Source organism: Streptococcus sobrinus DSM 20742 = ATCC 33478 (assembly GCF_000686605.1).
Lineage (GTDB): Bacteria > Bacillota > Bacilli > Lactobacillales > Streptococcaceae > Streptococcus > Streptococcus sobrinus.
In genome coordinates this window covers 1-114,124 of sequence record NZ_JMLC01000002.1, presented here as the reverse complement: position 1 = coordinate 114,124, position 114,124 = coordinate 1, and the positions used below count along the sequence as shown (strand labels likewise).

General features: G+C 43.6%; 121 protein-coding genes, 4 pseudogenes and 1 other annotated feature (1 of these 126 cut by a window edge). Of the genes and pseudogenes, 28 read left to right on the top strand and 97 right to left on the bottom strand.

Annotation, left to right across the window (positions count from 1 at the left end):
* The 6 genes from BS63_RS0101640 to queF form a co-directional block, all read left to right on the top strand.
* Nucleotides 1–58, top strand: the 3' portion of a protein-coding gene (locus tag BS63_RS0101640) for an AI-2E family transporter (protein ID WP_002959208.1). Its footprint begins 1,073 nt before the window's first position; the window shows 58 of its 1,131 coding nt (coding positions 1,074–1,131); the start codon falls outside the window, past its left edge; its stop codon occupies nt 56–58.
* Nucleotides 59–459: 401 nt separating this feature from the next.
* Nucleotides 460–1,095 carry a hypothetical protein gene (locus BS63_RS0101635; protein ID WP_002959210.1) on the top strand — a complete coding sequence of 212 codons (636 nt, stop codon included), beginning with the start codon at nt 460–462 and terminating at the stop codon, nt 1,093–1,095.
* A gap of 368 nt (nt 1,096–1,463) precedes the next feature.
* Entirely contained in the window at nt 1,464–2,117 is a 654-nt protein-coding gene (queC, locus tag BS63_RS0101625; protein ID WP_002959212.1) for a 7-cyano-7-deazaguanine synthase QueC, read from the top strand.
* Nucleotides 2,117–2,563: a 6-carboxytetrahydropterin synthase QueD gene (gene queD, locus BS63_RS0101620; RefSeq protein ID WP_002959215.1), complete on the top strand. Its 447-nt coding sequence runs from the start codon at nt 2,117–2,119 to the stop codon at nt 2,561–2,563. Before queC ends, queD begins: the two co-directional genes overlap by 1 nt.
* On the top strand, nt 2,560–3,276 hold the full coding sequence (gene queE / locus BS63_RS0101615) for a 7-carboxy-7-deazaguanine synthase QueE (protein WP_019769700.1): 717 nt from the start codon (nt 2,560–2,562) through the stop codon (nt 3,274–3,276). The genes queD and queE overlap by 4 nt, the downstream gene beginning before the upstream one ends.
* Nucleotides 3,277–3,339: 63 nt before the next feature.
* Nucleotides 3,340–3,834, top strand: a complete 495-nt coding sequence (gene queF / locus BS63_RS0101610) for a preQ(1) synthase (RefSeq protein WP_002959219.1) — start codon at nt 3,340–3,342, stop codon at nt 3,832–3,834.
* Nucleotides 3,835–3,979: 145 nt separating this feature from the next.
* Here the strand turns inward: queF and xerS are convergent, their stop codons facing one another.
* From xerS to BS63_RS0101585, 5 genes are all read right to left on the bottom strand, one after another.
* Nucleotides 3,980–5,053 (bottom strand): tyrosine recombinase XerS, encoded by a 1,074-nt coding sequence (xerS, locus tag BS63_RS0101605; RefSeq protein ID WP_002959221.1) that lies wholly within the window; start codon nt 5,051–5,053, stop codon nt 3,980–3,982.
* 303 nt (nt 5,054–5,356) lie between these two features.
* A complete protein-coding gene (locus tag BS63_RS0101600) occupies nt 5,357–7,195 on the bottom strand; it encodes a glycosyltransferase family protein (RefSeq protein WP_002959223.1) in 1,839 nt (612 codons plus the stop codon).
* 66 nt (nt 7,196–7,261) lie between these two features.
* Nucleotides 7,262–8,836, bottom strand: coding sequence for a signal recognition particle protein (gene ffh / locus BS63_RS0101595; RefSeq protein WP_002959224.1), 1,575 nt, complete (start codon nt 8,834–8,836; stop codon nt 7,262–7,264).
* Between the two features lie 17 nt (nt 8,837–8,853).
* Nucleotides 8,854–9,294: a GNAT family N-acetyltransferase gene (locus BS63_RS0101590; RefSeq protein WP_002959227.1), complete on the bottom strand. Its 441-nt coding sequence runs from the start codon at nt 9,292–9,294 to the stop codon at nt 8,854–8,856.
* A 12-nt stretch (nt 9,295–9,306) separates the two neighbouring features.
* Nucleotides 9,307–9,639, bottom strand: coding sequence for a putative DNA-binding protein (locus tag BS63_RS0101585; protein ID WP_002959228.1), 333 nt, complete (start codon nt 9,637–9,639; stop codon nt 9,307–9,309).
* 139 nt (nt 9,640–9,778) lie between these two features.
* Here BS63_RS0101585 and BS63_RS1000000112470 point away from each other — a divergent pair, with 139 nt between their 5' ends.
* From BS63_RS1000000112470 to BS63_RS1000000112460, 3 genes and pseudogenes are all read left to right on the top strand, one after another.
* Complete coding sequence (locus BS63_RS1000000112470; RefSeq protein WP_002959231.1) at nt 9,779–9,985, top strand: alpha/beta hydrolase-fold protein; 207 nt, start codon at nt 9,779–9,781, stop codon at nt 9,983–9,985.
* Nucleotides 9,982–10,227 (top strand): alpha/beta hydrolase, encoded by a 246-nt coding sequence (locus BS63_RS1000000112465; protein WP_002959232.1) that lies wholly within the window; start codon nt 9,982–9,984, stop codon nt 10,225–10,227. The genes BS63_RS1000000112470 and BS63_RS1000000112465 overlap by 4 nt, the downstream gene beginning before the upstream one ends.
* Before the next feature lie 14 nt (nt 10,228–10,241).
* Nucleotides 10,242–10,542 (top strand): annotated as a pseudogene (locus tag BS63_RS1000000112460) (hypothetical protein).
* A 97-nt stretch (nt 10,543–10,639) separates the two neighbouring features.
* Here the strand turns inward: BS63_RS1000000112460 and BS63_RS0101565 are convergent.
* Together BS63_RS0101565 and BS63_RS0101560 are read right to left on the bottom strand one after the other, a co-directional pair.
* The gene (locus BS63_RS0101565) at nt 10,640–11,338 is read right to left on the bottom strand and encodes a GntR family transcriptional regulator (protein ID WP_002959235.1); all 699 of its coding nucleotides are present in this window, start codon (nt 11,336–11,338) and stop codon (nt 10,640–10,642) included.
* A gap of 144 nt (nt 11,339–11,482) precedes the next feature.
* Nucleotides 11,483–13,021, bottom strand: coding sequence for a hypothetical protein (locus BS63_RS0101560; protein ID WP_028798396.1), 1,539 nt, complete (start codon nt 13,019–13,021; stop codon nt 11,483–11,485).
* 149 nt (nt 13,022–13,170) lie between these two features.
* Here BS63_RS0101560 and guaA point away from each other — a divergent pair, with 149 nt between their 5' ends.
* Nucleotides 13,171–14,724, top strand: coding sequence for a glutamine-hydrolyzing GMP synthase (guaA, locus tag BS63_RS0101555; RefSeq protein ID WP_002959239.1), 1,554 nt, complete (start codon nt 13,171–13,173; stop codon nt 14,722–14,724).
* 230 nt (nt 14,725–14,954) lie between these two features.
* Here guaA and BS63_RS0101550 read toward each other — a convergent pair whose 3' ends face one another.
* The 15 genes from BS63_RS0101550 to BS63_RS0101480 form a co-directional block, all read right to left on the bottom strand.
* Nucleotides 14,955–15,341, bottom strand: coding sequence for a hypothetical protein (locus BS63_RS0101550; protein ID WP_002959240.1), 387 nt, complete (start codon nt 15,339–15,341; stop codon nt 14,955–14,957).
* Nucleotides 15,338–16,753, bottom strand: a complete 1,416-nt coding sequence (locus tag BS63_RS0101545) for a Y-family DNA polymerase (RefSeq protein WP_002959243.1) — start codon at nt 16,751–16,753, stop codon at nt 15,338–15,340. The genes BS63_RS0101550 and BS63_RS0101545 overlap by 4 nt, the downstream gene beginning before the upstream one ends.
* 176 nt (nt 16,754–16,929) lie before the next feature.
* A complete protein-coding gene (locus tag BS63_RS0101540) occupies nt 16,930–18,003 on the bottom strand; it encodes an ABC transporter substrate-binding protein (protein ID WP_002959244.1) in 1,074 nt (357 codons plus the stop codon).
* The gene (locus tag BS63_RS0101535; protein WP_019768885.1) at nt 17,996–18,772 is read right to left on the bottom strand and encodes an ABC transporter permease; all 777 of its coding nucleotides are present in this window, start codon (nt 18,770–18,772) and stop codon (nt 17,996–17,998) included. The genes BS63_RS0101540 and BS63_RS0101535 overlap by 8 nt, the downstream gene beginning before the upstream one ends.
* On the bottom strand, nt 18,769–19,569 hold the full coding sequence (locus tag BS63_RS0101530) for an ABC transporter permease (RefSeq protein ID WP_002959248.1): 801 nt from the start codon (nt 19,567–19,569) through the stop codon (nt 18,769–18,771). Before BS63_RS0101530 ends, BS63_RS0101535 begins: the two co-directional genes overlap by 4 nt.
* Nucleotides 19,553–20,707: an ABC transporter ATP-binding protein gene (locus tag BS63_RS0101525; RefSeq protein WP_002959250.1), complete on the bottom strand. Its 1,155-nt coding sequence runs from the start codon at nt 20,705–20,707 to the stop codon at nt 19,553–19,555. Before BS63_RS0101525 ends, BS63_RS0101530 begins: the two co-directional genes overlap by 17 nt.
* A 467-nt stretch (nt 20,708–21,174) precedes the next feature.
* On the bottom strand, nt 21,175–22,077 hold the full coding sequence (murB, locus tag BS63_RS0101520; protein WP_028798395.1) for a UDP-N-acetylmuramate dehydrogenase: 903 nt from the start codon (nt 22,075–22,077) through the stop codon (nt 21,175–21,177).
* Nucleotides 22,078–22,534: 457 nt separating this feature from the next.
* The gene (folK, locus tag BS63_RS0101515) at nt 22,535–23,029 is read right to left on the bottom strand and encodes a 2-amino-4-hydroxy-6-hydroxymethyldihydropteridine diphosphokinase (RefSeq protein ID WP_002959253.1); all 495 of its coding nucleotides are present in this window, start codon (nt 23,027–23,029) and stop codon (nt 22,535–22,537) included.
* Nucleotides 23,026–23,385, bottom strand: a complete 360-nt coding sequence (gene folB, locus BS63_RS0101510; RefSeq protein ID WP_002959256.1) for a dihydroneopterin aldolase — start codon at nt 23,383–23,385, stop codon at nt 23,026–23,028. Before folB ends, folK begins: the two co-directional genes overlap by 4 nt.
* Before the next feature lie 5 nt (nt 23,386–23,390).
* Complete coding sequence (folP, locus tag BS63_RS0101505) at nt 23,391–24,194, bottom strand: dihydropteroate synthase (RefSeq protein WP_002959258.1); 804 nt, start codon at nt 24,192–24,194, stop codon at nt 23,391–23,393.
* 79 nt (nt 24,195–24,273) lie between these two features.
* The gene (gene folE / locus BS63_RS0101500; RefSeq protein WP_002959260.1) at nt 24,274–24,837 is read right to left on the bottom strand and encodes a GTP cyclohydrolase I FolE; all 564 of its coding nucleotides are present in this window, start codon (nt 24,835–24,837) and stop codon (nt 24,274–24,276) included.
* A 558-nt stretch (nt 24,838–25,395) separates the two neighbouring features.
* Nucleotides 25,396–26,649 (bottom strand): bifunctional folylpolyglutamate synthase/dihydrofolate synthase, encoded by a 1,254-nt coding sequence (locus BS63_RS0101495; RefSeq protein WP_002961629.1) that lies wholly within the window; start codon nt 26,647–26,649, stop codon nt 25,396–25,398.
* An 89-nt stretch (nt 26,650–26,738) separates the two neighbouring features.
* Nucleotides 26,739–27,626, bottom strand: a complete 888-nt coding sequence (gene rarD / locus BS63_RS0101490) for an EamA family transporter RarD (RefSeq protein WP_002961627.1) — start codon at nt 27,624–27,626, stop codon at nt 26,739–26,741.
* Complete coding sequence (gene thrB, locus BS63_RS0101485; protein ID WP_002961626.1) at nt 27,619–28,479, bottom strand: homoserine kinase; 861 nt, start codon at nt 28,477–28,479, stop codon at nt 27,619–27,621. Before thrB ends, rarD begins: the two co-directional genes overlap by 8 nt.
* A gap of 1 nt (nt 28,480) precedes the next feature.
* On the bottom strand, nt 28,481–29,767 hold the full coding sequence (locus BS63_RS0101480; protein ID WP_002961625.1) for a homoserine dehydrogenase: 1,287 nt from the start codon (nt 29,765–29,767) through the stop codon (nt 28,481–28,483).
* A 114-nt stretch (nt 29,768–29,881) separates the two neighbouring features.
* Between BS63_RS0101480 and BS63_RS0101475 the strand changes: the two genes are divergently transcribed.
* Nucleotides 29,882–31,162, top strand: coding sequence for a hydroxymethylglutaryl-CoA reductase, degradative (locus BS63_RS0101475; protein ID WP_002961624.1), 1,281 nt, complete (start codon nt 29,882–29,884; stop codon nt 31,160–31,162).
* 103 nt (nt 31,163–31,265) lie between these two features.
* On the opposite strand, the gene BS63_RS0101470 is transcribed toward BS63_RS0101475, so the two are convergent.
* From BS63_RS0101470 to BS63_RS0101425, 10 genes are all read right to left on the bottom strand, one after another.
* Nucleotides 31,266–33,104 (bottom strand): acyltransferase family protein, encoded by a 1,839-nt coding sequence (locus tag BS63_RS0101470; protein WP_019790147.1) that lies wholly within the window; start codon nt 33,102–33,104, stop codon nt 31,266–31,268.
* A 100-nt stretch (nt 33,105–33,204) separates the two neighbouring features.
* The gene (locus BS63_RS0101465) at nt 33,205–33,411 is read right to left on the bottom strand and encodes a DUF1648 domain-containing protein (protein WP_002961621.1); all 207 of its coding nucleotides are present in this window, start codon (nt 33,409–33,411) and stop codon (nt 33,205–33,207) included.
* 3 nt (nt 33,412–33,414) lie between these two features.
* The gene (locus BS63_RS0101460) at nt 33,415–34,989 is read right to left on the bottom strand and encodes a hypothetical protein (RefSeq protein WP_002961619.1); all 1,575 of its coding nucleotides are present in this window, start codon (nt 34,987–34,989) and stop codon (nt 33,415–33,417) included.
* A complete protein-coding gene (locus BS63_RS0101455) occupies nt 34,986–35,690 on the bottom strand; it encodes an ABC transporter ATP-binding protein (RefSeq protein ID WP_002961617.1) in 705 nt (234 codons plus the stop codon). Before BS63_RS0101455 ends, BS63_RS0101460 begins: the two co-directional genes overlap by 4 nt.
* Nucleotides 35,691–35,766: 76 nt before the next feature.
* Nucleotides 35,767–36,351: a TetR/AcrR family transcriptional regulator gene (locus BS63_RS0101450; protein ID WP_002961616.1), complete on the bottom strand. Its 585-nt coding sequence runs from the start codon at nt 36,349–36,351 to the stop codon at nt 35,767–35,769.
* Nucleotides 36,352–36,449: 98 nt separating this feature from the next.
* The gene (locus BS63_RS0101445) at nt 36,450–37,187 is read right to left on the bottom strand and encodes an alpha/beta fold hydrolase (protein ID WP_002961614.1); all 738 of its coding nucleotides are present in this window, start codon (nt 37,185–37,187) and stop codon (nt 36,450–36,452) included.
* A gap of 99 nt (nt 37,188–37,286) precedes the next feature.
* The gene (locus BS63_RS1000000111245) at nt 37,287–37,442 is read right to left on the bottom strand and encodes a DUF6440 family protein (protein WP_002961612.1); all 156 of its coding nucleotides are present in this window, start codon (nt 37,440–37,442) and stop codon (nt 37,287–37,289) included.
* A gap of 108 nt (nt 37,443–37,550) precedes the next feature.
* Complete coding sequence (locus tag BS63_RS0101435; protein WP_028798394.1) at nt 37,551–38,210, bottom strand: DNA alkylation repair protein; 660 nt, start codon at nt 38,208–38,210, stop codon at nt 37,551–37,553.
* 184 nt (nt 38,211–38,394) lie between these two features.
* A complete protein-coding gene (locus BS63_RS0101430) occupies nt 38,395–38,868 on the bottom strand; it encodes a GNAT family N-acetyltransferase (protein WP_002961609.1) in 474 nt (157 codons plus the stop codon).
* A 29-nt stretch (nt 38,869–38,897) separates the two neighbouring features.
* A complete protein-coding gene (locus BS63_RS0101425; RefSeq protein WP_002961607.1) occupies nt 38,898–39,152 on the bottom strand; it encodes a hypothetical protein in 255 nt (84 codons plus the stop codon).
* Nucleotides 39,153–39,321: 169 nt separating this feature from the next.
* Here BS63_RS0101425 and BS63_RS0101420 point away from each other — a divergent pair, with 169 nt between their 5' ends.
* A complete protein-coding gene (locus tag BS63_RS0101420; protein ID WP_019770608.1) occupies nt 39,322–39,783 on the top strand; it encodes a DUF1836 domain-containing protein in 462 nt (153 codons plus the stop codon).
* The gene (gene trhA, locus BS63_RS0101415) at nt 39,758–40,411 is read left to right on the top strand and encodes a PAQR family membrane homeostasis protein TrhA (RefSeq protein ID WP_002961605.1); all 654 of its coding nucleotides are present in this window, start codon (nt 39,758–39,760) and stop codon (nt 40,409–40,411) included. Before BS63_RS0101420 ends, trhA begins: the two co-directional genes overlap by 26 nt.
* Before the next feature lie 199 nt (nt 40,412–40,610).
* Here trhA and BS63_RS0101410 read toward each other — a convergent pair whose 3' ends face one another.
* From BS63_RS0101410 to BS63_RS0101345, 14 genes are all read right to left on the bottom strand, one after another.
* Entirely contained in the window at nt 40,611–41,015 is a 405-nt protein-coding gene (locus BS63_RS0101410; protein WP_412774910.1) for a type II toxin-antitoxin system death-on-curing family toxin, read from the bottom strand.
* On the bottom strand, nt 41,008–41,241 hold the full coding sequence (mazE, locus tag BS63_RS0101405) for a type II toxin-antitoxin system PemI/MazE family antitoxin (RefSeq protein WP_002961603.1): 234 nt from the start codon (nt 41,239–41,241) through the stop codon (nt 41,008–41,010). Before mazE ends, BS63_RS0101410 begins: the two co-directional genes overlap by 8 nt.
* Before the next feature lie 129 nt (nt 41,242–41,370).
* Nucleotides 41,371–41,595 (bottom strand): DUF4649 family protein, encoded by a 225-nt coding sequence (locus BS63_RS0101400; protein WP_002961602.1) that lies wholly within the window; start codon nt 41,593–41,595, stop codon nt 41,371–41,373.
* 76 nt (nt 41,596–41,671) lie between these two features.
* A complete protein-coding gene (gene fni / locus BS63_RS0101395) occupies nt 41,672–42,676 on the bottom strand; it encodes a type 2 isopentenyl-diphosphate Delta-isomerase (protein WP_019770606.1) in 1,005 nt (334 codons plus the stop codon).
* Nucleotides 42,673–43,671, bottom strand: coding sequence for a phosphomevalonate kinase (locus BS63_RS0101390; protein ID WP_002962028.1), 999 nt, complete (start codon nt 43,669–43,671; stop codon nt 42,673–42,675). Before BS63_RS0101390 ends, fni begins: the two co-directional genes overlap by 4 nt.
* Nucleotides 43,664–44,608, bottom strand: coding sequence for a diphosphomevalonate decarboxylase (gene mvaD / locus BS63_RS0101385; protein ID WP_002962031.1), 945 nt, complete (start codon nt 44,606–44,608; stop codon nt 43,664–43,666). Before mvaD ends, BS63_RS0101390 begins: the two co-directional genes overlap by 8 nt.
* Complete coding sequence (gene mvk / locus BS63_RS0101380; RefSeq protein WP_032798529.1) at nt 44,590–45,471, bottom strand: mevalonate kinase; 882 nt, start codon at nt 45,469–45,471, stop codon at nt 44,590–44,592. The genes mvaD and mvk overlap by 19 nt, the downstream gene beginning before the upstream one ends.
* Before the next feature lie 145 nt (nt 45,472–45,616).
* On the bottom strand, nt 45,617–46,423 hold the full coding sequence (locus BS63_RS0101375; RefSeq protein WP_002962035.1) for an ABC transporter substrate-binding protein: 807 nt from the start codon (nt 46,421–46,423) through the stop codon (nt 45,617–45,619).
* A 9-nt stretch (nt 46,424–46,432) separates the two neighbouring features.
* On the bottom strand, nt 46,433–47,572 hold the full coding sequence (locus BS63_RS0101370) for an amidohydrolase (RefSeq protein ID WP_002962038.1): 1,140 nt from the start codon (nt 47,570–47,572) through the stop codon (nt 46,433–46,435).
* Nucleotides 47,573–47,972: 400 nt separating this feature from the next.
* Nucleotides 47,973–49,010: a glutathione S-transferase C-terminal domain-containing protein gene (locus BS63_RS0101365; RefSeq protein ID WP_002962040.1), complete on the bottom strand. Its 1,038-nt coding sequence runs from the start codon at nt 49,008–49,010 to the stop codon at nt 47,973–47,975.
* 16 nt (nt 49,011–49,026) lie between these two features.
* Nucleotides 49,027–49,983: a glutathione S-transferase family protein gene (locus BS63_RS0101360; protein WP_019777298.1), complete on the bottom strand. Its 957-nt coding sequence runs from the start codon at nt 49,981–49,983 to the stop codon at nt 49,027–49,029.
* A complete protein-coding gene (locus tag BS63_RS1000000112105; protein ID WP_019769076.1) occupies nt 49,973–50,143 on the bottom strand; it encodes a hypothetical protein in 171 nt (56 codons plus the stop codon). Before BS63_RS1000000112105 ends, BS63_RS0101360 begins: the two co-directional genes overlap by 11 nt.
* A gap of 1 nt (nt 50,144) precedes the next feature.
* On the bottom strand, nt 50,145–50,630 hold the full coding sequence (locus BS63_RS0101350; protein ID WP_002962045.1) for a GNAT family N-acetyltransferase: 486 nt from the start codon (nt 50,628–50,630) through the stop codon (nt 50,145–50,147).
* 11 nt (nt 50,631–50,641) lie between these two features.
* A complete protein-coding gene (locus tag BS63_RS0101345; protein ID WP_002962048.1) occupies nt 50,642–51,490 on the bottom strand; it encodes a transporter substrate-binding domain-containing protein in 849 nt (282 codons plus the stop codon).
* 715 nt (nt 51,491–52,205) lie between these two features.
* Here BS63_RS0101345 and BS63_RS01000000110770 point away from each other — a divergent pair.
* Complete coding sequence (locus BS63_RS01000000110770; protein WP_141564998.1) at nt 52,206–53,246, top strand: Sapep family Mn(2+)-dependent dipeptidase; 1,041 nt, start codon at nt 52,206–52,208, stop codon at nt 53,244–53,246.
* Nucleotides 53,240–53,611, top strand: coding sequence for a zinc-binding metallopeptidase family protein (locus tag BS63_RS1000000112035; RefSeq protein WP_002962794.1), 372 nt, complete (start codon nt 53,240–53,242; stop codon nt 53,609–53,611). The genes BS63_RS01000000110770 and BS63_RS1000000112035 overlap by 7 nt, the downstream gene beginning before the upstream one ends.
* Nucleotides 53,612–53,974: 363 nt before the next feature.
* Here BS63_RS1000000112035 and BS63_RS0101325 read toward each other — a convergent pair whose 3' ends face one another.
* Both BS63_RS0101325 and BS63_RS0101320 read right to left on the bottom strand, forming a co-directional pair.
* Entirely contained in the window at nt 53,975–54,799 is an 825-nt protein-coding gene (locus BS63_RS0101325) for an amino acid ABC transporter substrate-binding protein (RefSeq protein ID WP_002962793.1), read from the bottom strand.
* A gap of 95 nt (nt 54,800–54,894) precedes the next feature.
* Entirely contained in the window at nt 54,895–55,584 is a 690-nt protein-coding gene (locus BS63_RS0101320) for a gamma-glutamyl-gamma-aminobutyrate hydrolase family protein (RefSeq protein ID WP_002962792.1), read from the bottom strand.
* A 508-nt stretch (nt 55,585–56,092) separates the two neighbouring features.
* Between BS63_RS0101320 and BS63_RS1000000111595 the strand changes: the two are divergent.
* Nucleotides 56,093–56,321: pseudogene (locus tag BS63_RS1000000111595) on the top strand (hypothetical protein).
* Here BS63_RS1000000111595 and mprF read toward each other — a convergent pair.
* The 24 genes from mprF to BS63_RS0101195 form a co-directional block, all read right to left on the bottom strand.
* Nucleotides 56,318–58,867 (bottom strand): bifunctional lysylphosphatidylglycerol flippase/synthetase MprF, encoded by a 2,550-nt coding sequence (gene mprF / locus BS63_RS0101315; protein WP_019776614.1) that lies wholly within the window; start codon nt 58,865–58,867, stop codon nt 56,318–56,320. The pseudogene BS63_RS1000000111595 and the gene mprF overlap by 4 nt on opposite strands.
* Entirely contained in the window at nt 58,851–59,600 is a 750-nt protein-coding gene (locus BS63_RS0101310) for an alpha/beta fold hydrolase (RefSeq protein WP_002962824.1), read from the bottom strand. Before BS63_RS0101310 ends, mprF begins: the two co-directional genes overlap by 17 nt.
* Before the next feature lie 250 nt (nt 59,601–59,850).
* The gene (locus BS63_RS0101305; RefSeq protein ID WP_002962825.1) at nt 59,851–60,321 is read right to left on the bottom strand and encodes an ASCH domain-containing protein; all 471 of its coding nucleotides are present in this window, start codon (nt 60,319–60,321) and stop codon (nt 59,851–59,853) included.
* Nucleotides 60,322–60,323: 2 nt separating this feature from the next.
* Entirely contained in the window at nt 60,324–60,554 is a 231-nt protein-coding gene (locus BS63_RS0101300) for a hypothetical protein (RefSeq protein ID WP_002962826.1), read from the bottom strand.
* Nucleotides 60,555–60,750: 196 nt separating this feature from the next.
* Nucleotides 60,751–61,713, bottom strand: a complete 963-nt coding sequence (locus tag BS63_RS0101295) for an Abi family protein (protein ID WP_002962827.1) — start codon at nt 61,711–61,713, stop codon at nt 60,751–60,753.
* A 134-nt stretch (nt 61,714–61,847) separates the two neighbouring features.
* Nucleotides 61,848–61,982, bottom strand: a complete 135-nt coding sequence (locus BS63_RS1000000112360; protein WP_275425170.1) for a hypothetical protein — start codon at nt 61,980–61,982, stop codon at nt 61,848–61,850.
* A gap of 442 nt (nt 61,983–62,424) precedes the next feature.
* A complete protein-coding gene (locus BS63_RS0101280) occupies nt 62,425–62,706 on the bottom strand; it encodes a hypothetical protein (protein ID WP_002963408.1) in 282 nt (93 codons plus the stop codon).
* A 508-nt stretch (nt 62,707–63,214) separates the two neighbouring features.
* The gene (locus BS63_RS0101275; RefSeq protein ID WP_002963407.1) at nt 63,215–63,754 is read right to left on the bottom strand and encodes a GNAT family N-acetyltransferase; all 540 of its coding nucleotides are present in this window, start codon (nt 63,752–63,754) and stop codon (nt 63,215–63,217) included.
* 336 nt (nt 63,755–64,090) lie between these two features.
* Nucleotides 64,091–65,098, bottom strand: coding sequence for an acyltransferase family protein (locus BS63_RS0101270; protein ID WP_019777100.1), 1,008 nt, complete (start codon nt 65,096–65,098; stop codon nt 64,091–64,093).
* A 20-nt stretch (nt 65,099–65,118) separates the two neighbouring features.
* Complete coding sequence (locus BS63_RS0101265) at nt 65,119–66,141, bottom strand: glycosyltransferase (RefSeq protein WP_028798390.1); 1,023 nt, start codon at nt 66,139–66,141, stop codon at nt 65,119–65,121.
* Between the two features lie 32 nt (nt 66,142–66,173).
* Nucleotides 66,174–67,232, bottom strand: a complete 1,059-nt coding sequence (locus BS63_RS0101260; RefSeq protein ID WP_028798389.1) for a sugar transferase — start codon at nt 67,230–67,232, stop codon at nt 66,174–66,176.
* Between the two features lie 15 nt (nt 67,233–67,247).
* Nucleotides 67,248–68,240 carry a stealth family protein gene (locus BS63_RS0101255; protein ID WP_002962327.1) on the bottom strand — a complete coding sequence of 331 codons (993 nt, stop codon included), beginning with the start codon at nt 68,238–68,240 and terminating at the stop codon, nt 67,248–67,250.
* Nucleotides 68,227–69,381: a glycosyltransferase family 1 protein gene (locus BS63_RS0101250; protein ID WP_002962328.1), complete on the bottom strand. Its 1,155-nt coding sequence runs from the start codon at nt 69,379–69,381 to the stop codon at nt 68,227–68,229. The genes BS63_RS0101255 and BS63_RS0101250 overlap by 14 nt, the downstream gene beginning before the upstream one ends.
* Before the next feature lie 4 nt (nt 69,382–69,385).
* Nucleotides 69,386–70,390, bottom strand: coding sequence for a glycosyltransferase family 2 protein (locus tag BS63_RS0101245; protein ID WP_002962330.1), 1,005 nt, complete (start codon nt 70,388–70,390; stop codon nt 69,386–69,388).
* A 103-nt stretch (nt 70,391–70,493) separates the two neighbouring features.
* Complete coding sequence (locus BS63_RS0101240) at nt 70,494–71,849, bottom strand: O-antigen polymerase (protein ID WP_002962331.1); 1,356 nt, start codon at nt 71,847–71,849, stop codon at nt 70,494–70,496.
* A 92-nt stretch (nt 71,850–71,941) separates the two neighbouring features.
* Nucleotides 71,942–72,943, bottom strand: coding sequence for an acyltransferase family protein (locus BS63_RS0101235; RefSeq protein WP_002962334.1), 1,002 nt, complete (start codon nt 72,941–72,943; stop codon nt 71,942–71,944).
* Nucleotides 72,933–73,844, bottom strand: a complete 912-nt coding sequence (locus tag BS63_RS0101230; RefSeq protein WP_002962337.1) for a beta-1,6-N-acetylglucosaminyltransferase — start codon at nt 73,842–73,844, stop codon at nt 72,933–72,935. The genes BS63_RS0101235 and BS63_RS0101230 overlap by 11 nt, the downstream gene beginning before the upstream one ends.
* 11 nt (nt 73,845–73,855) lie before the next feature.
* Entirely contained in the window at nt 73,856–74,965 is a 1,110-nt protein-coding gene (gene glf, locus BS63_RS0101225; RefSeq protein WP_028798388.1) for a UDP-galactopyranose mutase, read from the bottom strand.
* 306 nt (nt 74,966–75,271) lie between these two features.
* The gene (locus BS63_RS0101220) at nt 75,272–76,063 is read right to left on the bottom strand and encodes a DUF4422 domain-containing protein (RefSeq protein WP_002962297.1); all 792 of its coding nucleotides are present in this window, start codon (nt 76,061–76,063) and stop codon (nt 75,272–75,274) included.
* Between the two features lie 17 nt (nt 76,064–76,080).
* Nucleotides 76,081–77,529, bottom strand: coding sequence for a flippase (locus tag BS63_RS0101215; protein ID WP_002962296.1), 1,449 nt, complete (start codon nt 77,527–77,529; stop codon nt 76,081–76,083).
* A gap of 42 nt (nt 77,530–77,571) precedes the next feature.
* Nucleotides 77,572–78,234, bottom strand: a complete 663-nt coding sequence (locus tag BS63_RS0101210; RefSeq protein ID WP_002962295.1) for a sugar transferase — start codon at nt 78,232–78,234, stop codon at nt 77,572–77,574.
* 341 nt (nt 78,235–78,575) lie between these two features.
* Nucleotides 78,576–79,151 carry a sugar O-acetyltransferase gene (locus BS63_RS0101205; protein WP_002962294.1) on the bottom strand — a complete coding sequence of 192 codons (576 nt, stop codon included), beginning with the start codon at nt 79,149–79,151 and terminating at the stop codon, nt 78,576–78,578.
* Between the two features lie 614 nt (nt 79,152–79,765).
* Nucleotides 79,766–80,881, bottom strand: a complete 1,116-nt coding sequence (locus tag BS63_RS0101200) for an alpha/beta fold hydrolase (protein ID WP_002962293.1) — start codon at nt 80,879–80,881, stop codon at nt 79,766–79,768.
* A gap of 4 nt (nt 80,882–80,885) precedes the next feature.
* Nucleotides 80,886–81,107 (bottom strand): AbrB/MazE/SpoVT family DNA-binding domain-containing protein, encoded by a 222-nt coding sequence (locus tag BS63_RS0101195; RefSeq protein ID WP_002962292.1) that lies wholly within the window; start codon nt 81,105–81,107, stop codon nt 80,886–80,888.
* A gap of 87 nt (nt 81,108–81,194) precedes the next feature.
* On the opposite strand from BS63_RS0101195, the pseudogene BS63_RS1000000111590 reads away from it, so the two are divergent.
* Nucleotides 81,195–81,407 (top strand): annotated as a pseudogene (locus BS63_RS1000000111590) (IS3 family transposase); the annotation flags it as partial.
* 175 nt (nt 81,408–81,582) lie between these two features.
* Here the strand turns inward: BS63_RS1000000111590 and rplL are convergent.
* From rplL to BS63_RS0101150, 9 genes are all read right to left on the bottom strand, one after another.
* Entirely contained in the window at nt 81,583–81,951 is a 369-nt protein-coding gene (gene rplL, locus BS63_RS0101185; RefSeq protein WP_002262825.1) for a 50S ribosomal protein L7/L12, read from the bottom strand.
* A gap of 72 nt (nt 81,952–82,023) precedes the next feature.
* Nucleotides 82,024–82,524: a 50S ribosomal protein L10 gene (gene rplJ / locus BS63_RS0101180; RefSeq protein WP_002961902.1), complete on the bottom strand. Its 501-nt coding sequence runs from the start codon at nt 82,522–82,524 to the stop codon at nt 82,024–82,026.
* A gap of 26 nt (nt 82,525–82,550) precedes the next feature.
* Nucleotides 82,551–82,712, bottom strand: a sequence feature (ribosomal protein L10 leader region).
* A 141-nt stretch (nt 82,713–82,853) separates the two neighbouring features.
* Nucleotides 82,854–83,825 carry a homocysteine S-methyltransferase gene (mmuM, locus tag BS63_RS0101175; RefSeq protein WP_002961900.1) on the bottom strand — a complete coding sequence of 324 codons (972 nt, stop codon included), beginning with the start codon at nt 83,823–83,825 and terminating at the stop codon, nt 82,854–82,856.
* 53 nt (nt 83,826–83,878) lie between these two features.
* Nucleotides 83,879–85,252: an amino acid permease gene (locus BS63_RS0101170; RefSeq protein ID WP_028798387.1), complete on the bottom strand. Its 1,374-nt coding sequence runs from the start codon at nt 85,250–85,252 to the stop codon at nt 83,879–83,881.
* A 307-nt stretch (nt 85,253–85,559) separates the two neighbouring features.
* Nucleotides 85,560–86,159 (bottom strand): ribosome biogenesis GTP-binding protein YihA/YsxC, encoded by a 600-nt coding sequence (yihA, locus tag BS63_RS0101165; RefSeq protein ID WP_002961895.1) that lies wholly within the window; start codon nt 86,157–86,159, stop codon nt 85,560–85,562.
* Between the two features lie 9 nt (nt 86,160–86,168).
* A complete protein-coding gene (gene clpX, locus BS63_RS0101160; RefSeq protein WP_019781461.1) occupies nt 86,169–87,401 on the bottom strand; it encodes an ATP-dependent Clp protease ATP-binding subunit ClpX in 1,233 nt (410 codons plus the stop codon).
* Nucleotides 87,402–87,422: 21 nt separating this feature from the next.
* Nucleotides 87,423–87,593 carry a hypothetical protein gene (locus BS63_RS1000000112100; RefSeq protein WP_002961893.1) on the bottom strand — a complete coding sequence of 57 codons (171 nt, stop codon included), beginning with the start codon at nt 87,591–87,593 and terminating at the stop codon, nt 87,423–87,425.
* Between the two features lie 14 nt (nt 87,594–87,607).
* On the bottom strand, nt 87,608–88,129 hold the full coding sequence (locus BS63_RS0101155; RefSeq protein WP_002961892.1) for a dihydrofolate reductase: 522 nt from the start codon (nt 88,127–88,129) through the stop codon (nt 87,608–87,610).
* An 83-nt stretch (nt 88,130–88,212) separates the two neighbouring features.
* On the bottom strand, nt 88,213–89,052 hold the full coding sequence (locus BS63_RS0101150; RefSeq protein WP_002961891.1) for a thymidylate synthase: 840 nt from the start codon (nt 89,050–89,052) through the stop codon (nt 88,213–88,215).
* Nucleotides 89,053–89,251: 199 nt separating this feature from the next.
* Between BS63_RS0101150 and BS63_RS0101145 the strand changes: the two genes are divergently transcribed.
* The gene (locus tag BS63_RS0101145; RefSeq protein ID WP_028798386.1) at nt 89,252–90,418 is read left to right on the top strand and encodes a hydroxymethylglutaryl-CoA synthase; all 1,167 of its coding nucleotides are present in this window, start codon (nt 89,252–89,254) and stop codon (nt 90,416–90,418) included.
* 5 nt (nt 90,419–90,423) lie between these two features.
* Nucleotides 90,424–91,335, top strand: coding sequence for a polysaccharide deacetylase family protein (locus BS63_RS0101140; protein WP_002961889.1), 912 nt, complete (start codon nt 90,424–90,426; stop codon nt 91,333–91,335).
* A 152-nt stretch (nt 91,336–91,487) separates the two neighbouring features.
* On the opposite strand, the gene BS63_RS0101135 is transcribed toward BS63_RS0101140, so the two are convergent.
* Nucleotides 91,488–92,378 (bottom strand): lactate/malate family dehydrogenase, encoded by an 891-nt coding sequence (locus BS63_RS0101135; RefSeq protein WP_002963151.1) that lies wholly within the window; start codon nt 92,376–92,378, stop codon nt 91,488–91,490.
* A gap of 195 nt (nt 92,379–92,573) precedes the next feature.
* On the bottom strand, nt 92,574–93,419 hold the full coding sequence (locus tag BS63_RS0101130) for a Cof-type HAD-IIB family hydrolase (RefSeq protein ID WP_002963154.1): 846 nt from the start codon (nt 93,417–93,419) through the stop codon (nt 92,574–92,576).
* A 146-nt stretch (nt 93,420–93,565) separates the two neighbouring features.
* Here BS63_RS0101130 and BS63_RS0101125 point away from each other — a divergent pair, with 146 nt between their 5' ends.
* A complete protein-coding gene (locus tag BS63_RS0101125; RefSeq protein WP_002963157.1) occupies nt 93,566–93,952 on the top strand; it encodes a hypothetical protein in 387 nt (128 codons plus the stop codon).
* A gap of 96 nt (nt 93,953–94,048) precedes the next feature.
* Here BS63_RS0101125 and BS63_RS0101120 read toward each other — a convergent pair whose 3' ends face one another.
* The 6 genes from BS63_RS0101120 to yjbM form a co-directional block, all read right to left on the bottom strand.
* Nucleotides 94,049–94,231: a hypothetical protein gene (locus BS63_RS0101120; protein ID WP_002963158.1), complete on the bottom strand. Its 183-nt coding sequence runs from the start codon at nt 94,229–94,231 to the stop codon at nt 94,049–94,051.
* A 19-nt stretch (nt 94,232–94,250) separates the two neighbouring features.
* Nucleotides 94,251–95,006, bottom strand: a complete 756-nt coding sequence (locus BS63_RS0101115; protein ID WP_002963159.1) for an SDR family oxidoreductase — start codon at nt 95,004–95,006, stop codon at nt 94,251–94,253.
* Between the two features lie 134 nt (nt 95,007–95,140).
* On the bottom strand, nt 95,141–96,124 hold the full coding sequence (gene pta, locus BS63_RS0101110) for a phosphate acetyltransferase (RefSeq protein WP_002963160.1): 984 nt from the start codon (nt 96,122–96,124) through the stop codon (nt 95,141–95,143).
* A 16-nt stretch (nt 96,125–96,140) separates the two neighbouring features.
* A complete protein-coding gene (locus BS63_RS0101105) occupies nt 96,141–97,031 on the bottom strand; it encodes an RluA family pseudouridine synthase (protein ID WP_002963161.1) in 891 nt (296 codons plus the stop codon).
* Nucleotides 97,028–97,870 (bottom strand): NAD kinase, encoded by an 843-nt coding sequence (locus BS63_RS0101100; RefSeq protein WP_019771073.1) that lies wholly within the window; start codon nt 97,868–97,870, stop codon nt 97,028–97,030. Before BS63_RS0101100 ends, BS63_RS0101105 begins: the two co-directional genes overlap by 4 nt.
* Entirely contained in the window at nt 97,845–98,510 is a 666-nt protein-coding gene (gene yjbM / locus BS63_RS0101095) for a GTP diphosphokinase (RefSeq protein WP_002963163.1), read from the bottom strand. Before yjbM ends, BS63_RS0101100 begins: the two co-directional genes overlap by 26 nt.
* A 128-nt stretch (nt 98,511–98,638) precedes the next feature.
* Between yjbM and BS63_RS0101090 the strand changes: the two genes are divergently transcribed.
* The 6 genes from BS63_RS0101090 (at nt 98,639) to BS63_RS0101065 (ending at nt 104,305) form a co-directional block, all read left to right on the top strand.
* The gene (locus BS63_RS0101090; protein WP_002963164.1) at nt 98,639–99,211 is read left to right on the top strand and encodes a CYTH domain-containing protein; all 573 of its coding nucleotides are present in this window, start codon (nt 98,639–98,641) and stop codon (nt 99,209–99,211) included.
* 957 nt (nt 99,212–100,168) lie between these two features.
* Complete coding sequence (locus BS63_RS0101085; RefSeq protein ID WP_002963254.1) at nt 100,169–101,134, top strand: ribose-phosphate diphosphokinase; 966 nt, start codon at nt 100,169–100,171, stop codon at nt 101,132–101,134.
* A gap of 1 nt (nt 101,135) precedes the next feature.
* Nucleotides 101,136–102,257 carry a cysteine desulfurase family protein gene (locus BS63_RS0101080; RefSeq protein ID WP_002963252.1) on the top strand — a complete coding sequence of 374 codons (1,122 nt, stop codon included), beginning with the start codon at nt 101,136–101,138 and terminating at the stop codon, nt 102,255–102,257.
* Nucleotides 102,258–102,266: 9 nt separating this feature from the next.
* Nucleotides 102,267–102,614, top strand: a complete 348-nt coding sequence (locus tag BS63_RS0101075; protein WP_002963250.1) for a DUF1831 domain-containing protein — start codon at nt 102,267–102,269, stop codon at nt 102,612–102,614.
* A 279-nt stretch (nt 102,615–102,893) separates the two neighbouring features.
* The gene (locus BS63_RS0101070; RefSeq protein WP_002963248.1) at nt 102,894–103,532 is read left to right on the top strand and encodes a redox-sensing transcriptional repressor Rex; all 639 of its coding nucleotides are present in this window, start codon (nt 102,894–102,896) and stop codon (nt 103,530–103,532) included.
* Between the two features lie 80 nt (nt 103,533–103,612).
* On the top strand, nt 103,613–104,305 hold the full coding sequence (locus BS63_RS0101065) for a gamma-glutamyl-gamma-aminobutyrate hydrolase family protein (RefSeq protein WP_002963247.1): 693 nt from the start codon (nt 103,613–103,615) through the stop codon (nt 104,303–104,305).
* Nucleotides 104,306–104,446: 141 nt separating this feature from the next.
* Here BS63_RS0101065 and radC read toward each other — a convergent pair whose 3' ends face one another.
* The 8 genes from radC to rimM all read right to left on the bottom strand — a co-directional run bounded on the left by radC (nt 104,447) and on the right by rimM (nt 112,808).
* A complete protein-coding gene (gene radC / locus BS63_RS0101060) occupies nt 104,447–105,142 on the bottom strand; it encodes a RadC family protein (RefSeq protein WP_019769661.1) in 696 nt (231 codons plus the stop codon).
* A 166-nt stretch (nt 105,143–105,308) separates the two neighbouring features.
* Complete coding sequence (locus BS63_RS0101055; protein ID WP_002963244.1) at nt 105,309–107,267, bottom strand: PTS fructose transporter subunit IIABC; 1,959 nt, start codon at nt 107,265–107,267, stop codon at nt 105,309–105,311.
* Nucleotides 107,264–108,175 carry a 1-phosphofructokinase gene (gene pfkB / locus BS63_RS0101050; RefSeq protein ID WP_002963243.1) on the bottom strand — a complete coding sequence of 304 codons (912 nt, stop codon included), beginning with the start codon at nt 108,173–108,175 and terminating at the stop codon, nt 107,264–107,266. The genes BS63_RS0101055 and pfkB overlap by 4 nt, the downstream gene beginning before the upstream one ends.
* A complete protein-coding gene (locus BS63_RS0101045; protein WP_282705100.1) occupies nt 108,172–108,915 on the bottom strand; it encodes a DeoR/GlpR family DNA-binding transcription regulator in 744 nt (247 codons plus the stop codon). The genes pfkB and BS63_RS0101045 overlap by 4 nt, the downstream gene beginning before the upstream one ends.
* Nucleotides 108,916–109,290: 375 nt before the next feature.
* Nucleotides 109,291–109,995 (bottom strand): GNAT family N-acetyltransferase, encoded by a 705-nt coding sequence (locus tag BS63_RS0101040; protein ID WP_002963241.1) that lies wholly within the window; start codon nt 109,993–109,995, stop codon nt 109,291–109,293.
* Nucleotides 109,996–110,565: 570 nt separating this feature from the next.
* Entirely contained in the window at nt 110,566–111,564 is a 999-nt protein-coding gene (locus BS63_RS0101035; protein WP_019776517.1) for an NAD(P)/FAD-dependent oxidoreductase, read from the bottom strand.
* Nucleotides 111,557–112,297, bottom strand: a complete 741-nt coding sequence (gene trmD, locus BS63_RS0101030; protein WP_002959660.1) for a tRNA (guanosine(37)-N1)-methyltransferase TrmD — start codon at nt 112,295–112,297, stop codon at nt 111,557–111,559. Before trmD ends, BS63_RS0101035 begins: the two co-directional genes overlap by 8 nt.
* Nucleotides 112,287–112,808 carry a ribosome maturation factor RimM gene (rimM, locus tag BS63_RS0101025; protein ID WP_002959661.1) on the bottom strand — a complete coding sequence of 174 codons (522 nt, stop codon included), beginning with the start codon at nt 112,806–112,808 and terminating at the stop codon, nt 112,287–112,289. Before rimM ends, trmD begins: the two co-directional genes overlap by 11 nt.
* Before the next feature lie 546 nt (nt 112,809–113,354).
* Here rimM and BS63_RS0101015 point away from each other — a divergent pair.
* Together BS63_RS0101015 and BS63_RS0101010 are read left to right on the top strand one after the other, a co-directional pair.
* Nucleotides 113,355–113,818, top strand: a pseudogene (locus BS63_RS0101015) (DUF3290 family protein).
* 41 nt (nt 113,819–113,859) lie between these two features.
* Nucleotides 113,860–114,124, top strand: a 265-nt coding sequence (locus BS63_RS0101010) for a helix-turn-helix domain-containing protein (RefSeq protein WP_032798524.1), incomplete at its 3' end; no start/stop codon positions are given.

Sequence of the window (114,124 nt, the reverse complement as noted above, 5' to 3'; positions counted from 1 at the left end):
CCGAAATCAAGTTTACACTAAGAAAGCTCAAGAAGAAAAACAAGCCTCAACCACCTAAACTCAAGGAATTAATATAGGAATAAGTGCTAGCCCTGATTTCTTATTAGGATACAAACAAAGGGTCAATTTCACTGCTCGGTTAAAGTTAGTGAAAAAGATAGAGAGGGAGTTGCAAGGGAAAATTAGTAAAGGACAAAGAAAGTCGTCATAGCGGTTTTCGCAGTCGCTCTAAATAAAGGATGATAGAGCGACTTTGCCACTTGCGACAGTATGTTTGACTAGTCGATAATGCTGATCAAACATACTTAGTACAGGAGGTAGCCCGTCCACTTATAGTGGCTGGCGTTGAACACTAGGTCCTCGGGGGATTTAAGTGTCTTTCCTCCTGTGTAACCCCTTTCCTAATAGGCTTAATCATGTTATAATAGACTAAGATTTTCTAAGAAAGTTGGAAAAATAATGTCACAACGAAAGAAAAATACTTTACAACGCCTTTTGGTAATCTTAGTTTTGCTAGTTTCCCTAGGGCTCTTTGCCTGGCTCTGTACGGAAGTCTGGCAAATCAAGAATCTGGCCGAAAACCTAGGTGTACATTTTACTAACCGGCGCGGGAAACTGGCTGAGTTAGATAGTCCCGTTCAGAAACTAATCTTTATCTTCACCGGTTGGTTGGTTTTGCAAATCGCTTTCTTCATCGGTCTTTTAAACCATTTTTTCAAGTCAACAAAAAACGACAGTGAGCGTGGTAGCAGAAGAGCAGAAGAACAACGAAAATCCAATCGTTATGAATCAGAAGATAACGAGGATGATGCGGACGAAGAAAGAGATAGTCGTCGGCATCATCGCAGCCGTAAAGAGGATAAAGATGAAGACAATGACTTTGAACCTCTGGATGAAGGCCCTAAACGGCGGCAAGTTTCAGCTAAGTTGAATTTCGATGAAGACACTGACACTGAAGAATCTGTCACTTCTAATACCGTTCACATTGAAGTGACGACACCACAATCAAGCAGATATGAAGACGACGATGTTGATGAGGATTATCTGGAAGTTCCAAAACCAGTTGGTCGTCGTTCTCGCAAGGATCGTCGTTAAAAGAAAAAAGTCGAACTAAGCTTCGACTTTTTCTAATGCTCTTGCCCAGATCCCTAGCAGGAGCTGGGGGCTTTTCATTTCAAAAAGGTCAGGAATTTCCGGACTGCCCCATCGAGAAACTTGAAATAAGTCTTCCATCATGCTAAGATAGGAGAGCATATTTACTGATGTTTGGGAAAGGCCATCACTAAAAAAAACCAAGTCCTATTTAAGAAAAGTAAGCCAGAGCCAGGCAAGTCAGACGGTTTCAGCCTATGGTCTGCCTATTGCCAGCTGTGCTTGATTTCAAAGGATTCTGATTTTATTTTTTAGTGGCTTTTACCGTCAGGTAAGAGCTTTTCTTATGCAGTCACATACTGGAGGAAACTATGAAACGTCAATCTGCCTTGGTCGTCTTTTCTGGCGGTCAGGATTCAACCACTTGCCTCTTTTGGGCACTCAAGCACTATGATCACGTCGAGGCTGTGACCTTCGCCTATGGGCAACGCCATAGCCAAGAAGTAGAAGTAGCCAAAGAGATCGCTAAGGACCTGAAAATAAAACACCAGGTCCTTGACATGTCACTTTTGGGCCAAATCACTAATAACGCCCTGACTTCCGACATAGAAATTGATGCCAAAGAAGGCGAGGTTCCCAATACCTTTGTCGATGGTCGCAACCATCTCTTTCTTTCCTTTGCTACAGTCTTGGCCAAGCAAAAGGGCATCACCGACATCGTGACCGGTGTTTGTGAAACCGACTTTTCGGGCTATCCCGATTGTCGTGATGCTTTTGTTAAATCTCTCAATGTCACCCTCAATCTGGCCATGGATTATGATTTTGTTATTCAAACGCCCCTCATGTGGCTGGACAAGGCAGAAACTTGGGAATTGGCCGACCAACTAGATGCATTCGACTATGTCAAAGACCGAACCCTGACCTGTTATAATGGCATCATGGGGGCTGGTTGCGGAGAATGCCCTGCCTGCAAGCTCCGTCAGCATGGCCTAGAGACTTACTTGGCAAGAAGGGGTGAAGCCTGATGTTCTTTGCTCCAAATGAAATCAAAGAGGAGATTACTGGCCAATCACTGATTTACACTCCCAAAAGAGTGCTGGTCTCCAAGGAATTTACCTTCGACGCTGCCCACCATCTCTTTCGCTATGAAGGCAAGTGTAAATCCCTGCACGGTCATACCTATCGCTTGCAGATTGCTGTCAGCGGGCTACTGGACGAGCGGGGCATGGTTTACGACTTCGGCGATCTCAAGGCTATTTACAAGCAACACCTAGAACCCCAACTTGACCATCGCTATCTCAACGAAAGCCTGCCCTATATGAATACAACTGCAGAAAATATGGTCTATTGGATTTACAAGACAGTAGAAGCCCACTTACCAGCCAAAGACGGCCTGAGAATGGAAAGGGTCCGCCTCTATGAGACACCTAGCTCCTATGCCGAATTTAGAAGGGAATGGGACCTAGAATGAGAAAGCAACGTCAATTAAAGCTGCCAATTTTAGAAATCTTTGGCCCAACCTTCCAAGGGGAGGGACGAGCTATCGGCCAGAAGACTATGTTCATTCGAACGGGTGGCTGCGATTATCATTGTGACTGGTGTGATTCAGCCTTTACTTGGGACGATTCCGAGAAAGCCACTCCCATGACTAGTGACCAGGTCATCGCCGAATTGGACAAGCTGGGAACTTACGATTATGTGACACTTTCTGGTGGCAATCCCTGCTTGCAGGCAGCCAATATGGCTGAATTGGTCAACAAGCTCAAGGAACGTGGCGTTACCCTAGCCGTTGAAACTCAAGGGTCTCGTTGGCAGGATTGGCTCTTGGACATCGACCAAGTGACCCTCAGTCCCAAACCACCTTCCAGTAAGATGGAAGTTAATATGGAGACCCTAGACTTCATTGTCAGCAAGTTGGACCCTGCCAAGGTGACCTACAAGATTCCCATCTTCAACGATGCTGACTTGGCCTTCGCCAAGGAAATCCAAGCTCGCTATAAGCCCGATGTTCTCTATCTATCTGTCGGTAATCCCGAACCTACAGCCGAAGGTGACATTGTCCGCCATCAATTGGACCGTCTCCACGCCCTCTGGGATAAGGTTGCCCTGGATGATAGCTGGGGAAATGTCCGAGTCCTTCCTCAGCTCCACACTCTAGTTTACGACAACCAAAGGGGTGTTTAGCACAGCAAGGAAGGAGCCCCAAGCATCGCAAATACCATCAACGAAATAGAAAGAAGCAGTAGCATGACAGAAAAATCCCAAGAAATGAAAGACCTGACCCTGCTAGGCAACCAGCAGGTCCCTTACGTCTTTGACTATGATTCTAGTATCTTGGAATCATTCCAAAACCGCCATCAGGGCAATGATTATTTTATCAAGTTCAACTGTCCAGAATTCACCTCCCTTTGCCCCATCACAGGGCAACCAGACTTTGCGACCATTTATATTTCCTACATCCCAGACCAGCTCTGCGTTGAATCCAAGTCGCTCAAGCTCTATCTCTTTTCTTACCGCAACCACGGTGATTTCCACGAAAATTGCATCAACACCATTGGTAAGGACCTGGTAGACTTGCTCAAGCCTCGCTATCTAGAAGTCTGGGGTAAATTCACCCCCCGCGGTGGTATTTCCATTGACCCTTATTACAATTACGGTCGCCCTGATAGCAAGTACCAGGAAATGGCTAATTACCGCCTGCTCAATCATGACCTCTACCCAGAAACCATTGATAATCGGTAACAATTCACAGCCTTAATTTATAAATGGCTTTACGCCGAAAAGGCAATCGAAGTGACAAACATTTTGACATAGTCAAAAATCCTACAGCGACAAACTGTAGGATTAATTTTTAGATAATAGTTTACATAAATATATTTATACCATTTTATAGATTGTCCAGGGCATTCTTTTGTTCGTCGTTGACGATATGGGTGTAGAGGTCGGTGACCTGAGTAGAAGCATGACCGAGTTGATGGCTGACTAGAACTTGTGATTTGGTCGCATCATAAAGGCGAGTAGCTAGCGTATGTCGAAGCTTGTGAGGAGTTACTCGGATTTTAAAGTCTTGCGAATACTTGCCTACCATTTTTTCGATACTGGAAGCATCAATACGATTGGGGACACCACGGTATTCGGAAAGAAAGAGGGCAAGGTCACCTTTTTCGGCCTTATAACGACTCTTACGAACCTTAAGGTAAGCCTCCAGATAAGGCTTGGCGAAACTTGCTACATTGACCGAATCTCGTTTGCCACCCTTGCGGGTAACTTCGATAACCATCATATTGAGATTGACATCCTTCATATCCAGATTGACCGCCTCAGAAAGCCGGACACCAGAAGCCAGCAGCAGGGCGATAATGGCCAAATCGCGTTCCTTATTTTTTCGGAAAGATGATTTGGCCCGATTGGAGAGCTTGCCTTCGTATTCCTTGTCAACATAGTCCAGAAACTCCATGGTTTCATCGCCCAGAAAGAGCTTTTGCTTAATATTTTCCGCCCGAGCAGCTAAGGTTTCCTTTTTCTTCTTGGTCGCAACCTTTTTCATGACATTGCGGTAAAAATAGGGCTCACCATTATCATTTTCGACCTCCTCAGTCAAATACTTATAAAGACTGGAAAGAGCCGACAGAGTGCGGTTGATGGTCGTCTGAGAGACACCATTTTTAGTCGAATAGGTGTTGAGCGAAGGTCGTTCCCGCAAATAGAGGATAAAGGCCTCCATATCTTTTTTGGATAGATGTTCCAGCACCTGGAGGGGAATATCATCCGCCAATTTCTTGGCATCGGTCAAATCAGCATCCATGAGCCACTCAAAGAATCGCCGATATTCCTTGAGGTATTCGTAGAGGGTCGTGAGGCTATAAGGCACCGAGAGCTTGGATTGATAATAGTCCAGCACATACCAGGGCATAAGGGCCTTTAGTTCCTCAATTTTTTCCAGTAGTAAATCACGTCTCATATTTTTCTCCCAATCAGGAGGGTTCCAAGAACCCATTTATCTATAGTGATAGTATAACACAGACCTATATTTCTTTCAAGAAAATTACAGTTTTTCGGAAAGATGATAAGGGGAAAGCTCAGAAAGGGTTGTTTGGGCAAATTCTTTGACCACCTATAGTATCTTAGCTGGTATTTAGTGATGTGAGTAATTCAAACGACAAAACCAACAAAATATTTTTTGACAGAAAAAAACTGCCTGAATATCATCAGGCAGTTACAAATTGGTTCATTATTATTCTATTTACAGTAAATCTATTTATTTCTAGGCTGGATAAATCATCAGGCCTTTTTTCCTATTGAAATAAACGTCAACCTTGTATTTTTCCATCAAATTATAAATAAAGATATAGAGGAAAATCATGGACAAGGCCATAATGGAGGCTGCATGAGCTACTCTAGCCATTGGCGTGTACTCATAGGTGATTTTGACCTGGTGCTGACCTGGAGGGAAATGAATGGTCGTTGAGCCCGAATTACTAAGAATGGTCGGAACCACTTCCCCATCAAGCGTCACAATCTGCCCCTTGTAGCGATAAAACGGCAACTCAATGATTTGCTCCTGGCCGGTATCATTAAGGATTGTTCCTTGGGCGTAGCTATTTTTGAAGGTGAAGTTGGATTCTAACAATATTTCGCTATCTTTTATGATAACTTGGTGGGCAATTTTCTTACCTGTATCAGGTATATTATCCTTTTCCCTAGCTGAGAGATTTGCATAATCTCTTAGAGCAATGACATTTAAAACTTTGTTCAATTTATTTCTATAAGATAATTCGCTAACAACCACAGGTTTGTGATGACTGAGCGTCTTAAATATATCTGTTGAGCTTTTTATATTAACTGCTGTCAGAGAAATCAATACACCGAAGAATATCAACCCTTTAAACAGTGATTTCAACCTTCTTGTAATAAAAATCTTCGAGGCTAAAAAGGTTGAAAAAAGAGTGATAAAGCTATTTACTCGCCAAGGAAATTGGATAACATCAAGTATTTTGCTAGCATTACTTGGCCAAACAATCAACTTGCTTTCAAATAAGAGTAAAGCAATTACCCAGACGATTATGTAAAAATCTTCCTTCTTCAATTTCCTAACTTGTAATAAAATTAGGATAAAGGCTACCAAAATCAACAAGCCAGGCACCAAGGCTTTTATCTCATTTTTTAAACTTAATTGAAAAATCTCTGCGAAAGTTCTCGATGAATCATTTAAGGAAAAACCTCCAGGAGTATCAATTTTGGAATAAGAAAATTGTTCCAGTATGGAAAAAAATTGCATCGCTCCTAATGCCAAACTAGATGAAACAGAAATAAGAAAATTATAGAATCTTAAGAGCTTTTGCTCCTGAAACCAAATGCTGGTTAAAAAAATTAAGCCAACTAGGACAGCTGTCATTACCGCCGTTAAAATATGACTATAAATTAATAAGGTCACACCAAATGTTAAAATATACCACTTGCGATAATTTCCTTTGATGATTTGATATAATCCATAAAACACCAAGGGAAGAAAGGTCATTGCAATGACTTCGCCTGTAGCGAATCTAATCACAATATTTCCTAACCGATAGGCTGAAAAAACATAAAAAATAGAGAAAATATGTGAACTGAAATTGTTAGCGACAATACCTTTACTTGAATAATATGAAATTAGATAAGTAACCAGACTTAAGCAATAGACATAAATAATCCAACCGGTATAAAGACTATTAGTGAGTTTGTAAAACAAATAATAGGGATAATAGGTCAGATAGGGATAGAAAAGGTCAACACCTTGACCAACCTTGTAGAAGGCTTTGAAGTTAACCGGACTTTCTTTGATAGTAGCTAAACTCAAGACTCGATTAAGGTGAAAATGTAAATCGTCCCCATATAAGATCCCATTACTCATTAAGAGTGGAATGATATAAATTAAACTGACAATTAGAGCGATTATAAATACTTTCAAGCGATTGGAAGCATTTCGTTTGAGTGAACCCCAAGCATATCTTCCTAGTCCTTTTAAAATCTTATAGAGGCCCTGTGCGATTTCCTTGCTGGTATCTAGGGTCTGTTGCCAGTCGATTCTTTTTCCTTGAAATTCTTTATTATTGGTTTGGTTCATCATACTTCTTACTTACACAAAACTAGGGAAGTCCCAACTAATGGCTAACTTCCCTAAAATCAACTTCTACTTCTTTTTCCCGCGTTTTTTCTTGGCTTTTTTGATTTTATTGGCCTGGCGTTTCATGGCTTGGTTCATGGCGAATTGGCCAATTTTACCCTTGAGGCCACCGCCCATCATCTGGCTCATATCTGGCATACCAGCTCCACCAAGGGCTGATAAATCAGGCATGCCATCGCCTCCCACCATACCCTCTAGGGCAGACATATCCATACCACCTGGGGCATTCTTAGGAAGGCTGTTAGGGTCCAGTCCCATCTGTTTCATGGCTTTGCTCATATCACCATTCATAACGCCCTGCATCATGCCCTTGGCCCGATTAAAGTCCTTGATAAACTTATTAACGTCAACAAAGCTATTACCAGAGCCCGATGCAATCCGCCGGCGACGACTAGGGTTGAGTAAGTCAGGATTTTCCCTTTCTTCAGGCGTCATCGAGGAGACAATAGCCCTTTTACGGGCAATATCCTTCTCATCGACCTTGATATTGCTGAGGGCTGGATTACCAGCCATGCCAGGAATCATCTTAAGGATATCTTCCATCGGTCCCATATTTTGCACCTGATCCAACTGCTCAATAAAGTCATTGAAATCAAAGGTATTTTCCCGCATTTTTTCAGCGATTTCAGCTGACCGCTGCTCATCGTAATCCTGACTGGCCTTTTCAATCAGGGTCAGCAAGTCCCCCATGCCCAGAATCCGGCTGGACATCCGATCTGGATGGAAGGTTTCAATATCGGTAATCTTTTCACCGGTACCGGTAAATTTGATGGGCCGGCCAGTTATTTGTCGGACCGACAGGGCGGCACCACCGCGGGTATCCCCATCAATCTTGGTCAGTACGACACCGGTGATGTCCAATTGCTGGTTGAACTCACGGGCAACATTAGCCGCTTCTTGACCAATCATGGAATCGACAACCAAGAGAATTTCATTCGGTTGGGCCAGGTCTTTGACATCCCGCAGTTCCCGCATGAGAGTTTCATCAATCTGCAAGCGACCAGCCGTATCAATCAGGACATAGTCATTGTGATTTTCTCGTGCCTGGGCCAGACCGTTTTTGACAATTTCTGTCGCTGGAACCTCAGTTCCCATATCAAAAACAGGAACAGAGATTTGCTGACCTAGGGTTTTCAATTGGTCAATGGCTGCGGGCCGGTAAATATCGGCCGCAATCATCAAGGGACGGGCATTCTCTTCCTTGACCAGCTTGTTGGCCAATTTCCCAGCAAAGGTAGTTTTACCAGCCCCCTGCAGACCAATCATCATGATGATAGTTGGAATCTTAGGAGATTTTTCAATTTCTGCAGTCTCAGAACCCAAAATCTCGGTCAATTCCTCATTGACGATTTTGATAATCTGTTGGGTTGGGTCCAGAGTGTCAATGATTTCATGGCCAACAGCCCTCTCCCGAACGCGTTTGATGAAGTCTTTAACGACTGGCAGGGCAACATCGGCCTCAAGCAGGGCTAGGCGAATCTCCTTGGTCACCTCTTGGACATCTTTTTCAGAGAGCTTCTTCTTGCCACGAATATTTTTAAAAACGCCTTGTAAACGTTCAGTTAAACTTTCAAAAGCCATTTAATACTTCTCCATACTTAAAATTTTTTACTAAAATAATAAACATCATCCTCACGATGCATGCCTAAAGACTGATAAACAGACTGAGCTGCCTGATTGCTGACGGCAGTTTCTAGCAGCACAAACGCCGCATTCTGTGTCTTGGCGGTAGCAAAAACTTCCTTGACCAAACTTGATCCAATACCTAAACCTCGTGCCTCTTTAATGACATATAAATCATTGAGCAGGTAAGCTTTTTTCATCTGAATACTTGAAAAAATTGGATAGACTTGAGTAAAACCCAAAATTTTACCAGCTTTTTCAGCTACAAATACTAGGGATTCTTGCTTATCAAAACGTTCTTTTAAAAAGTTATAGGCTTCTTGGGAAGTAGCCTTCTGCCCAGAAATTTGGCGATAATCATTAAATAAGCTGGTAACTTCCCATAAATCCTTTTCCCGTATCCGCCGGATTATCAACTTGCACCTCTCTCAATCCCGATTATCAATACTGGTCAAAAGCGAGATATTCTCCTGCAGATAGCTATCTGCAGTGTATTTCTCCAAAATACTATCGAAAATCTGGCTACGAACAATATAATCGGAATACATGTGAAGCTTGCGCTCGTAGTCTTCCAAAATCTTCTCCGTTCGCTTGATATTGTCATAAACCGCCTGCCGACTAACTCCGTATTCCTCAGCAATCTCAGCCAGGCTATAGTCATCGGCATAATACAACTCAATGTAATTCATCTGCTTATCCGTCAAAAGCGGAGCATAGAACTCGAAAAGAGCATTCATGCGGTTGGTTTTTTCAATTTCCATAAGCCTTATTATATCAAAAAAATCAGTGATTTTATAGCTGAAAATCAGCATTTCTACCTACTCAAGATTTGTTTCTAGCAGATTTTTGCCCTATAATAAAGCTTATGCAATAAGAATAAGCCAAAGGAGTCAATTTAGAATGATTGAGTTTAAAGATTTTCACTTTCCAGCTCTTGATAAATGGCGGAAGCTGCACATCTATCTTCCTGATGACTACTATGATAGCCAAGGATCCTACTCTGTCATGTATTTCTTCGATGGCCAGAACCTCTTTTTCGACCAGATGGCCACCTATGGCAAATCTTGGGGACTTTATGATTTCTTGGAACATGGTCCAAAAAGATGATTGTCGTCGGCTTGGAATGTGGCCATGAAGGTAATGAACGTTTGTCTGAATATAGCCCCTATGATATTGACTCCGATTTCTTCGGTGCCCATATTGATGGCTTGGGTAAAGAGACCCTAGAATGGCTGATCAATGACATTAAACCCTATATTGATAGTCACTACCGCACCTATCCTTTCCGTCAAGCAACTGGTATCGCTGGCTCATCCATGGGGGTGGTCTCATGGCTATCTACTCACTAGCTAAGTATAATCAGATTTTCTCCAAGGCTGCCTGTCTATCTTCGGCTATCCTAGGAAATTTGGAAGCCGATGTGCTAGAGGCTTCAATTGATGCTAATACGCGTCTTTATCTCTCTTGGGGAAGCCAAGAGGCCGGTCCAAGTCAGGGTGACCCTTGGCAAAGTCGAGCAGCAAAAGCTAATCTCGCTATCGAGGTCGCCTTTCAAAAACAAGGGGCTACTACTTATATCTACTGCCAAGAAGACGGCCGCCATCAAGAAACGGACTGGGAAAAACAGGTTCCCATCTTTATGGACTTTTCTCTGGTTGCAGTGAGTTTTAGGAGCTACTTAGTAGTGTCTCCAAACAATTTAACATATATTTATTTATGCAAAATCACAACTTCCTAAAAGAGTCGAGACAATCGGCTCTTTTAATTATTTTCTAAATAAAATTCAAAGCGTCCGGCAACATATTGACTGCGGACATATTCAAAGGCCATTCCATCTTCCAGATAGGAAGTTTGAGTCAAGGAAAGCATTGCATGTCCTTGTTCAACAGCTAACTCCTTGGTGGTCTGCGGATCGACAATCTTTGCAGAAATGATTTGCTGACTTTTCCCGATAATATAACCATTCTCCGTCAAAGTTTGGAAAAAATGATTAGTCACTTCTTCTCTCTTGAAATTTCGGATGAGCTTTTCGGGAATACTAGTCACCTCATAGACAACGGGAATTTTGTCAGCGTAGCGAACCCGCTCCATCCTGATGATATAGGACTTAGGAGTAACCTCCAGATGACGAATCTCTTGCTCGTTGGGATAGGTCCTTTCATAAGAGATTAACTTACTAGAGGGTTCCTTTCCTTGCGCCTTGATAATTTCTGTGAAACTGGTTGTCCCGCGAATTTTTTCTTGGACACGTTGACTGGCCACATAGGTCCCACTACCTACCCGTCTTTCTAAAATTCCCTCATCAACCAATAATGTGATAGCTTGTCGCAAAGTCATTCGACTAACTTCAAATTGGTCGGACAAATCCCGTTCACTGGGCAGACGACTGCCAATCTTCCAAATTCCTTGGTCAATTTCATTCTTTATAGCATCATGAATCCTAATATAGGCTGGTAACATACCTTCCTCCCGAATTGTCTATACCAATATTGTAGCATTTTCCCAGAAAATAGCGTAGCTGGTAAGCCTCTTTGTACTGACCCAGCCTAATCCTATTTAAAGGTTAAGAATCCGAGCCCTATGAAGATTATCGTATCTAAAAGCTTAGTTTGTTGTATTGCCATAGACAGAAGTCGACGAAGCTTCCGTGAAATGAACTGGCTTGAACATCCAGTTAGTATCTTGGTGGAAGCGACTGGTAAGTGTTGAGGTGAAGGTGTTACCGGTCACAACTATGTTGCTGACATCACCTGAGTGTTGCCCCAGACTGGCTCCATAAGCGATGATTTTTCCAGATTTATCCTTATAAGGGAGGAAGGAATTATCTGTAACCGTAATATTGCTGGTCATAACCTTATTAGGATTGTAATTTGAATAGTTGGGGTCAATATCTTGGAGAATTTTACCATCCCATTCGCCCTTATTGTCAGAGGTATCAAATTGGATAGCTTCCGCATAAATATCGTGGTCCTTAGTTATCTGCGACATATCAGTCTTATCTGTCAACTCTGGTGCGTATCCTTCAAAGGTATTTCCCTTGAAGGTAGAGTTTTGGAGGCCTCCCAAGTCAAAGATATGGCTCCCCATCTTATGAACCATGGTAAAGGTATTGTTTTCGATATCCCAGTTGCTACCGTGATTGGCCATAATCATGAAGTGATCCCCCTTGGTCAAGTCCTTGGCCTGGACTGTGATATCCCGCATAGTGAAGTTTTGAACGCCATCGGTTGCACCTGGACCTGTCGCAAAGCCGAACCAATACTCCGTACCATCCACAATGAGCTTAGTGTTATCGCCACGAATTTGGGTGTTCGAAGCCAGGGTTACATATTCTGATTGAGGATTTTGACTGCCGACTGTAAAGTCGCCGCTTGGCAGTCCTAAAATAGTACCTGGATTATCTTTAGCATAATTAAAGGCATCTTCTAAAATTTTATTATTCTGACTGGCCGAGTTGGATTCTTTGAGACCAACATGATAAATATCATTAAGGCTAGATTCGCCAACGTTATAGACCTTGGTCCCATCGTCGAAAGTCAGAACATATTTATAGCCACCACCAGTGGAATAATTATAGTCAACTGCCGTGACCTTAGCAGCTTCTGAACGAAAATCACTAAGATCATAACCATCTAAGTCTGTTTGAGCAGATTGGCTAACTTGAATGGTCTTATCTTTTTTGAATTTGGCAGAGGGAGCTTTGGCTAGGTCAGATTCCTTAACTCCATTGATGCTATCTCCATTTGAAAATTTAATCGAGTAGGTCATGACCGATTTACCACTTTTGGTATCAACCTGATTATCCGATTTGATCTTGCCAATCCAATTTTGGTAATCGGTCAGATCTTTTCCCCCAATGGACTTGCTAGCCTGGCCAGAGATTTGCACCTTTTCATCTGCCTGGAATTTTGCCTTCAGGTTTTCTGAGCCTATTTGTAAATTGTTGGCAATCCCCTGAACATCATTCTTGAGTACACCAAAACTGTGAGTAACAGCTAAAAGGATAATAACAGAGATAAGAAGAACTCCTAAAGCAATCAGTTCTTGTGGCCGGAAAAGCCCCTTATGATTTTTCTCTCTTAATAGAGAATCTTTGCGGCTCTCCTTCTTTTTATGATTATTTGATGGCAATTCTTTACGCATAAGTCATATTATAACATAGATTAACCCACTAGAATAGGGCTTGCTTTCAGGAATTTTCATTCTCGATTTCCAGTGCACAAGCCCTTAAAGTGTGTTACAATGGTTTTAATAATCTGTCGGAAAACCGACAAAATTGGAAAGGATTATTGATGACTGAATTTAACAATCTTGAGAGAATCATCGTATTGGACTACGGCAGTCAATACAATCAGCTGATTGCCCGCCGTATTCGTGAAATTGGTGTTTTCTCCGAACTTAAAAGTCATAAAATTACAGCTCAAGAGGTCAAGGAAATCAATCCGATTGGAATTGTCCTTTCTGGTGGTCCCAACTCTGTCTATGCAGAGAATTCATTTGGTATTGATGAAGAAATCTTCAATCTTGGTATTCCAATACTAGGAATTTGCTACGGCATGCAACTACTGACCGCCCGTTTAGGTGGTAAAGTTCTACCTGCTGGTCAAACTGGAAACAGCGAATATGGTCAATCTACCCTCCACCTTCGTCAGGAATCAGATTTATTTGCTGATACGCCCGAAGAACAAGTCGTTCTCATGAGCCATGGTGATGCGGTGACTGAGATTCCTCAAGGTTTCCATCTGGTTGGTGACTCTGCTGACTGTCCTTATGCTGCTATCGAAAACAGCGATCGCAAGATTTACGGGATTCAGTTTCACCCAGAGGTTCGCCATTCGGTCTATGGCAATGATATTTTACGGAACTTCGCTTTAAATATCTGTGGAGCCAAAGGTGACTGGTCCATGGATAATTTCATTGAGATGGAAATTGCTAAAATCCGCCAAACCGTTGGTGACCGTAAGGTCCTCCTAGGACTGTCAGGTGGGGTTGATTCATCAGTTGTCGGTGTGCTCCTGCAAAAGGCTATCGGTGACCAATTGACCTGTATCTTCGTTGACCATGGTTTGCTTCGCAAAAATGAAGGTGACCAGGTTATGAATATGCTTGGGGGCAAGTTCGGACTCAATATCATCCGTGTTGATTCATCGGAGCGTTTCCTCAATCTTCTAGCAGGTGTTGATGATCCTGAGAAAAAGCGGAAAATTATTGGCAATGAGTTTGTTTATGTCTTCGATGATGAGGCCAGTAAGCTCAAGGGTGTTGATTTCCTAGCTCAGGGAACCCTCTATACCGATATAATCGAATCCGGTACTGAAACCGCCCAAACTATCAAGTCCCACCACAATGTCGGTGGTCTGCCAGAAGACATGCAGTTTCAATTGATTGAACCCCTCAATACCCTCTTCAAAGATGAGGTTCGCTCTCTGGGGACTGCTCTAGGCATGCCTGACGAAGTTGTTTGGCGGCAACCCTTCCCAGGACCAGGTCTAGCTATCCGTGTTATGGGTGACATCACAGCTGAAAAACTGGAAACTGTCCGCGAATCCGATGCTATCCTGCGTGAAGAAATCGCCAAGGCTGGCCTTCAACGGGATGTTTGGCAATACTTCACCGTCAATACAGGCGTTCGCTCTGTTGGTGTCATGGGCGATGGTCGGACCTACGACTACACCATCGCCATCCGGGCAATTACTTCTATCGACGGAATGACCGCTGACTTTGCCCAACTTCCTTGGGATGTCCTCAAGAAAATTTCAACCCGTATCGTCAATGAAGTTGACCACGTCAACCGCATCGTCTACGATATTACCAGCAAACCACCTGCAACTGTCGAGTGGGAATAGATAAAAATGGGCTTAAGGGCCTATTTTTTAACCCAAGAGTCCTAGTCCTAAGAGACTATCCAAATTACAGACAGGCTAAAAAAATACGGCTTGTCTTTTTTAACGTCTAATGAGTTGTGGATTTTCGCTCTGTTCTAAAGGGAAAAGAACCCCTTTCACTCTACACTCTAGCCCACAGAAAAGTTCTCTTCCTCACTGATAAATGTCTGGATTGGACCTCTGTTAGTTTTTTATAAGTCTATCGAATCCAACGATTTTGGTGTTACTCCTTCATCCGCCAAAGCCAATTCCAGTATCTCCTCAATTTCTATCAAGCGATAGCCGTCTACTGTTTTGAGACTGGCTGTCATGGGGGTCAATTCCTCTACTACTCCTTGAAAGCTTTGCTTGGTTTGGCCGAATTTGGTAGTCACCTTGACTGGAGCCCCATTGCTGTATAATTGACCTAGGAGGAAGAATTTTTCTTCTTGACTTAGGTCAGATATCAGGTCTTCTCGCTGGCGGTCTTGATTGAGACTACTGGTGTGCTCAGATAGGTAAAAGCCCAACCACTTCTCCATGCCACGGTCCTGGTGCTCCCTGGCGGATTTAAAGGGCAAATAAGAGCGGTCAATCATTGGAGACCGTCCAATCCGCCCGCCGAGTGGCCGCCGATGAGTTTGCTGCGGGCTAAAGCACGTGAGGCAGGGCTCAAGGCATTGGCCCGTTGCAAGGTCGTGAAGCCAAAACGATTCCGAATGGCATCAATAGCTATTTCAAGCTTTTCTTCTTTTTCTAGCTGACTGGAATCATCAAAAAGGGAAATAATCTGGACGCCGTCAGCAATCAAGTGACCGTAGGAAACGGCAATACTCCTTATCGCTCCACCCGAGTATTTCTGACGGAAGAGGTTTAAAACGTGGGCTTGCAGGTCCTTGGTGCTACTGCTAGGCTCAATAGTCTTTTGAGCTTGAAGACGATGACCATAGCCTGTCTTGGCATAACCCAGATGAATGGCAACCAGAGTCGTCTTTTTTCTGGCTCGCCTCAGGCGAATAGCGACCTGTTCGGCCATTTCCGTCAACACTAGCTCAATTTCCTCCTGTTTCTGATAATCCCTAGGTAAGATTTGCGAATTTCCCAGACTTCTTTCCTTGGGACGGTAAGGCTGATGGACATTGCTCTCGTCAATACCGTTAGCGTGGAAAAATAAATCAACTCCAGAAACACCCAATTCCCTCTTAAGCAAATCAGGATTGCTATTAGCTAACTGCTTGATAGACTGAATCCCTAACTTATTCAGCCGCTTTGCCATCCTTCGGCCGATGCCCCAGAAATCGGTCAGTTTGGGAATGGACCAGACCTTACTTTCTACATCTCCATAAGACCAATTAGCCCGCATATTAGCAGCATACTTAGCCTCATTGTCTAAGGCCAGTTTGGCCAACAAGGGATTGGCATTGGACATACCAACCGTGGAATAGATTCCCGTCTTATGGAAAATTTCCCTCTGAATCATGGCAGAGATCTGGTCCAACTTCTCCTGCTTGCTTAAACTTTTGTCGGGAATAAAATAATTGAGTGAGCCGGTCAAATCAAGAAAGCCCTCATCAATCGAATAGGGGAGGATATCCTCGATACTGGCGTAGTTCTGAAAGATATGCTGAATCTCCAAATTTTTCTCGATATAGAGCTCCATCCTAGGAGGAACAATATAAGTGGCTGCAGCCCAAGATTCAATGTAATTGACAAAGTCTGGCGTTATCGGTAAGCCTTGCTTTTTAGCCTTGTGGTAGGAGAACTTTCTGGTCTTAACATCGAAAGGTAAATCGTAGGCACGACTGACGTTGCTCTTGCCAAACACTTTTTTAAAGGTAGGAGAGGAAGCTAAAATCAGACCGCTAGTGTGGTCTGCACGACTCATGACACACAAGGAGGCTTTGAGCGGATCTAGCCCATGGTCAACACATTCGACACTGGCGTAAAAAGATTTCATATCAACAAAGGCGATATCCGACCTAGGCTCGCAACTATAATCAAAATAACCCATACAGACCTCCAATTCTATAAGTTAGTTTATTAACTATATATAGTTTACAACTTTCAGAGAAATTTAGCAAGCTGCTAGTCTAACAATACTTCACCTTCTAAACAGGCTATTTGTTGACCGCTCAAAAAAGCCCAGAAACTGGCGTTTCCAGACTTGTTATGAATTTGTTAGTCACCTTAGTGGCGATACATTTTGAATTGCAGGTAGAGGTCATTGTAGGTGCCCAGCCATTTGGCTCCCAGATTATTATAGACCTCCAGATGGCTGATGACCTGATCGGAAGGATAAAAAGCCTTATCGGAGGTGATTTCCTTGGGCAGGAGCTTCTGGGCTGTCTTATTGGGTGTGGCATAGCCGATATATTCGGCATTCTGGGCAGCGTTCTTAGGCTCCAGCATAAAGTTGATAAAGGCATAGGCCGCTTTTTTATTTTTGACGGTCTTAGGAATGACGATATTATCAAACCAGAGATTGGAACCCTCGCTGGGCAGGACATAGTGAAGATGAGGATTGGCATCCAGCATATCCCTAGCCTCACCTGAGAAGGTGACTCCCAGAGCGGCATCGCTGTTTTTTAAATAGCCCTTCATCTCGTCACCAACAATGGCCTTGATATTGGGCGTTAGCTGACTCAATTTGTCAGAAGCCTGCTCCAGCTGGCTCATATTCTTGCTATTGAGGCTGTAGCCCAGAGAATTGAGGCCCAGTCCCATGACCTCTCTAGCACCATCAACCAGCATGATGGAATCCTTATAATCAGAATTCCAGAGGTCAGTCCAGTGCTGGGGCGGATTTTTGATCATAGTGTCATTATAGACGATACCGACCGTCCCCCAGAAATAGGGGATAGAGTAGTCATTCTTAGGGTCAAAAGACTTTCCCATAAACTGGCTGCCAAGGTTATCCAGCCCCTTAATCTGGGATTTATCCAGTTTAACCAGGAGGTCCTCGCGACGCATCTTATCAATCATATAGTCGCTGGGAATGGCAATGTCGTAGCGGGTGCCACCCTGCTCAATCTTGGTGTACATGGCCTCATTGGAATCAAAGGTTTCATACTGAACAGAGATACCAGTTTCCTTTTGGAACTTATTGATGAGGCTCGAGTCAATATAGTCTCCCCAGTTATAGACGACCAGGCTATTGGCCTTGCTACTACTGCTATTTTTCTTTTCCATGGCCAGCAAGAGCACGGCTAGGCTAACGATAATCAGGACAAGGCCTAAAAGAAAGGAATTCAGTTTACGCATGCTGATCACCTTCTTCCTTGCTGATAAAATAATAGCCGATTACCAGGAGAATTGAGAAGATAAAGATGATGGTGGACAGAGCATTGATTTCTAGGGAAATTCCCCGTCTGGCGCGGGAATAGATTTCCACCGAGAGGGTCGAAAAACCATTTCCGGTCACGAAGAAGGTCACGGCAAAGTCATCTAGCGAATAGGTAAAGGCCATAAAGTAGCCAGCGATGATACTGGGCGTCAAGTAGGGCAACATAACTTCCTTTAGCATCTGCCAGTAACTGGCCCCCAAATCGTAGGCAGCATGAATCATATCTTGATTCATCTCCTTGAGCCGGGGCAGGACCATGAGAACCACGATGGGAATGGAAAAGGCGATATGGCTGAGCAAAACTGAGCTAAAACCTAGGCGAAAGCCCAGCACCGTAAAGAGAATCAAAAAGCTAGCTCCCATCATGACATCAGGCGATACCATGAGAATATTATTGAGAGAGAGCAGAGTATTTTGCCTCTTACTTCTGGCCTGGTCAATAAAGATAGCTCCAAAGGTGCCAATAATTGTTGCCAGGAGGGCACTCAGAAAGGCCAAAAAGAAGGTTTGAACCAGAATCAAAATCAGACGGCTATCAGAGATGACCTGGCCATAGTGTTCCCAAGTAAGACCGGTAAAGCCATTCATATCACCGCCCCGATTGAAGGAATAAAAGATGAGGTAAAAAATCGGCAGATAGAGGAGGGCAAAGACCAGTCCTAAATAGAGCCTAGATAGTTTTTTCATAGGTCCTTCCTCCTTTCCTTGGTGATGGCCATAATAGCCAGCATAGCCAGAATTAAGACGACACCGATGGTTGAGCCCATGCCCCAATTCTGGGTAGTCAGGAAATGTTGCTCAATAGCTGTTCCTAGAGTGATAACACGGTTTCCCCCAATCAAACGCGTCAACATAAAGAGGCTGAGACTGGGAATAAAGACCGACTGCACACCCGACCTTACGCCAGACAGAGAAAGGGGGAAAATCACTCGGCTAAAGGTCTGCCAATTACTAGCCCCCAGATCACGACTGGCATTAGTCAGATTGACATCCAGGTCATCAAGGGCATTAAAAATAGGCAAAATCATGAAGGGCAGCTCAATGTAGGCAGCGACAAAGATAAAGGAAAAGTCGGTAAAGAGCAGCTGCTTGGGACCAATACCGATAAAGGTCAAGAAATGATTGATACTGCCGTTTTGACCGAAAATCCCCATAAAGGCATAGGCCTTGAGCAGGAGGTTAATCCAAGTAGGCAGGACCACCAGCATGAGCCAGAGCTGCTTGTGCTTAAGCTTGGTTAGAATAAAGGCTGTCGGATAGCTAATCAGAAAGGTCACCAAGGTAATAATACCCGCATAGAGAACCGAATTGAAGCTCATCCGCAGATAGGTCCAGGAGCTAAAAAAAGTTTGGTAGTTGGCAAGACTGACCTGTCCTTCTAGATTGAAAAAGGAACGATAGACAATCAGGGCCAGGGGAGCCAATACAAAAAGCAAAAGCCAGAGAAAATAGGGAGCCGCAAAGAATTTAGTCGTCGTCTTCATGGCGTTCCTCCTCAATGGCATTTATCAGACCGTCCTCAACTTCCTCGGTCTCAACATACTCTTCAATCCGAGCATCAAATTCCTCCTCGGTTTCATTGAGCCGCATGATATGAATATCTTCGGGCGTGAAATTGAGACCGATAACTTCGCCTTCAAGGGCCTTGCGAGTGGAATGAATCAGCCACTCATTGCCCAGCTCATCATGAGCCATGATTTCGTAGTGGACCCCTCGGAACAATTGGGTATCCACCGTCACTACTAGCTTGCCTTCCTCGGGTAGGGTAAGCTGCAGATCCTCGGGCCGAATGACCACTTCTACCGCCTCATTGGGTCGCATCCCACCATCTACCGCCTCAAAGCGTCTGCCGTTAAACTCAACCAAATAGTCCTCAATCATCCTACCATTGATGATGTTGGACTCGCCGATAAAGGTAGCGACAAAGTGATTGATAGGCTCGTCATAGATGTCAACGGGCGTGCCGGATTGGACAATCTCTCCCTCATTCATGACAAAAATCCAGTCGGACATGGCCAGGGCTTCCTCCTGGTCGTGGGTAACAAAGACAAAGGTGATACCCAGCCTTTGTTGGAGCTCCCGCAACTCATACTGCATTTCTGTCCGTAGTTTCAAATCAAGGGCAGACAAGGGCTCATCAAGAAGCACTACCTTGGGCTGGTTGATGATAGCTCTGGCAATGGCTACCCGCTGGCGTTGACCGCCGGAAAGTTTTTGAATGGAGCGGTTTCCATAACCTTCTAGGCGAACCATTTTCAGGGCCTGGCCAACTCGCTGCTCAATCTCAGACTTGGCGACTTTTTTCAATTTTAGGGGAAAGGCCACATTATCGAAGACCGACATGTGGGGAAAAAGGGCGTAGTTCTGAAAAACGGTGTGGACATCCCGCTTGTTGATGGGAATGTCGTTAATCCGCTTGCCATCCAGATAAACATCACCTGAGCTGGCATCCAAGAGACCAGCAATGATGTTGAGAATGGTTGACTTTCCAGAACCCGAAGCCCCAAGCAGGGTATAAAACTTACCCTGCTCCAATTCAAAATTGATGTCCTTGAGAACCTGGGTCCCGCTGTCCTCGAAGGTTTTCGTCACATGGTGAAAAGCAATAATAGGTTTGGTCACTTCTTGATTTCCTCCACTCAAGAAAGAAGATAAAAAGAGAGTGGGAAAGAAGTCATAAATCCAAGGATTCGACTTGACTTCCCGGCACTCCCTAAGTTTCAAGTTTGAGACTGAACTAATGGGCCCTAGCGGCCCCTGCCGCCTCCTATACAAAAGGCGACTATTGTCAGTCAAGATTTGGTCAAATTATAAGTTTTGCTCTATACAGGGCTTTGTCAAGACTTAATCAGAAGCTAGGCCGGTCTCCAACTTTCTGCAGAGCCAATCTAGTTAAGCAGAAAACTAGACAATCCCCGCCTTCCACAGAGCAAGCCAGCAAATCACGAATCTGTCTAGCCTCCGCCTTTCTGCAGAGCCAAGCTAGTAAATCAAAAATCAGGCTCCTGTTATCAAGCTGTTTGATATTACAAGTACAAGGTTTGGATCCTTCGCCCCAACCTCAGGCTAGCAAAACAGACCTCATTTCTTTAAGCCTTATAGCCCCCGATAATCCGAACCTCTGGTTCCAAGCGGACACCAGAATGCTCTTGGACCCTATCAATGACATGGGCAATCAGATTTTCGTAGTCATCGGCCGTTCCATTAGCCACATTGACCATGAATCCAGCATGTTTCTTGCTGACTTCAACACCACCGATACGATAGCCCATCAGGTCAGCTTCCATAATTAATTGGCCAGCAAAATGATCGACAGGCCGCTTAAAGACAGACCCGCAGGAAGGGTATTCTAGGGGCTGCTTGAGCTGACGAAGGTGATTGAGACGGGCCATTTCATTCTTGATTTGCGAATGCACACCAGGTCTGAGAGCGAATTTTGCGGAAATGACCACCTCGCCCGTGCTCTGAATGGCAGAATGGCGATAACCAAAGGCCATATCACGGGCTTCTATGGTATGGATGTCCCCTTCCTTGGTCAAAACAGTCGCTGAGACCAGAATGTGGGAAATTTCGCCACCATAGGCACCGGCATTCATAAAGACAGCTCCGCCAATAGAACCAGGAATCCCAGCCGCAAATTCAAAGCCTGTCAAGCTGTGGAATTCAGCAATCTTGGTCGTTTCAATCAGATTAGCTCCTGCTTCTGCTTCGATGGTATAACCGTCAACCGTGACCGTGCTCAGCTTGTCAAACATGATAACAAAGCCACGAATGCCACCTTCACGAACAATTAGGTTACTGGCATTGCCGAGGACCATCCAAGGAATCGCATTATCATTAGCGAACTTGACGATATGAGCCAGTTCATAGCGGTTGCGAGGAAAGGCCAGATAATCTGCCGGTCCGCCAACCTTGGTATAAGTATATTTACGCAAGGGTTCATCGATACGAATATCAATCCCTTCGAGTGCCGTTTTCATTTTTTCTAGCATTAATTTCTAATTCCATTCTTACTCACTGGAACTCCCTTCTCTTAAAAGGGAATTAATCTCCAGCCGCTCTTTGGGCCAAGAGGCTAAGAGCCTAAAAAAATCGGTATAAAACCGACTACTATTATATCAAAAACTAGGGCTTTTTGCGATAGGGTCCTGAGAGAGATTCCCAATTCTCGTTCGAGGGCCAGGAGGTTTTAAACACCTTTTGGAGAATTTACCAAGGCACTCAAAGTAGCCAGTGGAAAATTTCCCAGTGTGTCAGACAAAGAATTACTTGACTCAAACATCAAGCAGAGAATTTCCAGAATCTATCGACCCAAGAATTGGTCAATCCGAGGACCAAACAGAGAAATTCTCTCAGTCTATCAGCCCAAGAATCAGTCAACCGAAAGACCAAGTAGAGGATTTTTTTTAAACCTTGCTAAACTTCCTCGTCAAAATTCAAAAGTTAAGTCTACTTAAGAGGGCCTGAGATTTTTTCAATTCCCTGGGTTGACAACTTAGCTAAGTCAGCCGCATAGAGCAGGTCTGTGACTGGGTCGGCCAGACTGTTATCCATTTCCAAAAGCGGGACCAGAACAAAGGCCCGCTCCTTCATATAGGGATGGGGTAGGGTCAAGTCAGGCTGGTCCAGCACTTTTTGATCATAGAGCAGAATATCAATATCCAGAGTTCGCGGTCCCCAATGCTGCTGCTGCACTCGCCCCAAATCATTTTCAATAGACTGGCAGGCCCGCAACAAGTCTAGAGGGGCTAGTATCGTTTCCAGCCGACAGGCTAGATTTAGAAAATCCGCCTGCTCTGTCAGGCCCCAGGCAGGGGTCTGATAGAGAGAGGAGACGGCGAGCAGCTGTGTCTGTGGAAGTTGGTCCAATCGCTCTAGGGCCTCTTTTAAGTTGGCCCGACGGTCTCCCATATTGGAGCCAAGGCTGAGAAAGACTGAACTCATCGACTTCGCTCCAATTCTACTCCCACACTATCGTAATGACCAGCAATAGGCGGATTCTCCTTGCAAATCCGCAACTTGATAGCTTGGACAGGAGCAAATTGGTCAAAAATATCTTGGCAAATAGCTCCTGCTAACCGCTCCAGCAACTGGTAGGACTGATTTTCCACCTGTCGCTGGATGGCTTCAAAAACAAGGCCATAATGCACGGTATCAGCCAAATCATCGCGAAGTGAGGCCTTAGTTAAGTCCAAGGATAATTGAGCATCGACCACAAAAATCTGTCCCAAGCGATTTTCCTCTGGCAGAGCTCCGTGATAACCATAAAAACGACAACCTTTTAAAAGAATCTTATCCATTTTTCCTACCTTAATTGGCTGATGACCTTGACAATATCACGATTAGCTTCAACATTATGCACCCGGACAATCTGACAACCCTTTTCAATGGCATAACCTGACAGGCCTGCGGTTCCCATATCTCGCTCCAGGGGCTTGGTGTGACCGCCCCCCAGAAGGTAGTCTACCACCCGTTTGCGGGAAATACCAAAGAGGACTGGATAACCCAGATTAGTCACCTGTTCCAGCCCCTTTAAGAGGTCAATGTTCTGCTGCTCATTTTTGGCAAAACCAAAACCTGGATCCAACCAAATCTTATCCTTGGCAAGGCCAGCCTCCAAGGCCGCTTGGGCACGCTCAAGCAGGAAGTTACAAACGTCCTGGGTGACATCATCATAAACTTCATCCTCTTGATTGTGCATAAGGATGATGGGAACATCTTTTTCAGCAGCCAAGGCCAGCATTTGCCCATCGTAGAGACCAGCCCAGACATCATTGAGGATATCGGCACCCGCTTCGAGGGCGGCACGAGCTGTCCCAGTTTTATAAGTATCAATGCTAACAAGAACATCGTACTTTTCCTTGATGGCCTTGATAACCGGTACGATTCGGGCAATTTCCTCTTCTTGAGAGACAAAGTCAGCCCCAGGCCGTGTAGATTCCCCACCGACATCAATAATGGCTGCCCCCTGCTCAATCATAGCCCCGACTTGAACCAAGGCCTTTTCAAGCAGGGTATAGGAACCGCCATCCGAGAATGAATCAGGGGTTACATTGAGAACCCCCATGATACAGGCCTTACCCGCAACTTCAAACTGTCCAATATTCATCCAAGTCCTCTTTCTGATTCTTATCCATGGAGTAGGTTTGTGACTTCATTTTCAATGATTTGTGACATGCCTTCTCCTTTTAGTGCTCCCTGATTAGGCTCAGTAACTCCTGCCTTTGGTCCCTATCTTCTTGGAAAATGCCCCGGGCAACGGTCGTTACCGTTTTGCTGCCAGGCTTTTTGATGCCCCGCATGGTCATGCACATGTGCTCAGCCTCAATCATGACAAAGACCCCTTTAGGATTTAGGGCTTCTTCTAGAGCTGTTGCCACTTGTTCGGTCAGGCGTTCCTGCAACTGAGGCCGCTTGCTAGCCACTTCTACTGCCCGAGCCAGCTTGGAAAGACCCGTTACCTTACCCTGACTGGGTAGGTAGGCCACATGGGCAACCCCGTAAAAGGGCACCAAATGGTGCTCACACATGGAATAAAAGGGAATGTCCTTGACTAGGACAACTTCCTCATGGTTTTCGCTAAAGACAGCCGTAAATTGATCCTTGGGATTTTCACCCAGGCCAGCAAACATCTCGGCATACATCTTGGCCACCCGCTTAGGGGTTTCCAGCAGGCCTTCTCGCTGAGGATTTTCCCCAATGGCTTCTAAAAGTTGATAAATGGCTTCTTGGGCCTTTTCTTGATTAAACATCTCGTCCTCTTTAATTTATTGCTAGCCTTTCAAATAAGATACCACGGAGCAAAGCCACCTTCTTGTCCATACAAGAGCTGGCTAACGGCAATCACTAGTCTGATTGCCTAGCTCCCTGACTAACTTCAGCCAGCCAGTATTTTCGACTGGCTGGTTTTCGTGTCACCATGCCGTCAAGCAACTCACAGAATTTTAGGGAAATCACCGAAGGGGGCTTGCACCTAGGTGATTTCATCTAAATTCACAGAGTTGTAGGCGGGTTCAATTCAATCAGTTAAGGAAAGAGGCGATTAAAATCGCTCTATTTCCTACGGGGCTGTGACAAAAGCTCCTAACCTCGTTACTTTTTTAACGTCAGACAGTTTGACGCAGTGGTTGATTGGAAGTCCTTATCCCTTGCTATGCAAATGATAGCAGCCGTCCTAATCAACTGTACGGAGGCGGGACGACAAAATCGATTTCTCCGAAATCACGATTTTTGTCCCGCTCTCTAAACTGCTCACTAAGTCCGATATTCGAGCATTATCGGCTCACTTATCTGACTGTCGCTATTATACCCTATTGAGGGGAATTCTTCAAAAGCTCCTTACGCACTTGGGAAATGAAATAGAGGGAGCCTGTTATCAGGTAAAAATCTGCTGAATCTGCCTTATAAACCTGAGCCAGCCAAGTCTCAAAATCGGCCATCCGCTGGTAAGGCTCAGGGTAATCGTCCAAAGCCAGGCTATTGTGGTAGGGGAAAGTAGTCACCTGGACCTGACCCAGCTTGGCTAACTTCTCTAACATGCTGACGACGGGCTTGGTATCAATAGCCGCAAAAAGAATATGAACCTTTCGGCCCTTGTAGTCATTCTGGATTAGGTCAACCAGAGCTTGGACACTCTCATTATTATGGGCACCGTCAATCATCAGATTGGGTTGCAAAAGTTCGGTCCGCCCCTGCCATTTGGCGGTCGCCAAACCTTGGCGGATAGCAGCCTCACTGAGTTCAGGACAGCGGTCCTTGAGCAAGAGGGCTGTTTCAATAGCTAGAGCGGCATTAGCCACCTGGTGTTGACCTGGCATAGCCAGCCGCAAATCAGTCAGACTCGTCCGACTATTTCGGAAGGTCCAATCATTTTGGGAAGGCGACATTTCAAAATCCTTCTGCCATTCGTAAACAGGAGACCCTACTGCCTGAGCATGCTCTAAAAAGGCCTGTCTGGCTTTCTCCTGTTGGACAGCCATAACCAGAGGCTCGCCAGCCTTGAGCACGCCAGCCTTATTCTGAGCAATCTGCCCGTAGGTCTGGCCCAAAACAGCCTGGTGATCCAAGCCGATAGAGGGACAAACCACAGCCAGAGCCTGGAAGAGATTGGTCGAGTCATCACGCCCACCCATACCAGCCTCAATGACTGCCAAATCCACAAGATGCAGGCGACCAAAATAGAGGAACATAATCAGACTGATGGTCTCAAACTCCGTTGCCGCTTCCAAGTCAGCCGGCAAACTTTCCACAATCGGCTTCACTAGCTCGACACAAGCCACCAAGTCTTCCTCGGGCATAAGCTGACCATCCAAAGAAATTCGTTCCCGAAAATCCACAATATAGGGCGAGGTAAAGGTGCCAATATGATAACCGGCCGCCGTGAAAATATGCTGGAGATTGTTGACAACCGAGCCCTTACCATTGGTCCCAACCACATGAATGGCCCGCAGATTCTTTTGCGGATTTCCCAGCTGATCCAGCATCCAAGTCATCCGCTCAATCCCAGGCTTGATCCCAAATTTCAACCGACTGTGAATCCAAGTTAGTGCTTCTTGATAATTCATTCCCATTCCTTCTTTGACTTAACAAAATAAAATAGCCCTCCGGCCCTTCTACCAGTATAGCACAGAAATAGAAAAATCCCGATCCTCGGTCAAGATTTCTGCCTTTTTAATAAAACTATCTGGCCGATGACGAAGAGGCCAATGGCTATCCAGATGAAAATCAGGCCATAGATCTGGCCTAGACTGAGCTTCTCCCCGAATACCATCAGGGCGATCAAGAGCTGAATGGTCGGATTGAGATATTGGATGAACCCGACCAGATTGAGCGGAGCCAGTTTGAGACTTTCCGCATAAAGCAGGAGAGGAATGGTCGTAATAATCCCCGACAAGGCTAGGAGAATATTTTCTGCCAAACTATAATCTGTCAAACTTTCATGACTAAAAAAGAGCAAATAGACCAGCACAAAGGGTAGGATGACACCAGCTTCAAAAAGCATAGCGACATCACTAGATAATCTGGTTCCCTTTTTAAGCAGGCCGTAAAAGCCGAAGGAAAAGGCTAGAAGCAGAGCAATTAGAGGGAGATGGCCGGTCTGCCAGACCAGAACCCCTACACCTACTGCTGCCACCAAAACCGCTAGACTGGTCGCCGGTGTTAGACTCTCCTTAAGAATGACTAGAGCCAGGAAGACAGAAACCAAGGGCATCATATAATAGCCCAGACTGGACTCGGTCGCATGACCATTGGCGATGGCATAAATATAGGTCAGCCAATTGATGGCGATGAGAAAGGCCGCTGCGATGGCTCGATAAAACTGTTTTCTATCCAGCCATAGCTCTTTTAGCTCTTGAGTGTAACGGCTACGGTTCCTGCTAACCAGCATATAGATCAGCATGGTCACCGCCGTCCAAATGATTCGATAAGAAAAAGTATTGTAGGAATTGACCCCAGCTAGGAGCTTCCAATAGAGGGATAGAAAAGCCCAGAGTAAATAGGCGGATACTCCGAGCAAAAGTCCCTTGTGCGTTTTAGTCAAGGCGAACACCTTCTTTATCAACGCTTAAAACAAAGGTCTGGCCGTCCAGTTTCAAGTCATCAAGAGCAGCTTTGAGGTCAAGACCCTGACCGAGTGGAACCAAACTCATGACAGTTGGACCCGCCCCAGATAGATAGGTGGCGTAGGCTCCTGATTTTTGAGCTACTTTCTTAATTGGGGCAAATTCTTTGACCAAATTTTGCCGATAGGCCTCGTGGAAGCGATCGCCTTGAATGGCTTGGCCAGCCTTTGATAAATCTCCTGTCAAAAGCCCTGCAATAGCCACATTAGCAATGGAGGAGGCCGCTACAGCTTCCTTATAGGTCATGGAAGTGGGTAGAACCCCTCGACTTTCGCTGGTTTTCAATTCATAATTAGGAATAAAGGCCAGAAAGTCACAGGTGGGAAAATTAGCAACCACGCTGGAAACTTGCCCATCCAAATAAGAGGCGACTACCAGATTACCAAAAATAGCTGGAGCAACATTGTCAGGATGGCCCTCGATTTCCGTGGCTAGATTGAGTTTTTCCTGATCAGAGAGCTGCAAACCAGCCAATTGATTAGCCAACTCAATCCCTGCTACAATCACCGAACTAGAGGAGCCCAGTCCCCTAGCCAGAGGAATATCAGACGTCATCTTAATCCGCTGAGGAGTCAGGTCGGGAGCAATTTGCAGAGCCGTCTGAATCAAGAGGTTATTTTCATCGCTGGGAATGTCTCTCAAATCGTGGTCGACCTGCCAGTCAGCAGCAGGCTCAAGCACTTCAATGGTCAAATATTTGGAGAGGGCCACCCCTACCGAATCAAAACCCGGCCCCAGATTGGCCGAGGTTGCTGGAACTGTAATTTTCATCTTAGTCCCCCAATACCTTAAAGCTATTCAAGAGGGTGAAATCGCTTTGAGCTTTTAATTTGGCTTTGACATTGTCCAATTGGGTCAGGCTGAGGGCGTGGGTAACGATGACAATTTTAGCCTGCTTGCCATCACCTCTTTGTTGGAGAACTTGGGAGAAGGAAACATCTTCACCGTTGAAAATTTCTGCCAACCGCAGGATTTGCCCCTTCTTGTCAGGAACGCTGAGCGAGAAATAATAACCTGATTTAACATCAGCCGGATTGGCCAACTGAGTTGGACGATGATATTCATTGAAGGATTTACCGACATTGCCGTCAACAATTCGACGACCAATGCGGATAATATCAGCCACAACAGAAGTCGCTGTTGGTTTTTGTCCCGCACCAGGACCATAGTACATGGATTGGCCGATACCGATGGACTCAACAAAGACAGCGTTCATTACACCATTGACGCTAGCCAGCGGGTGTTCCTTAGGCAGGAAGGTTGGGGAAACCTGAGCAGAGATACCTGAGGCCGTTTCACGGACATCCCCAACCAGCTTGATGACATAGCCCAATTCTTGAGCAACGGCGACATCGTCAGGAGTAATGGTTGAAATCCCTTGATGGCTGACATCTTCGTAGTCAATGGTCATACCAAAGCCAAACTGACTGAGAATGACTGCCTTGTAGGCCGCATCAATCCCTTCCACGTCATTGGTCGGGTCGCTTTCAGCATAGCCCAGCTCCTGAGCGGTTTTGAGAGCATCTTCGTAGGTCCAACCTTCGTCAACCATCTTGGTCATCATAAAGTTGGAAGTTCCGTTGAGGACACCCAAAATCCGTGTCACCTTATCTGAAGTCAGAGAGTTAGCTAAAGTCCGCAGAATTGGAATTCCTCCTGCAACTGCTGCTTCATAATAGAAGGCCAGCCCCTTCTCCTTAGCCAGACCGATGATTTCCTTACCATGCGTAGCAATCAGGTCCTTGTTGGCAGAAACGACATGCTTACCAGCCTGCAACGCTTTGGTGATAAAGGTCTTGGCTGGTTCAATCCGTCCCATGAGTTCAACCACAATGTCAATTTCAGGATCTTCCACAATAGCATCAAGATTAGTGACAAAATTATAGTCATGACCGGCAGCCAAAAGACGATTTTTTTCCTCGTCATCCTTGACCAAAACCTTGGCAATCTCGAAGTCATCCTTGGCTGCTGCCGTAATCTTTTCTCCATTTTCCTTAAGTAAAAATGGGATACCGCTGGCAACTGTCCCAAAACCTAACAATCCAATTTTTATAGCCATAGTTTTTACCTCTTTTACGAATAATATACGCCCTCATTATATCAAAATCCCTTAGAAAGTTACAGAAAATCCCGCCTTATGCTATAATTTAGGGAGAAAATACGAACGAAAAGGATGGCAGATATGGTATCTTGGACAGGATTTGCGAAGAAAAGCCCCCATGAACGGTGGCAAATACTAGAAGACAATCAGGCCCTCTCCCAAGCAGGCTTGGATAAATTAAAGAGGCAAGAACTCCTGCCCCTAGAGACAGCCAACCAGATGGCAGAAAATTTGATTGGCCGTCTGGCTCTTCCCTTAAGCCTAGCTCCTGATTTCTTAGTCAATGGTCAAACCTACAACCTGCCCATGGTGACCGAGGAACCCTCGGTCGTCGCTGCTGCCTCTTATGCGGCCAAGTTGATTAAACGCTCTGGTGGCTTTAAAACCGAGGTTCATCAGCGACAAATGTTGGGCCAAGTTGCCTTGATCGGACTAAGCAACTGGCAGGCCGCCAAGAAAGCGATTTTAGCTCATAAGGATGACCTCACCCAGCTGGCCAACCAAGCCCACCCTTCCATCGTCAAAAGAGGAGGCGGGGCCAGAGACCTGACCTTGGCAGAAAAAGGCGACTTCCTCATCGTCTATCTTTCAGTAGACACCCAGGAAGCCATGGGGGCCAATATGGTCAATACCATGATGGAGGCCATCGCTCCCAAGCTGGAAGAGCTCTCGGGCGGTCAAAGTCTCATGGCTATCCTCTCCAACTATGCGACAGATAGCTTAGTGACAGCCAAGTGTACGGTTGACCTGCGTTTTCTCAGTCGTAACAAGGAAGAGGCCGAGAATTTAGCCAAAAAACTGGAACAGGCTTCTCAGCTGGCCCAAGTTGACCCCTATCGGGCCAGCACCCACAACAAGGGAATTTTTAACGGAATTGATGCCTTGGTCCTAGCGACTGGCAATGACTGGCGGGCCATCGAAGCTGGCGGTCATGCCTACGCTGCTACTTCCGGCTCCTATCGAGGCCTATCCCAATGGACCTATGATAAGGAGGCCGGCCAAGTCAAGGGCAGCCTAACCCTCCCCATGCCAATCGCTACCAAAGGAGGCTCTATCGGCCTTAACCCTAGCGTTCAAGTTGCCTTTGACCTCCTAGGCCATCCCGATGCCAAAACTCTAGCCGGCCTAATTGTCTCCCTGGGTCTAGCACAAAACTTCGCTGCTCTCAAGGCCTTGGTCGGAAAAGGGATCCAAGCCGGCCACATGAAACTGCAGGCTAAATCCCTTGCCTTGCTAGCCGGAGCCAGCGAAAAAGAGGTGCCAAAGATAGTCCAAGAACTGCTGTCTGCCCAGCACCTCAATCTAGAAACCGCCAAAAAAATTCTCGCAGACCTGAGAGCTAAGCGAGACTAATCCAGTTTAAATGAAACGACCAATGGGTGACTCTCCAACATCAAAATTAGAACATCTTAAAATGACTTGAGCAGCAACTCAAGTCATTTTGTCTTTTGAATCTCTATTTTGAAATGGCATCCGCAATCGTCTTAGTATAGGCAATGGCTCCTTGGTCGTTCGGGTGGGTCATGTCCTCGCTGAGGAGCTGGCTTTCCTTATCGTGGGAAGCCCCATACCAGTCAATAATGTGCAGGTTGTCATATTTCTGATCTGCTTGGCTCAAGACTTGATTGACATCATTGGTCCAGTAATATTGGGATTTTTCCAAATTAATATTAATCCAATAGACCTGGCGCCCGCCGGCAGCCTGCGTAACCTGATCAATCTGGTCAGCCGTTAGAGTACCGCCATTTTCATCTCGATTAATTCCGATACCGATGACCAAGGTGTCCAATTCAGGATGGTTAGTGACCGCTTCTTGGACCATTTCCAAAGTATGCTGAGGCTTGCGCCCAATGGCTCCATCAAAGAAGGCATTGGGGAAGACCTCGTGCAGGTCATCGTAGGTCATGGCAATCATGGAATCCCCAAGAATAGCCACCTTCTTTTGGTTGACAATGTCATACTCTTCTTGACTAATGCCGTACTTATTAAGAATGGCTGGGTCAGCCGGTGTTCCCGGTGCTTGCTGAACTTGATTTTGCTTCTTCATTTTGGCTTGGTTTTGTTTAAGTTGGTCGGTAATCTTATTTTGAGCAGCTGTCTTGTCTGGTGCCGTAAAGACAAGGAAGAGGGCTCCTGCTACCACCACAGAAACAAGTAAAGTCACAGGCCATTTAACAAAGGAAGACCAGACATGGCGTCTTTCTTGATAAAAATCCTTAACCTTCCGCCAGGTAATTCGCCGTAAGGGCGCTTCCACCAAGCGATAGGTGATTTCAGTCAGAATGACCACCAAGGCTAAAGCAATCAAGACCGATGGTAGAGACTTGGGATTGGGCAACTTGAGCTCAGCGAAGGTCAAAACAGGAATCTGCCAAAGATACATGCCATAGGAACGAGTTCCCAAATAGGAGGTTACAGGATTGGATAGCCACTTATTGGCTGCCAATTTGGGATGGACAATCAGAGCAATCAGAACACAACTGAGGAAGGAAAAGAGCCACATGCCTCCCCGATAGGTAAACCACTCTTGGTCAGGCAGGGCAAAGAAACAGATAATCAAAACAACTAGGGTAACGATAGCCATTCCATTGAACAGTTGCCGGTCCCGCAGAGATAGTTTGATCTTATCCACCTGATCGCTTGGGTAAATAAAGGCTAAAGCTGCTCCCATAAGAATAGAAAAGAGCCTGGTATCCGTTCCGTAGTAAATCCGAGTCGGATCCACATGGGCCTTGTAGAGCAGGGACATTTCTACAAAAGACAAGAGCAGGATAATATCCAGGACATTAAAGATGACCGTCCGATTCTTGCGGAAAATCCGCATCAGGACAATGATAATCAGAGGCCAGAAAAGGTAGAATTGCCCTTCGATGGACAGACTGTAAAAATGCTCAAAAGGAGCTTCAGCTAGCAACTTAGCAAAGTAGGAACCGCCCTTAGCAATCTGCCACCAGTTATTGACCGAGAAAATACTGGACAAGAAGACATTTCGCATACCATTGAGCAGATTTTTCTGGAAAAAGTACATGTAGACCGTACTCAGGAGCATGACCGCTATCATATTGGGATAGAGCCGTTTAAACCGCCGCAAGAGAAAGGCCTTAACCGCAATCCTACCATTGGCTTCATACTCTCTTAAGAGAAGATCTGTAATCAAATAGCCTGATAAGACAAAGAAGAGGGCTACACCCAGGTAGCCACCCCTAAAAATAGACGGATAAATATGATAAAAAATAACCGCCAAAAGACCAATCGTCCGCAGGCCGTCAAATCCAGTAATGTAACGCTTCTTCATGTCCTCATCCTCAGTTTAGGCTTTGTCATCAAAATATAACATAAAATGCCAGACTAGGCAAATTGGGTGGGGAATGAAGGCAGGAAGAGGAAGATTTTCACTACTCCCCTTTCTTCCTGAAATATTTATAATATAGAGAATAAGGGATTACAGCAGCAAAAACAAGAAAATATTTGTATACCTTAAAGTCTACCTCTCCCTTGCTGTTGAAATGCACGGGGACCCAGTTTGGGAGAAATTGACAAATAATTAAAATGACAATAATTGAAAGGCAAAGAACAAAAATATCTTTAGACTCTATTTTCATTTTTTAATACTCCTTTTGAAGATAACTTACTTTAACGATTCTTCTATAGAGAAATAGTGTTAATAACGGTAGGACGAGAACAGATATGCCAAATAAACTGAGTTCTAATGAAACCTTGCATATCCATGAAACTGCTAGTGGAAGTCCGATTAAAATCATAGACAGAACAGAGCTTTGGATAACAGGCAGACTTTGCTTGATTACAATCGTTTCGTTATCCCAATGATAATTTGGATGCTGCAAGTTTGCATACAATCCAAGGGTAGAGATGGTTAATGAGTAGCTAGCTGCTATAACAAACATTAAACCAAGTTCTAAAACAGACAAGTGATAGCACCAGACAAGAACCAAAATTGCTGGAATATAGGCAAGAGCGTGAAGGGAGAGATTAAGAGCCAACTTACTATTAGCAACCTCCCTTAAAGAAATAGGTAAGCTCTGCAACTGCCAGATATGTTCGCCTTCTAATGAAAGAGCCGAAGCTGTTGTGCAGGATACTGATAAGCTTGCAACTACTAAAAGCGGAGCAAAATGTTCCATCTGTCCAGCCATACCTGTCGGTCCAAGCATTTGCTCTAATTTGGTGGGTGGTAGCACGAGCAAGGCCAGACTATAGCCCAATAAAACCAAGACCCCCAAACTTGTATTAAGCATCAGCATATAAGAGAATCTATAGTGAGCAAGTTCTCTCAAATAAAGTGACATGAATAAGGAATGCTTTTTATAGCCATTGGACCACCAACTTGCTTTAGGTTTAGAGCGCCCTGTCTTCTCTTGCCTATAAAGTTTTTCTTTGGCAACTAAAGCAATAAATAAAACAGTTGAGCCCAAAGAAATCAAAACAAAAAACATAAGATAGCCAATGTTAAACTGCCCCTTCCAAATTTTAAAGATAAAACTTAAAGGATAAAGTCTGCTGACTTGTTTAGAGAGAGTTAGACCAATATCACTCGTTTTCATTCCTCCTGACATGCTAGAGCTAAGCCAAAGCCCTATGCTCAAAATTACTAACAGAGTTATGATGAGGTTCATAAAATTTTTCCACTTCATATTTTTGGTTAGCATTATGATGATGTAGGCTAAAAAAGCTGCTAAGGTCAGTGGCAACAAAGGAACAAAAGCTAGAATGAGGAAGAAAAATAAACCTGAGCAATAGTAACCATCATTTAACCAAACAATTAGACCTGGCAAGGTAAATAGTAGGGTCAAAACTAGACTCATAGTGTATAAGAAAAGATATTTACTGGCTAGGATTGCTCCAGAACTAATCGGTAGAGGCACCAATCTTTGGCTATCATGGCTAAAAAATAAAATACCATTAACCTGAAATAAAGTGATAAAAAAGACAATAAGACTAGAGACCGCAACCATATACGCAGGAATTAACGGACTTTGTCCAAGTTTTACAAGAGATAGAGCCGTCATTGTATTGTAGATAAATAAGAGTAAGAGGACCAGACCTATCCCTAAACTTGTCAAGAAGAAGTTTTTCCGATTACTACCACTCCTTTTTTTCCAATTATTTAGATGAAAGTAATCAATCAGTTGGATTTTAAAAAGCTTTCCAAGTTTACTCATTCCACAACCTCCATAAAGAAATCTTCCAAGGATAGATTACCTTTAACATCAGCCGTCGGGCCCTGAGCTAACAGTTGGCCATCCTTTAAGACTGCAATTTTATTGCATATTTTTTCCGCCACCTCCAAAACATGAGTTGAAAAAAATATGGCTCCACCAGCTTCCACGACTTCTGTCATGATTTTCTTTAATTCGAAAGAAGCTTTAGGATCCAAGCCAACGAAGGGTTCGTCAAGAATAATCAACTTTGGAGAATGAATCAGAGCTCCGATAAGAGCTAATTTCTGCTTCATCCCATGAGAATAAGAGGAAATCATTTGACCAAGAGCTTGACTGATTTCAAATCGTTCTGATAGCTTCTTCATTCTTTCTTTCCGCTGCTCAAGACTTAATTCAAAAATATCGGCTATAAAATTCAAGTATTGTATTCCTGTTAAATAGTCATAAAGGTCAGGATTATCAGGAATATAAGCCATAATCTTCTTACATGCTATCGGCTCCTTCTTAATAGAATGACCGTTGACAAAAATTTCACCAGAATCAAAATCAGAAATACCAACAATTGACTTAATAGTAGTTGTTTTTCCAGCTCCATTTCGGCCAATAAAACCAAAAACATCACCAGCTTTAATCTCTAAAGACAAATCTTTGACAGCAACTTTATCTCCAAATGTCTTGTGTAAATGATTAATCTTTAACATAAAATTCCTTTCTTCAACAACTGACGTTTTGTCAGTTTAGCTTTTAAAAGTAACCGACGAACTCATTCATCGGCTTTTAAAAAATATTTTCTCCCAGAGCTTTATTGATTAACTCGTGGAAAGTCCGTATATAATCTTGTGTTTGTAAAGACTTATCGGTAAATACGTATGCAGTCATCAACATCTGAGCCAATTCTTTGGGATTCTCAATATGAAAGTCTCCTTTAGCCAGTCCCTCTTCAAAAATCTTGGTCAAATCCTTACTGGTTTGCTCTACTAATTTATGGGAAAAGCGATCCATCAAGTAATGGTTAGCTTTCATATCCACCGTCTCTTGCAAAGTTTCCTTCTCAGCTGTCTTCCCTGCGGGATCAATTACCGTTTCATCGAAAAAAGCTTTCACTTTCTGAGCGGGGCTTAAATCATTAGCATTAGCAATAGTCGATAAACTTCTAGCCAGAGGTTCAGTATATAACTCAATCAAAGAATATAAAATATCTTCTTTGTTTTTGAAATGATAGTAAAGTAAGCCCCGCGAAATCCCAACCCGTTCAATTATGTCTTGTGTCCGCGTTTTTTGATAGCCTTTTTCCATAAAAAGTTTCATAGAGGCATCAATGATTTCACGCCGTCTAACCTCAGGTGCCTTCACATCTCTCATTTGTTACCTCCAAATGATTTATACCCTTAGTATAAATCTAGACTGACATTTTGTCAATTATTTATATTAAAACGAAAAAAACCACCTTCCGGCAGCTTTTAGTTATCATTTTTTAGCACCCGCTGGACAAAGTCAAGAGCAATCTGATTAAAGACCTGGGGATCCTTATTGGAGATACTGTGGCCAAAACCTTCCAAGGATAAAAACTCTGCATTAGCCAAGTGACGGGCAATCTTTTTGGAGTGGCCTTGGCGGATAAAGTCCTTTTTACCAACTAAAACCAGACAGGGGACGGTCACGCCCTGCAAGTCCTCAAAATGGACGGGGAGATTTCTAACCATAAGGCCGAAGCGTTGCTTGCGACGGTTGACAGCTGGTTTGAAGTGGACCTGCAAGCTCAACCAGAGATAGGTCAAGACCGAGCCTAGCCGCAGCCACCACTTCTGTCCCCAGAAGGTCAGGTTGCCAGAATTGAGCAAGATAGCCTTGACCCGCTCAGGATAAAGTTGCTCAAAAACCATGGCATAATTGGCCCCGTCGCTGTGGCCAATCAAGATAGCCTGCTCAATCCCCAGCTGGTCCAAAACTTCTTGCAAATCCTTGGCCATTTCTGTAAAAGTCAGATGAACTTGCCCCAGGCCTGATTTCCCATGGGCCCGGCTATCCAGCATAATCAGCTGATAATTTTCAGCCAAATCTTGAACCTGACCGGCAAAATACTTACTGGAATTGCCATTCCCGTGGAGAAATACGATAGGGTAGCCCTGACCAGCAACCTTGATAAAAATTTTTTGACCATCTCGCATGGTCAGATATCTTTCTTGGATTTCTACCATAGATTAATAAAAAGACGACCTTTCTATCGCCTGCTTCCTTTCAACCTACCTTAGAACAGGTCGGAATTGCTACTGTCTTCAACTGGTGTGATGACAGGCTTACCATCCCTTATCCAGCAAGGGAGTCATGCTACCACCATAGCCCGCTCCATGCCAGAGATAATTAACGCCAGTCTCTTTGTCTAGCCAAATTTCCATTCCTGTATGACTTTCTGAAAACCTCTTTTCAAAACGTAAATCCTTTTTTGTTCGCATTATAACTAACCTCCAATTTTATTGACTTTACTTTACTCTTATTATAGCAGAGCGACTTTATCCTAGAAAGTTAAAACTGAACCAATTGGAACTTTGAGCTCCACTTTCTTATAGATATTTACTAGCCTCACGAATACTGAGTTTAGCCATTTGCTCCTCATGCTGCCAGATAAAATCTCTTACCCAGTCGGGATTGGTCTTGGAATAATCTCTTAAGGACCAGCCGATGGCCTTATTGATAAAAAATTCATCGCTCCCCAGGCAGTTGACAATAATCTCCGCCAAGAGGTTTGTATCCGTCTGCTCTTTTAGCCCCAATTGGTGCTCAATAGCCGTCCGCCTAATCCAGATATTGTCCCTCTTGGACCAGCCTAACATCAAATTCTTCACACGATTATCTCTGAGACCCAACTGCCCTACCACCTTGGTCAGGAAGTCAATGGTATCCCACCAAGATTTGGTCAAAACGTAATGCTCAACCTTAGCTAGATCTTCATAGACTAGGTAGGACTGCATTCTCAGCAAATAGTCATAGGCCAGATATTGAAATTCACGGTGGGGATCCGCATAACAGGCATCCAAAAATTCCCAGTCAATCGTTTTGGTTTTCTTCTCCGCCTTCAAAAATTCGGCATAAATTTTTCGTCTCTGGGGCGTGGGAATTCCGTAAAATTCAAAGAGATTTTTCTGGTAGGCTGCCATAGCAACCGCCCTCTCCTCATCAGCCTGAGCTTCAAAGAGGGACTTTATATTTAAATATTTTGACATAACTGATAACCCCAAACTCCCTTTTTTCTTAGCTTCTGCTATCACATAGGTTTCCACCACTATTAACTTTACCTATACTTATTTCGGAATTCTTTTTTGACATCACAATATATTTTTCCAAACAGTTTTACCTCCTTATCAAATTTAAAATCATCAAGAAATGTCATTCGCTCTGCCGAGGCTCTTATAAGTCCTTAACCATGACATAATCCTCATTGTTCTCAGATAAGGGGTTGAATCCTAATCTTCTATACAATTTTAGGGCAGGGTTGGCTTTTTGAACGGAGAGAGAAACTTTTTTAACCCCTTTTGCTTTTAAGACTTCAAGCATCTTAGTCATTAAGGACGTCCCAAGCCCATGACCCCTATAGTCTTTAAAAAGAGATATGGCTAATGACGGCGTTTGATCATCTACATGACCGTAATCATTGATTATTCTGGTCCAAACGGCACCCACTAGCTGGCCGTCGACCTCTGCAACAAGGCAATCATCACCCACTTGACCTCCAAAACCTTTGACATATAACTGAAGCTCTGGCTGTTCAATAATTTCCCTATCTGGCTTAGCCTGGCCGTTCGGAATAAAAATAGCTTCATAGAGAAAATCATTTAGGCGATAGATTTCCTTATCTCTTATTTTTCTTATCTTTACATTCATAGCTAGACCTCATCTTTAACATCCCCCCGCTACTTCCCTATATAGTGGGCGATAGTCATCCCTATCAGCATGCCGATAACTGTTGTCAAACCTACATTAAATCGAAAGACGGAGCCTAAGGCTAGACCAAGGCTCATCCCGATTAACATTCCGGCAGATAAACGGTTTTGATTAGCCCGACCGCTGGCTTCTTCCTGCACGGACCATTTTTTGGCAAGGTAGATAGTCAGAATTGCCAATACAGCTGTCAAAATAAAGGGTAAAAATATTTTTATCATGGCCATTTGCCTGACCTCCTCGGGAATTATTTACTAATTCCATTATAACAGAAGCCAGCAGGCAGCCTGTTTGCAAACTGCAATTTTATCAATAGACATATTTTTTCTTGACGCCAGTTTCTTAGAATTGTATAATCTAGTTATTAAGACTAGATTATAGAAAGTAGTTAAACTTATGACGAATACATATCCCAAATGGGCTGACTTGCCTGAGTTAGATTTGTACTTAGATCAAGTTCTTCTATACGTTAACCAGGTCAGCAAACTTTCAACAACAACGACCGATAAGGGCCTCACCGCTTCCATGATTAACAATTATGTCAAACATGGTCTGGTTGAGAAGCCAGTCAAGAAAAAATACAGTCGCCGGCAACTGGCCCGCCTAATAGCTATCACCACTTTTAAGCCGGTCTTTTCCATTCAGGAAATCAGTCAGATTTTAGAACGGATAACAGCCAATAATCAATCCCAGGCCTGCTATGATGCCTTTGTTGCCTGTATGAATGAGGAGCAAAGGCAAGATATTCCTGAGCTGATTGTCTCAGCCTGCCAAACCCTCAAGCTCTACCACTACACCCACAAACTTGCCGAAAATCTTCAAGGAGGTCACCATGAACACCGCAACTCTAAAGCTTAGTAAACAATTAACCTTTGGCGAAGAGGTTGCCAATGCTGTAACCCATGCAGTCGGCTCCGTCGCTATGCTGGTTCTTTTACCCATTACGGCTTCTTACAGCTACCAAATCTTTGGACTCAAAGCAGCAGTCGGCATGTCGGTCTTTGTCATCAGCCTCTTTCTCATGTTCATGTCCTCGACCATCTACCACTCCATGCAGTATGCTTCACCACAGAAGTATGTCCTGCGGATTATTGATCACAGTATGATTTACATTGCCATCGCTGGTTCCTACACGCCCGTGGCCCTCTCTCTGGTCGGTGGCTGGTTGGGTTACCTGATTATCGTCCTCCAATGGGGCACGACTATCTTCGGCATTCTCTATAAAATTTTCGCCAAGAAAATCAATGAGAAATTCAGCCTCTTACTCTACCTACTCATGGGCTGGCTGGTCATTTTCATCATTCCAGCCATCGTCACCAAGACCGGTCCAGTCTTCTGGAGCCTCATGTTGGCAGGGGGACTATCCTATACCATTGGTGCCTTCTTCTATTCTCGTAAACGCCCTTACGACCACATGATTTGGCACCTCTTCATCCTTCTAGCCTCTACCTTGCAATACATCGCCATTGTTTACTGTATGTTGTAAGGGTAATCGCTAGAGATTAATTGAGATTTTTCGAGGAGCGAATTCCTTCTTGAATTTTCTAGAGGACGAGGACCGAGGCCTTCGTGTTTCATAAAATTTCATTGAGTTTCAGATATACTTGGAGGTGAAAATTTAATTTAAACATACAAAAAGCCTGTTAAGTCAGGCTTTTTTGAGTTAAAAATTCACATCAGGATTTTTACAATTTTGTACTGTGATTACTTATCCACTCCTTATAAATTATTAAATTGTCATCGGATAATGGTTCAACCGCGACTCGCACGGTAAAGTCAACTGCTTCTTCTTGGTCGACTTGTAATTGATAGCCGTTTAATCGGAGAAAACTGACTAATACAAAAAATGCTGTTCGTTTATTGGCATTGGCAAAAACATGTTTTTTGACCAATTGAACAAAGATAATTGTCGCCTTGTCGAAGAGAGTTGGATATAGTTTTTGTCCAAATACAAACTGTTCCGAAAAATTGACAATCATATTCAAGGCCGAAGCACTCACGACTTCCACCTTTTCACTAGGCGAATAATGTTCAATAATCCCTTTATTGAAAGCAGTGATTGATTTTCGGTTAGATAATTTATCATCGATCTACCAATTCCTTGAAGATGCCGTCATACTCTTTAAAAAGATTATCAACATTTTTAAAGACCTCTCTATCAGATACAAAATGAGCCGTATCTTTTGCTTTAGGAGTAAAGATGATTTCACCATTTGCCGTTAGATTAGCTTCATACTCTTTTCCAGTTGGGATATTAAAGTCTTTAGGGATGGTAATTATGACAGAATCACCCTGTTTTCGAGTTTTAACGACCATAGCAGAATATCCTTTTAGTAAGAAAACTATAACATGGAATTACAGTAATTACAAAAAGGTCGCCAATAAAGGTCAAAGACCCAAAAATAGCTAACGATTTCTCGCTAGCTATTTTTTTATCTATTGCTTTTAGTCCTCTTCGTAGGCTGACCAGTCAAAATTGATGAAGGTTGGGAAGAGATCGCCATAAGTGCCGTGGAAACCCACATCCTTACCCTTGTAAGTAACACTCTTAATGGGATAGTACTCGGGCAAAGTTGAGCAGCCCATCAGGACGCGAATAAAATCGTTGGGATTTTCAAAGCTTTGTTGACGCTCAATATCATAGGCATCGGTATAGGTCATTTCAATCATGACAACATCTCCTTTACCCCTAGTCTAAGACTTTTTAAACTGGAGGTCAAAAATTTGGATTGACCCTTCTGCTATATCAGTCTTGTTTTCTATTGGCTTGGGCTAATTTCCCGTAGAGGAGGTAATCGACCTGTCGCAAATCCGTTAGGGTGCGGCAATTAAGAGCACACATGAGCAATCGCAAATCGTCTTTCCAGCCATCAACAATTGCTATTACCTTCTCAACTGGGTAGCGTTCTACCAGCTCCAGTATAGTGCGTGAAAGCCCCACTGCTCTAGCTCCCAGAACCAAAGCCTTAATCATATCCAGAGGATGGCGAACACCACCACTGGCAAGAATTTCGGCCCGATTTCTAATGTCGCCTAGATTTAGAAGGGTTTGGACGGTTGATTGACCCCATTGATTCAGGTAGGAGCGATCTTGCTGGGCCCGCTGATTCTCAATATAGGCAAAACTAGTGCCGCCCCGACCGGAAATATCAAAGGTCCTAATACCGAGGTCAAGCCCCCTTTGGACGGTTTTCCTATCCATACCAAAGCCAACTTCCTTAAGGACGACAGGGACAGAAATCTCTTGAGCGTAGTCCGCTAAATTGGACAACCAGCTCTTAAATTCGCGTTCCCCTTCTGGCATGAGCAATTCCTGCATGAGATTGACATGCACCTCTAAGAGCAAGGGCCTCAAATCTTCCACAGCCTTCTGTCCCAATTGGACCGGCTTATCAAGACCGATATTGGTTCCCAAAAGCACTTGAGGAGTCAGCGAGCGAACATCATAGGAATCATCATCAGGATTTTTCAAGGCTGGGCTATAGGAGCCCGTGATGAAAAGTAGGCCACAGGCCTCGGCCACCTGGGCCAATTTTCTATTGACAGCCTTGGCCTTGTTTGATCCGCCAGTCATGGCATTAATATAAAAGGGAAAATCCCAGTCCCGCCCAGCAAAATGTGTTTTCAGCTCAATCTCCGCCAAATCATACTTGGGCAAAGAGGACTGAATCAGCTCGACCTCGTCAAAACTGTTATAGGGGGACTGGTAGGCCAGGGCATGCTTGATATGCTGGTCTTTTCGATTGGTCATAAAGCTTTTTGGCGAAATAGTAGTTCAATACCAGCTTTTCGCCACCTTTCTCTGATTTTTTGGCTATGGTCAGGATTAAATGATAGGGCAATACCACAATCACCACCACCCGATCCCGAAGACTTGGCAACGGCATCCAGACCCTGAACGGCCCCTTCTAATACCAGCAATTCTTCGGTATAAATAGCAGGGTGCAGGTTCTTTAACAAGTCACTAACTTTCTGTAAGGAGACTTTGACCAGCTCCTTATCGCCAGTCCTTAGGCCCTGGGCTGTCGCTTCTACCGCCACCTGCGTTGGCTCCAAAAAATCAGCAGAAATAGCTGATTTAACCTGATCAATCATGTCCCTGGAAATAGAGGGTAGACCGGTCCAGCCAACTAGAAAATCAAAATCTAGAGCAGGTCGGACTGACTCAATCTGATAGCCCCAGTCCCTAGCGAGGACCTGGCTCAAACTGTCACTCTTAATCCAAGTCCTTACTCGAGCTCGGTCAAAAGCCTTGAATAAAACCAAGTCTTCATAGGCAATACAGGCCAAATCACCCATGGAGCCATTATCTCCCCGCTTGAGCAGAGTGTAGCTTGCCAGTCTGAAGATGAAATCAGCCGACCAGTCCTCTTGATACAAGGCAGCCAAGGCCTTAACCACTAGGACAGTCACGCTACCGCTTGAGCCAAGGCCGAATTTCTTGCCATCCTTCTCTAGCTTGCCAGTAATAGACAAGCTAAAGGGACAAGGTTTTATACCTCTCGTCTTAAGATAGTCTTCGACAACCGCAATGGTCTCCTGAATCAGGCTGTAATTCTTATCCCTTTCCAGCCCGACCTTGTAAGCAAACATATCCGAGTAGAGCTGGTAGCTGGAAGCGGGCTCAATTTCCGCTGTCAAAGAGATGGGGATAAATTGTAAGAGGGCCTGCTGGCCAGGTGTCAGAATGGCATATTCGCCAGCCAGATAGAGCTTGCCACCGGACTTAACCTGGTACTTAGTCATGGGCAGGATCCTTGGTCTTGGAGACAATGGTCCGATAGTTTTGACCAAAAATCTCAGCTAGGGTGTCCAAATCCTTGGTCTGGCAGAGCACCTTAACATTGGGACCTGCATCCATGGTGAAATAACAGTCATAACCTTTCTCTCGCAGACTTCTGACAAAATCCATAGCCTGATAGGATTCTTCCGTCAGATAGGAAAAGGGAGGATTGGCCGACCTAGTCGTGGAGTGCATTCTTAGAGCATTTTCTTCTGCTAACCGGCCAACCTTGGCAAAATCATTGGCAGCCAGATAGTTCAGCATAACCCGATAATCCAGGGCAGACTGATCAATCCAAGCCTGAAAATCGCTGGAAGTTTCTGCACAACGCTGCATACCTTCCCGACTAGAAATGGTTTTGGGTTGGTCATTGAGGACCAGCATAATCATAGAGAGGTCCAAGTCAGTTTTAACCTGATAAATATCGCCAGAATCCTTGTCCCAAGCCGAAAGGGGGCCGAAAAAAGACCTAGCCGACGAGCCAGAAGCAAACTTGGCATATTGGGCTAGCTCCTTTTGGTCCAGACCAAAGTCAAAGAGCTGATTGCAGGCCTTGACCAGAGCCGACAGACCGCTGGAACTGGAAGAGAGTCCTGCAGCTGTTGGCATATTGTTGTTGGTTTCAATCTTAACAAAGGGCTGACCTTCCCGGCGGAAAAAATCAATAATCTTGGTCATTTTGGCATGCTCCTGCTGATTTTGCAGCTGGCCGTCAATGTAAAACTCATCCCCCTGAGCCCCCTCAGGAAGGAAGGACAGGTCGGTCTTGGTGTACATATTTTCCAAGGTCAGTGAGATGCTGCTGGTCGCTGGAATCATCTTCTTGACGTCTGCCTTACCCCAATACTTGACAATGGCAATGTTAGCATAGGATTTGACACTTACAGATTTTCTATCCACGTGTTAACGGCTCCTTCTTTTTCGAGTGCTGAGACCAAACTTTCGGCCTGCTCCTGATTTTGACAGAGAGCAATGATGCAACCGCCCAAGCCACCACCGGACATCTTAGCTCCCAGAGCCCCTTGATTTTTGGCAACCTGGACAAGATGATTAGCTTCTGGACTGGAAACGCCCAAATGGTTCAATTCGTCATGGGCTCGGTTCATGGCCTGACCCACAACCAGGAGATCCTTGGCCAAGAGGCCAATTTCAATGGTTGAGGCTAAATTACCCAGACGATGCAGATAAGGCAGGGCCTTTTCTTCTAGACTTCGCACCTTGCTGACAGCTTCTCTGGTATGACCGTGAATACCGGTATCCGCAATCACCAGATAAGCACCCAAGTCCATCGCCATTTCTGAAAATCCAAGATTACGGATAAACTTGATAGCCGTGTCACTCAGACAGGTCTTGGCATCCAGACCGCTAGGATTTTCATGGGCAATAATTTCGGCCTGATTGGCCAACATTTCCAAATCGGGCAGGGACAGAGACTGGTCAAAATAGTCAAAGACCGCCCGAATAGCTGCGATAGCGACCGCAGCTGATGACCCCATCCCCCGCTTGGCTGGGACATTGGACTCAATCTCAACGGAAATCTTTTCATCAGACTTGTCCAAAAATTCCAAGGCAGCAAAAACCGCTGTAGATAGCGGATCAGAGATGTCAATCTCTAAAGCTTGGTCCGAAGCCTGAACCTGACAGACCACCTCAATATTTTTTAAGGGAAGGGCAATGGCCGAATAGCCATAGACTACCGAATGTTCACCGATTAGGATAATCTTGCTGTGAGCCCTTCCGATTCCGATTTTCTGCGTCATCATCACTTCTTTCTTACATTCCTCTAATATTTTAGCCTAAAATAACAAAAAAAGCGACCTCAAGCACAAAAAAGCTTCAGTCGCAGGTCGGATTTCTGGGAAACATTCGATAATCAGAAATTTTCAAGTGTCAGGCAAATTAAATTCTTCAACTTTCAAGGTCAACTTCTCCTTTTTGAAGTGCCACTTTAAGAGTATCCGCATTTTCGATGATGCGAACGTTGATTTTCTTAGTATTGACTTTGCCACCATAGTAGTATTTGTTAGCAGTAAGTGTCAATGAAGAACCAGATGTAAATTTCTTCAATACATAAGGGCCAGTTCCGACCGTTGGGTAGACACCGAGATCATTAACTGAGAAATCAGACGTATTTTTGTAAATGTGTTTTGGAATGATATAAGTTTCATTTGTCAAATTATTAACAGCTGCTGCACTAGCCGCCGGTAGAATGAATTTGACCTCATAATCACCTACTTTTTCAACACTTATAGGTTTGTCACCAATCCAGAGACTTTCATATTTTCCGTTTTCCTTTTTAGCTTTTTGAGTATAGGTAAAGACAACGTCATCAGCCGTAAAAGGCTTACCGTCTGACCATTTGATGCCTTTACGAAGTTTTACATCAATAGATTTTCCATCCTCGGCTTGCTTGATACTCTTAGCCAATTCATAAGTGACTGTCCCATCATTGTTAGTACGAGCGAGTGGAGAATAAATCATATTAATGGTTTTTAAGCCCCATAAATCATTTGAATTAATTGGATTCAATGATACAGGATCAGCGTTAAAAGCATAAGTTAAACTTGAGGAGTTTTTAGAAACTTGTTGACCATCTTTCTTAGATTTACTTATTCCAAAGACAGCAGCAATAACAGCTAGAACCGCAATAACAGCTAGAACCGCAATAATAGTAATTAAAGCATACCATTTACCTTTATTTGATTTTCTTTTCATAAACAACTGCTACCTTTCTCCATAATATTCCAACAACTTGAAAGCTGATTCGACGAAGTAGTTGACGGCGACGGGGAGGGCTTCGTCTTTGACGACGAAGTCATCGTGATGCCAGTCGGGCGCTCCTTCTTCTCCGTTGGAACCGACGAAGGCAAAGACGCCTGGGATTTGTTCCTGATAGGCAGCGAAATCTTCTCCACCTGTTGAGGGCAGGGTATCAACCACTTCCGCGAAGGACTTGGAATTTTCAAAAATAATTGGCGTGATGGTCTTATCGTTAAAGGTGACCTTTGGTGAATTACCCCACTTGATAGTGACTTGGGCACCGAATTGTTCAGCGGTCGTCCGAACGACCCATTCAAATTTTTCAATAACTGCTCGGCGAACTTGAGAGTCAAAGGTACGAATCGTCCCTTCAAAGAAGCCCTTACCTGGCAGAACATTCCAGGTTGTACCGACATCAATATGGGTAACTGACAAAACAGCGGATTCAAAGGGAGAAACAGTTCTGGCAACAATGGCTTGCAGATTGTTGACGATGCTGGTTACCGCCAAGACCGTATCAACACCCAGGTCAGGACGAGCTGCGTGGGAAGAAACACCTTGGACAGTAACCTCAAACTGCTCTACGCCTGCCATGATGGCCCCAGTTTTAAGCCCCAGTTGACCAGGCTTGAGATGGGGATAATTATGATAGCCAACAATGGCAGAAACGCCTTCCAGGCCACCGGCTTCAATTACCTGATAGCCACCTTGGAAATTTTCTTCTGCCGGTTGGAAAATCAGCCGAACAGTTCCTTTCAATTCCTTTTCACGATTTTTCAAAATTTCGGCAGCCCCTAGCAAGCTAGTTTGGTGGAAATCGTGACCGCAGGCATGCATGGCTCCATTATAGCTGGCATAATCTAGGCCGGTATTTTCCCGAATGGGCAGGGCGTCAATGTCGGTCCGCAGAGCGATGACAGGATTGCCAGAACCGATTTCAGCAATCAGACCAGTCTTGAGGGGATAGTTGAGAGCCTCAATTCCCAAATCAGCAAGATAGGACTTGATAAAGGCTGTTGTTTCAACTTCCTGCTCAGAAACCTCCGGATGGGCGTGGATATAATGACGAGTTTTGGCTAATTTTTCATAAAAATCTGACGACATAAGCATTCCTCCTAGAAACTTGTCCAAAAGCTGGACTTAAACTTAGTAATATCTTATCACCAGGCCCAAAGCTTGCCTAATCTAAATATTTTATGCTAGGCCATAGGAAATTTTTATAGGGGTGAGTAAAGGACTGATAAAGTGGGCCTAAAACTGATAAAAGATGGCAACGAGTTCGCAATAACAGCGATTGTTGCTTACATCGGCTACAAAAAGAGAAGCACCTCAGGTACTTCTCTTGTCTCTTATAGTTAATGAAAATCAAAAGTCGGCTACGAGAAAGACGATGCTCGCTCGTGAGACCGACATTGACAACTTCTACTAGGACTACCTCTACAAATCCAGATTTCTTAAATCTGAAATTTTCTTAGCCCTAAGAATTTTCCATTTCCCCAGACTATTAGTCAATCAAAAACTTTTGGTCTGGTGTCTTGGACAGGTAGCGACGGTTATTGACTTGCGACCATTGGGCATCGAAATCAATGTCGTCTGCAAAGCGAGAATTGAAGTCAACGAAGAGCTTCTCCTTCTTGGTATCCCAGCCACGGGCAATATCATGGAAATAGGTATTGTTTTTGAATGAAGGAATTTCGTACAAGTCCCTTGCATAGCCCCAGATATTTGGGTAATCAACAATCCGGTTCTTGATAGGACCCAGATTGCGGTAATAATGGGTATCAAAGCGGGCCAGGGTCACATAGAGACGGACATCAGAATCGGTCACATAATCACCAAAAAGGAATCGTTGGGTGGCCAGACGTTTTTCAATAATGTCCAGGGTATTATAAAAGTCATCAAAGGCTTCCTGATAGGCTACCAATGATTGAGCAAACATCATCCGATAGACCCCGTTGTTAACAAAGGGGAAGAGAACCTGGTCATTGAAGTTATCGATGTCTTTTCTCAGCTCTTCTGGATAGAGATTTGGAGCATCAGGCTTTTGGAAAGGTTTGAAGGCCACTTCAAAATAATTAGTTAAGCGGTGGTAATCATTATTAACGACCTCTTGCTTGTCCACATCAATCAGGGCAGGGACCGTCGTCCGACCTGTATAGTCAGGGTCTGCCCGATAGTAGAATTCCGCCAGGTATTCAGCCCCGGTGACAGGGTCCTTGCCATCTGGTTCATAGGCAAACTCCCAGCCATATTTACGGCGTTCAGGGTCTTCTGTATGACCGACCTGATTGACCGAGATGGCATCTTCCAAACCTAGAAGCTCACGCACGATAGAGGCCCGATTGGACCAGTGGCAACCCCGAGCCCAGAAGAGACGGTACTTGCCAGCCTCAGCCTTGAGGTCATCTGGCCCATCCCCGAAAGGACGGGTGAAATGATTGGGTTGGCGTTGGAAGGCTCCCCGTTCATCAATTTCTGTCTTGGTCTCAACGGGGCGAACTTTCAGGGTAACGGGTTTAATAGTTGGCTTATTTTCTGTCATAATCATGACCTCTTTTCTAGTGATAAATTCTGCTGGCTCTATCTTGAGGTTCTAGCCATTCGCTGGTATCAGGACCCTTGGGGAGAATTTGGTGGGGATTGTCAATGGCACTGAGATGATAGTGCTTCTTGATATGGTCAAAATGAGTGGTTTCCTTAAAGGCAGGAATGGAATACAAATCCCTAGCGTAGGCCCAGAGGTTGGGGAAATCAGCCAGACGGTTGCGGTTGCAACGAAAACCATTGTAATAGGCCGCATCAAAGCGAGCCAGGCTGACATAGAGACGGATGTCCGTGTCCCTAATCCGGTCGCCAAAGAGGAAACGCGAATGACTCAATCGCTCCTCCAGCTCAGCCAGACGGGCAAAGAGCTTGTCGTAAGCTGCCTCATAGGCTGCTTGACTGCCTGCAAAACCAGCCTTGTAGACCCCGTTATTGATGTCTTGGAAAATGACCTCATTCAGCTGGTCAATCTCATCAGCCAGATCATCCGGATAGAGGTCTGGAGCCCCCTCCTTATGCAGGGGCCGCCAATCGGTCTCCCAAATCTTGAGCAGGTTGTAAAAATCATTATTGACCAGCTGACCGGTCTTGAGGTCAACGATGGCTGGTACCGTGAAGCGGCCCTGATAATCAGGCTCGGTCTTGAGGTAGATTTCACTCAGATAATGAATGCCCAAAACAGGATCCTTACCATCGGGATCTAAAGTAAAGGCCCAGTCGGTACGATCCACATCTGTCGGCCGAACAGGGTCAACCACCCCGATATTAAGGGCATCTTCAAGTCCCAAGAGCTTGAGGGCAATCAGCTGTCTGTGAGCCCAGGGACAGGCATAGGAAACCAAGAGCCGGTAACGGCCCTTCTCAACTGGTAACTGACCTGGTTCAGACCCGAAAGGGGTCAAAAACTTGGTCTTCTGCCGGCGAAAATTCCCATCCTGATCAACTTCTTTGGAAACAAAACTAGTTGGCATAGACTTCCCTCCTTGTACCTGTTTCTGGCCATTCCCTTAATAAATCAGGCACTTCCTGACCGTAACCTATGGCCTGCAATTCCCCCAGAGCCATGAACAACCAGGCCTGATCCAAATCCTCTTGGTCAGACTGTTGAAAAATTTTCTTCAAAAACTTCATCCTAGTACCTCCCGATTTCACTTTCAAAGCGGTAGCCTTCTGGTAAGAAGAAACCTTCGTCTTCCATCCATTGCTTGCCCTCTGGACTGCCGTGTTCAAAATGAGCAAAGGCCGTCTTATTGCGACGAAAACCATATTTCTCATAGAGTTTGAGGGTCTGGGGATGGGTATAAAGAATGACATTGATACCTTTGAGCCGGTCTAGAAGCCCGGTGACAATGGCATTTCCGACACCTCGGCCCTGATAGTCAGGGTCAACAGCGACATTATAGATGGCCCCTTGGGAAACGAAATCCGTCAGAGCTCGCCCCACGCCGACCACCTGAGAGCCGTCTTTGACAAAGATAGTAATATCGCTGTTTTTAAAGGCCTTCTCATGCTCCTGGCTGCTGCCAGACTTGCTGAGACCAGCCCCTTGCAAGACAGCCGTCACCTGGTCATAATCAACCTTGTTTGGGTCGGTTTCAACCTCAAAATCAAAAGACATGGCAGGTCCTCCTACTTGTAGGACGGTGAATAATCTTCACCGAAGTATTTCTCGTTAATCTTCTTGGAAGTCCCGTCCCCAGTGACTTCCTTGAGAGCCTTATTGACATCCTTTTGCAATTGCTTTTGGTCCTTAGAAAAGACGAAATAGCTGTAAGGTTCAGACAATAATTCCTTTTCTAAATCACCTGAAACCGGCTTACCAGTCAGCTTAAGGCCCAATTCTTTTTGATAATACTCAAACATAGGCTTGTCCATGAGCAGGAAGTCGTACTTGCCAGACTCAACTCCCTGCAATTGGGTGGTCAAATCTTCCTCACTATAATTGAGGTCAATCTTCTTGTCAGGATGCTTCTTGTTAAATTTTTCAATGGCCGTTGAAGTATTGACACCAGTAGAGCCTACCGTTGAATGGCCTGCTAGGTCATCCCAAGAATCGGCCTGCTTGGCCTCCTTATTGTCAGACTTGTAGATGACCACATAGGAATTCTTGAACATCGGGTCTGAAAAGAGATAGTTCTTCTGCCGCTCAGGGTTTTTGGCAATATTATTGACCCCCATTTGATAACGGCCAGAATTGAGACCCGAGAAAATCGAATCGAATTCTGTCTTTTCCAGCTTCAACTTATACTGGGGCAATTTTTTGAAGACTGCCTTGAGCAGCTCAATATTTTGTCCCGTCAGCTGATCCCTGCCATCCACATAGGTGAAGGGCTTAGGACTACCAGAGGTTGCTACAGTCACCACTGTTTGCTTAGTGCCTTGTTTGTGCTTAGATCCATTAAAGAAGACCAAGCCCAGAGCCAAGGCCAGAACAACCAGCACCGATATTGCAATCGTCCACTTCTTCTTATTTGTCATCCTACTTACTACCAACTTCCTAAATCATTGATTTCTCCTATCTTACCGCAATCCAGCAGACTTGGAAAATCACTATTTTTTATGGTTGGCTATAAAAAATTCTTATGGTCTCCAAGGCTCGATTTCCAGCTCTTTTGGTGTAAGATTATAAATAAAAATTATTAGGTCGGTCTTGGTTAAATAGGCTGGATTGCCAAACAAATACTCTATTAAAATCACAGTTAGCATCTTTGATACTTTCTTAAAAAGTGCGGACGCAAGAAGAAATTATCCAGTGGATGATTTCTTGGAACTCACGTAGTTTCATTGCGACACTTGGTTAGGCCAGTCGATTTTACTGGCCTAACCGAGTTAATCAGGGGGCTAGTCAATTTCCGTAGAGATTGGCGTTAGATATTTGCTACTTTAGTAGCTGATATCTTTGCCCCGTGATAAATTTTGAGCCCTTCGCTCTCTAATTTTTAGGCTCAGGCAGATTTAGTCCACCGGACTAAATCTCTCTCAAAATTTCCGTTCTTAGCAACATCTGTTGTTGCTAAGAATACCACTTTGGCGAAAGTATCGCTTTTAGAATGACTTCATTAGTTAATGATTTATGTTCATTTTCCAGATGCAGTCGTATTGAGATAGTAAATTGCTAATTTTGAATTTCAAAGAGTATAAAAGTGCTTCTAGCCAAACTTTGACCGACCAAGGTAAAAATAAGGAGGATGCCATGCCAGATTGGAAGTGCCTATTAAAGGACTATAAGGAAGATTTTTTACGGGACTTGGCGGGCTTAATCGCCATTCCATCGGTCAAGGATGTGGCCCAGGCTAGCGAGGAGGCTCCCTTTGGGCCAGCAGTCAAGGAGGCCCTAGACTATATGCTTGCTCTGGGAGAGCGAGATGGTTTTCGAGCCAAGACCATTGACAATGTTGCCGGTCATTTGGAAATCGGCCAAGGACAGGAAATCTTTGGAATTCTCTCCCACCTAGATGTGGTTCCTGCTCAAGACGAAGAATGGCAGACACCTCCTTTCGAGTTGAAGCAGAAAGAGGGCTGGCTTTACGGTCGAGGTGTGTCCGACGATAAGGGCCCCTGCCTAGCTGCCTACTACGCCTTAAAAATGGTGCTAGATGCTGGCTATACGCTTAACCTGAAGGTTCGTCTCATCTATGGAACTGATGAAGAAAATAATTGGGAGGGGGTAAAGGCCTACTTCGCCAAGGAAACCATGCCTGACTTTGGTTTCGTCCCTGATGCCATCTTCCCTTTGATTTATGCAGAAAAAGGCATTGTCTCCCTAGATTTGACCAAGACCTATTCCAGCCCTTCTAACCTAGTTTTTAAGTCCGGTCAGGCCTATAATGTTGTTCCCGACAAGGCTCAAGCTCGTTTGTCAGGCCAAGCCAACCTTGAGGCGGACTTCCAGGTCTATCTCAAAAAGAACGACCTCCACGGGAACTATCAGGTTCAAGGGCAGGAACAAATTCTCAGTCTCAAGGGTCAGGCGGCTCACGGAGCTGGACCTGACAAAGGAATTAATGCCGCCATCTACCTAGCTCACTTCTTGAGGACTCTTGACCTTGACCCTGCTGCCCAAGACTACCTTGCCCTTTTGGATGACTACTTCTTCGCCGATTCCTTCGGTCAGAAACTTGGCCTTGCTTATGAGGAGCATGAGCTGGGCAAGGTGACCGTCAATCCTGCCATCTTTTCCTTTGAAATGGACAGGCTAAAATTGGCATCAATCTCCGCTATCCTCAAATGTTAGAATATTCTACTCTAGGGGAACAATTAGATAAAATCGCTGACGGGGCAGGCTTTGTCCTAGAGGAAATCAGCCACCTCCTTCCTAGCAATACCGACCTTAGCGACCCTAGAACACAGACCCTCCTGGAGGTCTATCAAGAGGCGACAGGTGATAGCAGCCCTGCCTTAGCCATCGGCGGTTCAACCTATGGCCGTCTCCTAAAAAACGGCGTTTCCTTTGGCCCAGCCTTTCCTTGGTCAGTCCACACCCTCCACCAACCCAATGAAAAGATTAAGCTGGAGGAACTTTGGCAGGCAACCACCATCTACGCCGAGGCCCTCTACCGCCTCTGCACCCTGGAAGGCCAAGAGGACATGAAAAACTAATACTCTGCCGAGCTAGACAAATAAGGTTCGCTAATCAAACAAAACAAAAATAGGACGGAGCTCTTCCAGCGTTTGGTTTGGACTCGCTCCGTTTTTTTATCTGGAAATTCTCCAACATACTCTTTGAAGTTCAAACCTTTCAACTGACAGCTCTTGAGTAGTCAGGTCGTCTCTTGCTAAAAGGCCAAGTTCTTTCGATGCTAGTGTATGGGCAGATTGATACTTTTGATTTCAATTCACTATCATTCTCCTTCTCCAAACGACTTAAAAAACCTACCTTGATTTCCATCAAGGCAGGTTTATAAATCATTCAATTTTAAGATGTTTCGCTAATCAAAGTCAATTGGTTGGTCTCTGTCTAGCCTATTTCTTATTTGGGACAACCAGGTCTTTACTACTTGGTGCATAGTCGCCACCCAGGAATTCCTTAGACAGTTTGTCTAGGGTGCCATCCTTTTGCAGAGCCTTGATTCGTTTATTGACGAAGGTTTGTAGGTCCTTATTGTCGCTGGTGAAAAGATAATAAATATAAGGCTTTTCGCTCGATTTCAAATCAATGGTCTTGAGATTGCTCAAGCCTTGAGACTTGATGATGCTATTGACCGATGGCGCATCAAAAATCTTGAAATCATATTTGCCATCATTGAGACCGGAAAGCATCTGAGTGATATTTTCCTCGGTGTATTTCAGTTTCGTGGGATTGTCGGAGTGCTTCTTATTATAATCTTCCAACTGGGAAGCACCCGTTGTCCCTTGGACGACAGGCGTTGTGTGACCGCCGATATCATCGTAGGACTTGATGTCGCTGTCCTTAGGAACAACTAGAACGGAAGGCGTTGAGGCCGTTGGATAGGAATAGGGGTACTTCTTGCCCCTTTCCTTGGTGTAACTAAGGTTATTGCCGACAAAATCAAACTTGGCAGAATCAAGGCCAGAATAGATGGTGTCGCCATCAATTTGTTGAATTTTCAATTTATAATCCTTAGAGCCCTTGAAAATCTCCCGAGCCACTTCCACGTCAAAACCGGTCAACTTGCCCTTGTCATTTTGATAGGAAAAGGGCTTGGTCGTTCCTACGGTCGCAAAGGTCACTTCCTTCTTGCCCGAGGAATTCTTTGAACAGCCGGTAACGATCAAGGCTAGAGAAAGCCCCAGACCGACAATACCTAGTAATTTTTTTAATCGCATAAAATCACTCCTTCTTATTCTTTATGAAAATACTTAGAAAAAATCCTGCAAATCAAGCAAGGCCCTTTTCAAAACAGTTCCTTTAACTGCCAGTCCTATAAGTCCTGAACCACATAATCAAAGAGGGCTTGGTTGCTGGTTGGCCCATCCAATAAAAACTCTGGATGCCACTGAACACCAATAAACCTGGTCCCATCGGTCGGCTCAATCGCTTCAATAATACCATCCTGACTCCAAGCCGTCGCTTTCAGATTAGGAGCTAGCTTTTTGAGAGCCTGATGGTGGGCCGAATTGACCACAATCCCATCAGCCAAAAGGCCAGAGAGACGACTGCCCGCTTCTATCTTAATCGGGTGAGCCAGTTGCGTGGGCGGTTGACCCGCATGATTGGGAATATCCTGATAAAGCGTTCCGCCCTGGGCAGCATTGTAGAGTTGCAAGCCACGACAGACCGCAAAAATCGGCTTCTCCTGCTTGACGGCTTCCTTAATCAAGGCCAACTCCCAGCGGTCCCGCTCAGGAAAATAGTCCTGACTATCGGTTGTCTTATCTTCACCGTAAAACTGGGGACTGACATTCTGCCCGCCAGTTAAAATTAGTTTATCGATAGCCTGAATATAATCAGCTGCCAAGGCATCCTGGCTCATGGGAATGTAAAAAGGTAAGCCTCCAGCTCGTTTGACCCCATCACCAAAATTTCTGGAGACATTGAGATGGATAATCGGCAAATCGGGACTGACTGGCTTTTCATTACTACTGATACCGATAATCGGCCGTTTCTCCATAGCTGACAACTCCCTTTCACAAGATACGACAGAGCAAAGTCATCTAGTTACTAAAGTAACTGATGACTAACAACAATTGCTAAGCACCACACAGGAAAATAGGGAAGGAGACGCAGATGCGATTAAGCATCTAGGAAGCTTCTTCTTTTTCCACAGTGATGTAGGCGAGTTCCTTTCAATAAGTTAAGGAAATGGGAGTGAGACAAAAATCGTGATTTCTTTGAAATCGATTTTGTCGTCTCACCCCCGCACAGTTGATTAGGAAGGATGCTGTCCCGAAGGGGACAAGTACTTCCAATCAACCGCTGCGTCAAACTGTTTGATGTTGAAAAAGTAAGGAAGTGAGGATTTTGTCACAGCTTCATTTCCTACGGCAACCACTAGGGTGGTTTGCCTAAACTTCTTACTAAGTCAGATAATCAAGCATTATCGACTCTCTTATCTGACTGTCGCTCTTTATGAAACCATAATACCCTTTCTCTAGGCCTCTGCATAATCTATATTTTTTATGTTTAGCTATAAATTTCTCTTAGAAAACTATGGGTTAGAAAACTTAGGCTTACCTAAGAGCCCAAACCTGCACCGCCAATCTCTAAGAAAATTAAAGACCTCCCAGCCTCTTGACTGGAAGGTCATTTGTCTATTAAATTGTGAGGGCTTCAATAGTCCAAAGCTACTTCAGGAACTCCAAGATGCTCAGCTATGACTTGAAATTTACGGCTGGCTTTCATGTTTAATTCCGAGTCACACGGTCTTCTAGCACTAGAGTCATAAGAACATAGCTGACCCAGGAACTGCGAGAATAGGAAACATAGCGTTGATCCCAAAGCGGGGTGAACTTTTCTTTATAGCGATAAAGGCCCTCGAAGGAATAGAAATGGCTGCCAAAATGGTAAACCAGATAGGCCAATCTTTCTTGTAAGAAAGACTCTTCTGCTTGACCGACACCAGACAAGGGCGCCATCCCTAGGTCGAAATAGCCTACTCCCGCCTCTCTAAAGTGAACAAAAAGGGAGATGAAGAGATAGTCCATGACCCCATTTGGAATCAAGTCCTTATCATAGCGCATCATATCAATTGAAGCAATATTGTCTTGATAATTGGGCATAACATTAGCAAAAGCAACCATCTTGCCTTCTTGATTACGAACTAGAGCTAGGGACGATTCTTGCAGGTAAGCTTCATCGAAGTACCCCAAAGAAAAACCTTTTTCAGGTCGCTTGTGCAACCAGGTATCTGAGATAGCCCTGGCTTCCGCTAAGAGCTCTGGACTGTGGGGAGCCTCGACAACTTCAAAACTAAAGCCATCTTTCTCTACCCGATTAAGAGCATTGCGAAAAGGCTTGTACTTGTTCCCTCGCAGGGTGAAATTGTCTAGATCAACCAGAGCATTTTCCCCCACCTTCATAAATTCAAAGCCAAATTCATGCAGATATAGGGTCAGCTTCTGACCGATACTGTAGAAAATTAGGTCATAATCCAGCCGATCAGCCTTATCAATGAAGTAGGAAATGGCTTCTTCTACATCGGCCTCATTACCAGCTGGTTCTCCCATGACCAAGCATTTATTATTGCGGATAGCGAACTGGAAGGCTACACGATCCTGACCGTCCTTTTGGTACCAAAAGAGCCGTTTGTCTCCCAGAAAGGCTAAGGCGCTGTCACCTTGTCCACCATAGGTCGCAAGCAAGTCACGATAACGATCGGCTTGGAAGGGCGTGCCCAACTTGATTTTGCGGCCTTGAACAATTCGCATCAAGAGCCAGTAACAGACCGTGATAACAAGGGTTAAAATCAAGACTATTCGACGTGTGAGCAAGTAAGAATCAGGACTAATTGGTCTGTGCCGTTCCACTATATCGTGCAACTCCTGGGCGCGGACAGGGAAGATAACCCCCGCTAGGGTAAAGAGCAAAATCAGGGTCACAGCTATGACCAAGGTGTCCTTGGTTCTTGCTTCCCAAGAATAGATAAATTGCTTTTTATAGAGTTGAGGACGAACTAGAACCATAGCCAGCATAGAGAGGAGAATCATAGTGGAAAAGCCCCAGCTAATGGCTCCAAAGTCAACATAAATCAAGGTCAGCACCAGCCAAAGCATGGTTAAAGGAAAAGCCAGCTTGACCTTTTTTTGAACGGTCCGAGCTAGAAGGATAAAACAGACACCAAGCACCAGACCTGGACACTGCCAAATCACTTGTCTTTGCAGGGGATCAAAGGATGACAGCCAAGGAATATAGTCTAGATTTTCAAAAAAGACTGTAGATAGGGCCAAAAGAATGCCCAGCCAGCGAATCAAGTTGATGGTAATGGTATGGATGGCTTTCTCCAGCATTTCTTTGGGAACGGCATTGTATTTTTGATTGATTTTACCACCCAGATGCTTGATAAAAAAGATAATTCCCAGAAAGAAAGGAATGACATAATAAGCCAAGCGATAGAGGAGCAGCCAAGCTAGGACTGTTTCCTTGGGCAAGCCATGAGCAGACAGGCCGGTCAGAACGATAAAGTCAAAACTTCCCAGAGCTCCAGGAATCAGAGAAATAATACCGACAGCACAACCAATAGCAAAGAAAGGCAGGGTGACAGAGATCGGCATATCAATCCCCATCAAACGGCCGATAATGATAAAGGCTGTCGCTGCACAGGACCACTCAAAGAAGGAGACAATGCCCAGACGATTCCTTGTCTTGACAGGCATATTAGCAAAGTAGTTCTTGGTCTTGCGGCCCGTCAACCAATAAAGAATAGGGAAATAGAGACTAGCCCCAACCAAGACAATGTCATAGTAAGGAATCCCCGAACGGTCGACTCCATAAAAATAGGTCAGTCCTAGAGAAACCAGACTGACAAAGGAGAGACCAGAAATCAGATATGGCAAGAAAGTAGTTACCTGCTGAAGATCCCGCTCTTCTTCCCCTTTTTGACCATAGAAAGCCAACCGAAGACCGATATCAATCAGGCCGCCAAAACCAGATAAATTATTAAAGGTATTGATACACCAAGAAGTCTGTAAAATATACCCCTTAGACTTATCTGTTTTCAAAATCCTATTGAGGACAAAATCGTAACCTGTCGTTGGCAAGACGGCTATAGCACCAATAAGAAATATCAAAATAATATTGAGAGGAGACACCCCACCCAGAGCTGCCTTGAGTTGCGTCACGGAAATCGTTCGCCTCAGATGGAGGATTTCCATGATAATCAAGAGAATAATGGAAACAAAGAAGACAGTTTTAATAATAGAGGTAAGGGGCTTGATTTTTTCAAGAACGGCTTTCAAAAGGAACTCCTAACAATATATGCTTGATAAACTGGTTGGTTATTCGATTAAAGGTTTGTGAATCTTTCTTAACAATATTATGGCCGAATCCCTTGAGCGGATAGAAAATTCCCTTGGGAAAATAGGAAGCTAGCGCTTTGGAATAGGAAACTTTGATAACATCATGGTTGCCCACCAAAACTAATACCGGTACTCTCACTGCTGCCAAATCTCCCCGCTTAACAGTCAAATCTTGCAACATGAGATGGATTACTCGGCTTTTAGCCTTGAAACTAGGAAAAACTGGGGACAAGATCGCTAAAAAACCATAAGCCAGCCAAGTCAAAAGTCTATCAGCAAAATGCAGGGCCTTAGTTGTGATATTTCCCGAATTTAGTAACATGCCTTCTACAGCTTGGGGGTACTTCTGCTGGAAAATCATAGCCAAATTGGCACCATCGCTGTGACCAACTAGGATAGCTGTCTTGATGCCTAAAATCACAAAAACCTGATGCAGGTCATCAGCCATCTGCTCAAACGAAATAGTCTTCGCCACAGCCCGAGTTCGACCATGCCCACGACTATCAACCACAATGACCTGATAATTCTGGGCAAAAAAGGCTACCTGCTGCTTAAAATAGCGACTGCTGGAACTGTTGCCGTGGAGGAAGACCAGAGGCTGCCCCTGACCGAAAATCTCCACAAAAACAAAGGTTCCATCTGCTGTCTTAATCCATTTTTCTTGTCCAACCATGTCTATTCTCCCGTCATAAACATCGTCACATCTCTGCTAATTTATTTGCTGAGAGGCGTTCGCAAAGAGTCCAACTCCTCGTCAATCCTTAGCAGAAAAAAATTCACTCTATAAATTTAATTTTATCATAAATTACTTATTTATTTGCTAGAAAACTAGGAAAAATTAAGGTAGCTAACCAGTTAAAATTGGTCTAGCTGTCAGCTTTCTTAATTCTAAAGCAAGAAAAAAAGCAGCCTGAACTGACTACTCATTCAACAATTTTTACGACTTGAAATTCTTCACAGACGACCAGCATCTGCGAAGTGAAGGACAAATCGACTTGCGCTAATTCCTGCTTGAAGAAATCTTCATGAACCTGGCGCCAATAAGCCAAGGAACGGTCACCTTCCCCTTCTTTATAGGCGTGTTGTGCGCTGACCTGATCAAAGGGCACAAGAGTTACATCTGTCGTTCTAATCAAACAGACAGCCTCCCCATGACTGCCAAGGACGATACTATAAGTATCGGCTTGAGGCAGGGCTGCTCCTTCCAACTCATACATAGGATAGGCCGAAGCTGTCGCTGTCTTGATACTATCCTTGATCAGTTGAGCCAAATCGTCAATCATTTTATCTTCTATGCCAAATTGAAAGGCTTCATAGAACTGGAAGGCCTCTGCTTCATAGCCTTGAGCCTGCTTTTGCTCCAAAAATTCCCGCCAGAGTTCTGCTGCTGTCATCTTTATTCTCCTTTAGTATTTTTCTTTGAATATCCCCAGATTTTACCACTATCACTTGTACTTGAATCTACCAGAACCATCATCTGCTTTTTGAAATCAGCCAAGCTATCGCTGGTTTCAACCTTGCCAAACTGCAAATCTTCTAAAGCTAGGTCTAGAGATTTTTCCACCTGAAGAATATCGTGCAGGGACTGGCTAGCAATCTTGTCTTCGAGATTTTTTGGGTACAACATACTTCTACCTCTCTTACTTATAATTAATTTTCTATATTTCACATGAAAGAGCAATTCTAAATAATATCGGTATAATTGGCCTGAAGACCTCCTTTGTTGATTACTATTAATTAATTTACTTATGTCCTTTAAAACCATTTAGAAAAAAACAAAGCCCCAAACTATGCCAAGGCTGTTGTGCATATTTAATTAATACTTAGCGATTGTTTTTTACCAAACTTGTAATTTTCCTGGCAGAATCTAATGAAGAGAATCCAAGTAAGAATGCCCGTTCTTCATTCTTACACAGATTACAAATACTGGATTGGATATTTTGCCATTTGTATTTTGAATTGATTTGGTTAACTAATTCAACAACTATAATGATAATAACTGCTAACTTATTGGAAGGTTTTTTAGTGGTTTGTCCCCCATTTTTGTTTTCAATAAAATATAGGTACTCCCGCCACTCTTTTCTAATTTTTGGCTTGGTTGTTATCTTAAGGTCAATTAAATTAGAATTGTGAGCACAAATATTTCTGATGAAATTTAAACACTTCATCCATGAAACGAGTTCTTCGCCACTACACTTGTAATAAGAAGCGACCTGTCTTAAGTTAGCCTCACCCATTATTGTTAGCATAGCAACCAAATCTCCAAACATCATCAAATCAATACCTAGCCAAACCGATGGGAAACCGTCTTTATCTAAATTCCTTTTATTTTTTAGATCTGATAATTGACTGTGACTTAGAATCTTTAACATCCGCTTCTTGATCGAGTACTGTTTCTTTTCAATCTCAAAGCGGGAAAATTTCTTTTTATTAGACCAAGAAGAAAAATCCAGATAGCCAAATGCACCATACTGGGTCCCTAAAACATAAGAGACCCTTGTTTTAACTGAGACCTCATTTTTTTCAATGGCATGCAGGAGATTAATCCTCAAATTCTTATCTTGGTAATAGCGAGTAAGAACTTCTCTAAATTCTATACCGTTGTAACTAATCTCTAGTTGGTCTTGATTGTTTGTCATTGTAGCTAGAGGGCGAGCAAACTCTTTTAATCGATAATAGCTAATATTTTTAAGTTTATCAATATCAGTTTCACGAACTTTCATTCCCCTATCTTTAAAAAATTTTAATTGTTCTTCCCATGAAAGTGCAACTGGTCGCTCACTCATTACTTCTCCTTTGTACAAAAAAGCCCCACGTCAGACGTATCTGTCCATAATGGATGTGGGGGGATTGTCATCTCAACTATATTCTAACACACGCACTGTGTGTTTGCAATACAAAAGTTGAAATAATCTTCTCCTTATACCTTAACATACCTGGTCGGGGCGACAAAGAAATTAAGGAACTTGATTTTGTTGAAGAGATGGGCAATAAAGAGGCTTATCAGCCAACCGCCGACAATACCAATCAAAACATGGATCAGCACACGTTGCAAGAACTTCACCTTTTTCTTTAAACACCATAACATAAAAGAGAGAACCAATCTGATTCTCTCTCGAATTTGAGCCCTTGTCATTTCACTACACGGTTGACAAAGAGCCGACGATAAATACCGGTATATACTTCTAACTCTAACTAAAATACTTGCCTTTTAAATAAAGAACTATTACTAGTATAGTTTCTAACAGTAGTATAGAAAATATAATAAGTTTAATATTTTTTATATGTGGAAACAACACAGGAATAAGTATTAAAATAAGGTAACTCGCTAAAACAAACCAGGAAAACTTGGATGATAACATTGTGCATCTCCTTTAAATTAAAACATAGCTATGTAATCAATTTTCAGCAAAGTAGGGATGCTGGAAAAGAGTTTTTATTACTTAGAAAAATTCCTATCTTTTTGCACAGTATCATAACCGTGTTTATTTTAGCAATTAAATCCACTTACCCCAAGTATTAACACTAGCACCAGCTATTCCTAGTGTAGCAGCACCAGTTGCTGCTCCGCCGATAGCACCAGCTGTAGTTCCTGCAATTGTTCCAACAACCGGAAGAGTCACTGTTCCAACAGCTGCTCCAGCAACTCCGCCCGTGAAGAAGCCACCAACTCCGCCTGCTGCTGCTCCTAAAACACCTAAAAGAAGACCACCCGCTTCTGTTTCAGAAAGATAATCTGTCGTTGCAATTTCAAAATCTTCAAATACTAATGAGTTCATAAAAACTGTCTCCTAATAAAATTTTTAAATTATACCTAGTAGATATAACGGTACCGACTCACCTATCAGATATATTTTAATATTAAAACATTTTTTAGTTTTTTTTCAATACAAAACAAAAATGTTGATTCGATGTTATGTTTAAGTAAAACAAAAGATAATTTTTGGAATTTTTAACAAAAGTAAGGTAACTATCAATAATAGTTATTGATATTCTGAGCATGCTTGCGAAATTGTCAGATATCTTTCAAGATATAGCTGAAATTTGATAGGTTCTTACTCTATTATATTATCTAGTATAAGGCTAATTTATAAGGCTAATTGAGTTCAGCGTCCTATGGTTTCATGCATGTATGAAAGTAAGGAATGATACTCTAATGAAGAGGCTGGGGCAAAAACTATTTTTCGTTCAAAAAATGGAGATGCACTACTGGTGCCTGCTTTTTATACTTATAGCGAATTTTGAACAAGAAAACAAAAGACCTCAGTCTTTCGACCAAGGTGACCGTTACTCATCGTTCAATTCATAAGCATTTAAATATGGTAATATTCCTAAATCTTTTATTGTTTCAATAGATAAAAACATAGGAAACTCTTTTGAGTTAAAATCGGACATGGGGTCTCTACTGAGGTAGGTGAATTCGAATTCATCGCAAAAATCCATAGCTTCTCTTAATGCCACGAGATAAACACCCTTAATTGGCGCCATCATATCAATGGATAAGGATATGCTAAAGGCAACCTGTAAAAGGTGACTGCCAATTTTTTCTCTATGGTGTTTTCGGTCAACACCTAGCCCATTAATATAAAGAACAGCATCTGTTTCAATTTCATTATGGTTTTGAATTGACACTTTAAGATTGGCCAACGAAACAGTAACAAAACCTAAAATCTGATTTTCCGAAACATATAGCAATAATCTTCGCGAAGAATCATTCCCACTTCCTTTTTTAAAATAATCATTAACGTGACTATCACCACAATCAAAGAGAGATGAAGCTTTCTTTATATCACCTAACCAAGATCCATAATCAATTATTTCTGGCACTAAAAACTTCCTCTTTGACCTTGTGTTGATTTAATGCCGCAATTCTATCCTTCGCCTCTTGGCTAGCAGGCTTTTTCCCGTTAATACCCGTTAATAATAGATAAAACTTTTTTTCATTTCAGCCTCGTCTTGAACAATGATATCAAGGCTCTTATCCGTTATAGCTATAAAAAGCACTTCCTTTACTTGTCATACACAAAAAACGCATATCTCATATCTGTCATTTGCGTTTCGCTTGTCAGTATATCATGTGCATTGTTATAAAGTACCTTTTAAATTCTGTCAATTCTCACCCTAGCAAAGACCAGTTATTGTAAAACCGAAAATAATTCCAGCCTACACCCTAATATACTTGGTCGGGGCGACAAAGAAATTAAGGAACTTGATTTTGTTGAAAAGATAGGCAATGAAGAGGCTGATTAACCAACCACCGACAATGCCAATCAGGACATGGAGAATCATGCTATGGAGGCCCAGGCGCAGGAGGATTATCCGAATAGCGCTGAGGACGGGCGAGTGAAAAATATAGATAATCAGGCTAGATTTTCCCTTATCCGCAAAATAGTTAAAGAAACCGGTGTGGGGCAGTTTTGGATAAATGAGGAAGGCTAGGAAAACGCTGAGAATAAAGGCGATTCCTTCCAAGCCTGGTGTTTGATAGCTCACGCCCTCCTTAAAATCAAATTGAGTCCACCAAAGGAGATAAAGACCCAGCAAGGTTAAAATTAGCAAGACTTTCTTGCCCAAGCCCTTGGAAAAATTTTCAAAGGAAATCTGACTGAAATAGCTTCCCAAACCATAAATACCAGACCAAAGCAGGGTACCCTGCAAGAGGAAGATAGAAGAGTGCAGGGGATAGCTTGCCAGACTAGTCAGGGCTGTCAGTGCTAGGAGCTTGGTCTTATCCTTGATAAAGACCGAGAGCAGGCCAACATAGAGGCTGACACCCCAGAGAATATAGAGGTACCAAGAAACCGCAATAGGGCTCTTATAAATAGCCAGCAAATCTGCTAGGGAAGTTCCTTCCCGAACGCTAGTACCGCCTAATTTCTGGAAAAAGAAATAGGTAACGCAAAAGAGCACATAGGGTACCAAAAGAGCCAGGGACTTCTTGAGAGCATACTTAGGATAGGCCGACAAATTCTTGACCGGCTTAAAAAGATAGCCAGACAGGGCAAAGAAAACTGGGATATGGAAGATACAAAAGCATTGGATGATAAATTGAAAGCTGGCATGATAGGCTTCAAAAGCACCAGATTGCTGCATACCCTTGAAAACATGACCAACTAGAACGAGGAAGATGGTAAATCCCTTACCAAAATCCAACCATTGAATACGTTTCATGAAATGCTTTCTCCTTATAATTAATATTTCCCAACCACTTCCACCGCTTCTTGGGTGGCCTTGATACTGTAGTAACCATTCCTTAACCTTTGGCCCATGGCTTGGCAGTTGGTCTTCATCTGGTCGTAATCGGCCTGGCTCAGCCGAGCTAGACGGTCGTCCAATTCTTCAAGCGAATCGAGGGTCAGACCTAGACCGTGTTCTTCAACAAAGCCAGCTAAGGCTGCCTCTTTCCCAATGATGACTGGTAGATTGCTGCTGAGATAGAGTGAGGTCTTGTGGGGATTATTGTAGCGCATATAGTTACCGACAGCGCCTTGACAGGAATCAATGCCAGGTCCATCCCAAACTAGTCCAAAGCCATACTGACTCACAACTGATGGAATTTCTGTAGAGGTTTTGGAGCCACAGTAGGTCAGGTTCTCTTGATAAGCCTGGTCATGGCTCTTGAGGCCGTAGAGATAGAAAGGCGTTTGGGTTTTGAGTTGGCGCAAGAAAGAACTCTTATCTAGGTTTCCTGCAAAGACGACGGTCTTCCAATCGTTCTGCACCCTTACTTCTTTCAGGTCAACTGGCTGGGCATAATCAAAAATCTCCAAAGAAATCATAGGCACTTTTAGCCCCTGCTCCCTCAGCCAATCGGCCATCTTGTCATTATGGACAATCAGGCATTGAGCCTCCTGTAAGAGAGCCAGCTCCTCAGCAATCCCACTAGTTCCCATTTGCTCCCGCAGACTTTCGATATCATGAACCAGAAGAATCTTGTGGCGATTAAAGGCCAACTTTTTCATGAGTTTTTTCAGGGAAGGCCGACCGAACATAGAATATTGCATCAAGCAGATGTCGTCAGCCTCAATGCACTTTATTTTCTTAGCAAGGATATAATCTTCTCCCAAACTCTTGATGGCCCGAGGCAAGCTCATGTCGTAATTAATACCCAAAAAGCCAATCGTTTTCAAGAAACTACTAATATCTCGCTCAGCCTTAGAAGCTGCTGTATTAGTATCATCTCTGATAAAATCTATTAAGTATTTATTTCTCATATTCTTTCACTATATTCAGAAAGCTAAGCCAATCATTGGCTAATTCTAGCTTGAGCCTGGTCTAATGCATTTTGACTATAAAGACCCGAGCGTAATTCTTGGCTCAGACTTAAACAATTTTGAGCATAGGTATGATAGGTAGTTTGGTCTAATTTCGCTAAAATTAGCGATATTTCCCTCAGACTATCAACAACAAGCCCTAGGCCTCGCTCCTCAACAAAGCCTGCCAAAGCCGCCTGACTCCATACGATTACTGGCAGACCAGAAGCAATATAGAGGGAAAGCTTGTGGGGATTGTTGTAGCGCAGATAGTTGCCGAAGGGGCCATTGCACTCATCAATGGAATCCCCATCCCAAACCAGACCAAAGCCTTGCTTCAACTGGCTAGGCAGCTGGTCAGGTGGAAAGGAACCGTGGTAACACACTTGCTCTCCAGAGTCCTGCTGGACATAGTTAGGCCCATAGAGGTCAAAGCTGATCCCCTCAAGATCCCCAATCTTTTCGATGTAGGGGCTCTTGTAAGGACTAAGATTTCCTGCGATGGTCACCGACTTAGAAAATCGGGCTTCATCGGGTTCAAGCTCCGTTAAATAATCAAAAATACCCAAGACCACCAGCTTACCCTCAGGTAGACCCTTAGACAAGAAAAATTCCTTCATGGCCTGGTTATGGACGATCAGCTGGTCGGCCAGCTCCAGCATGAAATCAAATTCCTTCTTATGCTGGTCATTGTTCAGGTAGGAAACATTACGCAGTTCCTCTACATCGTGAACCAGGCAGATAAAACGAACCTGCTTTTCCTCCTTTAAACGTCGCAAAAACTTCTCACGCCCTAGTTGACGGTGATGAAAGGGATGCTGCAAAAGCAGGAGGCTACCTGCATGGATAGAATGGAAAGCCTGTTTCCAGTTGCTATAATAGTGCCACTGATTGACTAGCTTGACTAAGAGGCCAGACTTTGGTAAGCCTTGCTTAATATAAACAGGCTCAAATCCCAGTGGCTCTGCAATCTTAAAAATATCGCTAGTTGCCTTACTCCCAGCGTGCTGATTATCTGAACCACACACTTCAACAATTTGATATTTCTTCATTATTTATTCTCTACTTTATTTTTCAAAGGAACTCTTTTCAGGAATCTTTTCAGCTAGAACTTGTTCAATCCAAGCATTCTCCGCTTGAAAATCAACCGAACTTTCATCGTCATTGATACAAACCATCTTATAGGACGAGCCACCAACAATTTTAGCAATCTCATCCCTATCAGCGATAGGAACGTACTTGCCAATCTTAATCGTCTGAGGATAAAAGCGATTAGTCTCAATATTCCAATAGCTCATAGCCCAATGATTGAGGTCTTGGCTACTGCGAAAACGATTATGACACATCTCGTCTAAGTATGTCCCCTCCTTTTCCCAAACATCCGCATAGGTAGATTTGAGAGAAGGAAGACCAACATGGGCATCCTCATAACCCATAATTCCCGAGTAAAAGAGGCTGAGAAAATTATAAAGGTTGAACTTGCCATAACGATAATTGAAATACTTGCCCAGATGCTTTTTGAAATTAGGTTTCCCAAAAAAATATTTATTGAGGAAACGCGTGTTATTAACCTCAATATGGCTAAATTCACTTTGAGCAACGATAGGCCGATAGATTGCCAGCAGCCTTGGTAAACCCTTGTGGAAAAAATCATCCGGTTTAAGAGGTTGATTTAGAATCATATCATCACTAAAGAGGACAAAATGCTCACTCAAATCAGAAATTCGATGAAGGTTGAGCTCAATCACATTGGAATTAAAGGTTGGTAGATAGTCCTTGGGAATGTAGTCCTCGTGGCGGACTAGGCACAACTTGGGATGGCTGGTGTCTAACCAGTCAGGAACATGTCCATAAGTCACAAAGAAAATCTTATTAACCCAAGGAGCATATTTTTCAACGGATCGAAACCAATAGCGAAAACTATTCACAACACGATAACGATTTTCACTATCACTCTCTTTGGTTGTCACGCTAGTTGCAGGCTCATACTTGGATTTAGTTTTTAACCAAGCAGGATCTTGACCATCCACCCAAGTAACCACAAAGTCAATTTCGGCCATCGTCTCTTTTCTCTCTTTCTCTCAGGTCAAGAAGCTTCAATAACTCACCCTGCAAATCTTTGGCAGCAAAGCGAATATCATAACCAGAATTTTGAAAATAGTGAGCGATTTCTTGCTCAGGAAGGCGTTCAGCTTCTTCTGACAGTCTCTCAATCAAGTCAGCCCAGTCCTTAGATGACTTTTGCAAGGAAGCAAAATGAACATTTGGTGTAACCGCGATTTCCTTTGGGACCCCTTCTTTCGAGGCTAGGACTGGCAGGCCATTAGCCTGGGCTTCAAAAGGAGCCAGAGGCAGGCCTTCAAATTTAGATGGGAAGAAAAAGAGGTCAAAGGCGCTGAGCCATTCTGACACATTCTTTTGCACACCAGCAAAAATCACCTTGTCAGCCACGCCCAAATCTTGAGCCAGAGCCTTAAGCATGGCTTCATCATCTCCTTGACCAATCAAAACTAACCGCGCTTGAGGCTTGGATTTAACCAGCTCAGCAAAAACCTTAATCATAAAGTCCTGATTTTTTTGGAAGTGGAGCCGGCCAACATTACCGATGACATAGGCGTCCTCAAGCCCATACTGCTGACGAATCTTTTGCCGAGCTTGCTCAGAAAAACGGGAAGCCTCAATATCAATAGCATTTGGAATAATCTTTGCCTGCTGGAGGGGCTGATCTTGGTAGAACCAAGTGGCTGCCTTATCGGCACAAGCCCAGAAATCTGTCGCCCAGTTGGCAATCCGTTTTTTATTGAAGGCATGGAGCTGACCCCGCAAGTAATTGTTCATGTTTTGACTATTGTGGCTATGGACAATCCGCACAGGAATCCCATATTTCTTAGCTAGTTTGAGATAGTCAATATTAGCTAGGCTATTGATATTAACCCAAATGGCATCGTAATCCTTGGCATGTTCCTTGAAAAAGGTCGCAAGTTCACGATAGTATTTAATTGGATTTTTACTGCGGGCAGTAATGTGAAAGACATTCAAACCAAGGCCAAGAAGTTCGTCTTCGTAGGCGATGGGATTCATGGAATTACACAAAAAATCAATACCAAGCTTGGAGCGGTCAAAACGTCTGACATAATTCATCAAGAAAGATTCCACCCCGCCTGGGTTCTCATTCATACCGAAGATTAGGATTTTTTTCATTCCCTTACCTTTCTTTTCGTGCATTCTGTTTGACCCTGACCAGATAGATCAGAGAAGCCAAACGATAGGCTTTATGCTTGATAAACCAGAGTGGAATATCTCCTAGACCCTTGACTTTTTTTAAACTCATGGCAGAAAAGTCTTGGGCAAAAATATCTGAAGAGGCTAATTCCTTCATATTAGCCAACTTCTCCTTGTAGGATAGAGGGTTGCTTTGATGGAAGACTTGCCGAACCATACTTAGGTTAAATTGCGCTAAGCTGTATGCTCCAAAAGCCTCTTGCAAGGAAGGATTTTGGTCCTGGATAATTCTTCGCGCGGATTTCAAGGCGGCTAGATAACCATCCAACTTTGATTGGTCGAAAGTCCGCATGGTTGAAGGATTATCAATGGAATAGCGATAGAGCAAATCAGGCGAGGTCGAGATAGTTTGGGCACCTAAAAGGGCCTGTAAGAGGAAATTGCTATCCTCTGACACGCGCAGATTGGGGGCAAAACGCAGATTCTTAATCAAACTTGCCCGAAAGGCCTTGCTCCAAACGGTCATAAATTGCGTAGGATTTTGCAAGCAAGTGTTAATGAAGTCTTCCCTCTCCATTGCTTGATGAAAGTCTTGAATCACCTCGAATAGCTCAACAAGACTCCCTCCCTTGTGATAATTATAGAAAACAATATCGCTTGAGCTAGACTTGAGCTTATTCGCAATTGTCTCCAAGTTTTCCTTAAATAAGTAATCATCAGCATCCAAGAAGAAAATCCATTCTCCGCTCGCACGCTCTAGTCCTAAGTTTCGGGCATTGGAAACTCCTGCTGCCGACTGAAAGATCTTGAGACGATTATTCTCCTTGGCATAGTCACAGGCCAATTGGTAGGAAGCATCAGTCGAGGTATTTTCAACCAAAATAATTTCACAATCAGGGAAACTTAAGCTATCCAGAGCACGCAAAAGTGTTTTTTCAGCATTGTGAACAGGAATGATAACGCTGATAAATGGGTTACTAGACGGCATAAGCTTCTCCTTTCTGAAAGACTACCTTGATCGGTTCCTAGCAGAGTATGTATTTGTTACTAGTAGATTAGAGATGAGACAGGAAGCACTAAATTTCTACCATTTACGATTTTAATTTGAAATTAAATTTTCCAATACGGAACCCTTTCCCTTCAAGAATCATTCCCATAATAAAGACACATAATAAGAACTTAACATTCCCAAAGTTTGTAACCGTCTCATAAAAACGATTTGAGAAAAAGAGCATAAATAGGTCATTGAAGAGAAATGCATAGACTATTAATCTGTAATCAAAGACTTTGCTTGGATTAGTCAGTAAGCGAATTTTACGATAAGCTCCTGTATAATACCAAGAAAAAATTGCTGTTAGAGGAGCAACCCCAATAAAACCAAAATCATAAATAAATTGATAGAAAGTTGTATAGACATTTCCAAGTCCATAATTGGAATCATAATTTACAAACGGTAAATCTAATTTGTAAGTACTCATGTGTAATTTAGGTAAGTACCAACTATAAAAACTCCAGAATGTTTGAGATCCAAAATAATGTTCTGGTCTAGGAAGTTGATAAGTTTGAATGAAACTATCTAGATTATACAAGGGTGCCCCGATATAAACAAAAAGGTAATGGAAAATATTGGTACTTGATGCACGCCCGAAAAGACTCATTGTTGACAGAAAGACGGTAACCAGAATTACACCACTAACAATAATTTTTCTCACTGATTTGTTTAGAACGATCCGATTAGCACCGTTTCTAATCAAAAGAATATAAAAGATAAAAATCATAAAAGTAAACAGTCTAAAAATCCCACTTCTGCTCCCCCCAAAATAAATAACTATGGTAAAAAGGAAAAGATATAAGAGCTGTTGTAACTGTAATTTACGATTGACAATCCAATTACCGACTAGACTAAATGCGGTTAAATAAGCAAAAGAACGAACAAGTAATTCTAAATTACTTAATAGGCTCGAAGGAAAAACGCCTAAAGATTTGTATACTCTTGGATAAAATTTTGTTATGGCATCAAATAACGAAATCTTCTTTGATAAAGGGAGTCCACTTTGTCCATATGCAGAAGCAAAGCTATTTAAGTATTTATATTTTAAATAAATAACAATCACAGCTAAAACTATAAAAAGAAATGTTATCATCTTTGATATCATAAAAGGATAAAATTCTTTCTTTTGCTCTGCTATTTCCAAGACATTAGAATTTCGTACTTTAGAATGGTTCCAAAAAGAAAATAGTGTAAAAATTGATAAGGCAATAAGTAGTATTAATACCGTCTCAACATGAAAAACCAGATGCAAATATGAAGTTGCTAACAAACAAGACATAATCTGCATTAAGAACACGCCTGAGAATATCACTGCCGGATCTAACCAATCTCCATCAGTGATAATAAAGTTTAGTACTGCAAATAAAGCAACAATCACAACGATTATATAGAGCATGCTTTTCTCCTAATAGAATTTCGAATATAACTAAATGTCACAATGACCTTTTTATCCATTAAGTCCTGTTAAACCAGTATAACTTTATCACCTCATGTACTTATCTTTTTATTCTTAATAGTATTCTTTAAGAAGAGATAAACATAAAAGAAGAAAATATCAATAGTGAGACGTATCACCAGATTGATCCATTGGATCGTCGTTAATTCCCAAATAAAGCGTAAAGCCTGATCTTCCAAAGCATGAATAACTAGGATAATTAAGCTATTCCTACCTAATTTAACAAAGAAATCGAAAAATCTATAATAACAGAGATACTTAAATTTCACTTCAACTAGCACACTCAACTGACATAGTGCAACGACGCCTGCTATTGCAGTCAAGTAAGACAGCGGAAATAGTGGGTACCTTCTTATAGCTAATTCTAAGTACTTATAACCTAGTCCGTACTCTATAACTAAAGTAGCCGCCCAAACAAAGCCATACATGAATAGTCTGGAATACGATTTTTTTAAGAAGTCAATTTTTAAAAAATTATTTCCAAAATACAAAAAGGGTAAGATAGCCAAGGCAATATCTCCAGAAAAATAAAGCCAATAACGTGTTACTCCCAGCACCACCCCTAGGAAGGACAAAATTATAGCTATAAAAATGGTAGTAGATTTAAAAATAAGGTGTAATCCATCATATAAACCTCTGGCAAGAAAAAGGACAATCAAGAACCAAGGAATTCCAATAGGGGGAATCATTTTAGAACCTGTTCCAATAACAACCCCACTTGACCAAATTAAACTTTTAAACTGAGAAATTACATAGGATAAAAAGGGTGTGCCTCTATACAAGGCAACCGATTGGAAAAGCCAGATAAAAAGGGCTGGAACTAATAAATGTCTACTAGCTTTTCTGATCTTCAATATTAAAGTCGAAGAATCTGGTGATAGTTTATAAGTCGCCAAACTTAAAATAAAGAACAAAGGCATATGAAAAGAGAAAATCGAACCACGAATTAGACCGTTAGAAATTGTATGACCAACAACAACTAGAAGAATAGTCAGCCCCTTAGCGAAATCTATCCACTCTATCCTAGTTTTCATATTTTTTCCTTTCGACATGAGCAACGCTAGATTTATTTTGACTTTCTAGTCTGTTTATTAAGTCTTGCGAATAGGCCGTGTCAAACTTGCGGCCGAAAAAGGCTCCACTAGACCTGATGGCCTCATAATCTCGCTCATCTAAAATAGCAGGATAGGAGCCGTGCTGCTCCTCCCACTTGATAAAACGATAGTATTGGCCTACTATGCGCTCAGAAAACTTGGGCTCATTATAAACTATGGTTGGTAACCAAAATTCATCCGAACAAAAGCTTGTCTGCAACATCTTGATATAGTTGGGGTGCTGCTTCATATAATCTAGGCAGTATTGGGCCACATCACGAGGTAGGTCACACCACTGAGGTCCTGAATAAATTTCTAGGTCTATGCCTAGCTTTTTCAATTTATTGATGTGCAAGAGTCTTTGGAGACTAAGGGAAACTCGGTGGTAGAGCTTACCAAAGGTTGACCGTCGATTGATTTTATCATAATTAAAGTAAAACTGTTGCCACCAAATCAAGCGTTCACCTGATTTGGCTTCCTCCTTGGCAGGCTTTGCCATCAAGTAAATTTTGTCATTTTTTTCGTAAAATTCCCTGATTTTCTTGGGATTCTGTAGAGGCCAATCTTGTCCTGAAATCAAATGGACAAATTCAACCTCAGGATTTTTTAGGGCTTCTTCCATCAGTCGGAGCTCAGCCTCGGTAACACTCCAAGCACCCCAGTGAACATCAACTTCTGAAATATAGTAGATACCCTCCTGATCCATCAGCTCTTTTTGAGCCTGACTCAAGGACATCTTGACATCGAAATGGATATAGATTTCAAAATCCGGCTTTAGGGTTTTACAAAGCTGGAAAATCTGGTCAAAATTTCGATGGGCTAAAATCAAAATCGCTTGCAAAGACTTGACTCCTACTTAACTTCTGAGCGAACACATTGCAGGGCTGCTGTGATGACTTGGTGCATATCGTAGTAACGGTAATGTCCCAGACGACCACCGAAGATAACCTGACCTTCTTGGTCAGCCAGCTTCTTGTATTCCTTATAAAGGTGGTTGTTGCGGTCATTATTGACAGGGTAATAAGGCTCATCGCCACGAGACCAGGTCTTGGAATGTTCCTTGGTGATAATGGTCTTAGGCTGTTGACCAAACTCAAAGTGCTTATGCTCAATAATACGCGTATAAGGAGTCTCGCTGTCAGTATAGTTGACCACAGCATTTCCTTGGTAGTTTTCCATATCCAAGGTTTCGGTTTCAAAGCGCAGGCTGCGGTATTCCAATTCTCCAAGTTGATAATCAAAGAATTGGTCAATCATACCGGTAAAGACAATCTTAGGGAAGTCCGCTAGGTATTGGTCCTTCTTAACAAAGAAATCAACACCGGTTTCCACGTCAATATTGGCATGATCCAGCATCTTTTCAACGATTTGTGTGTAACCGCCGATAGGAATCCCTTGATAGGTATCATTGAAATAGTTATTATCATAGGTCAGACGAACCGGCAGACGGCGGATGATGAAGGCGGGCAGCTCAGTGGTTGGCTTGCCCCACTGCTTCTGCGTATAGTCCTTAATCAGTTTTTCATAAATATCAGTTCCGACCAGTGAAATCGCTTGCTCTTCCAAATTTTCAGGCTTTTTGCCTCCCAGAACAGCCTTCTGTTCATCAATCTTAGCCTGAGCCTGCGCTGGTGTCACCACGCCCCAAAGCTTATTAAAAGTGTTCATATTGAAGGGCAGATTGTAGATTTCACCCTTGTAGTTGGCAATCGGACTATTAGTATAGCGGTTAAATTCCGCAAACTGGTTGATATAGTCCCAAATGTCCTTGTCAGACGTATGGAAAATATGAGCCCCATACTCATGAACCTGGATGCCTTCTACTTCTTTGGTGTAAATATTTCCGGCAATATGGCCGCGTTTTTCAATAACCTTAACCTTCTTTCCAGCCAAAGCCGCCTCATGGGCAAAAATCGCCCCAAATAGCCCCGAACCAACAACCAAATAATCATATTGTGACATAATATTCTCTCCCTAAATGAAATTTTTATAGGATACAATCTTTTGATGCCTTTTACCGTTCAAGACTTAGCACTGATTGCTTATTCCTCATATCTTTCCAAAAGGCATCGTTCTATAGCTAATGATGAAAAGGAAGTGTGATACTTTCGTCGAAGTGGTATTATTAGCAACAAGTATCTTGTTGCTAATAACGGAAATTTTGAGACCGAGGCTCAAAATTTAGCAATGAAACTCCGTCAGGAGGTTGCTTGCGTCCGCACTTTTTAAGAAAGTATCAGAATTACAGTTTTTAACTTCCAAAGACTATCAGAAACTAGCCCCGTATTTCTTGCCAAAGAACTTAGCCTGCAGGAAAGACAGGCCTTTCCTGAACAGATTGACTTTTTCCATATAGATAAAGGGCACTTCCTTGACCTTCAGATCCTGCTTATCCAGCCAGACATTGAAGAGAATCTCGCTGACCCGACCAAAGAGCCGAGCTTCAAAGGCACTCAAAGTCTTGGTATCAATCTTTTGGTAGAGCTCCTCTAGGATTGGGAAAAGCCAGGCACAGTAGGCATCGGAATTTTCCTTAGACATCAGGTACATATTGAACATGTAGCCTGAGCGTTGTTGCATAACTCTGTCAAAGGCAGCCAAATAGTCTGGCTGAATTCTCTCAATAATGGCCCTAGCCTCATCCAGATGACCACCGTCAAAGGTGTGATCATAATGAGAATAGAGGGTCTCGATATAGTATTTACGCCTTTTAGGTACAAAGACATCAGCCTGATCCAGCAGACCTTCAAAATCCGCCTGATCAAGAATAGCTTGATTGATGTCCAAGCCTTCCTTGTAGCGGACACCATCTTTAGCAAAATAGCGCCGATAGTGAACCAAACCCAGATAATCACAGTCCAAATTCTTCCAAGCCCAGTAGAGTCCTGTCAATTCACAGAAATAGGGATTGAGCTCTGAAATATTATCGCCGGTATTATCCGGCCTGTAACCAATACTGTCCTTTCCCTGAGCACCCACATGAATTGGTAGATAGAGATTGCTATCGTCAGGCATGACGAAGGACTTGTGAGTAGCTACGATAAGTTTGATAGTCTTCACCCTGATCTCCTTGTTTTTTATTTTTTATAATAGCTGACCAAATACAGCAAGAAGGCATCCTTAAGCAGGAAGCTCAGCAACAGATAGACTAGACCAAAGACCGCTGCTGTTGCCGCCAGAATCAAAAAGCTGGACAGACCAGTCAGAAAACTGACATAAACCGCAAAAGCAGCCAAGCTAGCTAAAACTGTAGCTAGGACATTTTTGTCCATTCTAATCTGAGCCATAATGTCTTTCAGAAAATCCCTCAGGACAAAAATCTGATAGGCAACGACAAAGAATTCAGCCACCAAAGTTCCAAAGGCAGCCCCCGCCGCTCCAAAGGCCGGAATCGTCATAGCATTGATAATCAAGTCAACAATAGCTCCGAGAACAACTGATTTGAGCACTTGATTCTCCCGTTCCATAGGCACTAAAATTTGAATCCCTAGAAGATTGGATAGGCCGATGAAAAAAAGAGTCGGCATAATCAGCTGCATGGGCAGGATAGCCCCCGCATAATCTGGCCCAGACAGAAAATCTATTCCCTGCTTGGCAAAGAGGGTAAAGTAGGCCCAGAGCGGGATAGAAATAAAACCGATAAACTGCAGGGAACGCACGGTCAAAACTCTGAATTCGTCCTTTTTGTCATGTTTGACATAGTAAGACAGCCGGGGAAGGAGGACACTTCCCATGGAAGTGACCAGACTGACCAAGATGGCCTTAATCTTGACCGAAGCATTGTAATAACCGACCGCAGCATCATCCTTCATAAAGCCCAGCATTACAGCGTCCAGATTGGTATAGATGGTCGTTGCTACTGTCATCATAAAGAAGCTAAAAATTGGCTGAATATGCTGCTTGAGATTCATACCGCTGTACCACTTGAGATTGAGGTACTTGCGTAAATTGATAAAGTTAAAGAAATTAGACCCTACGCTGGCCAAAATAGTAATGGCACCATAGAGGACATAGTCGCCCTTTTGATGGACCAGCAGAAACATAAGCACCAGGGAGACAAACTTCAGGGCCACCGAACGAACAGTAATGTAGGTGTACTGTTCCAAAGCCTTGTAGAGCCACTCGCAGCCAATCAGATTAAAAACCAAAGTGGCAATATTAATCATAAAAAGGGTACGATCCTGAGCCATTCGAGGCACCAGCATAATCGCCAATAGATAGGTGACCAGAGACAGGGTCATGGCAATGGTATTGATAACCATGATTTCCTGAACCGTCTTGGACAGTTTGTCCTTGTCGTCACGAACCTTGGCACAGGCCCGAATTCCGTAAGTCGGAATCCCCAACATCCCCACCATAGCAAAGTAGGAGACAATGGAGGTGGCAAAGGCCACCTTACCCGTCCCCACAGGCATCAGAACCCGAGAAACATAAGGAAAGGTGATTAGGGGAAAAATAATATTGGAAATGGTTAGAACAAAGTTCATGATGATATTCACCTGAACCGAAACTTTTTTCTCAGCCATCAGCCTATCACCACTCCCCTCTCAAGAAAAAAAGATTGAACATCAGCGAGCTCCTTCACCTGTTAAAACCTGCTTAACGGTCAGAAAAGCAATTTTCATATCTAAGCCAAAAGAAAAGTGCCGAGGGTAGTAGAGCTCTAACTGACAGTGTTCGGGATAATTCACATCACTGCGGCCAGACACTTGCCACCAACCAGTGGCTCCTGGCTTAACTGACAAAAGTTCTCTCTTTTCCTTAGCTGTATATTCTTCAAACTCCGCTGCCAAAATCGGCCGAGGTCCGATAAAACTCATATCTCCTTTAAGAATATTGAGAAATTGCGGGATTTCGTCCAAGCTTGTCTTACGAATGAAGTTTCCAATCCTAGTCAGACGAGGATCTTGCCCTTCTGGGAATTTATAACCGTTAGCAACATAGGTTCGGTAAAGTTCCTCATCCTTCTCCAAAAGCTCTTCGGCATTGACCACCATGGAGCGGAATTTCATAATCTTAAAAGGCTTGCCATTGAGCCCCATCCGCTCTTGACGAAAGATAATTGGCCCACGATCCTTGCCAAAGAGGTAACAGATGAATATGACAAGACTCAAGGGCATGAAAAAAACAACGGTCCCGATTAGGCCGATGCAAAAATCTAAGAAACGTTTTACAACTGATTCGTATACATTCGACTTAGCCTTATGCTTATACTTTTTGCTAGCTAACACAGCAACATTTCTCCATCTAGGTCCAGCTCTCCGTTTAGATTTAGCGAAGACAGTATTTTCATTACTCTCCCAAATAACTTTAAATACGTAACAAACAAGTTGATTTTACCATTTTATGCCTATTATTTCAATGGTGTTAACCTGAAATGTCAGTAGGAATAAATATTTTAAATACTAGTTTATTAGCTTGACAAAAGAAAAATCCCCCAAGCCCATACTAGCCCTGAGGATCCTTTAATCTCGTACTTGCTGAAATAGGTAGACCGCAATAGCGGCTGCTCTTGCAAATCAAGATTTTCTAAATTTTAGACTTGCTTTGTTCGTTGGAAAGCCCTGCTTTTCTAGGAGTTTAGGTCGTTTTCTATAGACTTGATAACCTTAGCTGGTACCCCGCCGACAACAGTATTGTCAGGAACATCCTTGGTCACCACTGCCCCTGCTGCGACAACGACATTGGAGCCAATAGTCACGCCAGGCAGGATGGTCACATTGCCACCAATCCAGACATCATCGCCAATGGTGACAGGCTGAGCGAGACCCAGATGTTCCCGGCGACCCTTGGGCGTGATGGGATGACCAACCGTGGTAATCAAGGTATTAGGACCAATCATGACATGGTCACCGATATGGACGGGAGCGATGTCCAGGATAATCCCGTTATAGTTGATGAGAAAATCATGGCCGACATGGATGTTCTTGCCATAGTCACAGTTAAAAACCGGCAGGACATTAGGATTGACTCCCACCGAGCCAAAGAGCTGACGGATAACTTCCTGTCTTTGTTCCGTCTCCAGCACACTAATAGCGTTTAACTTCTGGCAACCCAGAACCGCCTGCAATTTCCGCCCATCAACCTCAGGGTCAGTAAAATCATAAGGAAGCCCAGCTTCCAATTTTTCGAGTTCTGATAAGGACATTGAGAACCTCCTTCAATAGCCAAGTTTAAAGATAAATATTTCTAACTCTATTTAAGCATAATAGCTAAATTTTTGTAAGGGATTCCCCAGACTATGATAAAATTTTCGAACCTATGCCAAAGGTTGATTATTAGCATGGAATTGTTTCTCTTATCGTAAACAACCATCATTATTATAACCAATATTGAATAAGGCTCCTCGAAAATAGACTCTTATGCACATAGTTGACAGATTTTAGACGTTATCGGGTCGCTGGGGAATTGTATCTTTTTATATTCTCTAACTGGCAAGCAATGGAAATCCGATAGCTACCATAAGAGGCTCCATCCTTTAAATTTTTATGTTCAGTATCATTTATTTTATAAAAATCTTTTCTTAATTTATGTATTCAGGAAAAATTGAACATAAAAAACCTACCCGAAGGTAGGTTCGTATCTGTACTTATCATCATTGAAGTCATATCAATATTTGGAAAGGTAGTAAGCTTTAAATTTCATTCAAGATAGAAACTAGAAAATCTCCCGAACCACATGTGAAGTCATTACTATTGATAAGACTTTCAAATAACAAACTATTTCCTATCCCTGTGGTATGTTAGCAATTCCATCACTATATTACTTTTCTAATGTTTTCAAAAAATCAACTATTGTATGAATGTACTCCTTAGGTTTATCTACATGGATATCATGCATTGACTCAAAGCCTTCCACTAAGATGCTTCCGTCAATTAAATTATTAACCCTTCTAGCATCAATTTCATCCATTGCAGAGATTAAAATTCCTTCGTCATTATAATAAGAAGGTGCCGCTTCTTTTGGCGGCGCCACATGTAAAATACACGTTGGCACTTTAATCTTTTTTAACATCTCTTCTTGATGAACACCATTAAAGAATTGAAAAGTACAAAAAGTGTCCCCAAACCTAAGGTCATAATTCCCTGTTTTGTCTTGAATATTAGACGCAAGCATAAGTAATCTGTTCACACCCAGCTCTGGAGGATAATACCACACTACCGGACTTTTTGAAGGATCTTTTCTAAACATTTTCAAAGCAGGTTTCGCTACAATTTTAGACCAATTATCATTCCCATCTTTGTTGAAAAATATCCGCATAGGATGTCTATTTAGGCTATATTCAAAATAACTAATACTTTGTTTTTCATTAAAATAGTCATGTATATTTTTGAAATCCATATAAGAAAATGTGGTTTCTGCTCGTCCCTTTTCTGTAGAAAAGAATGGTCCGTCTTCAAGAATTAAAGCCTTGATATTCTCTGGAAATTCTGCTGCGATATATGCAGCAATTAAAGCTCCTGAGGAATGTCCAGCAATTATTATATTTGAACCAATCCTTTCTTTTATCAACAGAGCTATATCGGTTCCTATTCGCTCAATATTATATAAATCTGGATTTTTACTTGATTTACCATGTCCATAGTAATCAATAGCAATCACATGGAAACTTTTTATAAGTTGAGGTAAAACTGAACGATAGTCTTTCCAATCTACCATCTGTCCATGTAATAATATGATAGTAGGACCATTTTCAAGTCCTTCTGCATAATTTATTACGTTCCCATCATCTAATCGAAATTGTTTTTCTATAATTCCAAGCTTTGGCGCTTGGTTTTTTAGAAATTTTTCTCCTGAATAATCATAATTGATATTTCTAACGACAAAAAATATTACTGCCGCTAAAAGGATTATAACAATCACGGCAATTATTTTCATAATTTTACTCCTTATCTTCTAAATCTTCTTCTATACTCATAAGTATCTTTGTTGCAGACTCACCGTTCATAATCACCAACCCTCTTCTTTCATCCCCTAAGATAATTATATTATCCCCGGGTTCTATTGAAAAAATTTCTCTTGCTTGCTTGGGAATTACAATTTGTCCTTTAGAACCAACCCTTGCTGTCCATGCATGTAATTTATTGTCTCTTTTGCTTCTCATTTTATTCCTCGAAAGTATGTTAAGTATGTTTTTTTATACTTATTATACTTTATTGAAGGATTAATTACAAGAATTACTTAAAAGGTACCACCCATGTCCCGTAAGGGTAACAGTTATAATGGAATCCTTCTTTGGAGTTTAAAATCCGAAATGTTCTATGGTTTTGAAAAGGAGTTTTCATCCATCGAGGCATTTAAGCTCGCTATCTCAGACTATATTGATTATTACAACAATAACGCATCAAATTAAAACTAAAAGGACTTGAGTTCCGTGCAATACAGAACGCAATCCTTTACTTAAACTATTATGTCCAACTTTTTGGGGTCACTACAATTGCTAGTGGTTTTCGGAAGCCAAAAATCCCACCAAGCTCAAATCTTAGTGGGGTTTGGTGGGGAATGAAAATATTTCAGCGATTTTCAAAATCAAAAAAACCTACCAAACGGTAGGTTCTTCAACTGAAATCATCACCTCATCATTTAAGGGTAACAGTTGCTCCAGCTTCTTCAAGTTTAGCTTTAAGTTCTTCAGCTTCAGCAGCTGCAACACCTTCTTTAAGAACAGATGGTGCATTGTCAACAAGCCCTTTAGCTTCTTTAAGACCTTCGCCTGTGATTTCGCGAACAACCTTGATAACGGCAACTTTCTTGTCTCCGCCGGCAGTCAATTCGATATCAAATGAATCCTTAGCGGCAGCTTCTTCTCCGCCAGCAGCACCTGCAGCAGCTACAGGAGCGGCTGCAGTTACACCAAATTCTTCTTCGATAGCTTTTACAAGGTCGTTCAATTCAAGGATTGAAGCTTCTTTAATTTCAGCAATAATGTTTTCAATGTTCAATGCCATTGTGATTTCCTCCAAAAATAATAATGTTAAATGTTTTGTAGCACTAAGCTACGCGATAAAGTTAGCTTAGACTTAAGCCACTTCGTCTTTGCTTTCTGCAACAGCCTTGACAGCGTAAGCAACGTTGCGTACAGGCGCTTGCAGCACTGAAAGGAGCATAGAAAGCATACCTTCGCGGTTTGGCAGAGCAGCAAGGGCTTTGATTTCTTCGACTGAAGAAACAGCACCTTCAACGGCACCACCTTTGATTTCAAGTGCTTCAGCTTCTTTTGCAAAATCGTTGATGATTTTTGCTGGGGCTACTACGTCTTCGTTTGAGAAGGCTACAGCAGACGGTCCAACAAAGAGATCTTTCATGTCGTCAAGACCAGCTTTTTCAGCAGCGCGAGACAAGATTGAGTTTTTGATGACTTTCAACTCAACGCCAGCGTCACGAAGTGAACGACGAAGATTAGTATCTTGCTCAACTGTCAGACCACGTGAGTCAACGACAACGATAGATGCAGCAGCCTTCATTTTCTCAGCAACCGCTTCAACCAATTCAGCTTTTTTAGCAATAACAGCTTCACTCATTAAGTTTTACCTCCGTTTTTATTTTGTCTGGAAACGAAAAAATCGCATCCAAACCTAGACACGAAAGTACAAATACGTTTTATAGACTAGCCAGTTTTCACCAGCTAAGATGTTTACGTTTTTGTGCCTCGGCAGGATGTTTATGAGTCTAACTCCCCTGCTGTCTTAGGTCGGTTTTCTTAAAACCTTTAATATCTTAACACGCTAGGAGACCACCTGTCAAGACTTTTATTCAAATAAATAAAAAAAGATGGCCACTAGACCACGCTTAAGATTTAAAGGCGACTATCTGAGCCATCTTCTTGCATCTGGTGTTTAAGGTATTCAAGTTACTTTCTAGTTTTCTGGTTTTGCCCTCTAATTCCTTGAACCAGGACTTCAATGTCGCTAGGTCTCGTCCGGCAGCAACCGCCCACTAGCTTAGCTCCCAACTTTTGCCAGGTAAGGGTGTTTTCCAGAAGACTGTGCGAATGGTCAGGGTCCTTGGTCCAGGTCTGACTCGCTCCGTCATAAACTTCCCCCGAATTTGGATAAGTCACCAGTGGCTTATCCGTATACTTACGCAACTCGGTCAAAAAGTTAGGATATAGATTCGGTGAGCTGCAATTGAGACCAATCGCTAAGATTTGCGAACTTGCATCAACCAGCTGGGCAACTTCCTTGATAGGTGTTCCGTCTGAAATAGACTGGCCGTCTTGAGAGGTGAAACTGATGTAGGCTTCCACTTGAGGAAATTCTTCTGCTAAAAGTTGGACCAGGGCTTGTGCTTCTAGAAAATTGGGTATGGTTTCCAAAGCCAACAAATCCACGCCCTGCTCTTGGAGAATGGCCAAGCGAGGTCGGTGGAAAGCCTTAAGTTCTTCCTTGCTGATGGAACCGTAGTCGCCCGTATATTCTGAGCCGTCTGCTAAGTAGGCAGCGTAGGGACCGACATCCCCTGAAATCAAGGGATAGGGACGTTGGCCCTTTTCGGTTTCCGTCAATTCAGACCAGAGCTGGTCACGAGCAGCCTTAGCAATCTTGACAGTTGAGGCAATCACATCCCTAGCTTGGTTCTCAGACAATCCATAGTCCTCCAAACCTGGGAGGGTGGCCTGGTAAGAAGACGTTGTAACGATGTCACTGCCTGCTCGCAGATAGGTTTCATGAATATCTTGAATGGCCCGAGGATTCTCTAAAAGGTATTTGGCCGACCAGAGTTTGCCAGAAACATCATAACCACGATACTCCAGCTCAGTTCCCAAGGCTCCGTGTAAAATCAAGTTATCTTGACTTGCTAATAGATCTTTAAATCTTCCCATAAGCTTCCTCCTTAATTGGTGTTAGCTAGAAACAATAAGTCTTCCTCAACACCTTAAAATTTCTTATAGCGCCAGTAATGATAGAGATAACAGAAAGCTACGAAGGGGAGGCCGAAGTAGAGGCCCGCCCGCTGGTCCTTATCCCAGGCAATCCCGACGATTGAAACCAACAAGAGAATAATGGTGATATAGGGCAAAATCGGACTAAAGGGAGTCTTGTAATTCAATTCACTTTCCTTATGATCTTTAAGCCAGACCTTACGGAAATTAATCTGAGAAATCGGAATGGACAGCCAAACCGCAACAACCGCAAAACCGGCAATGGAAACCAAGGCTAGGTAAACCGTTGAGGCTGCATAAAAGCTGGCAAAGAGGGAAAGCCCCGCCCCCAACATAGACAAGAGCATGGCCCGCATAGGAACACCGTGCTTATTGATTTTGACCACCCGCTTGTCCAACATGCCTTCATTGGCTAGTGACCAGAGCATCCGACTAGACGCATAGAGACCAGAATTGCCAGCAGAAAGAATGGCTGTCAGAATGACAAAATTCATAATGTCGCCTGCATAAGGAATGCCCATCTTGTCAAAGACAAGAACGAAGGGAGCATCAGTCACCCCTGCTTCCTTCATGGGCAGCAGGGAAGCCAAGACCAGAATAGTCAAGACAAAGAAAATGACCAGCCTGCCGATAGTTGTCTTAATAGCTCTTGGAACAGCTTCTTTGGGATTATCAGTTTCCCCTGCGGCAATCCCAATCAGCTCGGTACCCGAAAAGGCATAGTTGACATTGAGCATAACGGAAACCACAGTAACCAGCCCCTTGGGAAAGGCTCCTTGAGCTGTTAGATTTTCAAAGAGAACAGGATGGTGGCGGCCATTGAAGGAAACCAGACCAACCATAGCTCCCAAGCCCAAAACAATGAAAACAAGAATGGCTAGTACTTTAATACTAGAAAAGAAAGACTCTGTCTCCGCAAAGGAGCGTACTGATAGGGCATTGATGACAAAGACGGCTAAGGCAAAGATGGCTGCCGAAATCCAAGACGGAATAGAAATCCAGCGCTCAACCAGCATCCCCGCCGCCAAAAATTCCGTTCCCAAAGCTACCGTCCAACAAACCCAGTAGAGCCAAGCAATCGTAAAACCAGTCCCGGGACTGATAAACTTGGTGGCATAGGTGTGAAAGGAGCCTGTTACCGGCATAGCAACAGCCAACTCTCCCAGCGACAGCATGACCAAATAGACCACTACCGCTCCAACTAAGTAGGACAGGACTGCTCCAAACGGCCCCGCTTGAGCGATGGTATAGCCCGAACTAAGAAAAAGACCTGTCCCAATTACCCCACCCAGTGAGAGCATAAAGAGATGACGGCTGGTCATCTTGCGCTGAAATTTTCCCTGATTATCAAAATTATGATTTTCCATAAGACCTCCCAGTCATGAATTACCTTCTATGATAACATGTATCAATAGCCCTTAGGGCATAGTTATTTCTTATGAGGTCTTATAAAAAATTAATTGAAGTTTTTTGATACTCTTCGAAACTCAAAGGTTCCCGATTTGAAAAATAATTTTTCTGTCATGAGTTAGCAGGCTAAGCCTGCTTAGGGGATTCATTGAATATGAGGTGATTTTTGTTTTTTACATAATTATAGTTACGTCTTTATTAGCAGCCAGTCCAAAATCAGCCAACAAAAAAGCTAACCGTCTGGTTAGCCTTTTAAGACTTGATTTAGAGATTTTCTAGGATAGTATTCCAAGCCAGGTCATAGCCTTCCTTGGTTTCCGAAGAAAAGACGATAAAGCTATCTGCTTGATCAAAGTTGAGCTTCTTCTTAATCAGGGCCTCCTGCTTGTTCCACTTGCCACGGGGAACCTTGTCAGCCTTGGTGGCTACGACGATAACAGGAATTTCATAGTATTTGAGAAAGTCATACATCTGGACGTCGTCAGCGGTTGGCTCATGGCGTAGGTCCACGAGGCTGACCACGACCCGCAAATTATCCCGGGTAACCAGATACTCTTCAATCATCTTGCCCCACTTGGCCCGCTCGGTCTTGGAGACCTTGGCATAGCCATAACCAGGCACATCGACGAAACGCAACTTGTCATCAATATTGTAAAAGTTGAGCAGCTGGGTCTTGCCAGGTTTGCTGGAAGTTCGAGCTAATTTCTTGCGGCCCAGCAGGGTATTGATAAAACTAGATTTGCCGACATTAGAACGACCTGCCAAAGCTACTTCTGGTAGGTCGTCTTGTGGATAATGAGATTTGTTAGCAGCACTCAAAAGAATTGAGGCATTATGGGTATTTAAAAGAGTTTCTTGTGTCATGATTCTTTCCTAGGCAGTCTTGAGAATCGGCTTATCGGTCCCTTCAACTGCCGCCTTTGTCACTTCAACGCTGGTAACATCCTCTTGACTAGGCACTTCAAACATGATGTCCATCATGGTTTCTTCGATAATGGAACGCAAGCCCCGAGCACCAGTCTTACGCTCAATAGCCTTTTGAGCAATCGCTTCAAGTGCTTCTTGATCAAATTCCAAATCCACTCCATCATAAGACAGAAGGGTCTTATACTGTTTAACCAAGGCGTTCTTGGGTTCAGTCAGAATCCGCACTAAATCGTCAACCGTCAACTGCTCAAGGGCAGCCAGGACAGGTAAACGGCCGATAAATTCAGGAATGAGACCAAATTTTTGAATATCCTCCGAAATAATTTGTTGCATATAGGAAGCATCATCATCCAGAGACTTATTGCTTTGACCGAAACCAATCACCTTTTCACCCAGGCGTTGCTTAACAATATCTTCGATACCATCAAAGGCACCTCCGACAATAAAGAGGATGTTCTTGGTGTCAATCTGAATCATTTCTTGGTTAGGGTGCTTGCGCCCGCCTTGTGGTGGAACACTGGCAACTGTTCCTTCAACAATTTTCAAGAGAGCCTGTTGCACCCCTTCACCAGAGACATCCCGAGTAATGGAGACATTTTCTCCCTTTTTGGCAATCTTGTCAATTTCATCGACATAGATGATGCCTCGTTCAGCCCGTTCAATATTGAAATCAGCAGCCTGAATCAGTTTGAGAAGAATATTCTCCACATCTTCTCCGACATATCCAGCTTCAGTCAAGGCCGTTGCATCCGCAATAGCAAAGGGAACATTAAGACTCTTAGCCAAGGTTTGAGCTAAGAAGGTCTTACCGGAACCAGTTGGGCCAATCATGAGAATATTAGATTTCTGCAAATCGACATCCTCATCTTGGGCACTCTCGACAAAGCTGATTCGCTTGTAATGGTTATAAACGGCAACTGCCAGAGCTCTTTTTGCTTGAACTTGGCCGATAACATAGTCATCCAAGATTTGCAGGAGTTCCTTGGGTTTTGGAACTTCCGCCAAGTCAGCTAGAACTTCTTCAGCTAGCTCCTCTTTGATGATTTCTTGGGAGAGGGCCACACATTCATTACAGATAAAAACGCCGTTACCAGCAATTATTTTTCTGACCTCTGTCTGGTTTTTTCCACAAAATGAGCAATAGACCATTGTATCATTTGTTGTTTGATTGTCTGCCATAATATCCTAATCTTCCTTCTGTTAAAAGAGTGTGCCGTAAAAGGCGTGAATGGAGTTTACGAGATTGGTCAAAGCGTTGAGGAGAAAAAGCGTTCCCAAGCCGTAACGGTTTTTACGAAAGGCAGGAATCGCACAGAGCACACAGATAATGGCTAAGAGTGCTGTAAATACCCCAAAAATACTTCTTTGCATGAATTGTTTATTCCTTATTGGTTACTTAGTTTTTGATAGGTCGCAATTGTAAAATCATAAGGATTTTTCTGATCCTTACTATGATTTTCTTCAGAGACAAGCTGGTAGGGAGCCATGTCCATCTCTGGGAAATAGGTATCTCCCTCAAAACGAGCTTGGATTATCGTTTTGACTAGACCTGTGTAATTATTAATAAAGGCCTGGTAGACACCAGCACCGCCTGCGATATAGAGATCCTTGTTCTGCTGGTCAAACCAAGCTAGGGCTTCCTCAGGACTGGAAACCGTCTTAACCCCATCAACCTGATAGGTCTTATCATGGGTCAAAATCAGAATCTCCCGACCCGGTAGAGTTCGCCGGCCCATGCCATCAAAGGTCTTGCGTCCCATAAGAATAGCTTGTCCCATGGTGGTCTTTTTAAAGTGGGCCAATTCGGCCGGTAAATGCCAAGGCATAGTCTGGTTGGCACCAATTAAGCCAGCCTGATCCTGAGCCCAAATCGCAATAATTTGTTTTGCCTTAAAAACTTTGTCCATACTGTTTTTATTCTAGCAGAAATTAAGAAAAAATGCATTTGAAAAAATTCAAACACATTCTTAATAAAACTAATCTGGCGGGCTTAGATAGCCAAGTCAAACTTCAATTGCGGTTTGACCGGCTCATAATCCAAGAGATCGAAGTCTTCTGGCTTGATGTCAAAGAAATTGGTGCCATCTGGGACATTGAGCACTAGGCGAGGCTCCATATCTGATGGAGTCCGCTTGAGTAATTCTTCGGCCTGGTCAAACTGATTGTCGTAGATATGGAGATTATTGACAAAGTAGAAGAATTTACCAACCTTCCAGCCAAAATGCTTGGCAATCATCATTTGCAGGGCCACGTACTGCATGGCATTGATGTGGTGGGCCACCAGCATATCATTGGAGCGCTGGGACAGGGTCGCATCCAGATAGATGTCGCCATCCACTCGCCGAACATCAAACATAGTCTGGAAGGCACAAGGGAGCAGGCCCTCGCTCTCCTCGAAGGCATCATAGTCCCAGAGGGAGATGACATTGCGACGGTTCCAAGGATTTTCTTCTAGTTGCTTAAGAATCTTATTGATGATATCGTGCTTTTTGACGACAGCTCCATAGCGTTGGCCGATGGTGCCTGTCTTGCCGACCTCCCAGTCATTCCAGTACTTGACCTTGTATTTATCATTAAGAAGACCTAAGTCATTGCTTTGGTCCTGATAAATCCAGAAGATTTCCTTGATGGCAGATTTAATAGGAATAAGCCGCAGGGTCGTGATGGGAAATTCTCCTTTGGCTAGGTCATATTCGGCAAAGGAACCCGTGATGTACTTGGAGTTAGCTGTTTGACCGTTCTTATACTTGGGACGAGCCTGCTCGGACATGACGCCCTCCTTCATAATCTTTTCAATATTTGCCTTGAAAATGGCATCTGCTTTAGTCATGATTCTTATCCTTCGTTCTAAAATTTCTGGTTTTTATTGTAGACGAAAATTCTCAAAATTACCACTAAGGACTTTGACCGAGTCGGGCGCGGGACCGATTTTGCAGTCATTGCAAGCATTCTAGTGTTTTTGGCCCAGTCTTCCATGACATTTATGTTACAATAGTAATATATAAATCACTAAATTAGAAGGTAGAATTATGTCTATTGGAATTGACAAGATTGGCTTCGCCACAGCTAAATATCGGCTGGATATGGCGGACTTGGCTGTCGCCCGCGACACCGATCCCAATAAATACTCCCTCGGTCTCATGTTGGATAGCCTCAGCATCGCCCCCATCACCGAAGATATCGTGACCTTAGGTGCTGCTGCCGCTGAACAAATTTTGACCAAGGAAGACAAGGCTACTATTGATATGGTCATTGTTGCGACAGAGACCAGCATTGATCAAAGTAAGGCTGCTGCCGTTTTCATTCATGGGCTATTGGGGATTCAGCCCTTTGCTCGCAGCTTTGAAATTAAGGAAGCCTGCTATAGTGCAACAGCTGCCCTCAACTATGCCAAGCTCCATGTGACTGCTCAGGCTGCTTCTAAGGTGTTGGTTATCGCTAGTGACATTGCCAAGTATGGTATCAAGACATCTGGCGAGCCCACCCAAGGTGCTGGTGCGGTCGCCATGTTGGTGACCAATCAGCCAAGAATCTTAACTTTCAATGATGATAATGTTGCCCAAACCCGAGATGTTATGGACTTCTGGCGGCCCAATTACTCAACCACTCCTTTTGTCCAAGGTATATTTTCAACCAAGCAGTATCTGGATTGCTTGAAAACGACTTGGGCTGAGTATCAGAAGCGCTACCAAGGCAAGCTAGAAGACTTCGCAGCCTTCTGCTTTCACATTCCCTATCCTAAATTAGCCAGAAAGGGGCTCAATAAGCTCTTGGATAAGTCCCTATCCCAAGAAAAGACTGGCCAAATCAAGGCCAATTTTGAAGCCTCCATCAGCTACAGTCGTCAAATCGGTAACATTTATACTGGCTCCCTCTATCTAGGCCTCCTCTCCTTGCTTGAGAAGTCTCAAAGCCTAAAAGCAGGCGACAAGATCGGCTTCTTCAGTTATGGCTCTGGCGCTGTATCTGAAATCTTTAGTGGTCAGCTGGTTGCTGGTTTTGAACAGATGCTAAATCCTGACCAACAAGCAAGCTTAGAAAAACGCCAGAGGTTGAGCGTTGAGGACTACGAAAAGCTTTTCTTTGAAGAAGCGCAATTAGACGATCAAGGAAATGCTGAATTTGAAAACTATGCGACCCACAGTTTTGCCTTGGAACGCATTGAGCATCACCAAAGACTTTATAAGAGGAACTAAAAGATATGACTTCTAGAAATCAAAAACCTGGCCGGTCCAGCCACACCAGTCGAAATCTACTAGCCATCATTGGTCTGGTTTTTATCATCGGTGCTTTCGCCTTTATGTTTAAAAATCACAGTTTCAGTCCCAGTCAACTATTAAAGTCAGAAAAGACTAGCCAGACTAGCAAGAAGACCAACCAGGGGCAGACAAGCCAGTCTGACAAGAAGGCCAAGGTGGATTGGAAAAAGCAAGACGAAACAGTCAAGGTTCCCATTCTCATGTACCACGCTATTCATGTGATGGACCCGTCTGAGTCCGCAAGTGCCAACTTGATTGTCAGCCCAGACACATTTGAAAGCCACATTAAGGCCCTCAAGGAGCAAGGCTATTACTTCTTGACTCCTGAGGAAGCCTACAAGGTCCTATCAGAAAATGTCCTACCCAATGGCAATAAGAAGATTGTCTGGCTGACCTTTGATGATGGCGATGCTGACTTTGTCAATGCTGCGACTATCATGAAAAAGTATGGGGCTGTTGGAACTAACAATGTTATCACCAGTTACGCTGACAAGGACGGTTTCTTGACTTCGGACAAGATTAAGGAGCTGGCCAAGGAGGGCATGTCCTTCCAGAGTCACACCGTCAATCATCCAGACTTGTCAACCCAGTCGGATGATAGTCAAAATACCGAGATTGGTGAATCCAAATCTTGGTTGGACCGGCTTTTGGGGCAAGATACTATTGCCCTAGCCTATCCGTCTGGGCGCTACAACGATAGCAGCCAGAAACTGGCAGAGAAAGCTGGCTACAAGATGGCCGTCACTACCAACGAAGGACTGGCTAGTGCCGACAATGGTCTCTATGCCCTTAATCGAGTGCGGATTCTACCGACCACTACGGCTGACGACCTAATCAATACCATTGCTTGGTAACAACTATATAGCAACCCGCCCGTCCAAAATGGACGGGCGGGTTTTGTCTATTTTATTTAAAAATGACTTATTCGGTGAAAGTAAACGACTGTCAGAATAGCTTAACTAGACGAACTAAACTTACCCAACATTGGCTAGTATTGAAAGCTGCCTTAGTCAAAGGCCTTTTCTTTAATAGCCTTGGCAGAGGCTTTTAACTTCTGCTCTTCCACCTTATCTAAACTCAGGGCTACACGTCCTAAGACACCATGACGGCCAATAATAGCTGGATAACTGAGATAGAGATCACTGGCCTCATCATAGTTGGAAACTGGCAGAATCTGATGGCTATCGGTCAGGATGGCTTCCAATAGCAAATGGGCCGAGCTGGCGATGGCAAAGTTGGTGTAGCGTTTACCATTAAAGACCTGTTGGCCACCTTGACGGACAGCTGCTTCAATACCTTTCTGATCTACTGTTCCCAACTGATCCAAATTAACTGTTGACCAAGCCGTAAACTGACTATCACCGTGTTCACCTAGGACATAGCCTTGGATGGATTGGGGAGTTAGACCGCTGACCTTGGCCAATTGATTTTTGAGCCGACTGCTATCCAGTAAGGTTCCCGTTCCCATAATCTTTTCCTTAGGGTAAGCCAATTCTCTTTGCAAGACCGTGGTAATGGCATCACAAGGATTGGAAATTACAACGATTAAACCCGAGAAGTTAGTCGCCTTCAAGCGAGCAGCAATCTCCTTGGCATTGGCAATATTGATATTGAGTTCCACCCAACGATCAGGATTATCGCCAAAATAAGCCTTGATATCGCCAACAGCTACCACGAGGACATCTGCATCATCAAGCAAACTATCGTCGTTAGTAGAAATTTTGACATAATGAGGACTGGTTGCCAAGCTATCTTCAAGATCCAACTGATCAGCAAAAAGCTTGTCCTCACGCTTATCAAGCAAAACCAGTTCATCAACAAGACCTGAACGAACTAGGTTACCAGCCAGGGTGCTACCAACATTTCCTAAGCCAATAATTCCAACTTTTCGAGCCATAAGCCCACCTCCTCTAAATTACAGTCAGCTTACCACTAATAGTAAGACTTGTAAAATAGTTAATGCTTATAGAAAGCTATAGATTTCAGCAAAATTCGACCAAGGCCCTTCTCCCAGTTCTAACGACATGAGAAACCTGGCAAGCCAAACTTGGTGTAAAAAATGGGCCTGACTTTCAGACCCATACCTAAATAGCTAAGCCAACAGACCTAACTTCTCAAAGGCCTTGTAGAGACCGTCGTCTTCGACATCGTCAGTTATCATATCAGCCATAGCTAGAATTTCTGGGCCACCATTGCCCATAGCAACACCAATCGCACAATAGTCCAACATAGGAATGTCCACCTTGGCATCGCCGAAGGCAATGGTATCTGCCTTATCTTTATCTAGAAAATCCAGAAGGACATCAATAGCATGGGCCTTATCAATATTAGCGACTCCTAAATCGCCAAAGAGGGCCGTTTCACCACGGCCGCCCCAGGTGCCTGCCTTGAGATGAGGAAAGGCCTCCTTAGAGTCTAAGTGGTCCTGATAAGACTTGAGGATGAAGCTGATCTTATTAAGGTCATTGCGGTAGAGATTACCGCCATAAACCAGACCGTGCAAACCGTCTTCAGGTTCCATTTCTTTGATGTCCTCTTCCTTAGCTCCCTTGGTCAGAGCATAGGCCCGCATAACTGGTCTTGCCGCTTCCTTGAAATGTTCACTAGCAAAGAGGCCGTTATTGCTTTCTAGGTAGAATTCGAGACCCCGTTCATGAAGCCAGTCAACAATAGCTCGACTATCCTCCTCAGAAAGCATCTGGTGCAAGACGACTTCTCCCTGGTGCTCTACATAAGAACCATTGCCACCAATCATCCCATCCAGTCCAATGTCCCAGAGTTTTGGGGGAACTTCCGCATGACTGCGACCCGTACAGATATAGACCAAATGACCATTAGCACGCGCCTTACGGATGGCCTCAACAGCTGACTCAGGCAGGTGGTTTTCATAATCCACCAGGGTACCGTCGACATCCAAAAAGATTACCTTGCTTGCCATAATATATTTCCTCCAAATATTGTTTTGATACTTCTATTATAGAGTCATTTACGGCCGAATGATAGGCCCTTCCTTTGAAAAACTGATACTATCCTATGCTAATCGCAAGACTTGCAATCTGGTTCCTGAATAGGTATGATGAAAGTATGACAAAGATCGAAGAAATTTTAAAGCACCTTCCCTATAAAGTCGCTTTTTACGACCAGAAAGGCCGGCCCCTTTATAATAATGGACAAAATGACAGTAGCCTTCTAGCAGACCAGGAGCTCAAAGACTTGGAACCCTGGCTTCTGGATGAATTGATCAAAAGCCCAACGGGTTCACTCAATTTTCAAGTACCTAGTCAGGCCTTTGACCAGATTTTAATGCAAACCTATCAGACTGCCTTGGACGAGCAGGGAAGGATCATTGGCATTATGGAAACTATTGCAGATTTCAAGCGACCACTGACAACCTACCTTGATGAGACTGCACAGGCGCTGGTTGGCTGGTCTGATGCCACTTCTGGCCCTTCTATCAAGGGTTCCGACTAGGCTGACGATACTAGCTAAAGAAAAGGGGAGTCTTAGAATTTTGGGCCAATTGTTTTGATAGACCTATATCCAATTTCATCCCATCGAAGGGGACCGTTAACCAATGAACCATAAAACAAAGCCTTCAGAAGACTGAATAAATCCAGTTTTGCTGAAGGCTTTTTCCTGTATGGCCAAGTTAACGATTGGATTATTGGTTACCGAAACCGCGTTGCTCAACAATTTACCGTTAGGGGAGCTAGCACTCACCGCCCCTATAAATTCTCTTGTTAAAGCCATTAAATCTCCGCCAACCCTATCAGTCTTCACGTTCAACCGGTTGAGGACCAAAGCTTTGCGAGGTTGGCATAATTTCAATCCGATTGACATTGACATGTTTGGGCTGTTGGGCCAGCCAGAGGACCGTATTAGCAATATCTTCTGGCTTGATGGCATGGGCACCCTTGTAGAGCTTACTAGCTCTTTGGTTATCCCACTTAAAGCGGACATTGGAAAATTCAGTTCCCTCGCAGAGGCCTGGCTCAACATTGGAAACTCGAATCTTAGTGCCAGCCAAGTCTGCCCGTAGATTGAGGGAGAACTGTTTGACAAAGGCCTTGCTAGCACCGTAGACATTAGCGCCAGGATAAGGAACAGTTCCGGCTGTTGAACCAATATTGATGATATAGCCAGACTTTCGCTCTACCATCTGAGGAAGGACCTGACGAGTCAGATAGGTCAAACCGACGATATTAGTTTGAATCATGGTCGCCCAATCCTCAAACTTAGCCTCGTAAGCCTTATCCAAGCCCAGAGCTAGACCAGCATTGTTGACCAAAATATCAATTTTTCCCCAGTCACCTGCTAGGCTAGCCAAGGCCGAATCAATAACTTCTTGGGAAGTCATATCCATCTGTAGAGGATAAAAATTATCTCCCAGCTCTTGGGCCAGTTCTTCTAACTTAGCTAGACGGCGGCCAGTACCAATGACTCGGTAACCTTTCTGTACAAAGAGTCGGGCCATGGCTAGACCAAAACCTGCGCTGGCTCCTGTAATCATAACCGTTTCTGTCATTTTTGCCTCCTTTTATACAAACAAGGCTGGGATATACTCCCCAGCCTCAATTTCCAAATTCTACCATTTTTTGCTATTGCAGCTTATTCAAGGCTCCTGGTAAAGAAAGTAATCGCTTAATCTTTCTTGTATCCTCAATCAAGTGCTTGAGCGGCCGTGATAATAGCTAACTTATAAATATCTTCAGCGCTTGAACCACGCGATAAGTCATTGACCGGCATATTGAGACCTTGGAGAATTGGCCCCACTGCTTCAAACATTCCTAAACGTTGGGCAATCTTATACCCAATATTACCAGACTGCAAGTCAGGGAAAACAAAAACATTAGCATGGCCAGCAACATCGCTGTCTGGCGCCTTGATAGCCGCTGTTTCAGGAACAAAGGCTGCATCAAATTGTAATTCACCGTCTAAGGCCAAGTCAGGTGCTAACTCCTTAGCGATCTTAGTCGCTTCTTGAACCTTCTCTGCTTGAGGAGCCTTGGCGCTTCCCTTGGTTGAGAAGCTCAACAGGGCCACTTGCGGGTCAATATCAAAGATTTTCGCTGTTTCAGCCGTATTAACAGCAATTTCTGCTAATTCTTGCGCTTCAGGATCAATATTAATAGCACAGTCCGCAAAAATATAGCGCTCGTTGGTATTTTCACGGTTCATTAGGAAGACACCTGAGGTCCGAGAGATACCTGGTTTGGTCTTGATGATTTGCAGGGCAGGTCGCACCGTGTCGGCTGTTGAATGAATGGCACCTGAAACCATCCCATCTGCCAACCCCATCTTGACTAACATGACACCGAAATAATTGACATCCCGCAACAGTTTTTCAGCAACCTCTGGTGTCGCCTTCCCCTTACGAATCTCTAAGAAAAGTTCCTTCATCTTATCAAAATCAGGGTAGGTATTAGGGTTAATAATGGTGTAGTTTTGATCTGCAAAACCAAATTGTTTCAAAAGATTTTTGACTTGGTCTGCTTCCCCTAAGATAATCGGATCAACCAGACCTTCAAATTTCAAACGAGCTGCTGCGCGAACAACCCGTTCATCATTTCCTTCAGGGAAAACGATCTTAATTCCCTTGCCTGCAACCTTAGAGCGCAATTCTCCAAATAAACTTCTTATCATAGCAATTCCTTCTCTTCTATATTTTTTGCAAACCTATGATAACGTTTTCAAGGTCATCTGTCAAGCTCGCTTCATAATGCCTCTCCTGATTTGTAAAAGGGTCAGTAAATCGTAATGAATAACAATGGAGAGCCTGACGGTCGATTCCAAAGTCCATAGAGCCACCGTAAAGATCATCTCCCAAGAGAGGCTGACCAATGTGGGAAAAATGCACGCGAATCTGGTGAGTCCGACCCGTATGAAGCTGGATATCTACAAGTTTAACCTGACCAAAACGATGGAGCACACGATAACTAGTATGGGCATACTTGCCCGAGGTATGGACCTGACGGGTGATAATGCTATCAGACTCTCTGGCTATGGGAGCAATGATTTCCCCTTCATCTGGTAGGTCCTCTGCTCCAGACACTAAGGCATAATAGCGTTTCTCAATGGACCTAGCTTGGAGAGCCTTATCCATCCGAGAATGGGCATAACTATGTTTGGCAAAGAGCATGAGGCCGCTGGTATCTCTATCGAGACGGGTGACAATATGAATTTGTTGATTTTCATACCCCTGCTCCCGATAGTAGGCCTTGACAAAATTAGCCATGGTTTCCGAATGGAGAATACTGGGAATACTGGCATAGCCAGCCGGCTTATTGACTAGCAAAAAATTAGCATCTTCCGCAACTATTTCCAGTGGATATTGGATAGGCAGAAGATGGGGACTACCTACTTCTGCTGGAATATCGACAGTCACTTTATCTCCTGAAGCCAATAAATAAATGGCATTTTGCTCAATGCCATTTACCCAGATATGTCCGCCCTGATATTTAATCCTAGCCAAAAGTCCCTTTGAAATCCCATGTCCTCTGAGGAAGGTCTTAATCTTGCAGGACCGGTCAGCAATAAATTCAAATCTCACGCTTCTACCTCACCAATAAAGGCATCCTTAACCCTTTCCCAGAAACCGGTATGGTGGGGAGTTGATAGGAAGCTGATTTTCTTATCGTCCAGTGAAAATTCCATCTTGGCTACATTGCGATAACTGTAAGATTTATTATCGAAAGAGACTGTGTAGGAACCAACTCGTTTGGGAACGATGGTTACAGTTTCGCCTTTTGGAATAATAGCCGAACTCCCTAGAGTTCGATAAACTCGGTTGTTGAGGCTGGCAATCTCGGTCATCTGGAAGGCTTCAACAGTAGGGTGGAGAACGGCTCCACCGATGGATTTATTGTAGGCGGTGCTGCCCGTTGGCGTCGAAACAGTGATGCCATCACCGCGAAAACGCTCCAGAAGAGTGCCGTTGATGGAAACATCCGCTACCATGGTCTTCTCCAGACGGCGCAGACTGGCTTCATTGAGGGCCCGAGCTGTGACAACCCGACCATCTGCCATGGTAACGGTCACTCGCAAGAGGGGGTAGGAAATTTTTTCGCCTCGGTCATTTCGGAGATTTTTCAAAAAGGTATCAACTTCAAAATCTCGATAATCAGTATAGAAGCCTAGGTGCCCCGTATGAATCCCGACAAAACGCACCTTGTCCAAGGTTTTTTCATACATGTGAAAGGCCGACAAAAGCATGCCATCGCCACCAATGGAAATGACGATATCCGGATTATCCTTACTAAGATAGAAATCTCGGTCATGTTTGAGGGCGCTAAAAATCTTGGAGGCTACTCGTTTACTTTGGTACTTACCATTAGCAATGATAGCTACCCGAGTCTGCTGGGGCCTACCTGTATAATTCATCTGTGTCATCACTATTTCCTACACCATCACTTAGTTTTCTGCTGAGAGGGTCAAAGAGAAGCTGGGCTTCCTTGATGTCGTCTCGAATTTTACGCATCTCTTCGTCCAATTCGCGCGCTATCCTTGAGGTCACCTCTAAGCGTTGCTTGATTTCCTCTGGAAAGTCTCCCTTATACTTGTAATTGAGCGAATGCTCAATGGTCGCCCAAAAATTCATAGCTAAGGTTCTGATTTGAATCTCGGCTAGAACTGTCTTCTGACCATCAATAGTATCGACGGGATACTCAATAATCACGTGATAAGAGCGGTAACCGCTGGCCTTACGATTATTGATGTAGTCCCGCTCTTGAATAATGGTCATGTCATGACGGCGCCGAATCAAGTCCAAGACCTCTTGAACATCGTCAACAAACTGCACCATAATCCTAACACCGGCGATATCCTGCATATCTTCAGCCAGATGTTTCTCCTTAATGCCACGTAGGAGCATTTTCTCTTTGATACTCTCAATCGGCTTGACCCGACCAGTCACAAACTCGATAGGGGAGTGATGATTTTGCTTGCGAAACTGTTTACGGATACCACGAAATTTAATTTTTAACTCACCAACGGCCTGAATATAGGGGTCTAAAAAGGCTTCCCATTCCATATTTCTCTGATTTAAACTCCTGTGTTTTCTGGGCCAATTACAGCCGAACCTTGTCATTTAGCCCACATTTTTATAGAATTAGTTTAAGTAAAATTATACCATAAAAAGGCTTGTAAAGGAAAATCAAGATGAACCATTTGGAAATCGAATATAAATCCATGCTCAATAAGGCAGAATTTAATCGCATGGAAACGTTATTCTCCCACGTCCCAGCGATTACCCAGACCAACTATTATTTCGATACCGATGACTATATCATGCGAAAAAAGCGGCTTTCGTTGCGGATTCGCACCTTTGAAAAGGGAGCAGAATTAACCCTGAAAATTCCTAAAGAGGTAGGAACTTTGGAACATAATATCGACCTCAGTCGCCAGGAGGCTAGGAGTATTATTGAGTCCTGCCATTTTCCTGACAATGCCATCAAATCCTTGATTGTTGAGCAGGGTGTTGATTGTAATCAATTAAAAAATTTGGGCCATCTAACAACTGTCCGGCGGGAAAAAGAGACCTCCATCGGACTCATGGCTCTGGATAAGAACAACTATGCTGGACGAATTGATTATGAGTTGGAGCTTGAGGTTGAGAATGCTGACAAGGGCAAGACTGACTTTGAAACCTTCTTGCTTGAAAACGATATTGACCTCAAATATGCAAAGAGCAAGGTTGCCCGCTTCTGCTCCACTTTGAAACAGAAAGATTAAGGGCTAATACTCTTTGAAATTCAAAATTAGCAATTTGTTATCTCAATATGGCCATATCTGGAAAATGAAAATAAATCATTAACTAATGGAGTCATTCTAAAAGCGATACTTTCGCCAAAGTGGTATTCTTAGCAACAAGTACAGTTATTGCTAAGAACGGAAATTTTGAGAGGGATTTAGTCCGGCGGACTAAATCTGCCTGAGCTTAAAAACTCGAAAGCGAAGGGGCTCAAAATTTATCACGGGGCAAAGCCATCAGCTACTAAAGTAGCGATGTCTAACGCCAATCTCAATAGTGATTGGCTAGCCCCCTGATTAACTCGGTTAGGCCAGTAAAATCGACTAGCCTAACCTCATGTCGTAATGAAACTCCGGAATTGAACTCGCCTACACCACTGTGGAAAAAGAGAGGTGGCTGTTTTGACTTTAGTCAATCTACAGCCGCGGCTACCTTGAGGTATAAATCTGCCTTGGAGATCTGTTGCTCCTACGCCAAATTTCCTGCCTCACCTTCCTATTTTCGAGTTCGGGTAAAAAAGGTCTCCCAGACCTTTTTAATCCTTTGTGGCGCTTAACGGTTCTGTATCTTGCCAGGAGTTTGCTTGCGTCCGAACTTTTAAACGACATTCCCTTTTCAAAATCGATACTATTTTGAAAAGGGAATTAGTAAGGTAGCTAGGTAAGTCGCCATAGCGATTACCGTAGTTCATCAGTGATTTTTAATCGCTGATGAACTTGCTACGTTAGAAAGTATCAAAGATGCTAACTTTGATTTTAATTGGGTATAATAGCGATAAAGGGCTGTAAAAATCGGCCTTTTTTGGTACAATAAATAAGGAAAATTTTCAAGATTTCAAGGTAAGTAGCTGGCAAAAGCCACTCCTAGTTCATCTTGAATTTCTTGCTAACCATAAGGCCTCACGGCCCTTAGCTTATTCAAAGGAGAATGACACTGTCATGGTAGAAACTAGTACCCCAAAATTATTCTCGCTGACTTCTAACACTGCTATTGCAGAAAAAATTTCGAAAGCAGCCGGAATCCCGCTTAGTAAATTGTCCTCTAAGCAATTTTCTGACGGCGAAATTATGATTAACATTGAAGAAAGTGTCCGTGGCTTTGACATTTATGTTGTTCAATCGACTAGCTTCCCTGTTAACGATAACCTTTGGGAACTTCTGATTATGATTGATGCCTGTAAGCGGGCATCTGCAAATTCAGTCAATATTATCCTGCCTTACTTCGGCTATGCTCGCCAAGACCGTATTGCCCAGCAACGTGAGCCTATTACCGCGAAATTAGTTGCTAATATGTTGGTTAAGGCTGGAGCCGACCGTATCCTGACGCTCGATTTACATGCTGTTCAGGTCCAAGGCTTCTTTGACATCCCAGTTGACAACCTCTTTACTGTCCCCCTCTTTGCAGAGCGTTACATCCACATGGGTCTCAAGGGGACTGATGTTGTCGTCGTCAGTCCTAAAAATTCTGGCATCAAACGGGCTCGCAGCTTGGCAGAATACTTAGATGCTCCAATCGCAATTATCGACTATGCTCAAGATGATGCGCAGCGCGAAGAAGGTTATATTATCGGTGAAGTTGCTGGTAAGAAGGCTATCTTGATTGATGATATCCTCAATACTGGTAAAACCTTTGCTGAAGCGGCTAAAATCGTTGAGCGTGGTGGTGCTTCCGAAATCTATGCGGTAGCTAGCCATGGTCTCTTTGCTGGTGGAGCGGCAGACATCTTGGAGTCCTCACCGATTAAAGAGATTCTTGTGACTGACTCCGTAGCCACTAAAGAAAGAGTCAGCAGCAATACCACCTACATCACAGCTAGCGAGTTGATTGGTAATGCTATCACACGGATCCACAACCACAAGCCACTCAGCCCACTCTTTACCTACACTTCTGAAGACGAGGATTAAGATGATTTATCTTGATAATGCGGCGACAACTCCTTTGACGCCAGCCGTTATCCAATCAATGGCAGCGGTTATGTCCGACAACTTTGGCAACCCCTCCAGTATCCATGCTTATGGACGAAAGGCTAGCCATCTCTTGCGGGATGGCCGTCTTACTATCGCCAAAATTTTGGGCACTCAGCCACGAAATCTGATTTTCACCTCTGGTGCAACCGAAAGCAATAACATGGCCATCCAAGGCTATGCTCTAGCCAATCAGGACAAGGGAAAACACCTGATTACAACAGCTATTGAGCACCACTCGGTTCTCCATGTTATGGACTATCTGGAAAAACGCTTTGGTTTTCAAGTGACCTACCTGCAACCTGATGAAAATCACCAGTTTAGCCCAGAAGCTCTCAAGGCCGCCCTGCGGGAGGACACTATCTTGGTTTCAACTATGTTGGCCAACAATGAAACTGGTGACCTCCTTCCCATTGCCGAATTCGCTCAAGTCTTGGCCAACCACCAGGCCGTCTTTCATGTTGATGCCGTTCAGGCCACGGGGAAAATTCCTGTTCGTCCGGAAGGATTGGGCGTGGATTTTCTCTCAGCTTCGGCCCACAAGTTTCATGGGCCCAAGGGCGTGGGCTTCCTTTATGCTAAGCCCCATCACATGGATAATCTTCTACACGGTGGCGAACAAGAGGAAAAAAGACGGGCCAGCACCGAGAATATGATTGGTATCACTGGGATGGCACAGGCGTTCAAAGAAGCCGACCAACTGCAAGAAGAAAATTATCAAAAGATCAGCCAGCTTGGCGAGGATTTTCTCAAGCAATTGAGCCAAAAGGGCGTGGACTACTACCTCAATGGTGGTCCCAATCGTCTACCCCATGTCATCAATATCGGCTTTCCCGGCCAAAACAATGGTCTTCTGTTGACCCAGCTGGACCTGGCTGGCTTTGCTGTCTCAACAGGTTCTGCCTGTACCGCAGGAACAGTCGAGCCCAGCCATGTCTTGCAGGCCTTCTACGGGACTGATTCTCCCCGCCTGAGCGAATCCATTCGCATCAGCCTATCGGACCTCAATACCTCTGAGGAATTAAGCCAGCTGGCAACAAAATTAAAAGAAATTATAGGATAATACAATACCATGGCATTTGAAAAATCTATTCACTTGGACGACTGCAAATACACCTATACCATCAGTCCCAATATTAAAAAATATACCTTGAGAGATACGACCTTTGAACCCAACAAACTCGGCCACTATGAGTTAAACCGTCTTCTTGAAGAAAATCCTAACTCTGGACAAGGCTTCCCTCTTAAAATCACTATCAATAAGGATCTAAGCTCCTTCAAACTCAGCGTAACCGATCAATCAGGCCTGCGCCTGGTCAATATCTTCAAGAATGACAAGCTGTCCATCATCCAAGACAAGTTCTACTTCCTCATGGATAGCCTGGTTGAAAGAGACATCTTTACTAAAAGCGAAGACTAAAGTTTGAGTCTCGAGGGTTTGCAAAGGTGCCAATGTCCTAGTAAAACTAAGCTTTATACCTGACTACCTCAGGCAAGAGTTCTAGGAGCTTAACATCATTTTTCCTTGAGATCTGACTACCTCCGAAGGGCTCCCTAAGCTATCCAAATAGGCCTTAAGCTCTTATACGAAAATCCTATGTTAGCTTAGGATTTTTTTATCGCTATTTTGTTGCAGTTTTCACAAACTTGTTCTACAATTAACTTAGAATTACTCGCAATAAGATTGGAGATAGTTAAGATGACTATTGATAAATCTATTCCCAAAGCGACAGCTAAACGTCTATCGCTTTATTACAGAACCTTTAAACGTTTTTATGCTGAGGATATCGTTAAAGCCAGCTCTAAGCAGATTGCTGAGGCCATCGGAATTGATTCGGCAACGGTTCGACGGGACTTCTCCTACTTCGGTGAGCTTGGTCGACGAGGTTTTGGCTACGATGTCAAGAAGCTGATGAATTTTTTTGCTGATATTCTTAACGACAATTCTATTACCAATGTCGCCCTTGTCGGTTGCGGTAATATGGGACGGGCCCTGCTTCACTACCGCTTTCATGAGCGCAATAAGATGCAGATTGTCATGGCCTTCGATACCGATGATAATGAGTTGGTCGATACTAAGACCGATGATGGTATTCCTATCTATGGTATTTCCACTATCAAAGAAAGGCTTAAAGGCACCGATTGCCAAACTGCAATTTTGACGGTTCCTAGTGTCAAGGCACAAGAAGTTGCCAATCAGTTAGTCAATGCCGGTATCAAGGGAATCCTGAGCTTTTCTCCGGTCAATCTCAGTCTTCCCAAAGGAGTCTTTGTCCAATATGTAGACCTGACTAGCGAACTCCAAACTCTGCTTTATTTCATGAATCAGGATCACTAAAGATAATGTAAAAACCACCAATCACCTGAAAACTTTCAGGTGATTTATCAATAGACATACTTCCCCAGGAGGTTTCTTTAATGAAGAAAAAACCTATTATTGGTATTACAACAAACGAAAGACCGAATAGTGATAATATTATCACTAGCTATGCTCCCAAGGGCTTCGTTCAGGCCGTCCAAAGAGCTGGCGGTATTCCGCTACTTCTACCTATCGGTTCTATGGATGAGGCAATTGAATATGTTGGCATGGTGGATAAGATTTTGCTGATTGGCGGACAAAATGTTGACCCAGAATTTTATCATGAAACCAAGCAGGCCTTGGATGATGATTTTTCCCACCGTCGAGATATGTTTGAATTTTCTATTATTGATGAAGCTATTCGCCAAAGGAAACCCATTTTTTCTGTCTGCCGCGGTACTCAACTGATGAATGTAGCTCTTGGGGGCAATCTCAATCAGGCTATCGAAAATCATTGGCAGGACGCACCGACTGACTACCTCTACCACAAAATGACCGTCAAGCCTAATACCAAGTTAGCGGAAATCTACGGCTCTGAGACCACAATTAACTCTTTCCACCATCAGAGCATCAAGGAGCTTTCTCCCTATCTAGATGTGATTGCTGAAGACCCTAAGGATTCAACCATTGAGGCCGTCGCTTCCAACCATCCTGATATTCATTTCTTAGGTGTCCAATGGCATCCTGAGCATTTGATTGGCAGTCGTCAAGCAGATCAAGAGCTCTTCGACTATTTTGTCAATGAATTATAGTGAGTAAAGTAATCGGGAGTTGGGCGTAGACAACTGAACCGCTCCTTTTCGTTGGAATAAAGTCAATTATAAACGCTTTTAATTTTTAACCAGACAGTTTTTGGGCCGTCTGGTCTTTTTTATTGACAATGACGAATTTCCCTAGACTGGTATATCAATAATTATATCCGTCTCCTCCCGAAAGCTATAGTAATTATCAGAGCCAACAATAATGTGGTCCAAAAAGGCTAGGCCCAAATCATCACAGCAACGCTTAATTTTTTCGGTAAAGGCAATATCATACCGACTGGGATCCGGTTGACCCGAAGGGTGATTATGCACAACAATGACCGAAGTCGCCATAAAACGACAAGCATAGTGCAAAATCTCCCTTGGCTCAGCAATGGAACGTTGAACACTCCCGATAAATATAGTCTGCTGCTTAATCAAGCGATTCTGGGTATCCAGATAAAGGGCGATGAGGTGCTCCTGTCGCTTATCCCGCAATTCAGCCATCATCTTCTTAGCCAATCGGTCGCTTGAGATTATTCGCTCAGATTTCTCAGGCAGAGTCTGATTGACCCTCTTAGCAAACTCCAAGGCTGCCTTGAGTTCAATAGACTTAACCCGACCGATACCAGGGATAGCCTGAAGCTCTTCAAGTGAGAGACTTCTAAAATCTGCTAGACTACCAGTTTCTTCTAAAATATTATTGGCCAAGGTCAAGACATGGTGCTGTCTCGTACCTGTTCGCAAAAGAATTGCCAAGAGCTCCTGATTACTCAGGTTCTCAGCACCTAGATTCACTAAGCGTTCTCTTGGTCGCATGGCCTCTTCATGAATTTCTACACTATACATCATTTACCTCCTAACTCTCTATTCGTAAAGAAAAGAAAAAATCCTTTCAACTTGACTCGGTTGAAAGGACTTTTGATAGGTAACTAAAGCTCATAATCAATAAAAATTAAAATTTTCAAATCGCAAATGGACTTTAGCTCATATAGCCTGAGACTTTCGCAGTCACTCAAGCCTCTTGTTCTTTACGTAAAGCGCCAAAGACGACACCGGAAATGATGGCTCCAATAGCGACAAAGATGAGGTAGAGCCACCAGTTCGTGGTCAGGGCGATAACAAAGATACCACCGTGGGGAGCCAAGAGCTTGATACCTGCAGCGCCAACTAGGGCACCCGTAATCGCTGAGCCCAGCATAAAGCTCGGGATAGCACGGCCTGGGTCAGCCGCACCAAATGGGATAGCCCCTTCGGTGATGAAGGACAGCCCCATGACAATATTGGTCAAACCAGAATCACGTTCTTCCTTGTTGAATTTTTGTGGGAAGAGACGGGTAGCGACAAAGACTGCCAAAGGCGGAACCATACCACCAGCCATAACGGCTGCCATAACCACCGTACCACCATGGGCGAGGGCATTAGGGTCGGCTAGGGTACCAGTTGCAAAGACATAGGCTGCCTTGTTGAAAGGTCCACCCATGTCGATAGCCATCATGGCACCGACAATCAAACCAAGAAGAAGAGCTGAGCTTCCTGACAGACCTTCGAGAAAGTTACTCAAGGCTGTATTGATAGCTCCCATTGGTACATTGACCAAAAGCATAAGAAAGCCGGTAATCCCAACACCCAAAAGAGGCAAGAGTAAGATAGACTTGATACCTTCCAGAGAGCGTGGAACCTTGACATATTTTTTGAGGAGCAGGGCGACGCCACCTGCTAGGAAACCACCAACCAAAGCTCCAAGGAAGCCTGATGGAATCAGTTTGCTTTCATCAGCACCAATCATATTGATGGCATAACCAACCTTGGCGATATAACCAGCTGTCACACCAGCTACCAAACCAGGTTTTTCAGCAATTGAATAAGCAATGTAACCAGCTAGGATTGGCAACATGAAGAAGAAGGCTGCACCACCAATTTGGTTGAAGATTGCTGCAGCGGCATGATAGTGTCCCAAATCAGATAAATGACTTTGTGGAACTCCCATAAAGTTATCAATCAGGAAAGAAATGGCTGTAATGATACCGCCACCGATAACGAAAGGCAGCATTTGAGAAACACCGCTCATGAGATGCTTGTAAAAAGCTGCACCCAGACCAGTCTTTTCACCAGAATCGCTGGCAGCTGTGCTAGCTTCTCCTGCTGCTGCGTGGTAGGTTTCTGCCTTGCCATCAAGAATGGTATTAATCAATTCTTCTGGCTTCTTAATCCCTTCGGCTACTGGTCGGGAAATCAAGGGCTTACCATCGAAACGAGGCATTTCCACAGCCTTATCGGCTGCGACGATAACACCCTTAGCTCGCTTAATTTCATCAGCAGTCAATGGAGTTCCGACACCTGAGGCACCGTTGGTTTCAACCCGAACATTGACTCCCATTTCTTGCCCTTGTTTAATCAGGGCTTCTTCAGCCATGTAGGTGTGGGCGATACCAGTTGTACAAGCGGTAACGGCGACTACCAATGGTTTGTCATCATCAGTTACTGGAGCTGCCTTGCTAGCTGCCTCAGCCTTGTTTTCCTCTTCTGCTGCATCGAAGGTCGCAATGACTTCGTCAGGACTGGTGACTTGTCGTAATTTATCAGCAAAGCCGTCCTTCATCAGATACTTGGACAATTCAGCCAGGGCAGCCAAGTGGGTATCGTTGGCTCCATCTGGAGCTGCAATCATAAAGAAGAGGTCAGTTGGTTGCCCATCTAGCGACTCATAATCAACTCCCTTGGCTGATTTAGCAAAGAGAACGGTTGCTTCCTTAACAGCAGCATTCTTACTGTGGGGCATGGCAATCCCATCCCCTAAACCAGTTGAGGTTTGTGCTTCCCGGTTCATGATACCCTCTTTGAAGGTATCAAAATCGGTGACAATACCCTTGTCAACCAGATTGGAAATCATTTCATCAATGGCAGCTTCCTTGGTGGTCGCTTGCAAATCCATGATCATGACTTCCTTTCTCAAGACGTCTTGAATTTTCATAGTTTTTCTACCTCTACTTTTTGATAAGTTTCTTTAATAAAATCAATGCTGGCCAGGTCATCCGAGAAGGCTGTCGATGTTCCGCAGGCCACACCCCACTTGAGGGCCTCAATAGGGTCAGCAGATTTGACAAATTCTCCCGTGAAGCCTGCCACCATAGAATCACCAGCCCCAACAGAGTTCTTGACTTGACCCTTGATTGGTTTGGCAAAATAAGCAGCTTCTGGTGTCACCAAGAGGGCTCCATCACCCGCCATGGAAATGATAACGTTCTGAGCCCCCTTGGCTAGGATTTCTCTCGCATATTTTTCAACGTCAGCTAGACCATCCAACTTAACATTAAAGATTGCTTCCAACTCATGGTTGTTGGGCTTAACCAAGAGGGGCTGATAATTGAGAGCATCCAGAAGGGTTTGGCCTTCAAAGTCACAAACCACCTGAGCTCCTGCTTCTTTAGCGACAGGAATCAGACGATTATAAACCTGGTTACCCAGATTAGCTGGGGCAGAACCCGCAAAGACAACTGTATCCTCAGCTGAAAGTCCTGAAAGAATGGCTTCCAATTGGGCCAACTGATCTGGACTGATTTGCGGACCTGTACCGTTAATTTCCGTCTCGTCATCTGCCTTGATTTTGACGTTGATGCGGGTATCTTGGTCCACTTGGACAAATTTTGTAGCGATAGCTTCAGCCTTGAGACCATCTTCAACAAACTTGCCGGTGAAACCACCTAGAAAGCCGGTCGCAGTATTTTCTACGCCCAGACGTTGCAAAATCCGACTAACATTGATGCCCTTACCGCCTGCAAACTTATCATCGCTGGTCATGCGGTTGACGCTACCGACAACAACCTTGTCCAAACGAACGATATAGTCAATGGAGGGGTTAAGGGTTACCGTATAAATCATACTTCAATCACCTTCGTTTTATCTTTTAGCGTATTGACGATTGGTTTTGAGGAGCGATTGATAATTAAGGTCACTTCCTCAAGTCTAGCAAATTTAGCAAAATAGATTTTCTCCAGCTTGCTAGAATCTGTCAGGATAAAGGTTTCCTTACTATTAGCAATGACCGTTTCCTTGATAGCTCCCTCATAGATATCCGGCGTTGTGAGATTATCACAGTCCACACCATTGGTTCCTAGAAAGGCCCGGTCAAAGTTAAGTTGGCTGAGCTGCTGAACCGCAATTGGGCCAACATTGGCATCGGTTGGAATCTTGACATCGCCACCAATCATGACCGTCGGGATCTGCCGTTCAACCAGCTTGATGGCATGGTGGATAGAATTGGTCACCACCGTAATGTCAATGCGATTTAAGCAATCGACCAGAAGTTCATTGGTCGTTCCCGCTTCGATAAAGATAACATCACCTTGGCAAATCCGCTCCTTAGCGGCATGCGCAATTAACTTCTTTTCTTGAACGTTTTTGATAGCTTTCTGCTGGACACTCAGTTCCTCTTGCAGGCTGTGCAATTTTTCAGCGCCACCGTGAATACGGTGCAACTTATGCTCAGCCTCAAGCTCATCCAAATCACGACGAACAGTCGATTCAGATGACTTTAGCAAAGATACCAAATGGTCCAAGGTTACAAAATCAGCTTGATTAAGTTGGTCCATAATCAGCCGTTTTCGCTCCGACTTAAGAATACCAACACCTCCTTTGCAACCGTTTACATTTTTATTATAAGACTATTCCCACCAATGTCAAGCATTTTCCGTCAAAAACTTTCAATTCATACTGAGTTAAAATCGGAACTCTCAATTTTGATACTTTCTAACATAGCAAGTTTATCAGTGATTAAAACTCGACCCCTTCTAGCAAGATAGGAGCTCAAAAGAACCGCAAATTAAACTCTCGAACCTCAGAGAGTCTATCTTAGATAAGGCGCTCCTGCAAATGGTCTAGCTCTGATTGCTTCAGGCCAAATACTTTCCTATCAGGGTTTCTGCTTGCTTGTTCTCCCAAGTCTCAAACTTTCATAGGCCTCAAAAGACCTGGGTTTAACCCAAGCCTCCTTCTCACTAATCTGCCTGCCTAAATTCTCTAAGGGACTTAATCTGTTGCCCATCCGCCGTAAAATTATCAGGACTTAACCAAGCTTCTAGGGCCTGCTTATTAGCGGGCCACTCCTCGTCCAAGAGTGAAAGCCAGTCGGTATCACGACTTCTTCCCTTATAGATGGTGGCTTGTCGCCAGGTGCCTTCAAGAGTGAAGCCCAGCCTTTGAGCTGCCTTGCGGGAGCGTTGGTTGAGATGGTCGCACTTCCATTCATAGCGGCGATAGCCCAGCTTTTCAAAGACGTAAGCCATGACTAGGTATTGGGCTTCTGTTGCCAGACGACTTCTTTGCAGGGCAGGGGAATAGATGACCCAGCCCATTTCGACCGAGCGGGCCTGACGATTGAGCCGCATCAGTGAAAAGATACCCACAACCTTTTGGCTGACCTTATCGCGAACAACTAGGTAATAAGGGTCAGCTGATTGAGCCCAGGCCTTGAGCAAGTCGGAAAACTCCTCCTGACTCATCCCGCCCTCAATCGGTAGATAAGTCCAATCAGGAAGATTAGCTCCTGCTCCGAAGAAGGCAAAGAGATCAGCGAAATCCCTTTGGTAATTCAGCTTCTCAACCGAGCAATAGTTACCCTCCAAGCGAGAAATTTCTGGATAGGCTCCCAAGCTAGTATCAATCGGGTCACCAATAGTCTGACCAAATTCATTAACTGGCATAAAAACATCTCCTTTCACAAGATACGACAGAGCAAAGTCATCTAGTTACTAAAAGTAACTGATGACTAACAGCAACTGCCAGGGCAGTTGCTTAGCTCTCTCACTAACTTTCGATAAAGCAGTAGTCTGACTGCTTTATCTCCGTGTCGCAGAGCCCTTAAACACCACACAGGAAAATTGGGAAGGGGACACAGATGCGACTAAGCATCTAGGAAGCTTCTTCTTTTTCCACAGTGGTGTAGGCGAGTTCAATTCAATCAGTTAAGGAAATAGGCCATCAAAATGGCTCTATTTCCTACGGCAACCACTAGGGTGACTTGCCTAAACTGCTTACTAAGTTGGATAAGCGACCATTATCGGCTCGCTTTTCCAACTGTCGCAATTGTTAAGAAAATGGGTCATTAAAGTGTCTCCATTTCCTAGGGCAACCACTAGGGTGGCCTTGTCTAAACTTTTCACTAAGTCCACCAAAGTAACTTATTAAAATTCCGAAGTCCAAAAAGCCAGCTCAAATCAGGAACACTTGTATAAGCGGTCACTCTCGGCCAGCCTTCTGTTGTCTAGATTAGACTAATCCTTAATCAAGGATGTCGAGTGGACAGCCCGATTGTCACGCTCAGGGTAGATATAGTTAATGGCATGATTGATAGCTGTTGGGGCTTCCCCAAAGCCAGTCGCAATCAGGTCAACCTTGCCGTCATAGTCAGCGGCATCACCAATGGCATAGACACCCTCTTGACTGGTTTGAAAAACCGGCGACACAGCGATATTGGTCCGCTTGTAATCAATACCCCAGTTACGCAGGTTCTTGTTGTTGGTCGAAAAACCAAAGCTGACAATCAAAGAATCCAGTTCTAAGTCCACCACTTCATCGGCCTTGACCTTTTGAACCATCAGACCTGTCAAACTTTTGCCATCTCCATGCAATTCCAGAGGAATATAGGGTGTCAAAATCTTGACTGAGGACTGCTGCAAGAGCTCCACACTATGCTCATGAGCCCGAAAGGCATCCCGCCGGTGGACAATGGTCACGCTCTCAGCAATGGGTTCCAAATGCAGGGCCCAATCGACCGCCGAATCTCCGCCACCGCAGATGACCACCCTTTGACCAGCGAATTGATCCAACTTGTGGACATTGTAAAAGAGATTCTTGTCAGCATAGTCTGCTTCCCCCTCAAGACCCAAGGTCCGAGGAGCGAAGGCTCCATTGCCACAGGCAATGATGATAGCCCGCGACCGGTGTTGATCCTTGTTGGTCGCAATAGTGAAGATGCCCTCGGTCTTCTCAAAGCTGAGAACCTCTTCCTTGAGGCAGATTTCCGTCGTATCCTTGAAGCGGTCCAACTGCTCTAAAAGATTCTCAGTCAACTCAACCCCGTTGGTCTTAGGATAGGCGGGAATATCATAAATGACCTTTTCGGGATAGAGGACAGCAGGTTGTCCGCCTAGTTCAGACAGGCTTTCGATAATCTTGACCGTCATGCCACGCAGGCCAGCATAAAAGGCCGCAAAGAGGCCAACTGGCCCTCCGCCAATAATGGTAATATCAGTAATCTTTTGCTCAGTCATTTCTTTCCTCGTTTTCTCTATCTTGAGTCTTGATTTTTTCTAGAAGATCGGCTTCCTCTGGGCTCAGTTGGTAATGGTCCAATAAATCCGGCCGACGTTGCCAGGTCTTGCGAAGACTCTGCTCCAATCGCCAGCGACGAATATTTTCGTGGTGGCCACTCATAAGGACATCAGGGACCGTCATGCCACGAAAATCGTAGGGCCTGGTGTATTGAGGGTACTCCAGCAGACCTGATGAAAAGCTGTCATCCTGATGGCTGGATTCCTTGCCAAGAACCTCTGGAATCAGACGAACAGTCGCATCAACAACGGTCATGGCTGCTAATTCTCCACCGGTTAAGACAAAGTCCCCTAGAGAAACCTCATCGGTCACCAGGGTCTTGATGCGTTCATCATAGCCTTCATAGTGGCCACAGATAAAAATCAGCTGGTCCTCTTGAGCCAGCTCCTCGGCATAGGCCTGGTCAAACTTGCGACCTGCAGGCTCCAGGAGCAAAACTCTAGGCTTGTCTGCTTGAATCTTGGCCATGGTGTCAAAAATTGGCTGAACCCTTAAGAGCATGCCCTGACCGCCCCCATAGGGCTCATCATCAACATGGCGGGACTTCTCCGCATTCTGGCGAAAATTATGGTAGTTGATTTCTAAAAGCCCCTTCTCCTGAGCCTTGCCGACAATGGAGTGCTCCAGTGGGGCAAACATTTCCGGAAAGAGGGTCAGAATATCAATCTTCATCGTCATCCAGTCCTTCTAAAAGTTCGACCTCAACCCGCTGCTCGGCCAAATCAACCTTCTTAACCACTGGCGGAATGTAGGGCAGGAGCAAATCTCGCTTGCCCTTTCGCTTAACCACCCAGACATCATTGGCCCCAGGCTGGAGGATCTCCTTGATCTTGCCGATAAGAACATCATTTTCATAGACAGGCAGACCAATGATTTGGTGGTAGTAAAACTCACCATCGGACAGGTCCGTCAAATTTTCCTCGGCCACCTTGAGGACATGGCCCTTGAATTTCTCAATAGCATTGATATGGTACATGTCCTTGAACTTGATGACATCGAAATTCTTATGCTTGCGGTGACTGGCAATGGTCACCTCCTGCACAAACCTATCCTTATCATCAAAAAGGGCCAGAGTGCTCCCCTTCTTGAAACGCTGATCCGCAAAATCGGTCACCGAAAGAACCCGAATTTCCCCTTGCAAACCTTGGGTATTAACAATGGTTCCAACCTTATAATAATTCATAAATTGTCCTTATTTTTTAGTCTTTCTTAGTATTTTACCACGGCCAAACCATTAAATCAAAGGGAGAAATTGCCAAGCAAAAGTCTGAACCTACTGAAAAAATCATTAAAAAATTTTAGGGGGTTCCAACAAAATCCTAGCCTTTTGAGGGTAGAGTTTCCGAGTTAGCAATTAATATTCCCCAATTATCAACTAACTGAAATTAAGAGCTATCTACAAGACAAGAGACAGCGAGTCTTAGTGATGGCTCAAGAAGAAAATAACCATCCAGATAGTCCAAATGGAGACTGAAAAAATATAGCTTTTAGCTTTTATGGACCTGCTGTAATAAGTAAAAATAATCTGGAAAAACCCAGAGGCATAACCCATTAACTGAATCGGTAATTCTATACTTAAACCGGCTAAGGATAGCGTTAGGATTCCCAATGCTAAGTCAGCCAAGTGCATCCTCGAATAAATTTGCAAGAAAGTCACTGATAAGCTCTCATCTGCAATTGCTTAAAGATTAATTTATAATAGATTGAATTTAAAAAGGTGGAGGTTCTTATGAAATTCTATTCATACGACTATGTTCTCAGTCAGATCAGTCAGCAGAATTGGGCTATGATTATTGTGTCAACGCTCTTAGTAATTGTGACTATTTTTTTTTCGCATTTAAAGCTTTCAAAGATAAAAAAGGAAGCAAGTTCCGTGAATTATTGATTATTTCTATTTTGACTTTAATTGCTTTTGTATTGATTAGTATTACGAATTTCCAAACTAGTCAATACAATGATAATCAATTTCGTAGTTACTTACACTTCATCGAGATTGTATCAAAAGAGTTAGGTGTTGATAAAAAAGATGTTTATGTCAATACTTCAGCTACAACTGATGGAGCTATCATTAAGGTTGGCGATAATTTTTATCGTGCTATTAACGGGACTGACCAAGATAGCTATTTATTAGAAAAAATGGAACTGTATAAATCAGACGTTGAACTGATATACTCCCCATATAGTGGACAGTGAAAAAACAAAAATTCACTAGAAACTATATGAGGAGTTTTTATATGTCCAAAAGAAGTCCAAAATCAGTAGAAGAAAAATGTGACATTGTTCAATTACTTATTAAAGGTGAGCAGTCAGTCAGCCAACTTGCTAAACAGTATAGGATTGCTGGAACCACTGTCAAACGATGGAGAGACAAGTACCAGCAGTATGGAATTGATGGGCTCAAAGAAAGTCACACTTGGCAATCGTACACTTATGAGTTGAAACAAGAGGCTGTAGAAGCCTATCTTGACGGCAAAGGGGCTCTGACTGAAGTCTGTCGAA

Bases quoted from the DNA above. Each gene is read 5' to 3' on its own strand.
- BS63_RS0101195 (WP_002962292.1), bottom strand. From the start codon at position 81,107: ATGAGAAGCAAAAGAGACAATAAATTACATGCATGGACAGCAAGGGTT.
- BS63_RS0101100 (WP_019771073.1), bottom strand. From the start codon at position 97,870: ATGACACAGATGAATTATACAGGTAGGCCCCAGCAGACTCGGGTAGCT.
- BS63_RS0101370 (WP_002962038.1), bottom strand. From the start codon at position 47,572: ATGTCGTCAGATTTTTATGAAAAATTAGCCAAAACTCGTCATTATATC.
- BS63_RS0101475 (WP_002961624.1), top strand. From the start codon at position 29,882: ATGGCAGATATGGTATCTTGGACAGGATTTGCGAAGAAAAGCCCCCAT.
- BS63_RS0101235 (WP_002962334.1), bottom strand. From the start codon at position 72,943: ATGAAAACTAGGATAGAGTGGATAGATTTCGCTAAGGGGCTGACTATT.
- BS63_RS0101445 (WP_002961614.1), bottom strand. From the start codon at position 37,187: ATGGTAGAAATCCAAGAAAGATATCTGACCATGCGAGATGGTCAAAAA.
- BS63_RS0101310 (WP_002962824.1), bottom strand. From the start codon at position 59,600: ATGGTTGGACAAGAAAAATGGATTAAGACAGCAGATGGAACCTTTGTT.
- BS63_RS0101040 (WP_002963241.1), bottom strand. From the start codon at position 109,995: ATGCCAGTTAATGAATTTGGTCAGACTATTGGTGACCCGATTGATACT.
- BS63_RS0101140 (WP_002961889.1), top strand. From the start codon at position 90,424: ATGACTTCTAGAAATCAAAAACCTGGCCGGTCCAGCCACACCAGTCGA.
- queF (WP_002959219.1), top strand. From the start codon at position 3,340: ATGACAGAAAAATCCCAAGAAATGAAAGACCTGACCCTGCTAGGCAAC.
- BS63_RS0101600 (WP_002959223.1), bottom strand. From the start codon at position 7,195: ATGAACCAAACCAATAATAAAGAATTTCAAGGAAAAAGAATCGACTGG.
- BS63_RS0101295 (WP_002962827.1), bottom strand. From the start codon at position 61,713: ATGAGTGAGCGACCAGTTGCACTTTCATGGGAAGAACAATTAAAATTT.
- BS63_RS0101070 (WP_002963248.1), top strand. From the start codon at position 102,894: ATGACTATTGATAAATCTATTCCCAAAGCGACAGCTAAACGTCTATCG.
- glf (WP_028798388.1), bottom strand. From the start codon at position 74,965: ATGTCACAATATGATTATTTGGTTGTTGGTTCGGGGCTATTTGGGGCG.
- BS63_RS0101545 (WP_002959243.1), bottom strand. From the start codon at position 16,753: ATGGGTTATTTTGATTATAGTTGCGAGCCTAGGTCGGATATCGCCTTT.
- mazE (WP_002961603.1), bottom strand. From the start codon at position 41,241: ATGGTCGTTAAAACTCGAAAACAGGGTGATTCTGTCATAATTACCATC.
- BS63_RS0101530 (WP_002959248.1), bottom strand. From the start codon at position 19,569: ATGAAGACGACGACTAAATTCTTTGCGGCTCCCTATTTTCTCTGGCTT.
- BS63_RS0101470 (WP_019790147.1), bottom strand. From the start codon at position 33,104: ATGAAGAAGCGTTACATTACTGGATTTGACGGCCTGCGGACGATTGGT.
- trmD (WP_002959660.1), bottom strand. From the start codon at position 112,297: ATGAAGATTGATATTCTGACCCTCTTTCCGGAAATGTTTGCCCCACTG.
- BS63_RS0101465 (WP_002961621.1), bottom strand. From the start codon at position 33,411: ATGAAAATAGAGTCTAAAGATATTTTTGTTCTTTGCCTTTCAATTATT.
- BS63_RS0101420 (WP_019770608.1), top strand. From the start codon at position 39,322: ATGACGAATACATATCCCAAATGGGCTGACTTGCCTGAGTTAGATTTG.
- yjbM (WP_002963163.1), bottom strand. From the start codon at position 98,510: ATGGAATGGGAAGCCTTTTTAGACCCCTATATTCAGGCCGTTGGTGAG.
- BS63_RS0101170 (WP_028798387.1), bottom strand. From the start codon at position 85,252: ATGGAAAATCATAATTTTGATAATCAGGGAAAATTTCAGCGCAAGATG.
- BS63_RS1000000112035 (WP_002962794.1), top strand. From the start codon at position 53,240: ATGTTAGAATATTCTACTCTAGGGGAACAATTAGATAAAATCGCTGAC.
- BS63_RS0101365 (WP_002962040.1), bottom strand. From the start codon at position 49,010: ATGACAGAAAATAAGCCAACTATTAAACCCGTTACCCTGAAAGTTCGC.
- BS63_RS0101455 (WP_002961617.1), bottom strand. From the start codon at position 35,690: ATGTTAAAGATTAATCATTTACACAAGACATTTGGAGATAAAGTTGCT.
- radC (WP_019769661.1), bottom strand. From the start codon at position 105,142: ATGTATAGTGTAGAAATTCATGAAGAGGCCATGCGACCAAGAGAACGC.
- guaA (WP_002959239.1), top strand. From the start codon at position 13,171: ATGACTGAATTTAACAATCTTGAGAGAATCATCGTATTGGACTACGGC.
- BS63_RS0101480 (WP_002961625.1), bottom strand. From the start codon at position 29,767: ATGGCTATAAAAATTGGATTGTTAGGTTTTGGGACAGTTGCCAGCGGT.
- BS63_RS0101540 (WP_002959244.1), bottom strand. From the start codon at position 18,003: ATGCGTAAACTGAATTCCTTTCTTTTAGGCCTTGTCCTGATTATCGTT.
- xerS (WP_002959221.1), bottom strand. From the start codon at position 5,053: ATGAGACGTGATTTACTACTGGAAAAAATTGAGGAACTAAAGGCCCTT.
- BS63_RS1000000111245 (WP_002961612.1), bottom strand. From the start codon at position 37,442: ATGCGAACAAAAAAGGATTTACGTTTTGAAAAGAGGTTTTCAGAAAGT.
- BS63_RS0101450 (WP_002961616.1), bottom strand. From the start codon at position 36,351: ATGAGAGATGTGAAGGCACCTGAGGTTAGACGGCGTGAAATCATTGAT.
- BS63_RS0101155 (WP_002961892.1), bottom strand. From the start codon at position 88,129: ATGGACAAAGTTTTTAAGGCAAAACAAATTATTGCGATTTGGGCTCAG.
- BS63_RS0101585 (WP_002959228.1), bottom strand. From the start codon at position 9,639: ATGGAAATTGAAAAAACCAACCGCATGAATGCTCTTTTCGAGTTCTAT.
- BS63_RS0101250 (WP_002962328.1), bottom strand. From the start codon at position 69,381: ATGAAAAAAATCCTAATCTTCGGTATGAATGAGAACCCAGGCGGGGTG.
- BS63_RS0101205 (WP_002962294.1), bottom strand. From the start codon at position 79,151: ATGTCCTTATCAGAACTCGAAAAATTGGAAGCTGGGCTTCCTTATGAT.
- BS63_RS0101200 (WP_002962293.1), bottom strand. From the start codon at position 80,881: ATGAAAATAATTGCCGTGATTGTTATAATCCTTTTAGCGGCAGTAATA.
- BS63_RS0101400 (WP_002961602.1), bottom strand. From the start codon at position 41,595: ATGATTGAAATGACCTATACCGATGCCTATGATATTGAGCGTCAACAA.
- BS63_RS0101130 (WP_002963154.1), bottom strand. From the start codon at position 93,419: ATGGCAAGCAAGGTAATCTTTTTGGATGTCGACGGTACCCTGGTGGAT.
- murB (WP_028798395.1), bottom strand. From the start codon at position 22,077: ATGCTAGAAAAAATGAAAACGGCACTCGAAGGGATTGATATTCGTATC.
- queE (WP_019769700.1), top strand. From the start codon at position 2,560: ATGAGAAAGCAACGTCAATTAAAGCTGCCAATTTTAGAAATCTTTGGC.
- BS63_RS0101255 (WP_002962327.1), bottom strand. From the start codon at position 68,240: ATGGCCGAAATTGACTTTGTGGTTACTTGGGTGGATGGTCAAGATCCT.
- queD (WP_002959215.1), top strand. From the start codon at position 2,117: ATGTTCTTTGCTCCAAATGAAATCAAAGAGGAGATTACTGGCCAATCA.
- BS63_RS01000000110770 (WP_141564998.1), top strand. From the start codon at position 52,206: ATGCCAGATTGGAAGTGCCTATTAAAGGACTATAAGGAAGATTTTTTA.
- BS63_RS0101065 (WP_002963247.1), top strand. From the start codon at position 103,613: ATGAAGAAAAAACCTATTATTGGTATTACAACAAACGAAAGACCGAAT.
- BS63_RS0101115 (WP_002963159.1), bottom strand. From the start codon at position 95,006: ATGACAGAAACGGTTATGATTACAGGAGCCAGCGCAGGTTTTGGTCTA.
- pfkB (WP_002963243.1), bottom strand. From the start codon at position 108,175: ATGATTTATACGGTAACCCTTAACCCCTCCATTGACTATATCGTTCGT.
- BS63_RS0101635 (WP_002959210.1), top strand. From the start codon at position 460: ATGTCACAACGAAAGAAAAATACTTTACAACGCCTTTTGGTAATCTTA.
- BS63_RS0101425 (WP_002961607.1), bottom strand. From the start codon at position 39,152: ATGGCCATGATAAAAATATTTTTACCCTTTATTTTGACAGCTGTATTG.
- BS63_RS0101435 (WP_028798394.1), bottom strand. From the start codon at position 38,210: ATGTCAAAATATTTAAATATAAAGTCCCTCTTTGAAGCTCAGGCTGAT.
- BS63_RS1000000112105 (WP_019769076.1), bottom strand. From the start codon at position 50,143: ATGAAGTTTTTGAAGAAAATTTTTCAACAGTCTGACCAAGAGGATTTG.
- BS63_RS0101125 (WP_002963157.1), top strand. From the start codon at position 93,566: ATGACAAAGATCGAAGAAATTTTAAAGCACCTTCCCTATAAAGTCGCT.
- BS63_RS0101390 (WP_002962028.1), bottom strand. From the start codon at position 43,671: ATGACTAAGTACCAGGTTAAGTCCGGTGGCAAGCTCTATCTGGCTGGC.
- BS63_RS0101280 (WP_002963408.1), bottom strand. From the start codon at position 62,706: ATGAACTCATTAGTATTTGAAGATTTTGAAATTGCAACGACAGATTAT.
- BS63_RS0101135 (WP_002963151.1), bottom strand. From the start codon at position 92,378: ATGGCTCGAAAAGTTGGAATTATTGGCTTAGGAAATGTTGGTAGCACC.
- BS63_RS0101325 (WP_002962793.1), bottom strand. From the start codon at position 54,799: ATGCGATTAAAAAAATTACTAGGTATTGTCGGTCTGGGGCTTTCTCTA.
- BS63_RS0101375 (WP_002962035.1), bottom strand. From the start codon at position 46,423: ATGAAAAGAAAATCAAATAAAGGTAAATGGTATGCTTTAATTACTATT.
- BS63_RS0101035 (WP_019776517.1), bottom strand. From the start codon at position 111,564: ATGACTGAGCAAAAGATTACTGATATTACCATTATTGGCGGAGGGCCA.
- rplL (WP_002262825.1), bottom strand. From the start codon at position 81,951: ATGGCATTGAACATTGAAAACATTATTGCTGAAATTAAAGAAGCTTCA.
- BS63_RS0101460 (WP_002961619.1), bottom strand. From the start codon at position 34,989: ATGAGTAAACTTGGAAAGCTTTTTAAAATCCAACTGATTGATTACTTT.
- BS63_RS0101560 (WP_028798396.1), bottom strand. From the start codon at position 13,021: ATGCGTAAAGAATTGCCATCAAATAATCATAAAAAGAAGGAGAGCCGC.
- BS63_RS0101345 (WP_002962048.1), bottom strand. From the start codon at position 51,490: ATGACAAATAAGAAGAAGTGGACGATTGCAATATCGGTGCTGGTTGTT.
- BS63_RS0101360 (WP_019777298.1), bottom strand. From the start codon at position 49,983: ATGCCAACTAGTTTTGTTTCCAAAGAAGTTGATCAGGATGGGAATTTT.
- mvk (WP_032798529.1), bottom strand. From the start codon at position 45,471: ATGATGACGCAGAAAATCGGAATCGGAAGGGCTCACAGCAAGATTATC.
- BS63_RS0101350 (WP_002962045.1), bottom strand. From the start codon at position 50,630: ATGTCTTTTGATTTTGAGGTTGAAACCGACCCAAACAAGGTTGATTAT.
- BS63_RS0101305 (WP_002962825.1), bottom strand. From the start codon at position 60,321: ATGACAGCAGCAGAACTCTGGCGGGAATTTTTGGAGCAAAAGCAGGCT.
- thrB (WP_002961626.1), bottom strand. From the start codon at position 28,479: ATGAAAATTACAGTTCCAGCAACCTCGGCCAATCTGGGGCCGGGTTTT.
- BS63_RS1000000112470 (WP_002959231.1), top strand. From the start codon at position 9,779: ATGATTGAGTTTAAAGATTTTCACTTTCCAGCTCTTGATAAATGGCGG.
- BS63_RS1000000112100 (WP_002961893.1), bottom strand. From the start codon at position 87,593: ATGCAAAGAAGTATTTTTGGGGTATTTACAGCACTCTTAGCCATTATC.
- BS63_RS0101270 (WP_019777100.1), bottom strand. From the start codon at position 65,098: ATGAAACGTATTCAATGGTTGGATTTTGGTAAGGGATTTACCATCTTC.
- fni (WP_019770606.1), bottom strand. From the start codon at position 42,676: ATGACCAATCGAAAAGACCAGCATATCAAGCATGCCCTGGCCTACCAG.
- BS63_RS0101535 (WP_019768885.1), bottom strand. From the start codon at position 18,772: ATGAAAAAACTATCTAGGCTCTATTTAGGACTGGTCTTTGCCCTCCTC.
- BS63_RS0101300 (WP_002962826.1), bottom strand. From the start codon at position 60,554: ATGTTGTACCCAAAAAATCTCGAAGACAAGATTGCTAGCCAGTCCCTG.
- BS63_RS0101550 (WP_002959240.1), bottom strand. From the start codon at position 15,341: ATGATTGACCGCTCTTATTTGCCCTTTAAATCCGCCAGGGAGCACCAG.
- BS63_RS1000000112465 (WP_002959232.1), top strand. From the start codon at position 9,982: ATGATTGTCGTCGGCTTGGAATGTGGCCATGAAGGTAATGAACGTTTG.
- ffh (WP_002959224.1), bottom strand. From the start codon at position 8,836: ATGGCTTTTGAAAGTTTAACTGAACGTTTACAAGGCGTTTTTAAAAAT.
- BS63_RS0101265 (WP_028798390.1), bottom strand. From the start codon at position 66,141: ATGAGAAATAAATACTTAATAGATTTTATCAGAGATGATACTAATACA.
- pta (WP_002963160.1), bottom strand. From the start codon at position 96,124: ATGATAAGAAGTTTATTTGGAGAATTGCGCTCTAAGGTTGCAGGCAAG.
- BS63_RS0101150 (WP_002961891.1), bottom strand. From the start codon at position 89,052: ATGACTAAAGCAGATGCCATTTTCAAGGCAAATATTGAAAAGATTATG.
- clpX (WP_019781461.1), bottom strand. From the start codon at position 87,401: ATGGCAGACAATCAAACAACAAATGATACAATGGTCTATTGCTCATTT.
- trhA (WP_002961605.1), top strand. From the start codon at position 39,758: ATGAACACCGCAACTCTAAAGCTTAGTAAACAATTAACCTTTGGCGAA.
- folB (WP_002959256.1), bottom strand. From the start codon at position 23,385: ATGGATAAGATTCTTTTAAAAGGTTGTCGTTTTTATGGTTATCACGGA.
- BS63_RS0101075 (WP_002963250.1), top strand. From the start codon at position 102,267: ATGGCATTTGAAAAATCTATTCACTTGGACGACTGCAAATACACCTAT.
- folE (WP_002959260.1), bottom strand. From the start codon at position 24,837: ATGTTTAATCAAGAAAAGGCCCAAGAAGCCATTTATCAACTTTTAGAA.
- BS63_RS0101090 (WP_002963164.1), top strand. From the start codon at position 98,639: ATGAACCATTTGGAAATCGAATATAAATCCATGCTCAATAAGGCAGAA.
- BS63_RS0101055 (WP_002963244.1), bottom strand. From the start codon at position 107,267: ATGAAAATTCAAGACGTCTTGAGAAAGGAAGTCATGATCATGGATTTG.
- mmuM (WP_002961900.1), bottom strand. From the start codon at position 83,825: ATGGGAAGATTTAAAGATCTATTAGCAAGTCAAGATAACTTGATTTTA.
- BS63_RS0101430 (WP_002961609.1), bottom strand. From the start codon at position 38,868: ATGAATGTAAAGATAAGAAAAATAAGAGATAAGGAAATCTATCGCCTA.
- rplJ (WP_002961902.1), bottom strand. From the start codon at position 82,524: ATGAGTGAAGCTGTTATTGCTAAAAAAGCTGAATTGGTTGAAGCGGTT.
- BS63_RS0101320 (WP_002962792.1), bottom strand. From the start codon at position 55,584: ATGGAGAAACGGCCGATTATCGGTATCAGTAGTAATGAAAAGCCAGTC.
- yihA (WP_002961895.1), bottom strand. From the start codon at position 86,159: ATGACACAAGAAACTCTTTTAAATACCCATAATGCCTCAATTCTTTTG.
- BS63_RS0101085 (WP_002963254.1), top strand. From the start codon at position 100,169: ATGGTAGAAACTAGTACCCCAAAATTATTCTCGCTGACTTCTAACACT.
- BS63_RS0101565 (WP_002959235.1), bottom strand. From the start codon at position 11,338: ATGTTACCAGCCTATATTAGGATTCATGATGCTATAAAGAATGAAATT.
- BS63_RS0101260 (WP_028798389.1), bottom strand. From the start codon at position 67,232: ATGAAGAAATATCAAATTGTTGAAGTGTGTGGTTCAGATAATCAGCAC.
- BS63_RS0101080 (WP_002963252.1), top strand. From the start codon at position 101,136: ATGATTTATCTTGATAATGCGGCGACAACTCCTTTGACGCCAGCCGTT.
- BS63_RS0101240 (WP_002962331.1), bottom strand. From the start codon at position 71,849: ATGCTCTATATAATCGTTGTGATTGTTGCTTTATTTGCAGTACTAAAC.
- folP (WP_002959258.1), bottom strand. From the start codon at position 24,194: ATGAATATTGGACAGTTTGAAGTTGCGGGTAAGGCCTGTATCATGGGG.
- BS63_RS0101120 (WP_002963158.1), bottom strand. From the start codon at position 94,231: ATGGCTTTAACAAGAGAATTTATAGGGGCGGTGAGTGCTAGCTCCCCT.
- BS63_RS0101245 (WP_002962330.1), bottom strand. From the start codon at position 70,390: ATGCCGTCTAGTAACCCATTTATCAGCGTTATCATTCCTGTTCACAAT.
- rimM (WP_002959661.1), bottom strand. From the start codon at position 112,808: ATGAATTATTATAAGGTTGGAACCATTGTTAATACCCAAGGTTTGCAA.
- folK (WP_002959253.1), bottom strand. From the start codon at position 23,029: ATGAGTTCAGTCTTTCTCAGCCTTGGCTCCAATATGGGAGACCGTCGG.
- BS63_RS0101215 (WP_002962296.1), bottom strand. From the start codon at position 77,529: ATGGCTGAGAAAAAAGTTTCGGTTCAGGTGAATATCATCATGAACTTT.
- BS63_RS0101145 (WP_028798386.1), top strand. From the start codon at position 89,252: ATGTCTATTGGAATTGACAAGATTGGCTTCGCCACAGCTAAATATCGG.
- queC (WP_002959212.1), top strand. From the start codon at position 1,464: ATGAAACGTCAATCTGCCTTGGTCGTCTTTTCTGGCGGTCAGGATTCA.
- BS63_RS0101495 (WP_002961629.1), bottom strand. From the start codon at position 26,649: ATGAATTATCAAGAAGCACTAACTTGGATTCACAGTCGGTTGAAATTT.